The organism is Leucobacter celer subsp. astrifaciens, assembly GCF_001273835.1.
GTDB lineage: Bacteria > Actinomycetota > Actinomycetes > Actinomycetales > Microbacteriaceae > Leucobacter > Leucobacter celer.
In genome coordinates, this window is sequence record NZ_JHEI01000133.1 from 57,063 (window position 1) to 171,553 (window position 114,491).

The window sequence follows — 114,491 nt, forward strand, 5'->3', positions numbered from 1 at the left end:
CAGGCGGCGAAGATCGTGAACGACACCGGGCGCGCATCCGAGACGTCCTGCCCTTCCCAGGAGCCTGCGCGGTGCCGGGTGCCGGTGATCGTGTAGGCGACCGCGCCCGGCGGAAGCGTGCCCGGCCGGGCCTCGTCGGTGACGCGCGCCCAGGTGTCGGGCACGGTGGCGGTGTCGAGGTCGAGCCACTGCCTCGTCGAGTAGCCCTGCAAGGCGCGCCAGGCGGCGTCGTCTGGGTAGTAGCTGCGGAGGTCTGCAGCGAGACCCGGCGCTTCGGCCGGGTCGGCGATGTCGATGAGGGGCTGCATGTACTCGGATGTGCCGTGGCCGAGCCGGGTATCCCACGCGAACAGTCGCACCGCGATCGTGCGCGCGAACCGCTCCCCGTCCGATGCTGCAGTCAGCTGGCTCGGGGCGAGATCACGCTCCGGCTCGGGTGACGGCGTCTCGGAGGCTGAGGAGTCAGTGCTGGGGTTCGTGTCTGTGGCGGGCCCGTGGAGGAGGCCGTAGATGCCGATGCCGACGAGCACTATGAGTACGAGGCCGCCGGTGATGAGGGCGATCTGGAAGCGGCTGGACTGCTGGCCCGGTGCCGTGGGCGTGCGCATGGGTTCCTCCCGAAGCCGAAGTGAGATTGTCACTCGGGAGGTGCGCAAGCTGCACCCGGGGTAGGGTCAGCCCGCCCGCGACCGGACTTCCACAGCAGAGTCGGGAACCACTGGTCTGGCGGTTTCGCGGGCGGTGCGGATCGTGGCAAAGAATGAGACGGTCTCTGCGATCACTGTCTCGGCGCGCTCCCACTCCGTGACGGTGAGGGCCGCGGCAATCTCGGTGGGGTCGTATTTCTTCGTCCAGCCATCCATGTCCGTCCAGAGCGCGACGAAGGCACGCGGCGGCAGAATGACCAGCGTCAGCGCCGGTCTGCCGGGCGCCTTCGCCGACCGCTTCTTGCCCTTGCCCTTGTCCCGACCTTCGGCGGTGACTCGGGCGATCGCGTCGGCAGCGAGGGCGGCGAGTTCCGCGGTGCGAGTCTCGGCGTTCGCGGCGGCCCGCACCTGAGTCGCAGAAGCGGCAGCCTGCGCCCGCACGGACTCAGGCTGTGCGGTGTCGGCGGCGATGCGGTTGAGTTCGTCGAGCGAGAGCGCCGCGTTCATGCGTAGATGCGCACCATGCACTTTCCCGCCAGTCTCGATTCGCGCGATCTCCTCCGCAGCCTGGGAACGGATATGCGCGGGCTGACGATCGTCGTGTGCCAGATCCTTCAGCCGACCGAGTTGTTCGAGCATGTTCTGAGATTTCTTGCCGGTGACCATCAGCGCGGCCTGCTCGCGTGTGCGTCCTTCACCGTTGCCCGGTGGAGTCGAATCGACTCCACCGGAGACTTCCGCAGCATCTTGCGGTGCTCCCGCCTCTGCACCGAAGCGGGTGGCTGCCTGCCGGTGCGTTGCTTCCTCGGCGAGCACGACTTTGAGTTCCCGGTACAGGGACTCGGCCTCGATCAGGGAGAGGGGCTTGTGTAGGGCGTTGTCGTTCTGCTCTGCGAGAAGCTGGCTGAGCCGGTTCGAGAGGTTCGAGCGCACCCACACGTTCGTGGAGCGGTGCCCGAGGAGGCGGAGTGCCTCGAGCCTGCGACGCCCGCAGACCAGCGCCCCATCTGGGGTGACCGTGATCGGCTGCAAGAGGCCCTCGCTGCGGATGGACTCGGCCAGCGCGGCAATGTCGCCGAGGTCAGTGCGATGCCGCTTGCCGACGACGATGGATTCGAGGGATCGTTCCAGCTCGATATGCCCGGGGCTACTCGCAGTCACGTCATCCACCTCCGTCAGGTGAGGAACGCACGATCTCGGCGAGCACCGTGTCGTCGGCGAGGAGTGCGCGGAGCGGTTCGCCGGAGACGAGCCGGTACAGCACGCCGCGGGCTGCCCGGGTGTGGGATTGGTTGGGGTCCTGCGTGCCGAGCACGATGCGCAGCATCGCCAGCCACGAGGAGGCGGGCAGGTCGAGCAGTGCGCGGGCGTGGTAGTCGCGGCGCAGTGACTCAAACGCCTGCGCCCGAGAGGTGGACTCGGCCAGCCTCGTCACGATGTAGTCGATCCCCGCACGCGCCGTCTCCGTCGGCCAGCCGAGCAGATGGAACAACACCACGGTGTCCTCCACGGCTTGCACCACGAGCCTCGAGGTCTCCGGTTCGTCGGGGTCGTTCTCTCCGAAGTCGGGGGCGTGCACGCGGAGGTTCGGGTGGTAGTCGGTGAGCGGGTTCTCCCGGTCCGAGAACCGTTCGGCGTCGTGGTGTGCGGAGAACTTCGGCCTTCGTGCCTGGTGCACTGAGCACAGTAGGCCGTTCGCGCGCTCCTCGGCGATGCAGGTGACCTTGACGGCGCGGGTGATGACCGCCCAGGGGTCGTCGGCCCGGCGGACGGCGCCGGTGCGCATCGCGTCGAATGCGGCCGCGGCGGCCTCCCAGGGGTCGAGGCCGTGCCGGCGCGCGAGGGCGGCGTACTTGTCGGCGGCGTGTCGCATGAGCGCGGCGACCTCGGGATCGTGCCTCCACGCCCACTGGCCTCCCTCGTGCAGGCGGATGAGCAGGGCGCGCAGCCCCTCGGAATGCTCGAACCCCCGCCGCACGCGCTGTGTTTCGGGCTGCGCGGCAGGGGTTCTCGTGCTGCGGGTTCTCTTCATGGTCGTGGCACCTCCTACGGGGCAGGTGCACCCGGCCTGCATGGGACCGGGCAGGTCCTGCGCGAAGACGCGGCTGGTCGCGTTCATGGCGGATCACCTCAGCCCCATCCCCGAACGCTCCTGCGCCGAAGCGCGGCGAGCACGGCGGCCCGAGAACGACAGATCGGGCAGACGCTCGGCCCGTGCGCTGTGGCGTTCAGCGCGGTCCTGCTTCCGCTCGGCACGCGCGTCGCGAATCCGCTGCCCGAGCTCGGCTCGAAGATCGAGACCCCAGCCTGTCGCCCGCGCTCCGCCCTGCATCGCCAGCTCGGTCGGCCGTACCCACCGCACTTGCGTGCGCCGTTTCTCCTCCGGCTCTGGGGTGTCGGTCTCTGGCTCCGGAGCGTTCAGTGTGGGGTCGCGGTGTACGGCGAGCATTGACCGCTCCGCCTCCGCGACCTCTGCCGCCACCGGGTCTGCCGGACGGGCGGCTTCGGTCTGCATGGCCGCCGCGAGCGCGGGGTGCAGGCGCGACCGCGCCGCCTCTGGCCCGCCAGCGGGCTCGTGTTCGGGGTTCATGAGGGTTCCTCCTCGTTCTCAATGGGTGTCGCATCAGCGTGAGGCGACATCGATTCCGGTTCAGGGCTGCCGCCCGTCGTTTCGTCTGGCTGGTCGCTGTCGTGGGCGAACCATCTGCCGACGGTCGAGGGGTGGACTTCGAGATAGCGGGCGATCTTCTTGTTCGACCAGCCGCCCGCCCGCAGCGCCCCGGCGACCTCGCGGCCGGTCCAGCCATCCGGCACAGGTCCTCTCGCTTCGCTCGGATCCTGTGCCGGAAGCACGAGCGGCGCGGGCTCCTGCGGCGTGACGATCGCGGGTGCCCCGAGCATCGGTGCCTCGGTGGCGGCGTCGGCCGATGTGGCTTCGTCGGTGGCGGGCTGGTGCGGGGTGAGGATCACGGTGAGGTGCGTGATCGCGAGCAGCACGAGCGGCGGCACGGCGGCGACCGAGGCGGCGAGCACTGCGGGCACGTCGGCGTCGGCGGCAACGATAGCGTGGATCGAGTTCGCCGCCACCGACAGGCCCGCCCCGAGGATCAGCAGCAGCCACGGATACCATGCGACCCGGGTACCTGCGAGCGCGACCACGGCGATGGTCGCGACGACGATGATGCCGTCCACGATCAGCGGCCACGCCCACGCCTGCCCGGCATCAATCCCGGACCGGCGGGCGAGATCCGCGAGGGAGGTGAAGCTGAGCCAGAACGCTCCCGCCGCGATGAGCACTGTTCCCGCGACCGCGGTCATCACCGCCAGACGGCCACCCCGCCGAGTGTTCGAGCCGTTCATGCGAGCACCCGCCCTCGATCCACCGGCCTCCGCTGAGCGGCCGGCTGCGCTTGCGCAGGCGACGGCGAGGAAGACATGACGGGGCCGCGGTATGCGGAGCGGATCGTTCGTGCGATTTCCGGAGGGGCGAGCCCGATCTGCTCAGCGACCGGGCCGAGCGCCGAGAACGCCTCCGCAAGGGTGGCACCGTTCTCGGCCAGACGGCAGGAAGCCCAGTAGAGGCCCTGGTTCCGTTCGCTCTGCTCCCGCCCGCCAAGCCATGCTGCAATGCGCTGGGTGTGCTCTTCGAGGGTGCCCCGGAATGGCTGCCCCTGCCACGCCGGCCGCACCGGGCGAGGAGCGAGGAACTCCCGCAACGTGGCCGCATCTACCGGCTGCACTTCGCCGGTGGCGAGATCGAGGAGCTGATACGCGGCCACCTGCCCATCGATGAGGGTGCGCGAGGGCGGGGCAACGATGTAGCCGGCGGTGCCCCGGAAATCGAGCTGCGCGTTCCCCGACGCCCACGAGCGCTGCTCGATGTCCGCCGCCGGATAATAGGCGTGCAGCCCACCTGACGGAGTGACCACGTGCGCCGCCCACCCGCCAAGGAAGCCGGCCTGCGTGGCCCGCTGCCAGGAGACGGGCCCGCGCGGTTCGTCGCCCTTCACGTCGACATCGACGACTTCGATCCCGGAGGCGGGGCCGGTCGGGATGCCGATGTTCGCCTCCGGCCAGCGCTGCCACCACGCACTCACCTGAACGGGGTCAGTGGTCGCGTCTTTGAAGCCGTGCGCCACGAGCGGCCGCTTCTCACCGGGCACGCACGGGAACACCGGCACCCCGAGACTCGCATAGTGCTGCGCGGCATCCGCCAGCGACAGTGCGGCGGCTGGGGCGAGGAGCTGTTCGGCATCCATCACAGCCCCCGAACCGAGGCCAAGGGCCGCGCCGGCTGCGCCGGTTTCCGTGCAGCGGGGCGTGCCGGGGGTTTCCGTTCGGCCTGCTTCGTAGTCGTGCGTTCGGGGCCGTCTCGGGTGAGACCGGGCGGGGTGCCGTCGCTGATCTGCACGGTGTCGAGCTGGTCCAGGATCTCGAGCGCGACCTTCCGCACGCGCTCGGCCGTAGCCTGCACGATCTGAATCGGGTTCTTCCCGTCGGCGGCCATCGCCCACCCCGAAACATACGGGATCGTGTAAGCGCTCGTATCCATGCCGTGAGCGGCACCGACCATCAGCGCGACCGACTCGGCCTCCACCTCGCCGATCCCGCGATGCTGCCGCTCCTCCACTTGGTCAGGGCCGTGCATCTTCACATGCGCCAGCTCGTGCACGAGCGTCTTCACCTGGGCGGCATCATCCATGTTCGTGCGCACCGCGACCTGACGATCATCGAACTTCGTAATGCCATTCGCGCCATGGATCATACCCTCGTGCGGCACCGGCATGAACGTGAACCCAGCCTCCTCGACCTGCCGGATCAGGCCCTCGCGCAGGCCGGCCGGCGCCTCTCCTGCGAGGAGCTGCGGTGACGGCGGGAGAGGCACGTCGGGGCCGGTGGTCTGGGAGATGTCGAAGACGTAGGCGACCTTCGCGCCGACCATCTCCGACTTCACCTTCTCGCCCGGCTGCGGTGCCTCGCGGGGAGCGAGCCTGCGCCACGACATCGGATTCGCCGGGGTCTTCGACGCGAACTTCCCGATCACCGGGGCGAGGATCGCGTACCCCTTCTGGCCCTTCTCGACGCGACGATCGAGCTGCTCCCACTGCCGGAACCCCGCCACATACGTCGGCATAGGATCGGGCACCCGGCCGGCCTCCCACGCGACCTGATGCTGCGCGAAGATCAACCACGAGTTGTTCACCGAACGCGACCGGAACTTCGCAGCGAACGACAGCGCCCGCTTCCAGTCCTCGCCCGTGACCAGCTTCTCGACCTGCTCGATGAGCTGCTCGCGCACCTCATCGAGCTTCGCATGCCGCGCCACACTTGCTTTTTCGGGGGATGCCATCATCGTCCTTCCTTCCTTCCGCAGGTGCCCGCCCACGGCAGGTAACTTCTGCGACCAGCAGGTGCGCTAAGGGATACACAAAGAGCGCGATCGAAAAGGACGACTGACAAAAGAGCAAGCGACCGTGAGATGCACAACTGAACCCAACTTGGTCAGTTCACAAGTACCTCAGAAACAGGAAGTATGGTGATCCGAGCTCGATATCATGGTCGATTCACCCGGACACACGCGCGTTCAGTCGGGATACCTCGAGAGTGTAGTGCTGCGGGTGATCCGTCGGAACTCGCGCGGAGAGACCCCGACAGCACGACGAAACTGGCGCGCTGCAAAATCAGCATCTCCCCACCCCACAGACGCCGCTATGGCGGAGATCGGCAAGTCGGTACCTTTTAGTAGGCGAGCCATCTGTTCTGCACGAAGCATCGTTAAATACGCTATGGGTGCCTTCCCATACGCATCTGAGAACACGCGCCGGAGCTGCGACGGTGACAGATGCACGACACTGGCCAATTCCGGTACCGACCATCGGCGATGCAGCTCACTGGCGAGGATTTCGGCAATTTTCCGGGCTTCGCTGCGTAGCGGTTGAAAGTCACGATGGCGGGGCGCAGACGGCACAACCGTATGCCTTTGTGTTGAAGTGACCCGTTGACCAGTAACGACTATGTGCGGGACCACGACGTCGAGGATTGAGGAGAGCAGCGACTGCGCACGGTAGAAGCATGCAGGCTGCAAGCCCTCTTCGCTCAATTTCGCGAGATCGTCCAGCCAAGGTGCTAGCAATCTTGCTCGGTCTATGCCAATCCGGACGACTTGCGCCGGCTCTGCGTAGTTGATATCGAGATACTCAGTGGCATCGCGACGGTCGTTGAACTGCGCAGAGTGCTGCCAAAAAACCAGATCAACCATGTAGTCAGGGTCAAGGTACAGGGTCGTTGTCGTAACCCATTTCTCGGGTCTAGCCCCGCAAAGGGTATTGGGTGCTAGTACGGCCACATCACCGACGCCGATGTGGTGGGTACCACACTCGCCGAAGAGCAACGCATTCCCGGCTCGGACGATGACCAACTTTACGCAGTCAAAAGCGACTGGATCAACGTTCGCGTGACTTGTGAGGGTGCGAGCGAGAATCGGCGTAAACAGCCCGTTTGTGGTTGTTGGGGGCGCGGGCATTCGAATTCACCGCAGTCTGAAAAAGGAAGCTCCAAGACGTATGGTTTGGCGTTCCTTGTGTTTCATGGACTGAACAACCGAGCAAAGGCGTTCAGACGCCGAACTCTGACCATGTGATGAAGATGACCAGGGGCAGAGGCCTCTTCACTGCGGTGCGCTTCGCGTATCAGGCGCTTATAGAAATCGACGGCATATCCTTCGTATTTTTGACAGTTTCCCAGTTGGCGATGGCGACTACGAGGCTCGTAGACGTGCTGCCAACCATCATCAATAGGATGTATCTGTAAAATCAGATCGCCTACTGTCGCTCTTCTTCGACTTCTAAGAAGTGCAGCGCGGCAGTTGGTTGCTTCTCGATCTGGCTCATCAGTGCACGCGTAATAGACCGAGACCTGAAAAAGAGACATGCCACGTCCCGTCCTCGAGCAGAATGCTGTAGATGAGATGCCAGTACCGGGTGGCCGTATTCTGATAAACGGCCACCCGGAGAGGTGCGGAGGAATCTGTCAGACGATCTCGTAGTACTTTGACCGCTTGCCGTGTCTCCTGCTACAAAACGGATAGGTCCGTTTACGTCAACCGTGACCCAGAAACAGGGTAAGTCAGACTCTCGACAGAGTGTGAGCACATCTCATCCATAATCCTACTTCGAGGTCTCTCCCTCGAGCGCATATGGATCGAAGTATCCAACCCCCAGTTTGGCGGCATCGATAACTCGCTGAGGACGGAAATCCTCGAGTAGAGATGACGGTGTGCCTGTCGTGATCTCTTCAGCGGCAAGTCGCGAAACAATTGCTGCGAGTGTCACTCCGCTATGCATCGTAGTCACATAGAGGCCATCGAGACCGTCCCAGTGACCCACAACGGGGAGGCCGTCAAAGAGATACGGGCGTGCCGCGATCTTGATGCGCTCCGCAGTCACCAGTCGTGGATCAAAATCGTCTAGGTGCTCTCCGACGAGCAGCATCAGCTCTTTGATCGCTGATTCGGGTAGCTCACTGCGTGACAGATCGATTTGTTGGTCGGTACGTTTTGAACGGACTAGAAGTCGGCCGTCGCTGTCCGGGCGGGCGCTGAGCTTGGGAAGATGCAGCACTGTCGAGAGCGCAGAAGCACCCGGTGAGGTGGTAAGAGACACACCAGGACTACCCGCGGTTCGAACGTCAACACCATGATGGCTAAGTAGCGATTCAAGCCCAGCACCAGCCGCTGCGATGACGATGTCCGCCTCAATCCGCTCACCGTCTTCCAACACGATGCCGCAGACTTGACTACCCTTTACGGCCAACCCTGTGACTCTGCGACCGAAGTTAGCACGCGCTCCGAGCGAGCGACTTGCCGCAAGGAGATCACTAATGAGCAGATGCGTCGAGATGAAGCCTTCGAAGGGAAAGAAAGCCGCATAGGTATACTCGTCCTTCAGACGGATGCATGGATCGAGCCGGTCCAATCGCGAAGTTGGATACGGTATAGCAGCATACCCATAGGAGTTGAGACGCTCCACACGATCTTTGAGCATCTCCGCACCGGTTGTCGAATCGGAAATATGGAGATTTCCCACGGGCCTCAGCCATGCGGAGGTACCGAGTTCTCGTGCAAGCAGACTCCACTCCATAATCGACATTGTGCTGAGATCGTGGTACGGCCGGAGCTTCTTGTTGTTCGAGTTGGTCCAGGCAAGGCTGGCGGCACTTGCGGCTTCGCCAGGGATGTTGCCATCGATGATCGTGGTGTCGACACCACGTTGAGCGAGCTGAAACGCAACGGTCGAGCCGAGTATCCCGGCCCCAATCACGATAGCCTTCATTGTTCCTTCTTCCTGCTTCAAGATCTGGACATTGTCTTCTGTTGTCGCCAATATGGAGATCCAGAAGCCGCTTACGAATGCTTAGCCAGTAATTCCAAAGGCAGCGTTCCAGCGTCGCACAACGTCCGCCCCGTTGTTCTGGGCGTCCTCCGGGGTGTAGGGGTGGAACACTTCATCACTTGCCAGGGGTAGCTGAATGTCCCCGGTCGGAACGGGTTCGAAGTCAGTCCGGGCGCTCACGAAGCCTTGAGCCTGCGCAAAGCGCTGCCCGCTTGAGGACATCATCCAGTTCATGAAGAGCTGGGCTGCGGGATTGTCTGCGCCAGCGGAAGTCAGGCCCTGCATGTTGTACGCGCCGGAAACTCCATCAGAGGGAATCACGATGGAGATCGGGGCACCTGCTTGAGCTGTTGCAAAGGCAGTGTTCACGACGGCCGGAGCAACTTCGACTTCACCACGCGCCAGTGCTTCCATCGCCACAGAGGTCACATCAAAGAGCCTCGGCTTCTGCGCAGCCAGGTCGGTCCAGTAGTCACTTCCCAGCACCTTCTCCTGGAACGCAGCTTGCCCCTGCGCTGCGCCGCCGGCTCCCGCACTAACGACACCGATCTTGCCAGTCCAGCGATCATCGAGCAGGTCCGCCCAACTGGTGGGGGCTTCGCCTGGCTCTACCGCTGCGTTGTTGTAAGCGATTGCTGAAACTGTGTTGAATGCGGTGTAGTAGGCCCCGTCTGACCACACGACATCCTCGGTGCCGGCAAGTTCGTCGAACGAGGGCATGTCAGTGTAGGGAACGAAGATTCCCTTTTCCGCCAGGCCTTCCGCGTACACCGGATCGCCGATAGTCACGACATCGTTACTCAGACGTCCTACCCCTGCCTCACTGAGCAGTCGCTCGTTGAGCTTCGTCGCTGCGAGTCGGCTCACTTCTACAGGCACACCTGTTTCTGCCGTGAACCGAGCCGCGGTCAGCTCAGCAGTATCGCTCCCCGACGAGGTTACCCAGTTGACCGATCCCTCTCGTGCGGCTTCAAGGAGGGCAGCATCAGCGACAGTTTCTCCGTCGATGACCAAGCCATCGGAGTCTTCGATCTTCGGCATCGCCAACACGCTCGACGTGGGGTCGTCCTGATCCTGAGAGGTTGGAGTATCTCCGCTCGCGCTCCCGCAAGCAGAGAGCGCGAGTACGGAGACGAGCGCGATAGTCGGCGTGAGGGTGAATCTTCTTGAGGTTTTCATGTGTGAGCTCCTTTGCTTTAACGTGGGTCTTTGTAGGTGATGAGGTGTGGATGTCACTCTTTGGCAAGGCGGCGTGGGATGTATGACAGCACGACCATGATCCCGATGTAGATCACGCTCATTGCCGCCGCTTCTCGGAGTGCGCCGCCGGTCTCAAACGCGTCGTAGATCGCGATGGAGAGAATCTCGGTGTTGCCCGTGTAGAGGAACATCGGGACCGTCAGTTCTCGCATGCTGAGCATGAGCAGCAGGAGGAAGGTAGAGAGCAGTCCCATCTTCATAAGGGGCACAGTCACTTTCGTGATTGCTCGGCTTCGGGAGGCTCCCAACATCACGGCTGAATCTTCGAGGTCTCTGTCAGTCGCGAGCATGGACGAAGCGATACCTCTGAACCCTTGGGGTGCTTGGACTGCAACGAACGCAATGATCAGAACCGCCACGGTCCCGTATAGAGGCACGGGCATGATCAGCCAGGTCCAGAGCAGACCCATACCAAGGACCACTGCAGGAATTGCAAGTGGCACCATAGTGATGCTTTCGATCAGGCCGCGGCCGGAGGCCTTTGACCGATAGACGAGATATCCGGACACGAAAGCGAGGATCACACCGATGATCGAAGCTAAGACGCTGACGATGAGGCTGTTCCATGAGGCGTCGAGGAATCGTGAGGACGTGAAGACATCGGCAAACGAACTGAAGTCCAATCCGCCGGGCTGCGCGAGCTGTGCGAGCGAGGTCAGGTAGGGCGAGCTTTGCCCGGCAACCACCACCAGCGCACCGACAGGGAGCACGATCGACAGAAGGAAGAATACGAGCACCCCAATGAACGCGGGGATCCTCGCAGCGCCGAGAGCCACCTTCTTGGGGCGAACGCCTTTGCCGGTGACCGTCGTATAAGAACGTTTCGAGACCATGCGTCGTTGGAACCATGTCACAAGAAGCACGACCCCGACAAGGACGACCGCGATAGCCGCGCTCTCGTTACCCCGTGATGGGCTTGTGTTCATCAATCTGAAGATCAACGTGGGCAGAGTGTTTACTCCGCCCGGAGTCCCAAGTGACTGTGCAACAGGGAAGTTCTCGAACACGAGAATGAACGTGAGCAGAGCTGCGCCAAGGATTGCGGGCAGTGCGAGCGGGAAGGAGATCAGTCGCTGCATGCGGCTCTGCGTCGCCCCATGCACTCGCGCGGCCTCTTCCAAGTCGGGACTCATCATGGACATCGCACCATGAACGAGCAGGAAGGTGTATGGCGAATAGTAGATCGCAAAGACAAAGACCATTCCCGGGATGGTGTACATGTCGAGAGGAATGGAAGTGCCGAGATCCCTCTGCGCGATGTTCAGAAGTCCCGCAGCTGGGCTACCGAGCGTAGACCACGCAAGTGCCCCCACGTACGAAGGTAGGAACATAGGCATCAGCCCTACGAGGTACACGAATCTGCGAAGGGGGATGTCTGAACGTGCAGCAAGAAATGCAAGTGCAGCGCCGATCGCGCACGCCAGCACCGTGGATGCAAAACCGATCAGTAGCGAGTTCCCGAACGCAACGAGGACCTCCGGTGTTGCAAGCACGGAGAAGTTCTCAAGCGTCAGATCCCAGGTGATATTTCCAGGACGAGGAACATCTGTACTGAACGCCGAGAGCAGCACCAGGCCAGCCGGGAGCACGATGAGAACTGCAAGCACCAAAAGAGTGACCGCGCTCAGCAACCAACGCCGTCGGATCTTTCCGAACGAGTTTCTGCGTGGCAACCCCGGTCGATGCTTCAGCTCAGGAGACTTCAGAGCGACGCTTCCTGCAGACGTCATTTCACTTCCCTCTTACCGATTCTTCTCCGCTTGGGCTTCGTTGAGAGCGCACCAATACTTTGAGTATCAAGCCCTTCAGTTTCGGTGCCGGGACCGACGAACTCGGCATCGGAAGGAACTGCGACTTCGTCGGGCAACACAAGTACGCGAGAAGGCTGCACCTCGACGAATACCCGATCATTCGGATGCAATTCGCTTGAGACTGCAGTGCGGGTCTCTACTTCAATGGTCGGGCCCCCATCGAGTTCGATAGACCATCGCGTGTGGGACCCCTGGAACAGCTTCACTGTTACGGTGCCTGGCCACGAATTCGCAACGTTGCGACTCGATTCACGCGAGATGCTGATGTCTTCGGGGCGGATGCAGACACTCATGTTGTGCTGCTGCGACGAGATGGCTTGTTCGAGTGCCACTTCGATCGCATAGTCAGCCAGCTCTGCGCGTCCAGCATTCGAGTGGCCCAGCTTGAAGACATTGGACATTCCCAAGAACAGCGCGATGGACGCTGAAGCTGGAGAACGATAGATCTCTGTCGGCGAGGAGAGCTGACTGATCCTGCCGTGCTGCATAATCGCAATCTGGTCGGCTAGTGCGAGCGCTTCTCCTTGATCGTGTGTCACGTAGACGGAAGTCAGGCCGAGCTCGAGCTGAATTCTGCGCAGCTCAGCACGAAGGTCCTCGCGAAGCCTCGCATCCAAGTTTGAGAGGGGCTCGTCGAGGAGCATGACGCTTGGCCCCATTGCGAGGCTTCGTGCGAGCGCTACCCGCTGCATCTGTCCGCCAGAGAGAAGGCTTGCCCCCTTCTCCGCAAGGTGGTCGAGACCCACCAGTTCGAGTGTTTCCAACGCCTTGCGACGGATGGCCGTCTTGTTCATGCGTTTCATTTGAAGCGGGAACGACACATTTTCAAGCACCGTCATGTGTGGCCAGATCGCATACGACTGGAACACCATGCCGACATTCCGCTTGTTGGGCGGCACATTCGTTCCGGCAAGAGAGTCGAAGACTGGCGAACCACCGATACTGATGGATCCCGTGCTTGGTTCTTCTAGGCCAGCGATGCATCTCATGGTGCTGGTCTTGCCACAACCTGATTGGCCCAACAGAACGAGGGATTCACCTTCGCCGATGTCTAGGCTGAGATTCTTGACCGCCTGAAAATCTCCATAGGAAAGCGATAGATCAGAGATTCTTACATCCATAGTTTCTTCCTCCCAAAAGGTCAGACCCTCTAGACCTGTACGGTATCCAGCTGAGGTTGATCATCATGCAGACTGGGTGCCATCATGTGGACGAGAGCGGACCCATCCGGCATCGGGGAGAAGGTCGCCCCCGGAGGAATCGCAATGGTGGTGTCTTCCTGAAGCACCAAGGCGGGGCCGGCAAGCTCCCTACCAACTGGCAATTGAGCACGCTGCACGACCGGAGTCGGGACGCTCTGTTCACGGTCCCACCACACGTCAACACTCCCCAGCTGCGGCGCGGAGTCGTTGACACCTGCCTTGAACTCGTCCTGCTTCGCGTCGTTCTCGCTCTTCCCCGGCAGGATGACGACTGCTTGCAGACGAAGGTTCACGAGCTCAATCGGCTCGTCTTCCGCGGCGTAGCCGTTCTGTGAGCGATGGGCCTGGATGAAGGCTTTACGCGTAACTTCGATATCGGCGGCGGTGAGGGACAAGCCAGGCATCTGAATGCTGAGCGCATGGTGCTGGCCCTTGTACCGCATATCGCCACGAAGGGAATAGACCGGACGGCCACCCTGTACAGCTTGATCCTTGACCCATGCCGTTCCTTCTTCGAGAAGGTCGGCAGCGATCCGGTTGAGCAGGTCCAGGCTTTCCTCTTGGAGTTCAATGATCTGGGAGGCGACAAACTCGGATTCCTGGTCGGAGACAAGGAGCCCCAGAGCACACATAGTCCCGGGGGTCGCGGGGATAATCACTTCAGAGATCCCCAGCTCACGGGCAACATCGACTGCATGCATCGGTCCAGCGCCACCAAAAGCCACGAGGCTGAAGTCTCGCGGGTCCAAACCACGTTCGAGGATGATCTTGCGCGCGGTCAGGGACATGTTGGTGTTCACCACATCAAGCACTGCTCGGGCCGCGTCAATCGGTTCCAGCCCCAGACGCTGCGCAACAGGGGTCATAGCAGCGAGCGCCGCGTCGTAGTCGATCTTCACGCTTGAGCCCAACTCAAGACTTGCTGGTATCAACCCTGCAAGCACGAGGGCGTCGGTGACAGTGGGCTCAGTGCCACCATGTCCGTACGCAGCGGGCCCGGGTCGTGCACCCGCAGACTTTGGTCCAACACGAAGCCGTCCGCCGGGGTCGACCCAAGCGATGCTTCCTCCACCGGCTCCGATCGTGCTGATGTCCAGGCTGTTGCCCAGTACTGGGATGCGTTCGACTTCGCGAAGCCTCAGCATGGTGGGTTGTCCGTTGTGGATGAGGCTGAGATCGGCGCTCGTGCCTCCCATGTCGAAGGTGAGGAGCTCTGAACGATTCAGCTTCTCGCCGATGTCGATCGTTCCGAGCACTCCGGCAGCAGGCCCGGAGAGCAACGTCATCGTCGGGTGCTCTCCCGCATCTGACAAGGTGGCAAGTCCGCCCGCAGAATGCATGAGCAAGGGGTGAACATGGATGGAAGCATCTTCAACGCGAGTGGAGAAACGCTCCAGATAGCGCGCCATGAGCGGGCCGAGCGCGGCATCCAGCACAGCGGTAGAGAACCGCTCATACTCACGGAATTCAGGTGCGACCGCAGCCGAAGTCCATACCGGTACATCTGGGAAGTCCTCACGAATCCAGGATGCTGCGAGTTTCTCGTGGGCATCGTTGATGTAAGAATGCAAGAAACCGACGCACAGGACTTCCGCACCAGATTCGAGAAGGCGTTGTGCCGTTTTCTGCACTTCTTGGCGCTGCGGTAGGATCAAGGACTCCCCAGAGGCGCTTGTGCGTTCGTTAATCTCAGCACGCATCTCGCTTGGAACAAGCACTCGTCTTGTGCGGAAGAGTAGGTCGTACAGCCCTTCTCTCGTCTGGCGTCCGACAGCGAGAACGTCCGCGAATCCTGCAGTTGTGAGCAGGCCGACGGTGGCAAAGTTTCCTTCGATCGCAGCGTTGGTAGCCACAGTCGTGCCGTGACTGACCGCGACAACGTCTTCGGGCTGAGCGCCAGACCTGCTGAGGATCACGTCGAGCGCTGATGATACGGCTTCATCGGGATTCGGGCGGGTCGAAGGCACTTTCGCGCTGTAGAAGCGTCCGTCGACTTCGGCCACGACATCTGTGAAGGTGCCGCCAATATCGATACCGATCCGAGTCAATTCTTTGCTCCTGCCGTGTTGTTTGAGTCTTGGGAGGCGGTTGCCTCGTCGTTCTGCTCGCCGTATCCGCCGCCGCCGGCGGTTTCGATCCTGATGATGGTGCCCTGTGGAAGCGCGGTGCCGTTGTCCTCGCGCCGGTAGATTCGTTCTTGGCTCGTCCCTGGGTCGATGGTGACTTGCAACGGCAGGCCTTCGCCGCCACCCTGCAATCCCCAAGGGCCGGTCTTCACCCGATCACCTTTAGTGCGGAGTCGAACACCAGGAACGAGCGTTTCAATTTCTCGGATGATCCCTTCGCCTCCTGCAAAGCGACCTGCGCCTCCTGATCCTGAGCGCAATCCGTAGCGTCGGATACGAAGTGGGTATGCGATCTCCATGACTTCGTTCGGCGTGTTGGCCGTGTTGGTCAGATGAGAGTGCACGCCGGACGGGCCGTCACCCGCAGGCGAGGCACCAAAGCCGCCGCCATAGCTCTCGACGTAGCTGAAGAACTCCCCCGAGTCGGGGTAGTGCCCATGGAGATGGATGCTAGGGATAGAACCGTGCGACGCTGCGGGGATCCGGTCCGGCAGTGCCGGAGCGAGCGCTCCGAGTATCGCCTCGGCAACTCGTTGACAGGTGTCCGAGCGCGACCAGACGGGTGCCGGGTCGATCGGGTTCAGAATCGATCCGCGCTCGGCATGAACGTTGATGACACGGTAGAAGCCAGAGTTTGCGGGGAGTTCGGGATCGAGGGCCGCCTTGATCGCGTAGTAGACCGTAGCGTCGAGGGCCGAGGGGACAACGTTGATCTGTCCCGGAACCTGTGCAGAGGAACCAGTGAAATCGACACTGATGGATTCACGAGTTACCTCGACAGCGACCTCAATGCGGATATCTTCCGTGCCTGCACCGTCATAGTCGAGGTGGTCAACGAAGGTGTACGTTCCCGGCTCGACATGTTCAAGAGCGGCACGGACTTGCTGTTCCGCTTTATCGAGCCAGAGCTCAGTGGCTTTCAGCACGTAGGAGGCTTCGTACTTGTCCACCAGTTCCGCGTAGCGTTGAACGCCGAGACTGACCGCCGCGAACTGTGCTCGAAGATCTCCTCGTCGGTCGCGTGGTGCTCTGCAGTTGTTCAGAATGAACCGCATAACCTGGTCATCCATTTTGCCCTGGGCAATGATCTTCACCGGAGGAATTCGGAGCCCCTCGGAGAAAATGTCGGGTGCTCCTCCGAGCGACCCTCCCATTTCGGCGTGATGCGCGACGCTCGCGGCGAACCCGGCTAGCTGGCCGTCCGCGAACAGTGGAGCAACGACTGAGACATCGGGGAGGTGAGTGCTGCCTCCAACATATGGATCGTTTGAGAGGAAGACATCACCGGGATGAATGTCGTCCCCGAACTGTTCGAGCAGGCGCGGAATGAAGCCGAACATAGATCCCATATGGAGTGGGATGTGTTCAGCCTGCGCAATAGTCCGACCCGAACTGTCAAGGAGAGAGGTCGAGCAATCGCGACGTTCCTTAATGTTCGGAGAGTAGGCGGCCCTAATCAAGGCAACTCCCATCTCCTCCGCAGTTGCGAGTAGGTGATTGCCGAGAATATCGACCGATACGGAGTCGATCGGCGAGTTATCAGCTGGAGACATTTACTTCCGCTTTCTTTCGATGGGCTACAAGGACTGAACTGACACTCATACGATTGGCATGAGACTGCAGGTCGTGAAGAAGAGCGCGTCGGACGAATTGAAACGCGAGGGGCGCGTATGCGGGACGGCTCGAGCCTTCATCGTTGATGGCAAATCCTTCCCGGAACAGCTTTGCTCCGTAATGTAACTAGTTACATCATGCCTTCAAAGCGCTCCTAGCGCAAGTACAAGTACAAGTTTGCTTCTGAGCCCGTGGTCGAGACATCTCGTCCTCGCCCATCCTCAAGAGCGGTAGAGCCGAGGTATTGTCATAGCGTGAGCAATTCCCAAAGAGCAACTATCGCCAAGGTGGCACAAGAGGCCGGGGTATCGACGGCGACGGTTTCCCGCGTGCTCAACGGGTCGCCTTCCGTGAGTGAGACGACCCGCCAACGGGTGCAAGATGTAGTCGACGACCTGAGATACCGACCCAGTGATCTCACACGAGCGGTGTTCGCAGGCCGCACGAACACGATAGGCGTTCTCTTCGCAGACATGAGGAGCCCTTACTATGTTGGCCTCATAGAAGGCATTTCGCAGGTCGCCAACAGTCAGGGATCTCTTGCCTACCTCGCTGCTGGCAATCGTGACGTTGATCAAGAACGCCAGATTCTGTCCTTGCTTGACTCGCACCGGGTGCGTGGACTCATCACCGCCGCACACGACAACGACGATGTCATCTTGCGAATGGCAGAATCGGGCACTGAGTGCGTGTACATCACAAGAGTGCCAAGTTTCGATCATCCACGGGTGCACAGTATCAGGCTTGATAATGCTGCCGCGGGAGCACTCGCCTGGTCGCATTTGGCGGACACCGGCCGCACTCGCGTGCTTGTCGTCAACCAGGCACCGTTGCGTCTCACAGCGAAGGAACGCACCGAGGGGTTCAGGGAAGCGATGAGACGATCGGGCGTGACCCATCGGGAGATGGAAACCTTTCAGCTGCAATCGCTTTCAGAACCGAGCCTCAAGCTGTCTGCAAGGATTCTAGAGAGTTACGAGAGGGGCAAGATCAACGCGATCTTTGCGACGACCGGCGTCGCAACGTTCCGTGCCTACGAGGCCCTTGCACGAACCGGGCTCCGCATTCCCGAAGATGTGGCGGTTTTGGGGGTCGATGACTTCCAGTGGGCCGAACATCTATCCACACCTCTCTCCGTGATCACTCAACCGACATTCGATATGGGTATGGCAGCAGCGAACCTTATCCTCGAGGAGCCAGGCACGAGCCAGAACCTACTGTTTCCGCCGGCGCTTATTCCGAGAAGGTCTACTCTCGGTTGAGCGCATGGCCTAGGCCTTCGAAACGCTCTGAAACCGTGAGGCGCTCAGAAAACCCAGTGCATCTGGAAGTAAGCGAACCGTTCTGGGGATGAAGCAATATGAGCTCGGAGTTTCGTTCGATTAGGAAGTAACTCGATGGAACTGTTGCACAATACTGATTCGCTATAGGGATACGTTCTCAACTCAGCGAAAACCGCGTCTAGAGATTTTGCCAAGTCTCTTGCCTTGGGTGACCTGCGAATCCCCTGCCTCCTCGCGGAACATCGCGCACGCGTACTACGTCATTAGCGAGACTATATAGTCAGTATATTGCTGCATTTTCTACTCTGCCCGTGCCCGTGCCCATTCGCTTGTCGCCAAAGGCCGATTGATTCGTCGACAAGCGTTTCCGGTTCCGGAGGTCGTCGGCAGCCGGTCTCAACTTTGGTTGATGACAACTGCGATGGCACAACGTGGATATCTACCTGGTGGCATTCTCGAGCATCCACGAGATCGCGGTGGCGGCCTGCAACGGTTGCACCCCGTTTCCAAGTGCGGCAAGGCGCTGGTTTGGGGTCAGTGGATGATCGAGGAGGGTCACCCAGCCTGGAAGAAGGCCCATGATCCATTCGACGAACTCTGGTGCTGGCCTGGGGCGAGGTGTGTCGTTCAGAATTGTTGGCGCGGGTGCTTCGCGCCCGGTGATGTGCTCCCATCTGGCGATGGCATCAGCATATCGGCCCCATCGCCGAGTATGCCGTCGATCAGCCACCACAAGGTCTCGGGTTCGGGCTTCCATTCCTCCGAGCCAGCTGGCCCATTCAGCGCGATGTCGATGATCTGATGCGAGAGCGCGATCGTGCCGCGACGCGCTCTCACCTGATCCAGGTTCTCTCCACCTCTCGCGGCGTCGGAAGCGAGTGGCGTTCGGAACAGGGGCGTGCGCGACGATGAAAACGCGAAACCTCGGGTGCGGAGCACCGATGGTGGAAGCGGGTAGGCCGATCCATTGCGCGTCATACCCGATGTCGGCCAGGTCTCCGAGAACGGCGCCGGCTGCGCGGAGAGGTCGAGCTGTGTCGTCTGCCACATTCCAGAAGCCGGGTTCCAGATTGCGAAGGGTTGCGGATTCACGGGTTGCACGATTGCCTCCTTCAGGGATTGCGCGGATCGCGGATGCAGAGAGCAAACCGCGCACGTTCTCGATGACGACGAACTCGGGGCGGAGCTGGTCAATGGCCTCGGCCATGTACGACCAGAGACCGGATCTCGTGCCGGGGGCGAGGCCTGCCATCTTCCCGACGGTGGAGACATCCTGGCAGGGGAACCCGCCGCATAGGATGTCCACTGGCTCGACCTCAGCCCACCTGACATCGGTGATGTCGCCGAGGTTCGGGGCGTCGGGCCAGTGGTGAGCGAAGACGTGCTGCACGGGGCTGATCTCTGAAAACCAGATCGTCTGTGCGTGGAAGACGTGCTCGACAGCGAGATCGAGGCCGCCGTAGCCGGAGAACAGCGACCCGATGCGCGGTGGCGCAGGGTCGGACGGCAGAGCTGGGGCTTCTCGCATCGGAACTCCGGGAGATCGGCGATCCCGGCCCGCGCGTTCAGCGCCGCCGGATGGTCACCTCTCAGGTGCACTCCGCTCGCATCCGCCGCTTCGCCCATCGCGCATATCCCGCACCACCGAGCCCCACCCCGCCTGCGCCGCCCAGCACGGTCCTCCGGTCCGCACCGCTCGTCGCTCGCCCTGCTCCCGAGCTCTCACGCGTCTTGCATCTGCGGTTTGAAGCGAGCATTATGCGCCCCAGAAGTCACACGCCGCTCGTGCTGATCTGCTCTTCGTGCTGTAGCTGACTGCGTGCACCTTCCTTCTGACCGAGACCCCACGGAGGAAGGGACGCACGCCATGAGCACGAAAGCACCGAGATACCAGCCAGCCCAGTTCGTAGCCTCGGGTTGGGAGTCGGGCACGCCGGAGCGTAAAGCCCGATTCGTGAACGCCCTGCTGCGGTTCATAGCCGCCGACTGCCCGCGCGAGCGCTTCACCCGACCCCTGTACGAAGGCCTGTCTACTCACGGCTACTTCGGGTTCATCGCGCATTACGACCGCGGCGGCTTCTACGAAGCTCAGCTCTCCAACCCGGAACGGCGTGCCCGCTTCCTCCGCGACCTTCGCCAAGACTACGAACGCGACGCCAACCGTGACCGGCCCGAGCTGTGGAGCGACGTGAAGCGCGTGCTCGCCGAACGTCTGCAACCCCAGGAGTTGCAGACGCAAGCCCGCCGGTTGCCGACGCCCCAACCCCGGCGCGGGACGCCGAAGAAGACTGCGGGTCCGACACTGTTCTGACCTTTGCCGGGGTTGCGCAACTGCGAGGCCGCAACCCCTCACGCAAACCCAGATTGCAAGATGGAGGGGAGCCGCAACCGTGACGGTCTCGATGCGGGTGATGAGCGCTGGTGATGGCTACAAGTACCTCCTGCGTTCCGTCGTCACCGGCGACGGAGACCGCTCTCTGTCGACGCCGCTCACGCGGTACTACGCCGAAGTCGGCAACCCGCCCGGCCGGTGGCTCGGCGCCGGTGTCACGCAGCTCGCAGGCGGGCAGGTCGTGGCCGGGGATGAGGTGTCGGAGGAGCAACTGCAACTGCTCATCGGCATGGGCCGCGACCCCGTGACGGGTGATCCGCTCGGACACGCCTACCCGGTCTACTCGAACCCGGCCGAGCGCATCGAAGCCCGGATCGAAGCCCTCGACCCCGAGCTCGGCCCTGCCTCCCGCGCGGGGGCCGTCGCGCTGATCGAGGACGAGGAACGACGGCGCGGCACACGGAAGGCCGTCGCGGGCTATGACTACACGTTCTCCCTGCCCAAGAGCGCGTCGGTGCTGTGGGCGGTCGCGGATGCGGGCACGCAAGCCCTGATCGCTAACGCGCATCACGCGGCAATCGCCGAAGCGATCGAGTTCATGGAACGCGAGGTCGCCGCCACCCGTGTCGGATCGACCGGCACCGACGGCGGCGCGGTCGCCCAGGTCGATACCTTCGGCATCGCGGCGACCGCCTACGACCACTACGACTCCCGCGCCTCCGACCCGCACCTGCACACGCACGTCGTGGTATCGAACAAGGTGAAGACCGTGCTCGACGGGCGGTGGCGGTCGCTCGACGGCCGACCCATGCACGCCGCGACCGTCGCGCTGTCCGAACTGCACGAGGCGATCATCGCCGACCACCTCACCCGGCTCTTCGGCGTCGAATGGGAAGCCAGGGAACGCGGCAGGGATCGAAACCCGACATGGGCAATCAAGACGGTCCCGGAAGACCTCGTGCTCGAGTTCTCGACCCGCGCGCATCAGATCGACGCTGCGAAGGATCGCCTCATCGCCGACTACGTCACGAAGCACGGCCGCCAGCCGTCCGCCGCGACGGTCATCAGGCTCCGCGCCCAAGCGACCCTCGAAACCAGGCCTGAGAAGAAAGTCCGTTCCCTCGCTGTCCTCACCACCGAATGGCGGAAACGCGCGTCGGTGAAGCTGGGTCGGGATGCCGGCGTTTGGGCGCGCGAGGCGGTCCCCGCCGGTGAAGTGCGGGTGCTGCGGGCGGATGATGTGCCGCTCGATCTGATCGAAGCGATCGCGCACAGCGTGGTCGAGGCGGTCGGTGCGAAGCGTTCGACGTGGCATCGATGGAACCTCACCGCGGAGGCGGCACGGCAGACGATGGAGTACCGATTCGCGACGACCCGCGACCGGGAGGCCGTGACCGGCCTGGTCGTCGATGCCGCCGAGCGTGCGTCGCTGCGCCTCACGCCGCCGGAGTTGGCTTCGACGCCGGCCCGGTTCCAGCGTGCCGACGGCACGAGCGCGTTCCGGCCCCGCCACTCGGCCGTGTTCTCTTCAACCGAGTTGCTGGATGCGGAAGCTCGGCTCTTGGAGCGTTCCCGCACGATGACCGGCCCGACCGTGCCGCTCTCGGTGATCGAGCGGGCAACTGGTACGCCGGATCGGGACGGGCGGATGCTCGGCCCCGACCAAGCCGACGCGCTCACCAAGATCGCGGTCTCGGGCAGGATGCTCGACCTGCTCGTCGGCCCGGCCGGGACCGGGAAGACCACCGCGATGAACGCCCTCCGGCAGGCCTGGGAACAGCAGCACGGGAAAGGCTCGGTGGTGGGGCTCGCGCCGTCGGTGGTTGCGGCGGAAGTCCTCGCTGATGACCTCGGCATTCAGACGGAGAACACCGCGAGATGGTGGACGCTGCACCTCATGGGGAGAGCCGCGTTCCGGGCGGGGCAGCTGGTTGTCATCGATGAAGCGAGCCTCGCCGGTACTCTTTCGCTCGACCGCATCACGCGCCTCGCCGCAGATGCCGGTGCGAAACTCTTGCTGGTCGGCGACTACTCCCAGTTGCAGGCCGTCGAAGCCGCCGGAGCGTTCGGGCTCCTCGCCAGCGACCGCGATGACGCCCCGGAACTCTTCACGATTCACCGGTTCACGAATGAATGGGAGAAGCGAGCGTCGCTCGGGCTCCGCCTCGGCCACACCGACGTGATCGACACCTACCAAGATGCCGGCCGCATTATCGGTGGCTATACCGGGGATATGACCGCGCGTGCGTATGAGGCGTGGCGAGCTGACCGGGAGGCGGGGATCGCGTCGATCCTCGTCACCGACGCCGCCGAGTCCATGACCGCGCTGAACCTCCGGGCCCGAGCCGAACTCATCCTCGCCGGTATCGTGAAACCGATCCGCGGTGAAGTTACCCTCGACGGCGGGACGACCGCTGCGGTCGGAGATGTCGTCATCACTCGGAAGAATCGGCGGGATCTTCGCTCGGGCTCGACGTGGGTGCAGAACGGCAACCGGTGGACAATCACGAAGGTACGGTCCGACGGCTCCGTGACGATCCGGCCCACACACCGGGATCGCGGCGGGTCGATCGTGCTGCCCGCCGACTACGTTTCCGAACATCTTGATCTGGGCTACGCCGTCACCGCCTACCGCGCCCAGGGCGTCACGGTCGATACGTCGCATGTGCTGATCGATCCCTCGATGACGCGAGAGAACTTGTACGTCGCGTTCACACGCGGAAGAGACGGGAACCATGCCTATGTCGCCGTCGATGCACCCGACGATGCGCACCAGCACCCGCACGAAGTCGAAGACCCAGAAGAAGCCGCACGGCGCGTGCTCTTCGGGGTGCTGAACCATTCGGGTGCGGAGTTGTCGGTGCACGAGACGATCGAGCGAGAACAGGAAAAGTGGGGGTCGATCTGTCAGCTCGCCGCCGAGTACGAGACCATCGCTACCGAAGCCCAGCACGACCGCTGGGTCACCCTCATCCGAGCATCCAGCCTCACCCCGGCGCAGGCAGATGCCGTGCTCGACTCAGATGCCTTTGGCGCCCTCGCCGCGGAGCTCCGCCGTGCCGAAGCGAACCATCACGATGTTGACCGGCTCTTCCCGCGCCTCGTCAAAGCCCGCGGCTTCGATGACGCCGACGACATCGCCTCCGTCTTGCACTGGCGCCTCGCGACCGCCACCGAGCACCCCGCCGCCGGCGGGTACGCCGCTCAGGTGCCCCGGTTGATCGCGGGCCTGATCCCGGTCGCCGGCGGAATCACCGAGCCGGACATGCGGCAGGCGCTCGCGGAACGGCACCACCTCATCGAACAACGCGCCACCACCATCGCCGAACAAGCCACCGCCGAAGGGGTGCCGTGGGTGCGGGCGCTCGGGGCGCGGCCTCATGATCCGCGGAAGCAGGAAGCCTGGACGCGATATGCGCGCACGATCGCCGCGTACCGCGACCGCTACGGCATCACCAGTGACGATGCCCTCGGCCCGGAAGCGGACGGGATCGCGCAGAAGATCGACCACGCCCGTGCCGCGCAAGCGATCCAACGAGCCCGGGCCCTCGCGACTCAGCGGGCACGACCAAAGGCTGCGGCGAACGCACTGACCCGCCGGGGCGGACGGTCGTTGTAGACGACCCGAGGGTTCCGCTTCTCAGCGGCTCGGCATACAGTAGAAGGGCAGCGGCAGAAATCTGCACTACATATTTCGCCTCCGGGCCGGGCCTTCGGGCCACCTCCAATAGCGCCGCTACCTACAGCAGTGTGCTATTGAGAGGAATCATCATGTTGGGCTTCATCGTCTCGGGAGTCGCGAGCGTGGTCGCCACGCTGAACCGCTACCTTCCCAGCCTCCGGCTCATTCAGCGGATCGTCCACCGCCGCGACAGCCACAAGTGGGGCGTCCCCGCGATGCTGATCGCGGTGCCCTACTTCCTCGTAGCGAACCTCTTCAAAGGCATTCTCGAAGACGGAGGCCACGCCCTGTTCAGCGTCCCGCTCCTGTGGTGCCTCGTTATGGGGACCGTGTTCCTCACGCTCGGCCCCATCAGCTTGGTTTTGCTGTTCGCCGCCCGCGTTCGCGAGGCGATGACTCGACGTAGACGAGCGCATTGCAGCATGAACGCTTGAGAACCGGCCACAGGACTCGGGGCGCCCTTTTTGCGTAGGAGAATGGGGGCGTGGAGCCAGACTTTGAATTGACTCGGCGCGATGGTGCGCCGGAGGAACTATGGGAGATTGCTCGCCTGTATTGGGAGCATTCAGGTGTCGATGCCTACGACAAGGTCGTCTGGGTGAGGCCTACGAAATCGATCTCGGTCACTGGGTGGCGCGGATCGGTCCACCATGTGGCCGGTGCTGGTGCAATCGCAGTGCTCCCCGCCGTAAATTGCGTCGAGTGCGGAGAACCATTGACGCTCACCTCTCGCACCGCGTTCGAGTCCGGACGAAACGGGCGGGACACCGTTTGCTGTGACTGCACCCCAGCATATGCGGACAGTGTGCTCCGTGTCGGCGGCTCCGGTCTTGAAGATCTGCGTCTGCGGCAGCAGCAGCGAGCAGCCAGGCGACTCGCCGCGGCGCAGGCGGAGGCGGAATCGAAAGCTGAGCAGCAAAGACAGCTGGACGCGCTCGAAGCCGAGCGGCGTAGCGCGGTTGCCGCACAGTATCCGCTGCAGTATCGCCAGAATCTCCCAGATCCGCGTTCCATTGGTCTCCGCGCTCGGCTGACGACGCTCGCGCTGATGGACTACGCAGCACGAGACGGGCTCGTTGAGCCGGTTGAGCATCAAGACCTCGTGCTTGCGCCGTCTCCCCAGCAGGGGGCAGACCTCATTCATGAGGCAAACGGAGCTCTACTGGTCACTCATCCTTCAACGCCTACTCGGGCGTTTGCCTGGGCGCCAGTGGAGGATAGCGAACAGCCAAATTGGACGGGCTATTTCCCACTCCTCACGCGATTTCATCTTGGGCTCGGCCAGCATGAACCGGCACGGTGGAAAAACGCGCGTGAACACGTTGTTGCATCCGTACAGCTCGATGCACTCACTGCAGTTGAGCAACAAGATCTAGTGACCTTCGCGGCGGAGCTCATTGGAAGTGAAGCACTCCGCTACCTCAAGTTCAAGCTCAACGACGAGTACCGGCTCCCAGACATCTCCAATGAGCTTCGCCCGCGCGCACTCGATCTCCTGACGTTCGCAGCCCGCCAGCTCTCACTTGGGCATCTCATGCGGGCAATCTGGACCGTCACCAGCGGCGCGACGAACCTGAAAGCCTCCAAACCCTACATACCCAAGCAGCGCATCGCGGACTACACCGTCAGCCAGCTCGAAGTAAAACTCCACGACTACCTAGCTCCCGGGCACCAGCTTCTAGATCCGTACCGGGCCGACACCAGGCTCCCGCTGTCCGCACTCACCCGCGCCCTGTACTACGAGGTCGTCCACGCAGACCCCCTAACCTATTCCCTGCCGGAACTTGAGCGGTCACTTCCGGCACCCAGCGACACCTATGCCCGAGAGCTCTGCCGCCTCAGCGTCCCCGACGGAGAACAAGCCCGAGACGCCCTGTTCGCGGCCTCTCGCAACTGGCATGGTGCCCAGTTCCGCCGAGCTCTCTCCGAGATCGAGAACCGGACCTTTGAACCGTGCACGCCGGGATGCATCCACGACTGTCAGCCAGATCTCGCGAGACAATTTGGGGCGAGTTTCGACAAGCTCATCTCTCGAATTGGAGCCGACGCAGCCGCCATCGCCCTGATCGAATCCATGCGCTATTCGAACGATCATCCCGAGATGCCAGCGGAACGTCCAGGTGATCTGCTGCTGACACTCGTCGCCCAGGAACTCGGCGTGCTCTGAACTCCTCACGCATCTTCGGCGTCAACTCGCCGCCCGAGTAAAGCCAGGCTGGAAAGATGCACAATTCCCAGCAGCACCCCCGACCAGCCCATTCCAATCGCTCATATCCCGCTCACCTGAATGGGGGCCACCGTGGCTAGGCCCCGCACGCCCATCGGTACCTTCGGAAAGATCAGCCACCGCCGTCTTGGCAAAGGACGCTGCGAAGCTCGCGCAAGATACCGAGACTGGGACGGCAAGCTACGCGCCGTCCAATGCACCGGCCCCACCCGCACCGCGGCGGAACTCGCGCTCAAACGCAAGCTCGCTGAACGCTCGCTCTTCCAACCCGGCTTCATCGGCATCAGCGCCGACAGCCGCTTCTCCGCCCTCGTGGACTACTGGCTCGAAGACATGGAGATCGAAGACCGCCTCTCGAAAACCACCCGGCAGCTCTACGAACGCAACATGCGCACCCTCGTTGCGCCGGTATTCGCCGAGCTCACCCTGCGTGAGATCGGGGTCGCGCGCTGCGACTACTTCCTGAAGCAGCTCGCGAAACAGAGCTACAACCGGGCCAGGCAGGCCCGCGTCGTCCTCAGACTCGCCCTCGGCCTCGCCGTACGGCACGAAGTGATTCCGCGCAACCCGATGGATCACGTCTCCCGGCTACGCCGCCCCGTCAGCACCCCGGATGCGTTCGAGGATTCCGACATCGAGCTAATCCGGGAGGCCGTACAGGCCTGGGAAGAACGGAAGATCACTGCCGGGCCGAAACCAGACGGGCAGCTCGGCCAGATCATCGAAGTGCTCCTCGGCACTTCCGTCCGGATTGGGGAGGTGCTCGCGATCCGGCTGCGCGATCTCGATCTGCGCAGCCTGATCCCGACGGTGAAGATCGCTGGCACGATCGTGAGCCGGAAAGGCGAGCCGACCCACCGGCAGGATCACCCGAAGACTTCGCGGTCGGTGCGGAGGATCGCGCTCCCGGCGTTCGCGGTGAAAGCGATTAAGGCCCGGCTGAAGAAGCGGCTTTCGATCGACCCGGACGCTCTGCTGTTCTGCAACCGCAAGGGCGGCCCGATGACCACGAACAACGTCCGCCGGCAGCTTCGCTTGATCATGGACAAGACCGGGCTCGAAGGCGTCACGCCGCACCGGTTCCGCAGGACCGGGGCCACCACGATCTATCAGGCAGGCGGGCTCGATCTCGCGGCCGGGCTCCTCGGGCACACCGATCCGAGGATCACCCAGCAGCACTACATCGCCCGAAACGACCTCGTAGACCCGGCTACCGCATCAATGCTCGAACAGCGATTCGGCGGATAGCCGCCCCAGCACGCACGGGAACCGCGCCCGATCACGATGATCCGGGCGCGGTTCCCAGAACCCAGGTCTTCACGTAGGGTCGGAACATGGAGGACAACGGCATCGAGATCCCGGATGATCTAGAGATCCGCGTATGGGATCCGGACAGCGGATACCGCACCTGCACGGTATGCGGCGGCGATTGCGTTCCCGAGCCGAGCGGCGCAGACGGGTACGGCATGCGCATCATGTTTGTCTGCCCCGAGCACGGAGTACACAGCATCGTCGACCCGTTCGCGGACAAGCCCTAGGGACCTGAACTCCTCGGGCAGCTGATGAACGATCCAGAGGCACGCAGCACGATCATGCTGAACGCTGCTCAGATCGCGGTGCTCGAATGGATCAAAGCAGGAAGCCCCGACGGGGTCTACCCGGACGGCGACTTCAGACACCGCATTTCCGCCCGCGCGCTGCAAAACCGCGGGCTCGTGCAGATCTCGGGCCACGGCGCTCAGTGGCGCGCTCAGCTCACTGACCGAGGCAAGGCCTGGCCCGCTGCAGTCCCCGCAGACATCGAGGCGAGAAAACTTCGAACCCAGGCAAAGTCACGGGGGCCGGCCGCAAGCGCTGAACTGCAGGTCACGCTGTATGCAGGGCCGGAAGAACGAGCCGAGGCAACCGTGAAAGCCATGCGGAGAATCAGCAAACCCAAGCCAGCGAAACCACGCAAGATTCCGACGCGGCAAGTGAGCAAGCAGGAGACCTACATGAAGTACAAAGTCGTCGTGACCCGGGTGCAAGTCGCCGAACGATGGGTGCGCGCAACCGATGAAGAACACGCAGCGCAGAAAGTGCAAGAAGAATTCGAACGCCCCTACGGCTACTTCGGCGCCTGGAAAACCACCGCCTCCGAAGTCGAGATCGTCGAAGCGGAGCAGACCACGGTGATCCGCCCGAATCTCCTCTCAGAGACCGGGCCGATGCTGCTCTCCCTGAAAGACGCCGGCGCAGCCCTTGGCATCCCGTACTCTGCCGTGTACGAGCTCACGAACCGAGGCGAGCTGGAACATACCCGCATCGGCTCACGAAAGTACGTCTCCCGAGAATCGCTCATGAACTTCATCAAGGAGAACACCCACCGCGGCTACTACGCAGGCTGATGCCATTTCAGTTCCGAAATGGGAACCAATGTGACAAGGGCATTGGCTCAGATCGCCTACCGATGAGCGCAGATTAGACCTACTCTTAGGGCATGGCAGAGTCCTGGGCGTCCAGCAAACAGGCTCGACGCGCGATGCAGGCAAACCGCTCCCGAGACACGGAGCTTGAACTTGCCGTCCGCCGAATTCTGCACGCGCAAGGGCTTCGCTATCGAGTCGACTTCCGACCGATCAGCGCACTCAGGAGAAAAGCGGACATCGTCTTCACCCGGTTTCGCGTCGCCGTCTTCCTCGACGGCTGCTTTTGGCATGGCTGTGAACTCCACTTCGTAATGCCGAAGGCCAACGCAGCCTATTGGGAGGGCAAGATCACTCGCAACCGAGACCGCGACGCCGAGACGAACCGCCTGCTCGAAGCGGAGGGTTGGACCGTGCTGCGGTACTGGGAGCACCAGAGCCCGGAGGAGATCGCGGCTGCGATCACAACCGCCGTCACGGTCAAGCGTCGAGCTCACGCACTCAGGCAGCCGCTCTAGATCCGCCTCCGCCGAAGAAGCGGGGCCCGCTGTCCATGACGAGGGGGAAGGCCCGCATCGCTCGCAGAGGAGGATCGCTGATCGCGGCCGCTGGAAGCCGGAGACGATGTGTCTCGACGTGAATGACAGTGGCGGCCAGTACGATAGCCGCATGGGAAATGTCACGCCGATCAGCGCAGCCCGACCTCGGGTGCTTGAGTTCTTCGCAGGCATCGGCCTAGCTCGTATGGGACTCGAAGAAGCCGGCTTCCACATTGCATGGGCGAACGACTACGAGCCCGACAAAAAGGCCATGTACGACGCACAGTTCGCCGAGTCGCCCGATCACTCATTCGCCCTCGGAGACATCGGCAAGGTCAAGGTGAAAGACCTCCCGCGAGATGCCGAACTGGCTTGGGCCTCCTCTCCTTGCACTGACCTCTCGCTCGCCGGCACTCGAGCGGGACTCGCGGGCGTGCAGTCAGGGACGTTCTGGCACTTTACGAAGCTGCTCAGAGAGCTTGACGACGGCCGGCCTGAGGTAGTGGTTCTGGAAAACGTCGTCGGTCTCGCGACATCGCACGGCGGAGACGATCTCACCGCTGCAATTCGAGAGTTCAACGACCTGGGCTACTCGGTGGACGTGCTTGCTATTGACGCACGACGCTTCCTGCCGCAGTCACGGCCGAGACTGTTCCTCGTCGGCGCACAGAACCCGCCGGAAGACGTTGCGGAGCCAAACTCCGAGCTGCGACCAGACTGGCTCCAATGGGTCTACGGCGATAAGACCCTCCGTACCCATCGCGCGAAGCTCCCAACTCCTCCAGCACCCAAGACAGAAGGCCTGGGCGAGGTAGTGGAAGACATGTCATTGAATGATGAGCGTTGGTGGGATGCGGACCGCACTGAGGCGTTCACTTCATCGCTTTCCCCCACGCAGCGCGATCGCGTGATGGCGTTGAAGCGAAGCCCTGGCGTGAAGTATCGAACGGCATACCGACGCACACGCAATGGCGTCGCTGTCTGGGAAGTTCGCCCGGACGACATCTCAGGGTGCCTGCGCACCGCGCGCGGCGGCTCATCGAAGCAGGCCGTTGTCCGTCTCGGGAATAAGCGACTGCAGGTTCGCTGGATGACTCCTCGCGAGTATGCGCGGCTCATGGGTGCGGGCGACTACGATCTGAGCGCCGCGAGGAACAACCAGGCACTGTTCGGATTCGGGGACGCTGTGGCAGTGCCCGCGGTGTCCTGGCTCGCGAAGAACTACTTGATGCCGCTGATCCGCGGGAAGCTCGCTTCTGTGAGTGAAGTCCAGGAGGCTGTCGCGAATGGCTAGCCGGGGCACAGCGTCACCACAAGGCGGAGGCCTTTCCAAGCCTCGGAAAAAGGATCTTCCGGCACCGCTTGTTCAAGAGTTCCGGCAGCTTTTTGATGAGGCGAAGAAGGCCAAGGACGATCAAGGCAGGAAGATTTCATCAGCGAAGTGGGGCGTTTATGCCTTCTTCGACTACGACGGAGAGCCGATCTACGTCGGCCAGACGCATGAGCAGCTTGCCACCCGCCTGAACCGTCACTTGACGAACCAGCGCACTGACGCCGTTGCGATGCGAATCCTTGATATTTTCGAGGTCGCGGAAGTGAGAATGTGGCCCGTATGGGAGCTCCAAGGAGTCTCCGCCAAGGACAAGGACGCGCTCAGGCTGCTCGACGCCTATGAGTATTCGGCGTATCTTGCTGCGATCGAAGACAGCAAGTTCGGGGCGATCCTCAACGAGAAGATTCCGCCGATCTCCACACCGGTGGAACTGCCTCAGTCCTACACTTTCCCGCTGATCTCGGAGCAGACGCGGAGGGAGCGAGGACACGCTGATGTGCGCATCGCGAGACGAGCTGAGACAATCGCGCGCCTCGCTGCCGTTGCCCATGAACGCGGAGAGGTCTCTGACGGCCTGCGCCGCGTGCTTGTGATCCAGGCAGTGAGGCTCGCCTACCTCTCCGCCGTGCGGCTGGCTGAGGTCGAGGGCCGCCCTGAACCGGATCCTGCGGCGATCTCTGTCGAAGGGCTGGTTGGCAGTGTGCTCTATGAGCACTCAGACCCGCATGGCGAAAAGAGGGATGATGACCTCCAGGATGGAGAGCCATAGACTTCTCTAGCCTCGGCTATGCGCTCCTCGCCCTGTTGTGACTGCCCTCCGCCAGACCTGCTGCGGCTCAAAATGAGCATTGGGTATCTGGCTTTATCTCCTAGATAGCGATACCGTCTGCAGCGTATTTTGCAAGGCCATAGAGGTCGGGATAGATCGAGGCTGCGTTGAAGCCATAGTGGTTCTCCAACGCCGCTCGTATGTCGGGCTTCCCGGACGCTGCTATGCGGAGGGTGTAGGTGGGCTTCGCGTCCTTGCGAGGCGCGCGGTCCAGACTATTCATCGAAAGAGTCACCGAGGTTGCTCGGCGGACTTCCTCGATGTTCCAGAGGCCGGCTGAACTCCCGTCTCCCGGAGCTTTGCGATACTTCGCGTTCTGTCCGGCATATACCTGCGGCACACCTCCAAGGAGGAAAGCGGAGTTCTGCGCGGGGATGCGGTCGTTGTAGCTTGGGGGCCGCCATACGAGCGGAAGACCGCGCCGCCAGTTGTCTGTTGGGGCCGTTTCCCAAGGAAGTTCGTAACCTCCCCATTTTGCGTCGAGGTTGATCTGCCGGTCGGTTGCATCAAAAATGAAGAGGCGACCATCGGTATCCGGGCGTGGGTCGCCCTTTGTGTCGAACTTCTTTTCTACCGCGAACCACAGCGCCACCAGCGGGTTGAACGAGACATCGAGGAGGCGGGTGGGGCCACCGTAGTGCTGCACATGAGCAAGAATTTCTAAAGCGGAAAGGTTGTCGAAACGCCAACGTCGCCTCGCTTCTGTTAGCAAGGCCCGCTCAAATTCGACTACATCATTCTCGTCTGGCGGCGCTCCCATACGTGCAATGAACCGCCTATAGACCGAACTATGCAATGCGTGAGACGAGTTCGCAACTCCTCGCCAGGCAAGTTCTCGGCTCGGTGTTGTCAGGCTCTGTAAATTGCCAATCTCAGTCAGAGTTTCATCCCACCCAGTGACGGTGTGCTCCCAAGGGCTAAAGAATTCCTCTGCATCCATTTCAGTCCATTCGTTACATTGCGATTAGGCTCTCGCAGCAATATGTTGAATCCAGTACCGGGCTTCAGTCACATCACGACTTCGGTAGCAGCTCAGTAGCGAGACCTTGTTCGTGAGCACCGAAGGATCAACCAAGCTAACGCACCGGCACCACGCCTCGTCTAGCTCTTAGGAGACCAATATCCTTTGATTTTCCAGACGTTGGAGCTACGAGGCGACTGATGACTGCTTGTTGGGTTTCAGGAGTCCAGAACACCTTTAAGCGTTCTCGTGCGCGAGTCACTGCGGTATAGAAGATGCTGTGGCTGATGTCATCCTCGTTCGCATCGGTCACAACAACTTTCACAGAGTCATATTCGAGGCCTTGCGCCTTATGAATCGAAACGGCATACGCTACTTGAAACGGCACTGTCGTGTTGTCGGAGTCGTCGTCTTCGTCGGAGTTGCCTGGGAGATAAACATCGAAGCGAACAGTTGAATCATCGACGAAGCGGAGATCCTGGCCGTCTACGTCAATTGCGGTTACGCTCCGATCGAGCCAGACGTCAAACCGAATGTGATCCGGAAAGGTTGCGATATCGACAATCCGGCCTTTGAGGTTGTTGAAGATCACGGGCTTGAATCGGTCGATCTCGTTGAAGAGGACTGGGTCACCCACCTTGTATGTATTTACGCCCCAGGACACCGCTTCCCCAGGGTTGCTGCTCTGCAAGAACCTGTTGACATTGTTGATTCCGTAGAGGCCGTCATAGTTTAGGCACAGAACAATCTCGTCTTCGCGTTGAGGTTCAAAGAGGGATTGATCGAGCACTGTCGAAAACTGATTTTGCGCGATCGACTCTTCTACGCCATCGTCCATTGCGCGTACTTTCGACCAGAAGTCGAGGAGCTCGGGGCTCTTGGTGCGATATGGAGTCTCAAGCTCGAAGACAGATTCTTTCGGAATGAACGAACGGATGATGCTGAACCAGTTTCCGAACTGAATCGATTCGATCTGGTACACGTCCCCAACCAGTACGAGTAGCTTGAAAGAAGTTCTTTCCAGGATTTTGAGGAGATCCGAGTTGCTTACAGTGCTGCACTCATCGATGACAAGAACGTCGTACTCTGGTTGAATCCCTGTCCGATATATTTGGCTGCTGATGGTTCTGAACTCGGCATTCTGTGCGGAAACCCGTCGTTGCAGATTGTCTTTTGCGGGGTTGGTGTGGGCAAGGAAGAGCTTCCTATTCCCAGCAAAATAGTTCGCGATGTAATTGATCATGGTTGACTTGCCAGTTCCTGCGGCACCGTAGATGAGCGCCACGCCTGAGTGCGCGAAGAGACGTTTCATCGCCTCAACTTTGGCATCATCATCGAACTCCAGTTGGGTCTCATTCAACCATCGGGTGACAGCTGACTCGTATCCATCAACTCCAGCTCTCGCGAACTCCTGAATCTTCTCAATGATGCTGACGGTGCCGTCCTCATACTCACGCTGGAAAACGTGTCCCTTGTCCTGGACAAGCTTGCGGCCCGTGTGCTTGTAATAAACCTGCGTGTTATAGGCAGCCATGAGATCATCTACGTTGCCTAGGAGTTCAAGCTCTTCCAGGGGAGTGTAGAGCCTCCCATGTCTCTCGACATTCGTCTTGACTTTGCGGGCCAGGAGTTCGTGGGTTCTGCCCAAAGAGTCGATGCTTTCGAGCAAGTCATTGATCCGCGGGTTATGGCCGGGTAGTGAGGTACAAAACGGCATATCGTCAAACGGTTTGCACCCGTAGGGTAGATTCAGGTTGGAGAGCAGCCCGCATCCACCATATTCATACTGCGGCTTGACCAGCTGGTTGTTCATTCGGAGCATCAAGTAACGCAAGACATTGGCACCTGGATTCTTGGCTGAAATGATTGCGCGCGCTGCATCTAGGGCTGGAAAGATCTGCGGTTTCTTCGCACGCTGCGTGACGAGAGAACGTATGTGCAGGTAGCTAGTTTCGGGCATGTCCATCAGATCAAGCAAGCTTGATGACGTATCCGTCAGAAATTGCATCAGTAGGCGATACTCACTATTGCCAGAGTTGACTTTTATGTCGTGACCGACAAGGCGAGCGAAGTTGTCGAGTTCGCACGGGCGGATTGAGACTTCCCAATTTTGGACGACCAGAATGGGCATGGTCTGATCAAGTACTTGGATCGCATCGCTAATCAGCGTCAGATTCGCCGCATACTTATCTGTCATGTCGATGTCGGTGAACGCGATAATTCGATCAAACTTGCTTGACTTATTTACCGCGTTCGAGAACGTCACCTCATAGAGGATGCGTTCTCTTACGAAGAAAGGGCGAACCTTGTGAATGTAGTAACGACTCCGGGCGCCATCGGATCCGTGAAGGTCGCGAATCGCGTCAATTCGCTCGGCGATCTTCTGGTGATATTCCTTGAGGGACTCATCGAGGTCCACCGGAAACTTCTCGAGATTTCCCAGAACTTCAATGCTGCAACGTGAATGCAGAATCGTGCGAGTCCGCAAGAGATACTCATAGTACTTGAGCATCAGGCGTTCAGAGGCGTCACCTTCAAAGGTGTAGTGAGATGTACTCATTTGAAGCAGCTTGTGGAGTCGGTAGAGAAAGTTGATTTCTTTTCCCTGGGAGCCAAGCCAATCAACGGCGCTACCGGTCGCGTGGTAATGGAACTCCGTATCTCCGCTGTTACTTTGAAGGCGAACAGCTACCGCCTCGACTAGATTACGAAGCTGGGCCAGCAGGTTCTGCGCGAGGAGCGCTCTGTCGTGACCCAGCGCATCGATATTCCGGGAGATGTTCTCCGCGACACTGCGGATTTGGGCATCAACGGAGGCCATTCAAACTTCCTTAGTCTTTTGCCCGGCAGCGTAACTGGTGCCGGGAAGTCTGGCAATCAATCCGGTGGTCATCGAGAAGCGCCTTGGATCGGGCTCAAGCCAGTCTCTTATTGGAGACTTCTTCATGGAGCGACCTGCTCGTGCTGTGTGCCTCCTTCGCGTGCATGCGCAACTAACTAGTGCTTGAGCTATGACCACCGTACCGGGGGTCGCCGACACTGTGTCGTCATGTCGACTCAGATGGAAGCGCGAGTCGCTTCGAAAAGGGCTAGAGGTCTGTCACTAAACTCACTATGATCTGGTCTTCTGGAAGAGTGCAGAGATGTCAGAGGTGCGGAGGAATATGGTGGCATGGAGCGGCTGGCGGCGCGGTCAGGCGTCACGGTGTCTCGTCCGCAGTGGAACTGCCTTCGACATCAATGCCTGATTGCTTCTGTGAGGAGTTCTCTGAAGAAGTCGCTGCGGCTCCATTGCTGGCAGCCTGATTGGCAACTCCTGCTTGATAGGCCTCGAACGCTGCACGCTTCTCGCTGTCTCGCGCATGGCCGTCGCGCGTATAGACCGATAGCGCGCCTTGTGGGCTCTCGGTCCATTTTTTTATAGTTGACTTGATCTCCCGGAGCGCCTTTGCGGCGTCATACATGCTGTAGACCTCCATCCACCGCCGCGACTTGTAGATGGACCAATCGAGGTCTATGCCGGAGCTCCGGTCAGACCCGTTTACTCCCTTGTAGCTAACTGTTCCAGTGTGGCGATCTGGAAGGGTGCTCGTCAGTCGATCCTTGGAAATGTCCCACATCGTGCGCCATTCCTGTCCCGGCGCTAGAACCGGGATTACCGATGGCAGCTCCACGCGCTCGCTGCCCGCCCCCTGGTTCGTTCGTTCCGGCCAAGGATGAATATCGAAGGTCACTTCAGTGGCAGCCGTGAGGCCGTAGTTCTTCACCACGAAGTCAATGACGAACGGTGTTGCCTTCGAGGGTTCGCAGAAGACCACGACGTTGGGCTGCGATCGCTCTAGCTCCAAGTCTCGAGCCTGCAACCTCGATTTCTTCGCCTCGCTGACTTGCCAGCCGGCATAGCCCAACGCGACAACGGCAATCCCACAGGTGGCGATTGCGGCCCATGCGGTCATCCAATCGGCAACGGTGGGTTCAGCCATTGCTTGGAGCAGGCGCTGAAAGTAGGTCTCGAACTCATCTGTCGTCATGTCGATCATGCTCGCATAGATGCGAGGTCGATGCCCTTACCTGGTTGCTGGCGAGAAACCGGCTAGAAGGCAAGGTCGTCCCATTCTGCGTCCGCCTGCCTCCAAAACCAGGAATGCCAAGGGGGAGGGTTCTGGCAATGTTGCGTTTCACTTAAACTTGAGCGAGTGTCAACTTTGATTAGCGTGTGTTCGTTCACACTGATGTGAGGCGGTGCGGCCATGAGCCAGTTCGATGCATCGGCAACCGCACTTGGATTCATCTACCAGTTCCGCTGGGGACTGCTCGACCTCCTCCGCGCGATGAGGAGCGACGCGACCAGGTGCCTTTCGATCGAAGACTACGACGACATCGCGCAACTCAACTCCGATGGTCAAGTGCTTTCGGCATCGCAACTAAAACATCACGATGGAGTATCTCCGATCACAGACGCAAGCCCAGACCTCTGGAAGACGCTGCGCGTATGGTTGGAAACTCCGGCGTTGAGAATAGATAACGGGCCGCTCCTCTACTTGATCACCACATCGACTGTCCCGGAAGGCTCTGCCGCAGCGCTTCTGCGGAACGATCAGCGCGATGAAAAGCAAGCTTGTGAGCTTCTTACGCAGGCTGCTACGAGCTACACAGCGGGGTCGACAAAAGCGGGACGAAACGCATGGACAAATGCGGAAGAATCAGTTCGGCTCGCGCTTGTTGCTCGAATTCATATCGTCGACAACAACCCGAAGGTTGGAGAAGTCGACAGGCTTATCCGGCAGGAACTTTCACAAACGGTTCGTGACGAACATATGGATCACTTCGTTGAAAGGCTATGGGGCTGGTGGAACGAGCAGTGCCTAAAGGTTCTCAACACCCCTGGTGTGGCCACGATCTCAGCTGAGAAGCTGCGATCAAAACTGCACTCTCTTCGTGATCACTATCTCGAAGGCTCTCTTCCTGTCGACGACACTTTGGCGGAAATCACTGCGGAGGAAGTCGCTGAGGAACATTTCGGTAAGCCGTTTGTGAAGCAGCTCGAGTGGATCGGAATTCATGGACGCAACATGCAGCGTGCGCTTATCGACTATCACCGTGCCTACGCGCAAACTACAAAGTGGCTTCATGATGGAGACCTAGTAGCCGACGACCTTAGCTTTTATGAGAAGCAACTCATTGATGAGTGGGAGATTCAGTTCGAAAACGCGTGTGATCGACTTGATCGCTCCGGAGAGGGTGGCGATGAAGCGAAGATTGAAGTGGGCCGAACGCTCTTTGAAAAACTCTATGAGATGAACAACGTGGTTATCCGATCGGGCTTCACCGAACGCTTCCTGACTGGCGGAACCAGACACGTAATCGCGAATCGAGGAGTTATCGGGTGGCACCCAGATTTCCAAGAACGTGTCCGAGAGCTTCTGGGAGTTCCGGTATGACGTCGTCGGGTGTCGACCACCAACCTGCGCTGTCCGCCACGATTCTCAATCCCGCGATCATCGCCGCATCGATACAGTGGGCGGCGTATCGATACCGGGCAAGGAATAAACGGTCTATGCCCTGGGAGTATTCATTCCTCGTGGTACCTCTCGTGTTCCACCAACGCACGCGTCAGATGCTCCCTCAGAAGTCAACGACCCATCTCCCTACATGGATCAACAGAAACCAGGAAGCCCTCGCCGGGTTTCCTCAGCGAGCAAGGAAGTTTGCGCCCCATGTACGCGAGGGCATCCGGTACGGGCTTCGGAGTGGACAGCTTGTGCTTGACGCTGACGGCGCTTTCAATGCGACGATGAGATCCGGGATAAAACTTCCTGAAGGAACGGAACTGCGTAGCATTCTTTCGTCAGCGGCTACGGTCGGAGGGATCCTCTCCAAATCGGGCAGCTCAATTAACATCTTCACACAGTTTGGAGTATCTCCCTAATGCAGATCGTCAGCATCACTATTTACCACCATGACGGTCGTCAGAGGAATGTCAATTTCCGCCTAGATTCCCTGAATATCATCACCGGCGACTCGAAAACCGGTAAGAGTTCACTGCTGAGTATCGTGGACTACGCCCTAGGGAGAAGCAAATCTTCGATTCCTCACACCAAGTGGTTTAAGACAATTGCGTGGTTCGCGGTAGTTTTTCGTCTACCAGGCGGCAGTCGTGCCCTTGTAGCCCGTCAGCCCCATGCAGCGGGCGTGTCGAGCCATCGTGCAATGCTGGAATTTGGAAGTTCCGAAATGGTTGCCCCGCCCATGTCGAACCTTCGACTCAATACAGACACCGATGGGTTGCGGGCGCAGCTGGGTGCGCGCATCGGACTCGAAGGTGTGCAACTAGAGTCCAGTGATCATTCGACTCGAGGCCCAATAACTGTTGGCCTCGGAAGCGCAGTTCCGTTCACCCTGCAGGAACAGCACGAGATCGACAACAAAGTGGCCTTGTTCCATCGGCAAAATGAAGTTGGCATCGCGCAGAGCCTCAAAGATTCGCTCCCATACTTCCTGGGGGCAGTGGATGGAGAGCAAGCCGCAAAACGTGCTCGGTTGCGGGAGGCACGCCAAGCACTCAGGCGGTTGGAGAACTCACTCGCTTCCGCTGAAGAAGAACTCGCGGGAGAACACCAAGAACTACGCGAACTCCACCGTGAAGCGCGAGCTGTCGGTCTGATCACCACGCGAGTCGATGACCCTAACGCTGAGCTGGTTGACGTGCTCAACACGGTGCGGTTCATGCGAACTTCCGAACCGTTGGCACCAACCGTGGACCTAGCCGCCCAGGATGAGCGACGAAAGAACGAGGCGAAGCGCTCAGAGCTGGCGCAAGAACTGAACTTGCTCATGAACAATCGTGAGCTTTTGCTCGACGTTCGCGACGGTGAAGGCGACTATGACGGGTCATTGTCGCTTCAGATCGACCGTCTGAGCGTGCTTGACTTCATACCGGAGAAGGCTCAAAGCGGTGATGTGTGCCCAGTTTGTGAGCAGGACATGCCTCATCCTGACGCAACTGTTGATGTTCTCAACACTAGGCTCCACGAGCTACGCGAGGAACTGGCCGTTGTGACAGCTAGGCGACCCAAACGACAGCAGGCACTGAAGCAGGTGAATGGAGAGATAGAGCGAGTTAGGCAGGAACTCAGCGCAATTGATACTGCAATGTCTGGGAATGCAGTATCTGACCTCGACACCGATCCGAGTGCCCTTCGTGAAGCACAACAGTTTGTGCGGGGCCGCATCGATGCGATCCTCAGCAAGTTGCAGGGCAGAGATGAATCCGCAATTGCGAACTTGCGGAGCTCTCGCGACCGTGCCAAGGCGCTTGTGGAGGCCCTCGAATCGGAACTTGACGGCGGCGAGGCCCGCGAGCAGCTAACTTCCCGACTTAACGCGCTGAGCCAGATACTCGGGAAGTACAGCAAGAAACTTCATCTGGAACAGGCTGATCAACCCATCAGGCTCGACGTGAATCAGTTGACGATCGTTGTCGACACAGAGGAAGGCCCGCTGCCGCTCCCCAACATCGGAAGTGGCGAGAACTGGGTGGGGTACCACGTGGCAGCTCACCTCGCCCTCCACGAGTATTTCTTGAGACAGCGGCGTCCGGTGCCTAGGTTCCTGATGCTGGATCAACCAAGCAAAGCCCATTTCCAGTCGGACCGGCCGCGCGACGCTGACGATAGCTTTCTGGATCCAGATCGTGAGTCCGTTCGCAATATGTTCAAGCTGTTCGTCGAATACACGAACTCCCTGAGTGGCAACGTCCAGATCATCGTTATCGATCACGCGGACTATGACGACGACTGGTTCAAGGACTCCGTCGTGCACAACTGGAGGAACGGGGAGAAGCTCATCCCGTCTGACTGGCTCGAGCCGGGAAGTCAGGCGTCCGATGAGGAGGCGGGCGAGGAGTAGCGACCGCATGCAAGGAGAGAGCTCGTGGCGAGCGTAGCTACTGTACCGCCAGAATCTAGTTGCTGGAGTCAGGCACCACGATCTCACCATAAACTCGGCTCGGAGCGATGCGGAGGTCTCCAAATCTAGTGGGTCAATCTAGTGGTCAACGCCCCGCAAAACATGCAAAACGTGACGCGCTCTGCAACGTATGGAACGTCAAAACCCTAGTCAAGTAGGGGAAAGCGGCCGATCCGTCTGCCTGGGGGTTAAGGGGTTTACCCCTCCCGGACGGCCCAAAACAACTGAAAATCGATGCCACGGGCTGTGGCGCAGCTTGGTAGCGCACCTGACTGGGGGTCAAGGGGTCGCAGGTTCAAATTCCGCCAGTCAACTGATGAGCCTTGATGAGAAGACGGTCTCACCAAAGCCTCGTCGTTCTCGAAGGTTGACGTAAGGCTCCAGAGGGGTTTCTGTCTCCGCCTCGACTCTTTCTGTGAAGCCACCAGCAATGACGCTGCCGGGACCGCGATCGTTTCAGGCGGGATTCATTGGTCAGGCTCAGACCAGGGCGCTGCCGGAGGCCGCGGATGCGCTCCTCCCTGCTTCCCGAGCAATGCGGGGACTGGGTGAATCGGCGGTCCCGTCAGCCCTCACATCGCGGCTCTGAATCCCTGAGCTGTTCTGTGGAGTCTGCATGATGTTCGTTTTGTCATGCGGCCGTATCCGGCGGCTTCGTGCCACGATCGATCGTCCACGTCATGGCGAAGAGAGCCAAACCTGCTGCCGTGAGAGCGAAACCGGCCCAGGCGCTGGCAAGGAACCCATAGCCGGCGGCGATCACGACGCTCCCAGCCCAGGCTCCCAGCGCGTTGGCGAGGTTCAGCGCGCCCATGTTGAGGGCTCCCATGAGGGTGGGCGCCTCGGGTGCGGCGCTGATCATGCGCACCTGGATCGTCGGTATGGACCCCATCATCGCCACTCCAATGCCGAACAAGCACAGGAGCAGCATCCAGGCGGCGCTGCCGGTCAGGGCGAGAACCACGAGGATCGCCAGCGTTGCGGCGTACCCGCCCACGAGGCCCTGCCACCGGGAGCGATCGGCGATCCTGCCGCCGATGATGTTGCCCACGGTCATGCCCAGACCGAACGCGGCCAATGCGAACGGGATGACGGACGGGTCCAGCCGAACGACGTCGGTGATCATGGGGCCGATGTAGGTGTAGACCGCGAAGATGCTGGAGATGCCCAGGGCCGCAACGCACGCGGTGGCCCAGACGGCGGGTCGACGAAGCGCGCTGAGTTCGCGGGCGATCGATCCTCCTGCGAGGGCCTCGGTTCGGGGCAGTCGCACGTGCAGCGCTACGAGCGAGATCAAGCCCAGGGCGGCGATCGCGAGATATGTGCCGCGCCATCCGCCGAGCTGACCGATCGCCGTGCCCAGCGGGGCGCCGACGATCATTGCGACAGTGAGGCCCATCGCTACCCGGGAGAACGCCTGCCCGGATCGTTCCTTCCCCATGACGTAGGTGGCGACTACCGCGCCCGCTCCGAAGTACGCGCCCTGCGGCATCCCCGCGAGGAAGCGCGCAACCATCAGGACCCCGAGATCATTCGCGACAGACGAGAGCAGATTGCCGACCACGAACAGAGCGGTGATGGAGAGCAGCAGGCGGCGGCGGTTCCAGCGTGCCGTGAGGATCGTGATCGCGGGGGCGCCGATGACCACCCCGAGGGCGTAGGCGGTGATCGCCCAGCTCGCGGTCGGAATACTGAGCCCCATGTCGGAGGCGAACAGCTGGATGATGCCCATGCTGGCGAACTCGCCGGACCCGATCGCGAAGGTCCCGAACGCCAGCGCGAGGAGCACTGCGTGATTCGCTCTGGGCGATGCCCCGACTCTGGCGGGCTCTACTGAGGGAACCGGTATGGTGCCTGTGGGCATTGAGTCCTCTCCTTTCGTTCTTGATCATCCGCGGGGTGACCGCGCTGCGGAGGGCGTCACCGCGCCTGGTGGCGGCCGCTCTCCTGCGTCATTCGGCGCCGGTACCGTGTGCGGCTTCGGAGACCGGCCGCCAGGCCTCCCAGCCGGCAATGCGCTGGCGGTACTCGCCTGTGGCCTGCTCGATCATGTTGCGGCCGAAGAATATCCGCAGTGGGGGCTGTTCGGCATCGACTACGGCGAGGATCGCCTCACGGGTCGCGGACGGCACGCCGACAGCGCCGGGACGGACCCGGGCGGCGCGAGCATCGCGAGCAGGCTGGTAGAAGTCCAACGGGGTGGAGTGCACGGCCGAGGCTCCGGACCAGTCTGTGGAGTAGTTCGCAGGCTCGATGAGGGTCACATGCACGCCGAACGGCGCGAGCTCGAGGGCGGCCGCCTGGCTGAAGCCCTCCAGGCCCCACTTGGAGGCGTGGTAGAGGCCGAGATTGGCGTAGGCGTTGATGCCGCCGATGGAAGACACCTGGACGATGTGGCCGGAGCCGCGCTCGCGCATGTGCGGGATGACGGCCTTGGTGACCCAGAGCGCGCCGAACAGGTTGGCCTCGATCTGGTCGCGGGCCTCCTCCTCGGAGACCTCCTCGATCGCGCCGAACAGGCCGTAGCCGGCGTTGTTGACGACGACGTCGAGGTGCCCGAAGCGCTCGATCGCACGAGCGACCGCCGCGTCAACGGCGGCCTTGTCGGTGACGTCGAGCTGCAGTGGCAGCACGGCGCCGTCGTACTGCGCGACGAGCGCATCGAGGGCGGCGGTGTTGCGCGCCGTGGCCGCAACGCGGTCGCCGCGCTCGAGAGCGGCTTCGGTCCATTCGCGGCCGAAGCCGCGGGAGGCGCCGGTGATGAACCAGGTCTTCATGGTCGTTTTCCTTCTCTTATTCCTTGTGGGATTCGGTCTTACTCGGTCTCGGGCAGCAGGCCGGCGAGGGCGGTCTTCGCGAGGCTCGCAGCGTGCTCGTCGGTCAGCGCGTAGTGGCCGGTGAGGCGGCGGAAGATCAGCGGCCCGAAGAGGACGTCGATGACGTCGTCGATCGGGATCGCTGGGTCGGCGTCGCCGCGGTCGATGCCGCGCTGCCACAACTCTGTGATCGCTGCGCGGCGGCCGTCGAGGAAGTACCTGCGAAAGTACGCCGCGCCGGCGTCATCGTCGACGCACGCCGCGATGAGCTGGGCGAACACGGTACCGAGGCCACTGGCGTAGAACGCGCTGACCCGTCGCACCTGCTCAGTGAGGTCGCCACGGGTGCTCCCGGTGTCGGGCAGTGGTAACGACTCGGCCATCATCCGCCCGAACGCCTTCGCGGCGACTGCTGTGCGCGAAGGCCAGTGCTTGTAGATCGTGGCCTTGCTCACGCCTGACCGCTGCGCGATCGCATCCACCGTCGCGGCTGGGAGTCCGCCCTCGCGCAGCAGTTCCTGGGTCGCAGCGATCACCTCCGCGTGGATGCGGTCGCTGCGCGCGCCACGGGGACGGTTGACGATCCCATCACCGTCTATGCTCTCCGTCATCGGTTCGCCTCCCTGCGTTCGTCGGTCTCGTTGTCGGTCGCACCCGTGTTCACGCGTTGGGTTGTTGCGAGCGTCGCGGGTGGCGCTTCGGCGTCATCGGTCATCAGACGGCCTTCGTCAGATCCGTGAACTCCGCGTCGGTCAGCTCGATCGTGGCGGCGGCGAGGTTGTCCTCGAGGTGGGCGACCTTCGAGGTGCCGGGGATCGGCAGCATTGCGGGCGAACGGCGCAGCAGCCATGCCAGAGCCAGTTGCGAGGGCGAGACGCCCTTGTCGCGGGCGATCGCGGCGAGCGGGCCGTCACCCTGTGCGAGCGCTCCGGTCGCGAGCGGGAACCAGGGGATGAATCCGATGCCGTTGCGGGTCGAGTAGTCCAGCAGCGTCTCCGACGAGCGGTTCGCGAGGTTGTACTCGTTCTGCACCGACACGATCGGGACGATCCGAGATGCCGCCTCGACATCAGCGATGGAGACCTCGGACAGGCCGATGTGGCGGATCTTGCCCTCGTCCTGCAGCGCCTTGAGCACGCCGAGCTGGTCCTCTAGCGGCACCGACGGGTCGATGCGATGCAGCTGGAACAGGTCGATCCGGTCGACGCCGAGCCGTCGCAGGCTGCCCTCGGCCTGCCGGCGCAGGTAGGCGGGGTCGCCGTTGATGGTCCACTGGTTCGGGCCCTGGCGGGTGAAGCCCGCCTTGGTCGCGATGACCAGGTCGCCTGAGTAGGGTCGCAGCGCGCGCTTGACGAGTTCCTCGGCGACGTCGGGGCCGTAGGAGTCGGCGGTGTCGATGAAGTCGACGCCGAGTTCAACGGCGCGGCGTAGCACGCGCACCGCCTCGTCGACGTCCTTCGGCGGCCCCCACACGCCTGGGCCGGTCAGCTGCATGGTGCCGAACCCGAGACGGGTGACGGTGAGGTCGCCGCCAAGGGTGAAGGTGCTGCTCTGGCCGGCGGGGGTGTCCGTCGTGTTCTTGCTCATGGTCACGTCTCCTTGTTGTCGCGATGTCGTCGGGGTGGACGGGTGGTTGCCGGGCGGGCGGGTCGTCATCGCCCGCCCGGCGAGTCGGGTGTCAGGCGGCGGTGGGCTCGTCGAAGCCGGTGGAGACGGACACGTCCCGCCAGGTGTCCAGTTCCTGACGGACGAAGGCGAGCTTCTCCTCGACCGCGGCGACGCAGTCGGCGCCGAGCTGCAGTCGCAGCGGCGCCATGCCGGAGTCGATGGTCTCGACGATCACCTGCGCGGCCTTGACCGGGTCCCCGGGCTGGTCGTGGTTGACCTGAGTCGCGATCTCACGCATCTGCCCCGCGGGGCCGTCGGCGTAGTCGTCGATTGTGGACTCGACCGTGTGCAGGCTGGAGTCGTCGAGGAAGTCGGTGCGGAAGTAGCCCGGCTCGATCAGCGTCACCTGCACGCCCAGGGGCTTCAGCTCGGTGGCGAGCGCTTCGGAGAAGCCCTCGACCGCGAACTTGGTGGAGGCGTAGATGCCCCAGCCCTGTGCGCCGACGAAGCCTCCGACAGAGGACAGGTTGACGATGTGCCCGGCACGCTGCGCCCGCAGTACGGGAGCGACGGCTCGGGTGACGTTGAGCAGTCCGAACACGTTGGTCTCGTAGACGGCGCGCACGTCCGCGTCGCTGATCTCCTCGACCGCGCCGAGCACGCCGCGGCCGGCGTTGTTGACCAGCACGTCGATGCGCCCGAACCGCTCGATGGCCGCAGCCGTCGCAGCCTGCGCCTGCACCTCGTCGGTCACGTCGAGAGCGACGGCGAGCAACTTGTCGCCCGCCTCGGGGAACCGCTCGGTGATCTGCTCGGGCTTGCGAGCTGTCGCGACGACCTGGTGGCCGGCCGCGAGCGCCTTCTCGACGATCTCCGCGCCGAAACCGCGGTTCGCGCCGGTGATGAACCACACGCTCATATCGGGGCTTCCTCTCCTTAGGGGCTGCGCCTCGGCAGCTAAGTGAACTGAACGACTAGTTCAGTGTAGATCGAAGACTCGATGTAGACAAGCTGTTCATTTCATGATTATATGTACGCATCGTTCATTTCGGAACATGGACGATCCAGATCAACCAAGGAGACCAGTCATGAGTACCACCAGCACCACTCAGCCCCGTGTCGCGCTCGTCACCGGCGGAAGCGGAGGCATCGGGGAGGCCGTCGTCGAGCGTCTGATCGCCGACGGTTACGCCGTCGCCGTCCACTACGCAGGCAACCGCGCGAAGGCCGAGACCCTTGTGGAGAAGATCGCCGCGACCGGCGGCTCCGCAATCGCGGTCGGCGGCGACGTCGCTGACGAGCAGGCCATGCAGGCAGTGTTCGACCAGGTCGAGGCCGCGTTCGGCGGCATCGATGTCGTCGTGAACACGGCCGGCATCATGCTGCTCTCGCCGATCGCGACGCTGAACCTCGACGATCTCGACCGGATGCACCGCACCAACATCCGTGGCAGCTTCGTGATCTCGCAGCAGGCTGCGAACCGCGTCCGCTCGGGTGGCGCGATCATCAACTTCTCCACGTCCGTCACCCGGACGAAGTTCCCGTCCTACGCCGCCTACGCGGCGTCGAAGGCGGCGGTGGAGACCCTGACACTGATCCTCGCCCGCGAGCTGCGGGGCAAGGACATCACTGTCAACGCCGTCGCGCCCGGCCCCACCGCCACGCCCCTGTTCCTCGACGGCAAGGACGAGCAGACCATCCAGAACCTGTCCAAGGCCGTCCCGCTCGAGCGTCTCGGCCAGCCCCAGGACATCGCCGAGACCGTCGCCTTCCTCGCTGGCCCCGCCCGCTGGGTCAACGGCCAGGTCATCTTCACCAATGGCGGGCTCGCCTGAGCTCTCAACCAATGGCCGGCCAAGACAAATCACGGAAGGAGAACACCACCATGAGTAAGAACATCGTCGTCATCACCGGAGCCTCCAGCGGCTTCGGCGCCCTCACCGCGCGCTCCCTCGCCGATGCGGGCAACACCGTCTACGCCGGCATGCGCGAGACCGAGGGGCGCAACGCGCCCCAGGTGCAGGCCGTGGCCGGCTACGCCGCCGAGCATGCGGTGGATCTGCGCGCCATCGAGCTCGACGTCAACTCCCAGGGATCCGTCGACGCCGCCATCGCGCAGATCATCGCCGAGCACGGACGCATCGACGTGCTGGTCCACAACGCCGGGCACATGGTCACAGGCCCCGCTGAGGCGTTCACGCCTGAGCAGCTCGCCGAGCTGTACAACGTGAACGTGCTCTCCACCCAGCGGGTCAACCGTGCAGCCCTTCCGCACCTGCGCAAGGCCGGCAAGGGCCTCGTGCTATGGGTGTCCAGCTCCTCGGTCAAGGGCGGCACCCCGCCCTACCTCGCCCCGTACTTCGCCGCGAAGGCCGGTATGGATTCCCTCGCGGTCTCGTACGCCGCCGAGCTGGCCCGCTGGGGCGTGGAGACCTCGATCGTCGTCCCCGGATCGTTCACCAGCGGCACCAACCACTTCGCGCACTCCGGACACCCCGCCGACACCGCGATCGAGACCGAGTACGAGACGAAGTACCCCGGCCTGATCGAGCAGGTCGCCGGCAAGCTCGCCGCCCTCGCCCCCGAAGGCGCGGACGCCTCGCTGGTCTCCGACGAGATCGCCCGCATCGTCGCCCTTCCCGCCGGTGAGCGCCCCTACAGGGTGCACATCGACCCGGCGAACGACGGCTCCGAAGAAGTCTCGGAGGTCGCCGACCGCATCCGCCGCGAGTTCTACGCCCGGGTCGACCTGACCGACCTCCTCACAGTCACCCAGTAACAACCCTGCGTGCCGGGGGCGGACACGCCCCGGCACGCAGCTCCCCGCGACGCCACGCGCGTCACATCCGCGCACCGCACGTATCACCATCGACAATCAGAACAGGAGACATCATGACCGAGACCCATCTTCCCGCGCCGATCCGTGCCTTCATCGACGCCACCAACGCCGGAGACTCCGACGCCTTCGTCGACGCCTTCACTGACGACGCTTACCTCAACGACTGGGGAAGAGAATTCCGCGGACACGAGGGCGTCCGGTCTTGGGACCGCACCGACAACATCGGCGTCCAAACCCGCTTCGAACTCGTCGACGCGCAAGCCGCCGACGCGACCGAGACCTTCATCGTGACGCTCACCGTGTCGGGCAATGGGTACAACGGCACCGGCCCTATGCGCTTTGAGCTGCGCGGCGGGCGTATCGCCCGGCTGGTTATCATTGCACAGGAGCACGTATGACAGAGACCACCACCACTGACACCGTGACGGCCCGACGCGGCCGTGGCCGACGACCTGCCGACGAGGTGCGTGCTGATGTACTGTACGCCGTCGGCGACTTGCTCCTGCGCGATGGCCTCCCCGGCCTGACCTTCGAACGCATCGCCCGCGAGTCGGGCGTGAGCAAGACCACGCTGTACAAGTGGTGGCCCTCGGTCGGCGCGCTCGCCCTCGACGGCTACTTCCACGCCGTCGAGGACACGCTGGCGTTCCCCGATACCGGGAGCATCCGAGCCGACATCACCACGCAGCTGCACCACTTCATCGAACTCATGACCACCACCCCGGCCGGGCGCCTTCTGGTCGAGCTCATCGGCCAATCTCAGACCGACCACGACCTCGCCGCCGAGTACCGGCGCCTGTATTCGTCTCAGCGACGGGAGCTGGCCGCAGCCCGGTTCCAGCGCGCACAGGAGGCCGGACAGATCCGCCCGGACGTGAATGCCGAAGTTCTCGTCGACCAGCTCTGGGGCGCTGTCTACCACCGCCTCCTCATTCCCGACCAACCCGTCGATGAAACCTTCGCCGACGCCCTCATCAGCAACCTCTTCGACGGCATCGTCGAACGGTAGTGCCCCGTCGAAACCTTCGCGACCGTCACCGGAAGTGAGGGGATCAGAACAGATCGCGTGGCTTGATCGCGCCATCCGCTCCAGCCGCACCCGCCTCGCGGGAAGGTAGGAACACGGCGCTCAGACCTCGTATGTTTCGTCGAAGCAGCCACCCTCTTCCAATTCCTAGCCTGTCTCACATGGAATATGGCGTGTTTCTCCCGTACGGTGCGTTTCCCGATGAGATCGAGAACGGAGGTATGTCCGTCTATGAGCGGATGCTCGAACTCGCTCAGGTAGCCGATGCGAATGGATACGGCTATGTGTGGGTGCCCGAGCACCATCTGATCTATTTCAACCAGTCTCCGTCGGCTCTGTTGCCGCTGGTGCAGATCGCACAGCACACGCAGCACGTGCGAGTGGGGGCCGCAGTCATCGTGCTGCCCTACCATCATCAGCCGATCCGCACCGCGGGGGAGATCGCGCAGGCCGACAACCTGGTCGGCGGCCGCCTGGAGGTCGGCCTGGCGCGCGGCGCGTATGCGTACGAGTTCAAGAAGCTCCACATCCCGTTCGAGGAGAGTCTGGACCGCTTCATCGAGAACCTGGAATCGATCAAACTTCTGCTCGAGAACGAGGAGACCGAGTCGAGCTTCGCGGGCAAGTTCGTGAACTTCGAGGACGTCTACGTGTGGCCGCGCCCGCTGCAGCGCCCCCGCCCGCGTTTCTGGATGGCCTCGCAGACGCCGCGGGCGATCGAGGACGGTGCGCGGCGCGGATACGACGTCATGCACTCCACCTTCCTGTGGAGCGACGAACACGTTGCGGAGATGGCGGCGGCGTTCTATCGCGGCGCGGCCGAGAGTGACCGCGCCGACCAGAAGTTCGCGATCACGAAGTTCATGTACTGCGCCGAGGACGAAGCGGACGCCGAGGCCAGGATCGACGAACTGCTCGAGCACTGGCGGATCCATCAGCAGCTCCACGACTTCTCCCACGACGAGAACCCTCGAGGGATCATCCGCGCGCGGGTGCAGGAGAACGAGCCGACGCGCGAGGAGATCCGGGAGAACCTGCTGATCGGTACCGAAGCCTGGATCAGGGAGAAGCTCGCCCGCTACGAGGCGATGGGGATCTCGATGATCAACGTATCCCCGTTCGCGCGCGACCACGAGAAAGCCAAGGCTTCGCTCGAGAGGTTCGCCGCCATTGCCGCGCCGGCGGCAGCCGACGCCGATCGCCGATAACCGAAGCAGCAGCAGCAGGGGCGCCCTCCAGGCGGAGTGCTCCCCGGACCCCGGAAGGATACGTACCATGCGCGAGTACATCATCGAGTTCGGGAGGGCGATCCCGTACGAGGGAGACCCGACCATCTCAGCGATGCACGTCAGGGACGGGAAGATTCTGCGAACGGGACATCGCGATCTCGCGGAGTCGGCTGAGCGGAACGGCATCCCGTACATCGATCGACGGGAGAGCGTCGCGCTCCCTGGATTCGTCGACTCCCATCTCCACTTCGACATGTACGCTGCGAGACGCTCGCAGAACAGCGTGGATTGCGGCTACCCCCGCTGCAAGTCGATCGACGAGATCCTGCAGACGCTGAGCGAGGCCGAACCGCATCGCGGCTGGATCATCGGTCATGCGAATCTGTTCCTCGACCAGAAGATCGCCGATCACCGCCTGCCCGACAGACGGGATCTCGATCGGGTGAGCCAGACGACTCCCATCATCTTGCACTGCGGTGGTCACATCTCGGTGCTGAACAGCGCGGCGATCGCGCTCATCCCGGAGCAGGTCTTCGACGCGGGTCTTGCAGGACTCTGGGGCGCGCCGAGGGTCGAGCGCGACGAGAATGGAGAGTTGAACGGGCGGTTCGCAGAGATCACCGGGCATCTGCCGATCCCCGAGCCCACTCGCGAGGAGCACGCGGCGGCGCTCGTCGAAGAAGGACGAAAATATCTGGCTCGAGGGGTCACGACCATCGGGGAGATGACCGAGAGCCGGCTCTCCCTCGAACTCCTCGAGGAGCTCACCGCGGATGACCGATTGAAGCTCCGAGTGCGGTCGATGCTCGTGGCTCGGGCGATCGCGCCCGAGGAGCAGGTCATCGCGATGGCGGCCGAGGACGCCGAACGATCGAGAAGCGCCGCGCAGTTCGCGATCAGCGGGGTGAAGATGTTCTCGGACGGCGGCTACTCCTCTCGCAATGCGGCGACGCTGACGGAGTACCTGGCGACAGAGGCCGTTCGACCGCACGATCGCGGCAGGATCAATCTCTCGTACGGCGAGCTGCGTCGTCTCATCGGGCTCGCACGTGAGCAGGATGTTCAACTCGCGATTCACGCGAACGGTGCGCGTGCGCAGAAGGAGGTGCTGAACGCCATCATCGACTCGGGTGATCCGTTCCTGCATCGGCGCATTCGCATCGAGCATCTGGGAAATTTCGTGCCGGAACTCTCGATGCTCGACGACATCAAGCGCTCCAACGCGATACCGGTGATGAATCCCGGATTCCTCTACGTTTTCATCGGGGACTTCGTGCCGGTCGTGCTGGGGGATGTCGCGCGGACAGGCCGTATGCCCACGCGCACCATTCTGGACGACGGCATCGTGCCGGTCTTCGCGTCGGACGGGTCGCACGTGAACCCGTTGTTCAACTGTGGTGTCGCCGTGCGTCGCCAGGGGTTCTGGGGAGATGCGATCGAGCCCTGGGAATCGATCAGTCTCGCCGAAGCGCTCCCGCTCCACGGCATCGAGGCGGCGAAGGCGCTGTCGCTCGACCAGACACTGGGGAGCTTGACCGCGGGCAAAGAGGCCGACTTCATCCTCTACGAAGAGGACCCGCTTACCTGCGCGGGAGACCTTGCCGAGCTGGTGCCGAATGAGGTCTACATGCACGGCGACGTGGTCCATCAGAGATGAACCGATCAGTGAAGACGGCGGAGGTGCAACGACGGTGATGCAGCAGAGAAGAACAGAGTCGGGATTCAGGACGGAGAATCCCATGACGGGGGAGGTCGAGAAGCGTTTCGACTCTCTGAGCGACTCGGAGGTCGAGGCGGCCCTGGCGCAGGCCGCAGCGGCGTATGCCGAGTGGTCGGAGCGTCCCCTCAGCGATCGGAGCGAAGTCGTCGCACGCGCCGCCGACCTCTTCGAGGAGCGGACCGACGAACTCGCGGCGCTCGCATCGAGGGAGATGGGTAAACCGCTGAACGAAGCGTCCGGCGAGGTAGCGTTCTGCGCCAGCATCCTGCGGCATTACGCCGCCGAAGGTGAGCGCCTGCTCGCCGACCAGACGCTCAAGGACGAGGCAGGGATGAGAGCGGTACTCGAGACGCGATCGCTCGGTCCGGTGCTCGGCATCATGCCGTGGAACTTCCCGTTCTATCAGGTGGTGCGCTTCGCCGCGCCCAACCTCGTGCTCGGCAACGCGGTACTCGTCAAGCACGCGGCGACCTGTCCGCAGTCGGCACTCGCGATCGAACAAGTGATGCGCGAAGCGGGTCTGCCCGACGGTGTGTACCAGAACCTCTTCGTCGATCATCGTCAGGTGGAGGAGATCATCGCGGACGACCGGATCGTGGGTGTCTCGCTGACCGGTTCGGAGCGCGCCGGTTCTCGGGTCGCAGAGGTGGCGGGCAGACACCTCAAGAAGGTCGTCCTCGAACTCGGCGGGTCCGATGCCCACATGTATCTGAGCACGGATGATGTCGCTCAGGCGGCTCGCGGCGCCCTGCGGAAGCGGCTGGTCAACAGCGGTCAGGTGTGCACATCGAACAAGAGGATCCTCGTGGCCGAGCGGCTGTACGACCGTTTCGTCGCCGAGCTCGTCGCCGCGGTCGCGGAGCTGACTCCCGGCGATCCGTCCTCGCCGACACCCGGATCGTACTATCCGCTATCGTCCGAACAGGCGGCTGACGAGGTGGCTCGCCAGATCGAACGCGCGGTCGAGCAGGGGGCGGTGCTGCGCATCGGCGGCGAACGACTCGACCGACCCGGCGCCTGGGTGACGCCGGCTGTCCTCACCGGGGTCACTTCGGAGATGGACGCATACACGGAAGAGATATTCGGGCCGGTGCTCGTCGTCTACCCGATCTCGGACTCAGAACAGGGCATCGAACTCGCGAACAGTTCTCCGTACGGGCTGTCCGGCGCGGTGTTCTCCACCGACCAGGATGAGGCGCTGCAGGTGGCCGCACGTATTCAGGTCGGTATGGTGCACATCAACGCTGCAGACAGCGGTGGCCCGGATCTCCCGTTCGGCGGTGTGAAACGATCTGGGTTCGGGCGGGAGCTCGGGGATCTGGGCATCTACGAGTTCGCGAACCGAAGACTGGTGTCGCTCCGGCGTCCCGAGCCGGAATCGGTTCGTAAGCCGGAAGGGAGTGCGACGTGAGCGAGAGTCGGACCTTCATGCTCCGCAGATACACGCTGGTGCCGGAATACGCGACGGAGTTCCTCACGGAGATCTTCCCGCAGGTCGTCGCTTCCCGAACCGCGAGTGGTTTCACCATCGAGCAGACCTGGGTCGATGAGCATCAGGGGGAGTTCACGTGGATTCTCTCCTATCGGGGCACGGTCCAGGAGATCCGCGCGGCGGAGGAGAGCTGGATCGAGTCCGAAGCGCGGCACAGCATTTTCGAGGGGAAACCGAAGTACGTGTCCGAGGCGTCCATCTCCATCGTCGATCCTCTGACGGAGAAAGGAACGGGGACCGTATGTGGATCAGAATGAGCAGATGGTCAGTGCGTCCGGGACTGGAGGACATCGATCACAAGCGGCGTTGGTACGAGGGGGTCCGAGAGACGTGGTATTCGCAGCCCGGGCTGCTGCACGCCCATGTGCTGGGTATTCCCGGAACCCGGGATCGGATGACCTTCTCCGTATGGGAGACGGAGGAGCACTACCGGGACTTCGTCGCAAGCGGAGTGCTGCAGGACGTGATCGCCGAATCGGACGACATCTACGCACTCGACGGTCGTCCGGTGGCGGAGGAGTGGGCGGTGCTCTCCGAGGATTGGCCGGTCCGCGGGGGGAACTCACCCGACGATGTCGATAACCGTAACGCTTGACCCATAGACTGCCGCACACCTCATCACTCTGAGACGCGCACGAGACGCGGGGCTCCAAAGAGGGAGTTCCGCTCGAACCAGATCGGGGTAGACCCGGAAAGTGATACATGTAGCCATGAACGACCAGCAGCCCGGCTCTCCGATGCTCTCCCTGAAGAACATCACGAAGACCTTCGGCGACAAACAAGTGCTCAAGGGCGTGAGCCTCGACGTGCAGCGCGGTGAACGCATCTGCATCATCGGCCCGAGCGGCTCCGGCAAGTCAACCTTCTTGAGGTGCTGCGATCTGCTCGAAGAGCCGACCTCCGGCAGCATCGAGTTCAACGGCGAGAAGATATTCTCCCGCGGTCTCGACGAACCCGCGGTGCAACTCTCGGCTGCTCAGAAGAACCGCGCCAGGGCGAAGATGACGATGGTGTTCCAGCAGTTCGATCTGTTTCCGCACCTCACAGCTCTCGACAACGTCGCGATCGGCCCGCAGCGCGTGCTCGGGACGCCGAGGAGGGAAGCGCGCGAAAAAGCGGCGGAACTCATCGCGAGCGTGGGACTCGGCGACTTTCTCGAGGCCCACCCCCGTACGCTCTCCGGCGGACAGCAGCAGCGCATCGCCATCGCCAGAGCGCTGGCGATGGAGCCCGAACTCGTGCTGTTCGACGAGCCGACCTCTGCCCTGGATCCCGAGATGGTGGGCGAAGTGCTGGGACTCATGACGGAGCTTGCGGCCGGCGGACTTACGATGGTGACGGTGACGCACGAGATGGGTTTCGCACGGCAGGTCGCAGACCGGCTCGTCGTGATGGATGAAGGCGCCGAGGTGGAGTCCGGTGATCCCGCGGCAGTGCTGAGCAACCCGCAGAATCCGCGCACGCGGAAGTTCCTGGAAGCCGTCGTGCATCTCTAGGGGCCGCGGGAGGGAGCGGTACGGCTACGAGGAGGTAGTGGTTCTTGCAGTCAGGTGAATTCAGGTTCGAGCAGGTCTCGGATTACTTCGAGAGCATCCGGCGAATGGCGCTCAACGTCAGCGGGTCCATGGAGCTGACCGAGGTGCTCCAATCGATCGCGGATTCCATATGCGACCATGCATCCTGGCAGATCTGCTGGATCTACGCGATGGACCTCGGAGGGGGCTTCGGCGAGATCATCGCGCGCCAGGATCGACTGCACTATACGGAGAAGAGCCGTGTTCCCCGGTGGGATCTCGACGGCTCCGTCTCCTCCGAGGCGCTTCGCCGCGAAGAGATCATCATCATTCCCGACCTTCGCGAAGCAGCGGATTTCCCCACGAGCCAGGAGTGGGCGCGGAGCGAGGACATCGTCGCCGCGGTGACCGTCCCGCTCCGCGGCACCGACCCCTTGGGTCGCAGAATGGTGCTCTCGCTGCGGTCCAGGAACGATCTCCTGCGTGATCCGTTCCAGCTCTCCTACATCAAGGCCGCCGCTTCATTGATCTCCCTTGCAGCCTCGAACGCCGCGTTGCTCGACGAGACGCGCCGCTCGGCGGTGTCGACGGCTCGTGCAGCGTCGCTGCTCGCCGCCACGACCGATGCGGTCGCGAGCGGCTGTCAGTCGGATGAGCAGCTGCGCGTCATCGAGCAGGAGAGCGAGCACTCGGTCATCCTGTTCGACCGGGCCGGAAATCTGCAGTTCGCAGGGACTGCGCCTCCGTCGCTGGGCCTTGCGCAGGAGGCCTGGGAAGAGGAGATCCATGCGAGGAGGTCCGAGCTCTACCGCCGGGCCAGAGCTCTGCGGGATTCGCCGGCCGCGTCAATGCCGGTCTCGTTCGGCGGGAATGTGCCGGCGGGCGAGGTGGTCGGTTTCGGCGGCACCCGGGAGTGGGCGGCCACTGGCATCGTGCTCCCGTGGTCGACGTCCGCGGATGCGCACGGATTCGCGTCCGTCAACGCTGCGACGGCGATGGTCCTGCTCCGAGATCGAATCGCGGCGGAGTCGGAGTCCCTCTTGCAGAAGGACGTGTTCCGTCAGATTCTCGAGGGTACGCTTGCGAACACCTACGAGTTCACGACTCGCGCGGGGCTCGTCGGGCTCGCGACGGATCACGAATACTTCCTGGTCGTGGCGCGCGACTCATCGGCGGACGCGATCGACAGAGATCTCGACGCCGATCTGCGGGAGCTGCTGCGGCGCTGGCCCGGAGCCTGCCTGCAGTTCCTCGAGGGACTGCACGTCTTCTTCGTGCCCGCCAGGCTGGCTCAAGGCCGGGGAGAGGAACTCCTGCATCGCGAGATGAGCAGGGTGCACGCGAAGCACCCCAGCGCCGTGATCACCTCCTCGCCGAAGGCGCTTCTGCTTGACGAGATGCCCGAGTCGTGGAAGAGCTGTTTGCAGATTCTCGACCTCGCGCAGAAGATCGGTCGAACCGGTCTCGTCGGCGCTCATGAGTTCGGATCCAGCCGATTTCTGCTCTCGGCCATGCGAGGCTCCGAGATCGCCGAGTTCATCAGCGAGACCATCGGTCCACTGATGGTGCACCAGGGTGAGCGGCACGGGGACCTCTTTCTGACGGCAGAGGCCTTCATGAACGCGCACGGTCGCTATCAGGAGACGGCCCGGCAGCTGAACGTGCATGTGAGCACGCTGCGATACCGACTCAGCAAGATCTCCGAGCTCCTCGGCAAGGATCTCGAAGACCCGGACACCCGATTCGATCTCACCCTTGCCATGCGATTCGCCCGTTTGCAGCGCGGAAGCGCGTCGGACGAACGAAAGATGTGAACCGGCGCCCGCTTTATCCTGCGAACAGTGCGATGCATGCGCAGTCAGCGCTTTCTACGCTGTACCAGACGGGCTCGTACCCGGCCCGTTGCGGCTCGGTGCAACAGCCCGTTCTGAACGCCCGATCCGGCGGAACCTGCACGAGAACACCCAGCACTGAACTGATCAAGCCAATGGAGGAAATCATGAAGAAGCGCTCAACGGTCCTGAAACTCCTTGTCCCAGCCGCGGCGGCGGCGCTGCTTCTGTCGGCGTGCAGCGGCGGGGCGGGTGCCCCCGCGAACGGTGAGGAACCGGCCTTCCGCACGGTGAAGGAGGGAGTGCTGACCGTCGCCCCCTACAGCGAGTCGGCGCCGGTCGTGACCCGCGACAGCGGATCGCTCGGAGGGCTCACCGGCGACTTCATCAACGGTTTCGCCGAGGAGAACGGCTTGACGGTTGAAATACTCAAGGCGGACTTCTCGGGATCGCTCGCCGCCACGCAGCAGGGGCGCGCGGACATCACTCCGTACATCTACTACACCCCCGAGCGCTCGAAGACGGTCTTCTTCACCGCACCGAACTTCGTGCTCCCGAGCGGCGTATACACGATGGAGGGCTTCGACTACTCCGCTGTGGAAAGCCTCACCGGCACGAAGGTCGGAGCCGTGGTCGGGCAGGTATGGGAACCGTACATCAGAGATGCGTTCGGCGACGACGGCGTGCTCTTCCAGACGGCGGTCGACGCGGAGACCGCCCTCGTCAACGGGCAGATCGACGCGTATGTGAACAGCAACTTCCAGATGCTCGTCGCACCCTTCAGCGATCGCGATGACGTGGTGTTCCACGAACTCGAGGAGGGCGACCTGGACATGCCGACCGAGGTGATCAACACCTATTCCTACAACGTCGTCTCGTGCAGCAACCCGGACCTTGCAGACGCCATGGACGAGTACCAGAGGGGTCTGGTCGAATCGGGGGACTGGATCGGTCTCTACGATGCGAACGACTTCCCCGAGGAGTCGCGCCTCCTCGATGCGGCCGACATCGTGCAGCCCACTCAGGGTTGCGGTAGCTGACCGGGCCGGCCCCTGGCCGAGGGTCCACGCAGGTTCGGAAAGGAACGCGCATCATGCCGAGTTGGGACGTATGGAGCCAGTGGCTCGAACTCATGTGGGGAGGGCTCCGGTTCACGTTCGCGCTCAGCGCCATCAGTTCGGTGACGACACTGATGTTCGGCGCGGTGCTGGCGCTTCTCGCCGTGGCGCCGTCGAGATTGGTGCGGTTCGCCGCCCGAACCTGGATCGAGGTGTTCCGCAGCATCCCTCTGCTCGCGATGATGATCCTGTTCTACTTCGGCATGGGGCCGCTCGTGGCGAAGATCGGCATGAACGCGTTCACGATCGCCGTCATCTCGCTGACCCTGAGCATGTCCTCCTACGTGGCCGAGGTGTTCCGCGGCGCGGTGAGCGGGGTGAGCAGGAAGCAGTGGGACGCAGCGAGCAGCATCGGGATGAGCCACTCCCAGACGCTGCGCTGGATCATCATCCCGCAGGTGCTCGCCCCGCTCGTGCCGCCGGCCGTCAACATCGTGATCGGCGTCATCAAGTTCAGCTCGCTCGCTTCGCTGATCACCGTCAACGAGCTCACGCTCTCCGCCACCCAAGCGGTGTCGATCAGCTTCTATCCGCTCTACGTCTACGTGCTGGTGGGGCTGTTCTACGCGGCCCTGATTCTGCCGCTGATCTACTTCAGCCGTTGGCTCGAACGGTGGGTGCAGCGTCGGTTCGGTCTGGTGTCGGCTCCGGTCAATCGAGGCCTTGCCTCGCTGTCGTACGAGGACGTGAGCAAGAGCGCAGCGCTCGCCGGAGCGAGGGGGGACAAGTGATGGACCTCGGAGTTTTCATCCCGGCACTCTGGGTGACGCTGCAGATCGCGATCGGCGCTTGGCTGGTCTCGATTGCGATCGGCCTCGTCATCGCGCTGCTGCGCGAAGCCGGCTCCCCGGCGCTGGAACGCGTGCTCGGCGGCGCCATAACCCTGCTTCGCGCGATCCCCGAACTCGTGATGCTCTACATCGTGTTCTTCGGTCTGGCGTATGTGGGGATCCGGCTCGACAACGTCACGGCGGCGATCGTCGCGCTGGGCGTGATCGAGGGGGCGTTCATGTCCGAGTACTTCCGCGGCGCCATCCTCACCGTTTCTCCGCGACAGCGCGCCGCGGCAACGTCTCTCGGGATGTCGAAGTCGCAGGTCTTCTTGCACATCGTGCTTCCACAGGCCGTCCCGTTCTCCATCCCTCCCGCGGTGAACGGGTTCGTCGCGCTGCTGAAGACCGCGACGCTCGCGGTGGCGATCGGAGCGACCGAACTGCTGCACGCCGCGCGCGAGCAGATGGTGGTGACGGGCGACATCCTGGGCGTCTCCCTGGTGGTCGTGTGCATCTACCTGGTGCTGACGATTCCTCTGACCTGGAGCGCAACAGCAATCGAGGCGAAAGTGAGGATGCGTCTTGTCGCATGAAGTCTCTGTAGAACGTCCGCTCGACCATCTTCGCGATTCGGCCGCCACGATCTTCGAAGGGCGTGTGCAGTCGACGGCGCTCGAGGCGTCGGCCGTCGGGCTCGGGGTGCCGGGATACCTGGTGAGCTTCCTGCCGGGTGCGTACACCCGGCTGCACACCCACTCGGCCGATCAGGTGCTGATCATCGTGGGAGGCCAAGGATACGTGGGCGACCCCGAGCATCCGGAACTGGTGCAGAAGGGTGACATCGTGAGAATTCCCGCCGGTATGCCGCACGTGCACGGTGCAGGCGATGGCATCGGTTTCAAACACATCGCACTGCTCGCCGGGGACACGACCGTGCTGGAAGCAGAGTTTCACTGGCCACCGATTATCGCCGTTTCGAGGTACGAGAATGAATGAGCTCACCCGCCAGCAGGTGCGTGCCGCCTACACGAGCTTCGCCACCGGTGTCACAGTCGTCACGGCCTTCGACGGTGCCGGAAGACCCTGTGGAATGACGGCGAGTTCGCTCAACCCGATCTCGTTGGATCCCCCACTCGTATCGGTGGCGCTCACTCACGGATCGCCGAACTACGACAGCTTCGTGCGGAGCTCGATGATCTCCATTTCTATCCTCAACGAGAGGCAGAGCGACCTCGCGCGCCACTTCGCGATGCCCCATGACGACAAGTTCGCGGGTGTGCCGCTGGAGGAGGTCGAGACCGGTGTGCCGCCCATCATCCGCGACGGTGTCGCCTCGATGGTCTGCGAGACCCAGCAGACCTTCGAGGTCGGCGATCACACCCTGCTGATCGCTCGAGTGGTGAAGACGGCGGTGCGGGAGAACCCTCCACTGATCTATCATCGCGGCACCTTCTTCGAAACCGCGCAGCAGGCCGACAACGAAGTCGAATCTCGACGACAACGGGCGACGATGGTCGGGTTCATCGTCGAGGATGACGACCGTGTGGCGCTCATGGCCGATACGTATGCATCGGGGGATCTCGTCATCCCGATGGCGCGGCTCGTGGGCGGGAGCAGCACGAGCGAGGCCGTGTCGCGAGCGGCGCAGAGGATCTTCCAGGAGGAGATCGAGATCGATTTCCTCTACTCCATCGTCGACGTCAGCGACCGTCACACCTGCCTGGTGTACCGCGGTCGCCGGCTCGGAGGCGGCACCGATGCCCAGGACGTGATGTGGTATCGGGAGGCGGAACTGCCCTGGTCCCTCGTGCGGACGCGGTCGAGCGAGGTGGTGCTGCGGCGGTACTTCAGGGAGCGGGTGAAGGACCAGTTCGGCGTCTACGTCAGCATCGGGAACGGGCGCATCGCCACGATGAGCGCTCCGTCGGAGTGGGAGGACGCTCAGACGATCGGTTCACGAGGGTGAGCGATCGGATGGCGGGCGAGGACGCGCGCCGAGCGTCGACCACCGTGAAAGGAGCCGATGGCATGCCAGTGGAGCGGGTAGCGGAGGTTCGCACGCGATCGGGCGGGGAACTGCTCGTCGAATCCCTCTCGGCGCACGGGATCCGCACCGTGTTCGGGATCCCGGGCACTCACAATCTCGAGATCTTCGCGGCCATGCCCGAGCACGGCATCCGCAACGTCTCGATGCGTCATGAGCAGGGGTCCGGCTACGCCGCGGACGGGTGGGCCCGGTCGACCGGAGACGTGGCGGTGGTCATCGCGACCACCGGCCCCGGGGCGCTGAACGCCGCGACTGCGCTCGCCCAGTCGTTCTCCGACTCGGTCCCGGTGCTGCTCGTCGCGCCCGGAATGCCCACCGCGCTGCAGGGGCTCGGCACCGGGATGCTCCACGAGCTCCGCGATCAGCGGCTGGTGTTCGCGGGCATCGTCGATCACAGTCATCGGGTGGCGAACGCGTCGGAGATACCCACCGCCGTGTCGAGGGCATTCGGCCGGCTCTCCTCCGGCCGCCGCCGTGCGGAGTACCTCGAGGTGCCGATGGATCTGCTCGCCGCTCATGCGGAAGCGACGCAGCCGAGACCGGCGCCTCGTCCGCAGCACGCGGATCCGCCTGAATCGCTTCTCCAAGATGCAGCCGAACGGATCAGCGAGGCGCAGCGCGTCGTCATCATTGCCGGCGGCGGGGCCGCCGAGGCCTCGTCCGAGGTGACGGAGCTCGCGGAGATGCTCCAGGCGCCGGTCGTGACGACGGCGAACGGGAAGGGCACCGTCCCCGAGGACCACCCGCTCGCGGCCGGAGCCGGGCTGCAGCTCCCGGTGTTCGACGACCTCATCGCTTCGGCTGACGCGGTGATCGCAGTCGGCACGGAGCTCGCGTCATCCGATTGGTGGGGACGGACGGTGAGGATGCCGTGCACGCTCCTCCGAGTAGACGTGGACCCCGTGGGCGTCTACGCCAACTATCGGCCGAGCCACCCGCTGGTCGGTACTGCCGCCCAGGTGCTGCGGGCGCTGATACCCCGGATCGACGCCTCGCGCATGCATCGATCAGCGTGGGCGCACGAGCACCTGAGGAAGATCGGGGCCGCTCAGCGGCGGTCGGCCGGGCCGTGGCTGGAGTCCTTGCGGGCGCTCGACGGCGTGCTTCCGCCGAATGCCATCGTCGCGGCCGACAACGCGATGGTCTCCTACTACGGTGCACTCACGACGCTCAGCATGCGGCGTCCGCGGTCCTTCCTGTTCCCGACCGGGTTCGGCACTCTCGGGTATGCCCTGCCTGCAGGAATCGGCGCCAAGCTCGCGAACCCCGATTCGCCGGTCGTGGTGATCCAGGGCGACGGCGGTCTGATGTTCACGATCGCCGAGCTCGCATCGGCCGCCGAGGCGAGGATCGCGCTCCCGGTGATCGTCTTCGACAATGGCGGCTACGGCGAGATCCTCAACGAGATGGTCGACCGGGCGGACGCTGTGCACTCGGTTGCTCTGGGCTCTCCCGACTTCGTCTCCATCGCACGGGCGATGGGCTGCGAGGCGGAGCAGCTCGACGCGGACTCGGAACTCGGCGAGGTGGTCGCCCGTGCATTGACCGCGGATCGCCCGACGCTCATACACGTGCTGGAGCAGAGCGCCGCCGCGACCCGAATGCCGGTGGGGGGATAGACGGACCCGCCCGTATCAGAGCGGCGTCGGGCGGCCGCGGACCCGTCGGGGTGCGGGTACCGGAACGTCAGGACGGCGACGAGGCGTCCACCGCTTCGCGGACATGCGCGACGAATGCGCGCAGGTTGACCGACCCGGCATCGCGACGCCAGGTCAGCCATGTCTCGGCGCTGCCGAACGCTCCGAGTTCGTGGGTTCTGACCCCCGAGGCCCCCGGCAGCGACTCGAGCAGCGACCGGGGAATCATGGCGATCCCGGCCCCGGACGCGACACAGGCGACCATCGAGTAGTACGAGGAGATCTCCACCGACCGCGATGGGACAACTCCGGCAGAGGCCATCCAGTCCTCGAACCGTTGCCGGTAGGAGCACTGGAAACCGAAGACGAAGGCTGTCGGATTGCTCGCCCAGTAGTCGTCGTCGAGACCGTGGGTGCTCGGCGGAGAGATGACGACCAGATGTTCCTCGAAGGCCAGCATGCCGGTGAGGGCGGGACTGGCAGGCGGCCCGTCGGTGAAGACCGCGCTGAGATTGCCGGACATCACCTGGTCGAACATGCGACCCGAAGCGCCTGCTTCGAGCTCGACCTCCACCTCGGGATAGGCGAGGTGGAAATCGGCGAGGATCGACGGGATGCGCACAGCCGCGGTGCTCTCGAGCGCACCGACGCGGAAGCGGCCGCGAGGAGAGTATCCGCGACCGATGTTGCGTGATTCGTCGACGAGTGCGAGGATGCGCCGTGCGTAATCGAGGAACTCGATGCCGTCGGCCGAGATCGAAGACTGCCGCTTGTCGCGCACGAGCAGCTGCACGCCGAGCTCGCTCTCGAGCTGCCGGATCCTCGTGGAGACGTTCGAGGGGGCGCGGAGCATCGCCTCCGAAGCCTTGAGCACGCCTCCGTGGTCGGCGACCGCGACGAACATCTTGAGTTGCGAGATCTCCATTGTTCTCCCCTCGTGAATTGTTTGTTTCAAAGCTGCTACTTCATCGAACAATGCTCTCACTCTACGGTAGGATCCATGGCCCCGACGACGACCACCTCTCGCGCTGAGCGCGCCCTGATCAATCCCGCGACCGGCAGCGCCCTGCCCGAGCGCGCGCAACTCGACGACAGCATGCTCGATGCCCGGCTCGACTGCGCCGTCGCAGGCCAGCGGGCCTGGGCGTCGACCCCGGTCGAGGAGCGGGCACGAGTGTTCGGCCGTATGGCGGCGCTCATGCGGCGGGACACCGAGGTGCTGGCGGGGACGATCACCACGGAGGTCGGCAAGCCGATCACGCAGTCCCGCGCCGAGGTGGCCAAGGCGGCTGCGGCGCTGGAATGGTATGCGGAACGCGCGCAGCGGCTGCTCGCGCCGGAAGCCACCGAGGTGGCCGAGGCCGTGATCGAGCACCGTCCGATCGGGGTGGTGCTGGCGGTCGAACCCTGGAACTTCCCCGTCTGGCAGGTGCTGCGCGGTGGCGCGGGCATTCTGCTGGCCGGGAACGCACAGGCCCTCAAGCCCGCTCACTCGACGGTCGGTACTGCGGAGCATCTCGCGCGACTCTGGGAGGAGGCGGGTCTTCCCGACGGCGCCTTCGTCGTGCTGCACATCGCCTCGCCGCAGACGCATCGCATCATCGCGGATCCGCGGATCGCGGGCGTCACCCTCACCGGCGGCGGGGCGGCGGGAGCCGCCGTCGCCGAGTCCGCCGGCCGCAATCTCAAGCGGGTCACTCTCGAACTCGGGGGCAACGATGCCCTCATCGTGCTTCCGGACGCCGATATCCAGGCGGCAGCCCGCGCCGCCGTGCAGAGCCGGTACAGCAACACGGGCCAGGTCTGCATCGCGACGAAGCGCATCATTCTGCACCGCAGCATCTCGGCCGCCTTCCTCGCCGAGTTCCTGCCCCTCGTGGAAGCGCTCGTCGTCGGCGACCCGCGCGATCCCGATACCGAGATCGGACCGCTCGCGCGACGCGACCTCCGAGACGAGGTGGTCGACCAGATCGAGCGCTCGCTCGCCGGCGGTGCGCGGCTGCTCACGGGGTCAACCCGGAGCCCGCACGGTGAGAACTACGTCGAACCGACCGTGCTCGGCGACGTGCGACCGGGGAACGTCGCCTTCGACGAGGAGATCTTCGGGCCCGTCGTCGCAGTCGTCGAGGCCGCGAACCAGGGGGAGGCGATCGCCCTCGCGAACCGGTCTCCGTGGGGGCTGAGCGCGTCGCTGTGGACGGCAGATGCTGCGGCTGCGCGAGAGATCGCGGCGCAGCTCGAGGTCGGGAGCGTGTTCGTCAACAAGGGCACCGTGTCCGACGTGCGCGTGCCCATCGGCGGCGTGAAGGCGAGCGGGTTCGGCCGAGAGCTCGCAGCGCACGGAGTGAAGGAGTTCACGAACCCGCAGACGGTGTGGGTCGTCGAGGTCGAGGAAGGACGATGAACATGAGCGACGAACTGTTCGAGCAGGGGCTGAAGATCCGAAAAGCCGTACTGGGTGAGGCGTACGTCGAACGCAGCCTCGCCGCAGCCGACGAATTCTCGATGCCGATGCAGGAGATGGTCACACGGAACTGCTGGGGCGATGTCTGGAACCGACCGGGCCTGGAGCGCGCGCAGCGCAGCCTCATCAACCTCGCGATGATCTCCGCGCTGAACCGCCCGCACGAGCTGAAAGTGCATGTGCGCGGCGCCATCAACAACGGCGTCACCCGGGAGGAGATCCAGGAGGTGTTCCTGCAGGTCGCGATCTACTGCGGGGCGCCCGCGGCACTGGAGTCGTTCCGTCTCGCCCGCGAGGTCTTCGCCGACATGGAACGCGAGGCGGCAGACGCATGAGCCGGATCCTCTTCATCGGACTGGGGAACATGGGGACCCCCATGGCCCGCAGGCTCGCGGCCGCCGGTCACGACGTCGCGCTGCAGGATCTCGACCCCGCCCGGGTCGCAGCGCTGGCGGACGAGAGCGAACGCGCTCATCCTGCGACGCAGGACGACCGAGCGCGCGCCGAGGTCGTGATCACCATGCTGCCGACTTCGGCGGTCGTCGAAGCAGCGCTCGAAGCCGGCGGGCTCGTCGAAGCACTGCCCCCGGGGACGCTCGTCATCGATATGTCCTCGGCCGAGCCGGCCCGATCCCGCGCGCTCGCCGCACGCCTGCGCGCTCGGGGACTGCGCTATCTCGACGCCCCGGTCTCCGGCGGCGTTCGCGGAGCCGAGGCGGGGACCCTCGCGATCATGGCTGGCGGAGACGCCGCCGATATCGAGGAAGCGATGCCGCTGCTGCAGGCGATGGGAGGGAGCGTGGTGCACGTCGGCGAGTACGGTGCGGGCCACGCGGCCAAAGCGCTCAACAACCTGGTCTCAGCGGCCTCCGTGGTGGCGACGGTCGAGGCGTTGCGCGCGGCGGAATCCTTCGGGATCGAGCCCGCGCGGTTCGTCGAGGTGCTCAATCGCTCCTCGGGGCGCAGCGTCACGAGCGAGCAGAAAGCGGAGCGGTTCATGCTCTCCGGCCGATTCGACTCGGGCTTCCCGATCGGTCTGATGAGCAAGGACGTGTCGATCGCGGTCGAGACGGCCGCCCAGCTGGGGACCGAGATCGAGTTGGGTGCGCACGTGGCGCGGATCTGGGAGTCAGCGGCCGCCGGTTCCGGTGCCGAGGATCACACCCGCATGTACGAGCTGCTCGGACGCGCAGACGCCCAGAGGGCGGAGGGAGAACGATGACCGGGATCGGACGTGTCGCGGTGATGACCGCGCCGGGAGAACTCGCCTATCAGGAGTACCCCGTGCCGAGCGCGGGACTCGACGAGCTGGTGCTCGAGATCGCTCGCGCGAACGTCTGCGGCAGCGAGCTGCACATCTGGAACGGCAGGCACCCCGTGAAGAAGCGCGGCGGTCTCGGCCACGAGATGCTCGGCAGAGTCGCAGAGATCGGGAAGCGGCGCCGAGTCGACAGCCGAGGGCAGCGGCTCTCCGTGGGCGACCGCGTCGTGGTCACCTACTTCCAGACCTGCGAGGAGTGCTTCCAGTGCCTGCAGGGCGACCGCAATCTCTGCGACCGTGCCTACGAGTTCTTCGCGAAGCAGCCCGAGGAGCCTCCGCATTTCCACTCGGCGTTCTCGACGCACTATGTCGTGCATCCGAAGCAGCACGTCTTCAAGGTGCCCGACGCGATCCCCGACGGCGTCGCAGCCGGAATCAACTGCGCGCTGTCCCAGGTGATGTTCGGGATATCGAAGACCCCGCTGGGATACGGATCGACCTTCCTCATCCAGGGGGCCGGAGGTCTCGGGCTGAACGCGATCCCGGTCGCGAAGGAACTCGGGGCGCGGGTCATCGTGATCGACGGCGTCAGCGCTCGACTGGAGCAGGCCTCGGCGTTCGGAGCGGATCACGTGATCGACATGTCGGAAGTGGCCGACCTCGATGAGAGGGTCGCGTTGGTACAGTCCCTGACCGAGGGGCGCGGCCCCGACGTGGCGCTCGAGGTGACGGGTGTTCCCGCAGCATTCGGCGAAGGGCTGCAGCACGTGCGTCGCGGCGGCACCTATCTGGTGATGGGCAACCTCTCGCCCGGCGCGACGGTCCCGTTCGACCCGGGTTTCGTCACCCGAAAGGCACTCACGATCCGGCACGTCGATCGCTACGAGGCCCGATTCCTCGCTCGGGCGCTCGACTTCGTCGTCGCCAATCTCGACACCTATCCCTTCGACCACCTGGTCGATGCCGAGTTCGGCTTCGACCAGATCCAAGAGGCGCTCGACCAGTCCCTGGCGCGCACCGTAACCCGCGCAGCCGTCGTGCTGCACTGACCCCATCCCCTCTGCAAAGGAACAATGATGTCCCAGACCCTGTCGTCTCCGACGAAGGCGCAGTTCAGCGAGCACGAGCTGAACGCCGCCCGTCGCAAGAGCCTCTTCTCCGGCACGATCGGCGCCGTGATCGAGTGGTACGAGTACACCGTCTACGCCACGGCCGCCGCGCTCGTATTCGGCACCCTGTTCTTCCCCAGCGAGCAGCCCGGCGTCTCCCAGGTCGCGGCGCTCGCGAGCTTCGGCGTCGGCTTCATCGCCCGCCCCATCGGGGCCTTCGTCGCGGGGCACCTGGGCGATCGTGTCGGCCGCAAGGCGACGCTGATCCTCACCTTCCTCATCATGACCGGCGCGACGGCCGCGATCGGCTTGCTGCCAACCTACGCCGCGATCGGGATCTGGGCCCCCGTCCTGCTCTGCGTGCTCCGTCTCGCCCAGGGCTTCGCGATCGGCGGTGAGTGGGGCGGCGCGGCGATCATCGCGGTGGAGAGCGCGGACAAGGGACGTCGCGGCTACTTCGGCTCCTGGCCGCAGATCGGCGTCTCATGCGGATTCCTGCTGGGCACGGCGGCGGTCGCGCTCTCGCAGTGGGTCTCGGGGGACGCCTTCTCGGAGTGGGGCTGGCGGATGCCGTTCCTCATCAGCATCGTGCTCGCCGCCGTCGGACTCTACATCCGCCTGAACGCGATGGAGAGCCCAGCGTTCAGCGCGGCGAAGGAGGAGGCCGAGCGCCGTCAGGAGAAGATGAAGGCTCCGATCCCGGAGCTGTTCAAGTATCATCGCAGGCCGCTCCTGATCGCCCTGTTCTCCCGGTTCGCAGAGGCCGGCAACTACTACCTCTTCACGGTCTTCCTGCTCTCCTACGTCGCGACGACGCTCGAACTGCCGGGGCACTACGGTCCGATCGCGGTGATGATCGGTTCTGCGTTGAACATCGTTGCGATCCCGTTCTTCGGGAACCTCTCTGACAGGATCGGCCGAAAGAAGACGTTCCTGTTCGGAGCGGCGGTCATCATTCTGAGCGCCTGGCCGATCTTCGAACTCGTCAAGGTCGGGGAGCTGTGGGCGATCGTCATCGGTGTCGCGATCTTCCTCACGGTCGGCCACGCCGCGGTGTACTCCGTGCTTCCCGCGTTCTACAGCGAGCTCTTCCCGACCGCGGTGCGATACACCGGTATGTCCGTCGGGTACCAGACGGCCGCGATCCTGCTCGCCGGCTTCACCCCGGCGATCGCTGCCTGGCTCGTGCAGATCACCGGCGGCACCTGGCCGCTGGTCCTTGTGATCGTGGTGACGACGCTCATCGCTGCGGCTGCTGTGCTGACTGCTCGTGAAACGAAAGACTTCGATCTGGATCGGATCGGCGAAGCGCCGAACATCCCCTGAGTGAGAAAGCCTTGCTGGGGCCCGATCGTGCGCGCACGATCGGGCCCCAGTCGCGTCCATCCTGAGCAAGAGGCCCCGCAACTCCACGTCCTCCTGCGCAGGATCATGACGGCGCCCAACTCCACACCTCAGCCTCACCCGCCCGCACCTCGCGCAGGTGCTCGAGAAATCCGAGCAGCGCGGGGTGCTCGTTGTCGGCGCGCCAGATGATGGAGTGGGGGTAGACCGGCCTGGGATCGACGACGGGAATGCGGCGCAGGTCGTACGACTCCGGCCAAAGGTAGCGCGACCCCTCGCCCACGAAGGTGGCGAGTTCGGCAGACTCGGCGAGTTCGTCGAGCAGTACCTCCGAGCCGAAGCCGGGATCCTCCGCGTCGATCCTGATCCCGAACGCCTCGCTCAGCGCGGCGTAGTAGGCCCCCCACTCCGTGTCCTCTCGCATGCCCGGCATCCAGACCGGGTATGCGCAGAGCTCGGCGAGAGCGACGCTTGCCGCGTCGGCCAGCGGGTGCCTCGGCCCGACGAGCAACTGGTGGCGATCATCGATGACTCGCTCGGCCCGGAGAGCGTCGGGGAGGCGCGCGCCAGACGCGATGAGCCCGCGGAAGGCGGGGTCGATGCTGCCGTCGAGCGCCGCCGCGAGCGCGACCCCGAGACCGCGCTCGAGCACAGCGATGCGTTTCGACACCGCCTGCTGTGTGATCCCCAGCTCATCGGCGGCGGCTTGGAATCGTCCCGCGTCGACGACGGTGAGAAGGTGCGAACGTCCCTGAGCTCCACGCCGCGAGTCTCGCCGCACAACTGGCGATTGTGGCGCGCCGGGGTACCGGTAGTTTGTGCGGCGGGATCCCGCGCTGATTCACTGGCATCACGTCGCGCAGCAGTGCAGTGAGCGATGCAGAGAGCAGTGAGTAAGGAGCAACACCGTGAGTTTCGTCGAGAGGGTGCAGCGGGCGATCCGGCTGACCGAGGACCTGAACACGCTCCGGTATGCCGAGCAGGAGGCGATCCGCGACGCGTGGAGCGAACTCACGGGGCAGCCGGCGCCGTGGTGACCCGCGACGTGCCGGCGCGCACGGTGGTCGCGGGAGTGCCCGCCGCCGTGATCAAGACGATCGCGTGACGCGGGATCCCGAACCCGCCGCGTGCCTGTCGGTGGCTCCGACTACCATCGACCCATGACCTTCTTCGAGACGCTGGCGTCACCCGTGGGTGTCCTCGGGGTGGTCAGCACCGGCACCGCGATCACGACCGTCGGGTGGGGGCTGAGGCCGCCGACGAGCACAGCCGGGGGAGCGGACGCCGACCCACTGCTCGGCGAGGCGCTCGGCCAGCTGGACGCCTACTTCGCGGGGCGGCTGACCGCCTTCGACCTCCCGTTCGACCTCGGCCCGCAGTCCGCCGCGACCGGCGCGGTGCTCACCGCGCTGCACGAGACGGTGGGCTTCGGCGAGACCGTCACCTACGGCGAGCTCGCCGCGCGCAGCGGCAGCGGTGTGCCCGCCCGCGGGATCGGCTCCATCATGGGCGCCAACCCGATCCCGATCCTCGTGCCCTGCCACCGGGTCGTGGCGAGCGACGGCCTCGGCGGGTACTCCGGCGGAAACGCGGGCGAGGGGCTGGTCACCAAGCGCTGGCTGCTCGAGCACGAGGGTGCCCTCCCCGCCGCCCTGTTCTGAGCCGGCACGCGGACCCCGCTGCCGTCGCATTGCTCGGCAATCGAGCAGTCCCGTCGCGCCGCGTCCCCGGTCTATCCGAGCTGCCCCGTCTGCCCGCCCTGCCCCGTCTACCCGCGTCGCCCGATCACCCGTTGAAGGTCGCCGGGTGGGGGCCGGTGCGGCCGTCCCGCTCGAGGCCGTCGAGCGCGGCGAGCTCGTCGGTGGTCAGCTCGAAGTCGAAGACGTCGAGGTTCTCGGCGATGCGCGCGGGCGTGACCGACTTCGGGATCACGACGCGACCCTGCTGCAGGTGCCAGTGGAGCACCACCTGCGCGGGTGTCTTGCCGTGGCGCTCGGCGATCGCGACGACGGCATCCTCGCCGAGCACGGCGCCCTGCGCGAGCGGGCTCCAGGCCTCGGTCACGATCCCACGTGCGGCGTTGGCGGCGGCGACGGCGCGGTTCTGCAGCGCCGGGTGCAGCTCGACCTGGTTCACGGCGGGCACGAGGTCGCTCACCTCGGCGAGACGCTCGAGGTGCTCGGGGAGGAAGTTCGAGACGCCGACCGCGCCGACGCGCCCTTCGGCAGCGATCTCGGTCAGCGCGCGCCAGGCGTCGAGGTAGGTGTCGGTGGCGGGTGCCGGCCAGTGGATCAGGTACAGATCGAGCTTGTCGAGGCCGAGCCTATCGAGTGAGGCCTCGTAGCCGCGCAGCGCGGAATCGTAGTCGAGCGAATCGATCCACAGCTTCGACGTGATGAAGAGCTCGTCGCGGGCGATCCCGGACTCGGCGATGGCACGACCGACACCCGACTCGTTGCCGTAGACGGCTGCGGTGTCGATGCTGCGGTAGCCGGCCTCGAGCGCGGCCGATACGGCCGCCGTGGTCTGGGCGTCCGGCACCTGGAAGACACCGAATCCGAGTTGCGGCATCTCGAGGCCGTTGCTCAGGGTGATCGTGGGAATGGTGGTGGCCATGGCGGCTCCTTCTGCTGCTGCGGATGGTGGGTTGGTGGGTCGATGGGTGAAACGGATTGCGGGATCCGGGTTCGCCGGGGGCGAATGCGGGATCGAGGCTGGAGGCTGTGCGGGGGTGGGATCAGACCGCGACCGGCGTGCGCACCTCCGCACCGGCCTCGTCTGCTGCGCGATGCTTGGACGCGAGCGCCGCGGCGATCCCCATGATCACGAGGGCGACGGCGGTGAGCGCAGCCCCGATCCAGACGGGTGAGGTGTAGCCGAGGCCGGCGCTGATCCCGACTCCTCCCGCCCAGGCACCGAGGGCGTTGCCGATGTTGAACGCGCCGATGTTCGCTCCCGAGGCGAGGGTCGGTGCGCCGCCCGCGTACTGCATGACTCGGCTCTGCAGGCCCGGCACCGTGCCGAAGCCGAAACCGCCCATCAGGACGAGGATTGCGATGACTGCCGGCTTCGACTCGGCGAGCAGTCCGAACGCGACGAGCACGACGACGAGCGCGGCGATGAAGGCGACGAGGGTGCCGTCGATCGAGCGGTCCGCGAGGCGCCCGCCCGCCCAGTTGCCCACGACGAGTCCGGCGCCGAAGAGCACCAGCAGCCACGGCACGGTGGTGCTCGCGAAGCCGGTGACGGCCGTGAGCGTGTAGGCGATGTAGGTGAAGGCGCCGAACATGCCGCCGAAGGCGAGTGCGGTGACGATGAGGGAGAGCCAGACCTGGCCCGATCGGAAGGCGCCGAGCTCGCTGCGCAGGCTCACCTGCTCGCCGGCTCGCCGCGGGGCTCGCACCAGCACGGCGATGCCGGCGAACGCGAGGACTCCGATGCCCGAGATCACCCAGAAGGTCGAGCGCCAGCCGAGCTGTTGGCCGAGGAAGGTGCCGAACGGCACGCCGAAGACGTTCGCCGCGGTGAGGCCGGTGAACATGATCGCGATGGCAGCGGCCTGCTTCCGCGGAGCGACGAGGCTCGAGGCGACGACCGACCCGATGCCGAAGTAGGCGCCGTGGCTGAGCGCGGCTACGACGCGACCGATCATCGCGAGCTCGTACCCGGAGGCCGTCGCGGTGAGCAGGTTGCCGACGATGAAGAGCGCGATCAGCCCGAGCAGCACGGGCTTGCGGGGCAGGCGTGTCGTCGCTGCCGTGAGGCCGAGCGCTCCGACGACGACACCGAGTGCGTAGCCGGAGATGAGCCACCCTGCCGCGGCCTCGGTGACGCCGAAGTCCGTTGCGACCTCGGGCAGCAGTCCCATGATGACGAACTCGGTGAGTCCGATGCCGAATGCCCCGAGGGCGAGTGCGATGAGTCCTGCAGGCATATGGTGTTTCCGATTTCCCTGGTAAAGTAGTTGCAGGCGCGGGATATTGCGCCGGTGCGCATAATCATTGCACACGCAATTAGTCTGCGCAAGCAACTATTTTGGAGCGCTCGATCGAACGGGTGCCGGAAGGCCGGGAATCATGGGAATCGCAGACGACGCCGTTGAGATCCGCGCACGCGGATGGCGTACCCTCGCCGCCCTGCACGCGCTCATCGAAGCGGAACTGGAGCGGGCGCTCGCCGCCTCGGCGCAGCTCTCGGTGGTGGAGTACACGGTGCTCGATGCACTCAGCCGCCAGGACGGATGGCACATGCGCATGCAGCAGCTCTCGCGTGCGACTGCGCTGAGCGCGAGTGCGACGACGCGTCTCGTGACCCGGCTCGAGGATCGCGGGTTGCTCACCCGGGTCCTCTGCGCCGACGACCGGCGCGGCATCTACACCGAGCTCACCCCGGCCGGGCGAGAGCTCTACGAGCAGGCCCACCCGATCCACGACGAGACACTCGAGCGCACGCTCGCCGAGGCGGAGGAGCGTCCCGAGCTGGCCCCCGTCGTGCACGCGCTGCAGGAGGCCGGCATTCGAGTATGAGGGTGCCGTTTCTGCGGGAGCGAGTCAGAAGGTTCCGTCGATCGTGATGCCGCCGTCGACTCTGAGTACCTCGCCGTGCACGAACGACGCATCGTCGGAGAGTAGGAAGGCGATGGCGGTCGCGACCTCGCGCGGCTCGGCCAGACGGCCGAGGGGAGTGCGAGCGAACAGCTTGTCGGTACTCAGCGTGCCGTTGCGGATGCCCGACTGGACCATCTCGGTCGCCACGTAGCCCGGAGCGACGGCGTTGACGCGCACGCCTTTGCCACCCCACTCGACTGCGAGCGTGCGGGTGAGGCCGAGGATGCCGCTCTTGGCCGTCGAATAGGCGACCCTGCCGGGCAGGCCGAACGTCGATCCCACCGACGCGATGTTGACGATGCTGCCGCCGGCCCCGGTCGCGAGCATCGGGAACGCGCCGCGGCTCAGCATGAAGGCGCCGGTGAGGTGGATCTCGAGCTGCAGGCGCCAGGCCTCGGTGCGATATGTTTCGGCGTCGTCGCGGATCAGGTTGCCGGCGCCGTTCACCAACCCGTGGAGCGAGGGCGTCTGCTCTGCGAGGGCGGCGAAGAGCGCCTCGACACTCGCTTCGTCGGCGACGTCGACGCCGAGACCGAGATGCGGTTCCGCGAGCGGATACCGCTCGTTCAGTTCGGCGGCCGCCGCTACGGCGGACGGCTCCTGCAGGTCGGCGATCGCGATGCGGTGGCCGCGTTCGGCGAGCAGCGCCGCCGTGGCGCTGCCGATGCCCTGGGCTGCACCGGTGATGAGTACGGTCTTCGTTTCCATGCGTGTGAGATCCTCTCTCGAGATCGTGCGGGTGGGTGCCTTACTGCACGCGCGCGAGCACCTGCTCGCAGACCCGCTCGGGGGAGAGGCCGTGCTTGTCCAGCAGGAAGTCGTTGGGGGCCGATTCCGACCATTCGTCGGCGAGGCCGATCCGGGAGAGCGGGATCGCCGCACCGTGCTCGGCGAAGAGCTCGGAGACGAGCGACCCGAGGCCGCCCAGCACGGTGTGCTCTTCGACGGTGATGGCGGACGGAGTGCCGACGACCGCGGCGAGCAGCCCGGCGGCATCGAGCGGTTTGATGCTCGGTGCGTGCACGACGCGGGCCGATACGCCGCGCGCGGCGAGCAACTCGGCGGCCTGAAGCGTGCGGGAGGTCTGCACCCCGGTCGAGATCAGCGTGACATCGGTGCCCTCGCGCACGGTGTGCACCGCGCCGAGTACGAACTCGCAGCCTGCATCGAAGACCGGGGCGACCGCGTCGCGGGCGAGCCGCAGATAGACCGGCCCGTCGAAGGTGTCGGCCCACCGGATCGCTGCCGCCGCCTCGAACTCGTCGGCGGGTGCGACGACGGTCATGCCGGGCATCGCCCGCATGATCGCGAGATCCTCGATGTCCTGGTGCGTCTTGCCGCTCGAGCCGTTGAGCAGGCCGGCATACGCGGCCGCGATGCGCACCTGCGCTCCGGTCTGCGCCACGAGCATGCGGATCTGGTCGAGCGCGCGGTGCGTGAGGAAGACGCCGAAGCTCGAGAGCCAGGGGCGGTACCCGAGCGTGCTCATGCCGAACGCCATGCCGACCATGCTCTGCTCGGCGATGCCGGCCTGGATGAATGCCTCGGGGTTGTGCTCGGCGACCATGCTCGCCATGGTGGAGGTCGCGAGATCGCCGTCGATGACGACGACGAACTCGTCCTCGCGGGAGAGGTCGACGAGCGTCTCGCCCCAGACCTGCCGTTGGGATCTCATCGTGTCGACTCCTTCGGTGAGCTCGTGCGCGGGGCGGGATGGCCGAGCTCGGCGTGAGCGATGGCGAGCTGCTCGTCAGTAGCGACGCCGTTGTGCCAGCGATAGGTGCCCGCGGTGAAGGAGACGCCGTGGCCCTTGGTCGTGTCGGCGAGGATCGCGGTCGGGCGCCCGTCTGATCCGCGACTGCCGGCGACCGTGTCGAAGGCGCGGAGGATGGCGCCGAAATCGTGGCCGTCGATGCGGATCGTGCGCCAGCCGAAACCGGTGAACACGGCTTCGAGGTCGACGTGGCCCATCGGCTCGCTGCGGTCGAAGCGATCGTGCTCGTCTCGGGGCCAGCCGAACTGCTGGAGGCCGTTGAGATCGATGATCGCGGTGAGGTTGTCGAGCCCGTATCTGGGAGCGGAGATGACGCTCTCCCACACCATGCCCTCTTCGATCTCGCCGTCCCCGAGCATGACCCAGGTGTGAAAGTTCTTGCCGAGGCGCCGGGCGGCGAGCGCCATTCCTGCTCCGGCCGAGAGGCCCTGGCCGAGCGATCCGCTCGAAGCGTCGATCCCCGGGGTCAGCTTCATGTCGGGGTGACCCTGGAGCCGGGAGTCGCCGTGATCGAAGGTCGCGAGCTCCTCGATCGGGAAGTAGCCGCGCATGGCGAGCACGCTGTAGAGGCCGATCGCATTGTGGCCCTTGGACAGGATGAAGCGATCGCGGTCGGGGTCGCGCGGTCGGGTCGGGTCGATGCGCAGTTCGCTGAAGTAGAGGGCGACGAGCATGTCCATCGCGGACAGCGGCCCGCCGATATGGCCGGCGCGGCTCGCTGCGACGGTGCTGATGACCAGCCAGCGGCCCTCCTGCGCCAGCGCCTCGAGTTCGCCCTCTGAGGGTCGTGCCGGTTTCTCGGGTGTCATGGGCAGTCTGTACTCTCCTCGCCGACCGCGTCGTCCGAAGCGCGGGTTCTCTGAGTTTGCGTAAGGTAAAAATATCTTTAAATGGACATAATGTCTAGCTTGTGGGATGTTACATTGAGTTCTTCTCGACTCGAAGGCCGCGATCCCTCCTACGGGCGGTGCTTGTGGGAAGATCGAGCAATGGCGAACAGTGCTGCTGCCCCCTCGATGGAGATCCTGCTGAAGGCGGATGCGATCCTCAGCGTGCTCGAGCGGGAGCGGGAGTGCTCCGTGCAGCGGCTCGCCGATGCCGTGGATGAACCGGTCAGTTCGACCTATCGCCTGCTCTCGAGCCTGACCGCCGTGGGGCTCGCCTCGCGTGGAGCGAAGCGGGGGCTCTACCGCCTGGGATTCCTTCCCCTGCGAGTGGGGGGCATGCTCGAATCGCAGCTCGACGTGCGCGAACTCGCCGGTCCGATGCTCTACGAGCTCTCTCGCAATACCGGAGCGACCGTGCTGCTCTGGGTGCGCCGCGGCGACTCCGCGGTGTGCATCGAACGGATCTCGCGCTCGGACGTGCAGACCGCCGTATCGCGTCTCGGTGACTCCATGCCGCTGTGGGGCGGAGCCGCGGGTCGGGTGCTCCTGGCGCATCTGCCGGTCTCCGAGGCCAGGGTCGTCATCTCGCGCTTCGAGCTCGGCGACCGAGGCGGGAAGAACCTGGCCGAGGAACTCGCTGAGATCCGCGAGGCGGGCTACTGCCTCGCCGAGAGCAGCTCCACGCCCGGGGTGGTCTCGATCAGCGCACCCGTGTTCAACCATCGGGGAGAGCTCGAGGTGGCCGTGTCGATCAGCGGCCTGCGCAAGTGGATCGTCGAAGACGGTGGTGCGGCGGTGCGGCAGGTGCGCGCCACCGCGCAGGAGATCAGCGCATCGCTCGGATACGGCGAGGCCGACTGGGCCGAGGGAGAAGCAGAATGAGTGCAGCCAAGCCGAACAAGGTACTCGCGAACGCCACCATCGTCATCGACCTGCTCTCGCGCGAGGGCGCGATGTCGCCCGCTGAGATCGCGGCGGAGACCGGGATCGCCCGGTCGAGTGTCTACCGGCTGGTCGATGCGCTGATCTCGATCCAGCTGGTGGAGCCTGCCGCGGCTGCGGCGGGCTCGCGCGTGCGGCTGCACCGCCGATGGTTGCGTCTGGCCGACGCGGCTGCGCTCGGGTTGACCGAGTGGTCGGGAGCGCAAGCGGTGCTCGAGGAGGTGGCGAGCGATACCGGGCTCACGGCTTATCTCACCGTGCCCGACGGGGGGATGGCCACCTGCGTCGCGTGGGCGCGGGGCAGTGGCATCGATCTGCTCGAGCTGCGGCCCGGTCGATCGCTGCCGCTCAACGCGGGTGCGGCCGGCCGCTGCTTCCTGGCCTTCAACGAGTCCCTCGCGGAGCGGTCGTTCGAGCGCGGCGACTGGCCGGTCTTCACCGACCGGACTCTCGCCGATGCGGCGTCGCTGCGGAAGGACGCCGAGGCGAATCGTGCGCAGGGCTACGTGCTGTCGGACGAGGATGTCACCGTGGGTGTCGGGGCGCTCGGCGTGCCGTTGATCCGGGGCGGGCAACTCGTCGGCTGCCTGTCGCTCGGAGGTCTGGCCGAGGTCATCCGCGGTGAGCGCGAGGCGCTCGCACGGCGCACGGCGCTCGCCGCAGAGCGCCTCGTCGGCTGACTCGTTCGATCCGCCTCAACGCTCGTTGCCGCCGGTTCCCGCGCCGGAGGGCGACTCCTCGAGCGATGTCGCGTTTTTGCGAATAGTCGGACAAAGTGCCTATTGTGTGAGAAAATGATCGAGTCGGTGTTCGCGCGATCCGCCGGGCACGACCTTTCCAGCACAACAAAGGAGTCGAGGAAATGACGGGAATCGAGACTGGCGCGATGCGGGAAACCTTCGAGGTTCTCGACAAATGGACCGGCGAGGTCATCGAGCGCGTGCCGGCGGACGATGCGGAGAGCACACGGGCGGCGCTCGAGGCCGCGCAGCAGGGATTCTCCGAGTGGTCGGGACTGCCGGCCCACCGCCGGGCCGAGGTGCTCGAGCGCTTCGCGGATTCGCTCGATGAGAAGAACGAAGAGCTCGCGACCCTGCTGACCCGCGAAACCGGCAAGATCCTCTCCGACTCCCGCGGCGAGATCGCGGCTGCCGCCCGCATCTTCCGAGGGTTCGCGCGCGAATCGCTGCGCCACTTCGGCGATGCCATCCCGCTCGATCGTCAGCCCGGTCTCGAAGGCGACCTGATGATCACGAAGCACGAGCCGCTCGGCGTCGTGGCAGCGATCGTCGCCTTCAACTTCCCGGCCGAGCTCTATGCGCACAAGGTCGCTGCGGGCCTGGCCGGCGGCAACGCCGTCGTCGTGAAGCCCGCCGACAAGAACCCCCTCGTCGGAAATCGGATGACCCGGTTGCTGCACGAGGCAGGCGTGCCCGAGAATGCGCTCATCGTGCTCAACGGCAGCGGCTCGGTCATCGGCTCGGCGCTCTCGGGCAGCCCGCTGATCCGGGCGATCAGCTTCACCGGAAGCAGCCGAGTGGGCGTCATGATCGCGGAGGCCGCCGCGCGCAACATGACCCGCACCTTCATGGAGCTCAGCGCCAACGATGCTCTCCTGGTGCTCGATGACGCCGACGTGGATCACGCCGTCGAGGAATCGCTGAACGGCCGCCTGCTGGCGAACGGCCAGGTGTGCTGTGCCACGAAGCGGATCGTGCTGCACCGCGACATCGCCGATGAGTTCATCGCGCGGCTGCAGGTGCGTCTGGCCGAGGTCGGGATCACGGGAGAGAGCCCCGCGCCCGAGGTCAAGGTCGGCCCGCTGATCAGCGAGGAGGCCGCTGCCGGCGTCGAGGCTCAGGTCGCCGCGGCACTCGAGCAGGGCGCGGAGATCCTCTCCGGCGGTGAGCGCCGCGGGGCGCACTACGCCCCGACGATCCTGCGCGTCCCCGAGACCTGCGGCATCGCGAGCGACGAGGAGGTCTTCGGCCCGGTCTTCTCGGTGATCGTCGTGGAGGACGATGAGGCCGCGGTGCGCGTGTCGAACGGCTCCTCCTACGGGCTGACCGGCGCGGTGTTCTCGCGCGACATCTACCGCGCCTACCGGATCGCCGATCGCCTCGAGGCCGCGATCGTCTCGATCAACGGCTCGAACAACTACCGCCCCGACGGCAGCTCGTTCGGAGGGTACAAGCAGAGCGGGCTCGGCCGCGAGGGCTACCTGTCCTCGCTCGAGGAGTACACGCAGGTGAAGAGCATCGTGCTGCGCGGCATCCGAGGCTGACCCGCCGGCACGGGCACGAAGCAGGGCTCGGACGGAAAGCGATCGGCTTTCCGTCCGAGCCCTTGGTCTGCGGCCCGGGCGACTGCGGCAGTCGCGACCGCAGCCGGCGCGACCGCGGTCGGCTACTGCGGCTGCAGCACGAACTTGCCGACGGCGTCGTCGGCGAAGTCGGCGAACGCGCGGGGGCCCTCGCTCAGCGGTGCGATGCGCGTGATGATCTTCGACAGCTCCACATCGTGCGCGACGGCCTTCTGCGATGCCTCCATGAGCTCGGGCACGCTGAAGACGAAGAGGCCCCGGATCGTGAGTTGGCGCAGGATGATGTCGGGCACCGGGTCGAGTTCGAGGGTGCCGCCGAGGCCGACGAGCACGACCGTGCCGAAGTCGCGAGCGTAGGCGATCGCGGCGTCGCGCCCGAAGCGATTGCCGGACGTGTCGATGGTGACGTCGGCGCCACCGGGCAGCACCTCTTCGATGTCGAACGCCGAACCGAGGAAGACCTCGTCGTATCCGAGCGACTTGGCGAACGCGATGCGCTCGAGGCTCATGTCGGTCGCCACTCCGCGCAGGCCGAGCGCCTTCGCCCAGGCCAGGATCGCCAGACCCACCGGGCCTGCGCCGACGACGAGCACGGTGTCGCCGGGCTTGGCATTCGCGTGCTTCAGCGCGCAGTAGGCGGTGGATGCGCCGCAGGCCAAGAAGGAGCCGGTCGCGAAATCGATCTCGTCGGGCAGGGCCACGCAGTCCGCGGCATCGGCGATCACACGCTCCTGCATGCCGCCGTTGCGGGTGCGCGAGTAGACGCCCATGTCGACCTTGCAGTGCTGGTGGAGGCCGACGCGGCAGAAATCGCAGGATCCGCACCCCGAGTAGTGCATGACGAAGACGCGATCTCCGACGCTGGGGAAGTCCACTCCCGGGCCCACCTCGGTGACGACGCCGGCGATCTCGTGCCCGGGGCTGATGCTCGGGTCGCGGGGCTGCGCGCCCTGCTGCATCTCCTCCTGGGTCATGTGGTAGTAGTGCATGTCGCTGCCGCAGAGACCCGCTGCCTTGACCTCGATCAGCACCTCGCCCGTGGCGGGCGCGTCGACGTCGACCTCGACGATGTCGACGCGATGCCTGTCGGTGAACCGCAGCGCCTGTGCGCGCGTGGAACCGCTCACTGTCTTCCTCCTTGAATTGCGTGACGTGCATGAGCAGCCGGATTCACCGCGTGAAAATCGACCGCTCCACCCATTCTACTTCTTATAAGGTGGACAATCAGTCTATTTTATGATGAATATTTCCGATCCATGGTGCTCCCGGAGACTCCGCGAGCGCCGAGAGTCGAGCCGTCGGCTCGGGGAGGACGTTCCTACCGAGACTCCGCAGGGTCGCCCTCGGGCCGCGCCCCCGTGCGGGTCGGCCGGATCACCGAGCGATAGCCCTCCTCGAGAAAGACGGCGGTCTCGTCGTAGAACCGGGTGGCATACGAGGCGTACAGCGCATCGACGACGAGGAGCTGACCCCACTTGGAGGTGACGCTCTCGCCGTAGACGGCGCTGCTCGCGGACGAGGAAGCCGTGGGGAGCACGAGATCGCACACTCGCGCCAGGCTCGACGAGACGTTCGACGTGATGGCCACGGTAGCGGATCCATGGTGCCGGGCGATATCCGCCGATGAGACGATCGGATCCGACTCTCCCGAATCCGAGATCGCGATCAGCACGTCCCCGGCCTTCAGCGAGGCGGCCCCCATCGACTGGACGGCTTGGTCGCGGAAGAACTGGCATCGCTTTCCGGCGCGCACGAAGCGCATCACGGCGCTTTCCGCGGCGGTCGCCGAGGCCCCCATTGCGGAGAACTGGACCACGGATGCGCCGTGGATCAGGTCGATGATCTGCGCGATCGCGTCGGGGGAGACCAGCTCCGCCGTGCGGCGCAGCGACTCCATGCTGCTGTAGGCGACCTTCCCCAGAACCTGCTCGACGGGATCCGAGCGCAGCACTCCCTCGTAGACGTGCTGCGGGCCGAGGTCGTCGAGCTCGGGGCCGCGCGAGTAGATGGCCTGGGCGATGCCCAGGCGGAGCTGGTTGAACCCGTCCATGCCGAGCTCGCGGAGGAATCGGGACACCGTGGAGTCCGCGACGCCGGCCCGGGCGGCGAGTTCGCTCAGCGAACTCGCCTGCGTCTGCTCGGGCGAAGCGAGGATGACCTCGGCCACGCGCTGGAGCGCGGGGCTCAGAGAACCCGACGCGTGTGAAACGCGATGCAGGAGATTCGTCTCATTCGCCATGTCTTCCACTCTTCGAGTCTATGCGCGAGTCGCGGGCGAGCTCACGCGCCCGGCATCGTGATCATGGGTTTCATGCCCGTCCCGGATCTGGCGTGCGCCACGGCGTCGGCGATGCCGTCGAGCTCGAAGCGTTTTGAGACCAGCTCCTCGAGCAGGACGGCATCGCCGGCGAGTGTTTCGAGCGCGTCCGCGAAGTCCTGGTTGCGCGCACCCGTGGTGCCGGTCATGAGGATCTCCCGGTAGTGCAGCGCGTTGACGTCGATCTGCGGGCGAGCCGCTCCGCCGAGACCCGAGAACACGTTGAGCCGCCCGGCTCGCGCGAGCATGTCGGTGGCGCCGGCGATCACCTCGGGAGAGGAGACACAGGTGAGCACGACATCGACGCCGCGGCGGTCGGTCAGCCGCATGACTTCCTCGAGGAGATCCGCGTCGGTCACGTTGACGAGCACATCGGCCCCGAGCGCGCCCGCGATGTCGAGGCGCGACTGGCGGCGATTCGCGATGATGACCCGAGCGGCTCCGGCGCGCTTCGCGAGCAGCGCGTGCAAGCAGCCGATCGGTCCGGCGCCGATGATCAGCACGTCGTCTCCGGGGCCGATGCCGACCGCACGCTGACCGTGCAGGCAGCAGGCCGCGGGCTCCATGAGCGGTGCGATGTCGATCGGCATGGCGTCGGGCACGCGGAAGACGTTGCCGCGTTCCATCGCTCGCGCGGGGACCAGCATGTACTCCTCGAAGCCTCCGTCGAGCGTGACTCCGAACGCCTCGTAGTCGGGGCAGAGCTGATTGCGGCCCTGCGCGCACAGCTCGCACGCGCCGCAGCCGATATTCGGCGCGACGGCGAGACGGTCGCCGACTGCGAACTCCGTCACCCGCCCGCCGATCGCGGCGACTTCTCCGGAGATCTCGTGGCCGAGGACTCGGGGAGTGCGCTCCGGCAGCTTGAAATGCCCGTGCTGCAGGATGCGGAGGTCGGTGCCGCAGATGCTTGCGGCGCGTACGCGCAGCAGCAGATCCCCGTCCCCCATTTCCGGGACCGGTCGATCCTCGATCGCCAGGTGACCTGGACTGGAGAAAACCGCGGCCCGCATCATGCGTCTCCCCGCCACGATGCCGAGGATCGGAACTCCGGGGTCTCCTCCTGCGCCTCGGGCGCGATGGCGAAGATCGTCTTGTTCGACCAGCTCTGGCGCTCGGCGAGGTCGGCGAAGACGGCCGGCGCGTCGTCGAGGATCGAGACGCTGCTGACGAGGTCGCGGACGTTGACGCCGCGCCCGATCGATGCGATGACCATGTCCCAGTCGCTCTGACCGCGAGGTGCGATCTTCGCGTTCCATGTGCCGAGCAGCGTGAGCTCTCGCCGCAGGATCCGCGATACCAGTTCCTTCGGCATGGCGAAGTCGTCGGCCAGGTCTCCGAGCAGCACGACCTGGCCGCGATGCGCGGTCGCGGTGATGGCCTGGCGCAGTGTGACGGCCCGGCCGCTGGCCTCCACCGAGATGTCGGCCCCGCGACCGTCGGTGAGTTCGAGCATCAGCTCGTCGGAGCCGCGCTCTCCCGGGGCGAGGGTCTCGAACCCCATGCGCTCGGCGATCTCGCGCTTGCGTGCATCAAGGTCGGCGACGACGACGCGGACTGCGCCGAGCACCCGCAGCCACTGGGCGGCGAGCAGACCGATCGGGCCCGCGCCGATGACCAGTGCGGTCGCGTTCGCCGGAACCGTCGCACGGCGGACGGCGTGCAGGGCCACGCCCGCCGGCTCGACCATCGCGCCCTCGATGAGGGACACGTGATCGGGGAGGCGGAACAGATTCCGCGGCGGCACGCTCAGTTCCTCCTGCAGGCCTCCGTCGCGGCGCGAACCGAAGTAGTCGTACTCCTCGCCGAGCGCATACTCGCCGATCTCCGACATCGGGTCGTCGTCGCGGGGCAGGCAGGGGAAGACGGCCACGCGGTCGCCCGCGCGGTACCCGTGCTCCGGTGCGTCCTCGGCGACGATTCCCGACATCTCGTGTCCCAGCACGAGGGGGAACCCGTAACCCTTGCCCACGGCGAAGCGCAGTACATCCGAGCCGCAGACGCCGACCGCGCCGATCCGGACTCGAATCGAATCGGGAGAGGTGCTCTCCGGCTGCGGTACGTCGGCGACCTCGATCTCGCCGACGCCGCGCAGAACTGCTGCACGCACGTCAGACTCCCATCCCGTAGCGGTGGGCCTTGTGCGTCGGGTAGAGCGCGAATGTCGGGATGGTGACATCGGGCGTGCGCGTCGCGATGTAGAGCGCGGCCTCGGCGACGTTCGAGACGTCGATGCAACTCGCGGCGATGCCCTCCTCGATCTCCTTCTCGTCGAGCCAGCCGTCGGTGTAAGCCGGGAGGTCTCCGTCGTAGAGACCCTGGTCGATGATCTCGGTCATCGGGGTGCGCACGTGCGACGGGTTCAGCACGGTGACCCCGATGTTCTTCTCCACGCCCTCGAGCAGGATGTTCTTGCTGAAACCGAGCATTCCGTGCTTCGAGGCGCGGTAGGGGCTGTGTCCCGGACCGGAGGCGATTCTGGTCGATGAGGAGCCCATGTTGATGATCCGTCCGCCCGACTCCTGCTTCTCCATGAAGAGGAAGGCCTCGCGGCAGCAGAGGAAGACGCCGGTCAGGTTCGGCCCGATGGTCTTGTGCCATTCCTCGAGGGTGACCTGCGTGACGGGGGGCGAGAGCGAGTCGCGGCCGGCGCTGTTGACGAGCAGGTCGAGGCGGCCCCAGCGGTCGAAGGTCGCTGCGAAGAACGCCCGGACGGCGTCCTCGTCGACGACGTCGGCGACGGTGCCGATCACGTCTCCGCCGCGCTCCTGGATATCGGCCACAACCTCGGAGAGGCGGGCGGCGTCGGTGTCGATCATGGCGACGTGCGCGCCGTTGGCGGCGTACTCGCGAGCGACGGCTTCACCGATTCCGGATGCTGCGCCCGTGATGATAGCGACTTTGCCAGTCAGCGCGGTGCCGCCCTTGGGGAGGTAGTCGGGTTCCAAAATCTTTCTCCTTTCAAGTCGAAGGCTTCAGAGGAAGCTTTCGAAGAATTTTCTACAGCAAAGCACAAATCGATGAACTTTCGCAAGGGGCGATTCTTCCGCATGAAACCAACAGAACTGACACCGATGCCCGGGACTCGGCCGGAGTTTCGGGTGGAGAACGTTCCCCTGGAAGCAATCACATCGGCGAACTTTCTTCGATTGTGTATTGCAAATCGAAATAATATCCGTCATTGTTGATCGCGAGCCCGATGGGCATATGTGACACACGAGGGAGTGGATGCACCATGACTGGTCCTTACGTCATCGCCTTCGACGCGGGCACGAGCAGTGTTCGCGCCGTGATCGTCGATGAGCGCGGCGAGATCGCCGGGATCGCGCAGCAGGAGATCACCCAGTACTACCCGCGATCGGGGTGGGTGGAGCAGGATGCCGTCGAGATCTGGGAGCGCCAGAGGGAAGTCGCTCACCAGGTGCTCGCGGACTCCGGTATTCCCGCCTCGGCGATCGCCGCGATCGGCGTGGCCAACCAGCGCGAGACGATCGTGGTGTGGGATCGCGCGACAGGCGAGCCGATCCACCGTGCGCTCGTGTGGCAGGACGGTCGCACGGCTGCTGAATGCGCCGCGCTGCTGCAAGCCGGGCTTGGAGAACGCGTGCGGCAGCTGACCGGACTGCCGATCGACAAGTACTTCAGCGCCTCCAAGCTCCGTTGGATCCTCGACAACGTCGAGGGTGCCCGTGCGCGCGCCGAGGCGGGTGAACTCGCGGCCGGGACGATCGACACCTGGCTCGCCTGGAAGCTGACGGACGGCCGGGCGCACGTCACTGATGCCTCGAACGCTTCGCGGACGCTGCTCTTCGATATCAACGAGTGCGCATGGAGCGAGGAGCTGCTCGAGCTGTTCGCCATCCCGCGAACCGTGCTGCCAGAAGTGCGCAGCACCAGCGAGGTGTACGGCGCTACCGGTGATGAGGCCGGCTTCGACACCGAGATCCCGCTCGCGGCGCTCGTGGGCGACCAGCAAGGGGCGCTCTTCGGCCAGGCATGCTTCGACACCGGGTCCGTCAAGGCGACGTACGGCACCGGTGGCTCCGTGGTGATGAATACCGGCGACGTCCCGACGCCCTCGGAGAGCGGGCTGCTGACGACGATCGGGTGGAAGATCGGCGATCGGGTGACCTATGCGCTGGAGGGACTGTTGTTCGCCGCAGGCGCTCCTATCCGCTGGTTGCGCGACGAGCTCGGAGTGATCGGCGATGCGGCTGAGAGCGAGCGGGTGGCGGCCGCGGTGCCCGACAGCGGGGGCGTCTACTTCGTGCCGGCGTTCTCGGGGCTGTCGTCGCCGCAATGGGATCCGTATGCCCGCGCGCTGATCATCGGCATGTCGCAAGGTACCGGGCGCGCTCAGATCGTGCGCGCTGCCATTGAATCGATGAGCTATTCCTACCGCGATGTGATCGAGGTCATGGCGAAGGAGTCGGGCGGATCCCTCCCGGATCTGCGCGTCGACGGGGGCGCGGCGGTCAACTCGCTGCACCTGCAGTTCCAGGCCGATCAGCTCGGTGTGCCGGTGCGCTGTTCATCGGTGATGGAGGCGACGGCGCGCGGTGCTGCGTTCCTGGCGGGCCTCGCCGTCGGCGTCTGGCAGACGGTCGACGAGCTTCGCGGGTTCGTCGACACCGAGCGCGAGTACGAGCCGATGATGCCAGCGGAAGAGCGCGATGCTCGGTACCGCGGGTGGCTGCGCGCCGTCGAGCGATCACGCGACTGGCTCGAGCACTAGCGCTCGGTCACGAATTCGGGCGGCGGCTTGCCGCGCCGCGCTGGTTCAGGCTATATTCGCATAAAGTGGACATGTTGTCTGTTTAGTGCGAAAATCAGGAAGACATATTTTGCAAAGGAGCAAGTTGATGACTGCAACATCCGCTGAGGAAGCCATGCGGGCTGTCGTGTTCACCGGGGGAGGCGCATGGGGTCTCGAGACCATGCCCCGTCCTGTTCCCCAGCGCGGAGAGGCCCTCCTTCGCGTCCTGCGCGTCGGTGTCTGCGGCACTGATGAGCACCTGCTCCACGGCGGGTTCATCGCGAAGTTCCCTCTCGTCCCCGGTCACGAGATCGTCGCGGAGGTCATCGGATACGGCCCCGATACGGACGGGCCCGACACCGGTACTCGAGTCGTCGTCGACCCGACGATCTTCTGCGGCACCTGCTCGGCCTGCAAGCGCGGACGCCCCGGGTACTGCACGGGCTTCGGATCGCTCGGATGCGATCGCGCCGGCGGCTTTGCGGAGTACCTCGCTGCCGGGATCGAGAAGCTCTTCCCGATCGGAGACCTCGCCCCCGAGATCGCCGTGCTGACCGAACCGACCGCGTGCGCCATGCACGGCGTCGACGTGCTCGACCTCGAGCCCGCATCCGACGTGCTGGTGTTCGGCGCGGGTCCCACCGGCCTGATCCTCGCGCAGCTGCTGCGCGTCGCGGGTGCGGCACGCGTCACGGTGGCCGCGCCGACGGCCGCGAAGCTCGAGGTCGCACGCGCTCACGGCGCCGCGCACACCGTGCTCATGGACCGCTCGGATCCGGCTGCGGCGGAAGCGCAGCTGCGAGAGATCGCTCCCGAAGGGTTCGACGCGGTCGTGGAAGCCACTGGCAGCATCTCGGTGCTCGAACTCGCCGTCAGGACGACGCGCACCGGCGGCACGGTGCTCGTCTACGGTCTGGCGCAGGAAGCGGCGATCGCGGCGATCCGGCCGTACGAGATCTTCAGCCGCGAACTGACGATCCGGGGCTCGTTCGCGCAGGCGAATTGCATCGGGCGCGCGCTGTTCGCGCTGCAGTCGGGCAGCGTGCGCACCGATGGCATCGTGACGGCCGAGGTCGGCCTCGACGACTTCGGCGCCGCGCTCGGAAACCTGCACGACTCCGAGCAGATCAAATCGGTGTTCACTCCCGCATAGACCACTCACGACACACCGGGGCGAGCACTGCCGCTCGTCCTTCCACCTCAACACATTTAGGACACACCATGCGAAACAAGACTCTTGCCTCAGCGGCGCTCACGGGCGTCGTCCTCCTCGGCGCGTTCAGCCTCACCGCGTGTGCGGACGGCGGCGGGTCCGGCGACGACGGCCAGCTCACCGTCGGCGTGACCGTGGCCAACAGCACCAACCCCTTCTTCGTGGCCGAGTCGGAGACCGCCAAGGAATACGGCGCCGAGCAGGGCCTCAAGGTGCTCTCTCAGGTCGCGAATGAGGATGTGCAGACGCAGTCGAACCAGATCGACCAGTTCGTGACCTCGGGCGTCGACTTCATCGTGATCGACGCCGCCGACACCGACGGCGTCGGCCCGGCCGTGAAGCGCGCCATCGAGGCCGGTATCCCCGTGATCGGCGTGGACAACCAGTCGAAGAACGCATCGGTCAACATCACGACCGACAACACCCAGGCCGGGGAGATCTCCTGCCAGTCGCTCGCCGAGCAGCTCGACGGCACGGGCAAGATCGCGATCCTCAACGGCACCCCGGTCTCTGCAGTCGACGACCGGGTCGCCGGATGCAAGGAAGCGCTCAAGGCCTTCCCCGGCATCGAGATCGTCGCCGACCAACGAGGAGAGAACAGCCGCGACGCGGCACTGCCGCTCGCGACCGACATCCTCACGGCCAACCCGGACCTCGACGGATTCTTCGCGATCAACGACCCCTCCGCCGTGGGCGTGATGCTCGCCGCGAAGCAGAAGGGCTCGGACATCATCATCACCTCGGTCGACGGTGCTGCCTCCGCCACCGACGTGATCGCCGACAACGGCATGATCACCGCGACGTCGGCCCAGGATCCCGCAGAGCTCATGCGCCGGGCGATCGATACCGGCATGGAACTCGCGAAGGGCGGGAAGCCCGCAGAGACCCTGATCCTCGTTCCCACCACCCTCGTCGACGCGTCGAACGTCGCAGAGTACACGCCTTGGGGCTGAACCGACCATGACATCGAATGAGTCGCACCCCGTTGTCGCCTCGCTGAGGTCGGTGACCAAATCCTTCGAGGGGACGACGGTCGTGCGCGACGTCGACCTGGACTTTCGAGCCGGCGAGGTGCACATCCTCGCCGGCGAGAACGGCGCCGGGAAGTCGACGCTCACGAAACTGCTCGCGGGGATCCACCAGCCCGACAGCGGTTGGGTGGAGATCGGCGGCCGGCGAGGCCCGTACGATGTCAAATCCGCGAACGCAGCCGGGGTGACGATCGTGCATCAGGAGCTCCTGATCGCTCCGAACCTCACCGTCGCCGACAACCTGGCCATGGGGCGCGAGCATCGCACCGCACTCGGGCTGCTCGACCGGGCGGTCACCGCCGAGCGGGCGCGCGAGCAGCTCGACCTGGTCGGAGCCGAGTTCTCGGTGCACGCCCGGGCCGACGAACTCACGGTCGCGGAGCATCAGCTGATCGAGATCGCCCGTGCGCTCGCGCAGAAGCCGAAGATCCTGATCCTCGACGAGCCCACGTCGGCCCTCTCGGCCACCGAGACGGAGCGCCTGCTGCGGATCGTGAAGGAGCTGAGGGACGCCGGCACCGCGATCATCTACATCACGCATCGCATGGACGAGATCGAGCAGATCGCCGACGTGGTGACGGTGATGCGCGACGGCGAGCACATCGCCACGTTGGACCGGGCCGAGGCCACCCCCGAGACGATCGTCCTGCGCATGGTCGGTCGCAAGATCGAATCCCTGTTCGCGACCGATCGGCCCGAACCGGGGGAGACGGTGCTGAGAGTAGAAGGCCTGGAGGGCGGCAACGGCATCGGCCCGATCGATCTCGAGGTGCGTGCCGGCGAGGTCGTCGGGATCGGTGGCCTCATCGGGTCGGGGCGCAGCGAGTTCCTGCGCCTGATCTTCGGCGCGGATCGCGCGACCGGTGGAACGGTCACGGTCGACGGGGTGCCGCTGAAGAAGCACTCGCCGGGCGCGTCCATCCGCATGGGGATCGCCATGCTCCCCGAGAGTCGCAAGACCCAGGGCCTCGTACTGGAGCAGTCGATCACGTCGAACGTGGTTCTCGCGGACCTTCCCGACATGGCCACCGGCGGTATCATCCTGCCGGCGACCATGCGCAAGGTCGCGGCGAAGGCCCGGGACCGGCTCAAGATCAAGAACGCATCGCTGAACCAGAACGTCGTCGCGCTGTCGGGTGGCAACCAGCAGAAGGTGCTGTTCGCGAAGTGGCTCGAGACGAAACCGCGCGTGCTCATCCTCGACGAGCCGACGCGAGGCGTCGACGTCGGCGCGAAGGCCGATATCTACCAGATCATCAACCAGTGCGCGCAGGAGGGCGTCGCCGTGCTGGTCGTATCCTCCGAGCTCCCGGAGCTGATCGGTCTGAGCGACCGCGTGCACGTCATGCGCGACGGCAAGCTCGTCGCCGAACTGCCCGTCGAGAACCTCGGCGAAGAAACCATCATGGCGCACGCCTTCGGCCTCGCGCCCGAGACGACCCCATAACCACGGAGTTACACCATGAGTATCATCGAACACGCACCTCGGGCCGCTCAGCGGCCGGCGGAGAAGACTCCGTCGAGATTCGGCTCGCTCACCCGCAGCGGCGTACTGGGCATCCTGGTCGCACTGGTGGTGCTGATCGTGGTGATGGCGATCATCGCCCCCTATTTCGGCACCACGCGCAACCTGCTCGAGGTCGTCCGCCAGGTCTCGGCCATCGCGATCCTGGCGGCGGGCGGCACCTTCGTCATCCTGACGGCGGGCATCGACCTGTCCGTGGGCTCGGCGCTCGGCGTGACGGCGATGGCCGCGATCGTGATGGCGAACAGCGGTGCTCCGTGGATCGTCTCGATCCTCGCCGCACTGCTCGTCGGAGCCGTCATCGGTGCGATCAACGGCGTGTTCATCGCCAGGTTCGCGCTCCCGGCCTTCATCGTCACGCTCGCCGCGCTGACCTATCTCAGAGGGATCGTGTACGTCGGTACCGGTGGCACGACGCTCGTGCCGCCGTCGGTCGATTTCGCCTGGATCGGACAGGGACAGCTGTTCGGGATTCCCGTCGCGGCGATCGTGATGGTGGTCGTCTACATCATCGGCTGGTTCCTGCTCGAGCGCACGGTCTTCGGGCGCCACGTCTACACGATCGGCGGGAATGAGGAGGCAGCGCGACTGAGCGGCATACCGGTGCGTCGCGTGATCTTCACGGTGTACGTGATCGCCGGTCTCTGCGCGGGCATCGCCGGGCTGATCGTGTCCGCACGCCTCGAGAGCGCGGTTCCTGATCTCGGCACCGGCTACGAGCTCGACGCGATCGCTGCGATCGTACTCGGCGGCACCTCTCTGATGGGTGGCCGGGGTTCGCTCGTGGGCACGCTCATCGGCGCGCTGTTCATCGCGGTGCTGTCGAATGGCATGACCCTCCTGAACGTGGAGTCCTTCTACCAGCAGATCATCAAGGGCGCTGTCATCCTGCTCGCCGTGCTCATCGACACGCTGCGCCGCAAGGGCGCGAAGTCCTGACCGAAAGGAAGTATCCGACATGTCGAAACCGCTGATCGTCGTCGTGCGATTGAAACCGCGCGCGGGCGCTGAGGAAGCGCTGCTCGAGGTCTTCCGGCACTTCTCTCCAGGAGTCTTCCGCGAGCGCGGGTGCGAGAAGTTCGCCCTCCATCGCGGCGATGAGGCCTGGATGGTCGTCGAGCGCTGGGGGAGTCGCGAGATCTGGGAGGAGCATCTGGCACAGCCGGAGAACGCTGAGCTCAACGCCGCGCTCACGCCGCTGCTCGCCGAGCCCGCGGACGTCTGGGACGTGAGTCCGATCGAGATCGAGGATCCGGTGAAGTCGCTGCTCTGATCCTCGTCGGCTGGATTGCCGGTGCCCGCGAACACCGTTTCGCTCGGGCACCGGCAATTTCGTGTTTCCAAGGGCCCTCGCCGATGAGGGATGGCGATCTTCGCGAGATCGAATCGTAATTATTGTTAAATGGACATTTCGTCCGTGTTGTGATTAATTGTTCTTGTAACAGTTCGTTTGAGCCGCGAAGGGGCGGGATGCAATGGCGCAGAGTAACCATCCGGGAACGGTCGATGGCGCACCGGGATCGGACGGTCGGATCGTGTTCGAGGCTCGCGAGGTCAGCCGGAGCTACCCCGGAGTGCAGGCGCTCGACGGCGTCACGCTGAGCGGCCGAGGAGGCAGGGTGCTCGCGATCTGCGGGGCCAACGGCGCCGGCAAATCGACGCTCGCCAAGATCCTCGCGGGCATCGAGTCCCCGAGCTCCGGCAGCGTCCGTGTCGTGGACTCCGAGGTCGAGATCGACTCCCCGGCGTCGGCATTCGATGCGGGTGTGCTGCTCATGCATCAGGAGCCCGTGCTCATCTACACGTTCACCGTCGAGGAGAACGTGATGCTCAGAGGCCTATCGGGTGCCGACGGCAATCGGCCGTGGCGCACCGTGCCGAAGCCGGACCGCGCGAAGGTGCGTGAGGCGCTCGCTGCGGTGGGTATGGGCGACGTGTCGCTGACGCGACGGGCGGGCACTCTGGGTCCGGGCCAACGGCAGATGCTCGCTCTGAGTCGGGCCCTGCTCCAACCGCACCGGGTACTGCTGCTCGATGAGACCACCGCCTCGAGTACCGAGGAGCACTTCAAGGACGTGCAGGCCCTCGTCGAACGGGAGAAGGCCGCGGGGGTCGCAGTCGTGTTCGTGTCGCATCGCATGCCCGAGGTGTTCGCGCTCGCCGACGACATCGCAGTGCTCCGAGGCGGGCGGCTCATCGAAGTCGTCGACGCGAAGTCGACCGACAAGGACGAGGTGCTCTCGCTGATGATCGGCGAGGCCGTCGCGGCCCTCGAGCCGCCGAGCTACGACGCTCCGTCGGGTGCGGTTCCCCGGGTGCAGGTGTCGGGATGGAGCGCTGGATCGGCTCGTAACATCTCCTTCGATATCGGAGCGGGCGAGGTGCTCGGAGTCTACGGACTGGTCGGCAGCGGCCGAAGCTCGGTCGCGCGTTCCCTCACCGGGCACCAGGCTTCGTCCGGAGGGACGCTGCAGCTCGACGGCGAGGTGCTGGCGCCCGACACCGTAAAGCGCGCGCTTCGCGCGGGCATCGTGTACGTACCGGAGGACCGGAAGAAGGAGGGGTTCATCCCCGACTTCTCGAACGGTCAGAACCTCACACTCGCAACGCTGGGCAAGAACAGCCGAGGGGGCGTGCTGAGCCTCGCCAAGGAGCGCGCCCGCGTTCGCGATCTGATCTCGAAGTACCAGGTCAAGGGTGGAGCCGCGACATACACGCGCTCCCTCTCCGGCGGTAACCAGCAGAAGGTCTGCATCGCCAAATGGATGGAGGCGGAGCCCGACCTGGTGGTGCTCGACGAACCCACGAAGGGCATCGACGTGGGCGCCCGTATGAACATCTACGAGATCATCCGCGATCTCGCAGCGCAGGGAAAGTCAGTGCTGGTGATCACCAGCGAGGCCGAGGAGGCGCTGATGCTCTGCAACCGGGTCGCTGTGCTGCGAGACGGAGAACTGGTCGCCGAATACTCGACGGCCGATGCCACGACCGATGATTTGATCCGAGCCTCGCTCGGGGGAGAGACCGCATGAGTGCCACTGTTTCAGACATGACCCGTTCCCAGCCCACGGAGTACCGGGAACGACCCGGAGTCGCGTTTCTGGGCTGGCTCAAAGGACAGTACGCCCTGGGGATCCTCGTCGTCCTGCTCATCATCGCAGGGTTCTCGACGAGCGCCTTCTTCACTCCGCGCAACCTGACGAATGTGATCCTGCAGGTATCGGTCGTGGGCATCGTGGCGCTCGCGCAGTTCATCATCGTCCTCACGGGTGGCATCGACATCAGCGTGGGTTCCGTGGTGGGCCTCTCGGGGGTGCTCGCGGCCGGCTGGTTCGGGGGCGAGAGCGTCTTCGTCGCCATCATGGTGGCCCTGGCCGTCGGCCTGGTGATCGGTCTGATCAACGGGTATCTGGTGGCCTTCCGCGGACTCGAGGCCTTCATCGTGACGCTCGGCATGATGGCTCTGGCCAGAGGGCTCGTCTACGCGCAGACCGAGGGGGTGCCCGTGAGCCCCGGAGCCGAGAACTTCCGCGCGATCGCGACGACGGCGATCGGTCCGGTGCCGCTCCTCGGCATCATCTGGATCGCGATCGCCGTTGCGATCTGGTTCCTCGTGAGCCGTACCGTCTTCGGCCGTCGCGTCTATGCGCTCGGCAGCAGCCGCCAGGCCGCAGAGGCCTCGGGCATCCCCGTGCGCAGCACCATCCTGTGGGTCTACATGATCGCCGGCCTGCTCGTCGGATTCGCGGGCTTCCTGCTGGCCTCCCGGGTGGGGTCGGCGACTCCCACCGGCGGTCTGAACTACGAGCTCGACACGATCGCGGCCGTCGTAATCGGCGGTGCGAGCCTTGTCGGCGGTCGCGGCCGCGTCTTCGGCACCGTGGTCGGCGTGCTCATCTTCGGCGTGATCTCCAACCTGCTCGTGCTGCTGAACGTCTCGACGTTCCTCCAGGACGCCTTCCGCGGCGGCCTGATCCTCGTGGCCGTGCTGCTCACGACGGTCCACCTCCGCGCGAAGAAGCGCGCGGCGGCGTAGTCCTCCGTCTCCGAAACATCCTCCGCCGGCGCGAGCCGGCACCTCACCAAGTCGAATATCAGATTGGAAACATCATGAAGCTCTTCCGTCGAACCGCGAAGATCGCGGCCATCGCAGGATCGCTCGCTCTGGTTCTCTCCGGCTGCACCACCATCGGCGGTGCGGCTGACGCTGCCGAGAAGGACCCGGTCGAGAAGGACCTGAAGGAGGTCGTCATCGGCTTCGCCCAGCGCCAGGTCGATGCGCCGTACTTCGCCGCCATGGTGCAGATCGCCGAGGATCGGGCCGCGGCGGAGGGCTGGGAGGTGCGGGTGCAGAACGCCGACGGTGACGCCGTGACGCAGATCGACCAGGCCCAGACCCTCGTGAGCCAGGGCATCGACGTGCTCGTCGTCGACGCCATGAGCCCCGCGAGCCAGAAGGTGCAGTTCGCCGATATCGCCAATGAGGTGCCGCTCGTCTTCGTGGACACCGGCATCGACGAGGTGGGCGTGACGACGGTGCAGTCCGACAACTACGCGATCGGCAAGCTCTCGGGCGGCCTCACCGCAGAGCGCGTCGGCAGCGGCAAGAAGATCACGGTGGCCGTGCTGAACGGCGGACCTGATGACGAGGTCGTCGGGCCGCAGCGTCAGCAGGGCTTCTTGGACGGGCTCGAAGAGGGTGGCGTCTCATATGAGATCGTCGCCGAGCAGCCCGCCGTGTACTCTCAGGACCGGGCCGTGCCCGCGACCGAGAACATCCTCTCCGCGCACCCCGACGTCGATCTGATCCTCGGGCTGAACGATTCGATGGCGCTGGGAGCGCTCACGGTGCTCAAGGACCAGGGCAACACGACGACGCTCGTCGCCGCGTCGGCCGACGGTCAGAAGGAGGCCATCAAGATCATGCAGGACGAGGGCTGCGATGCACAGTACGTTTCGACCGGTCTGAACTCGCCGGAGCTCGCGGCCGACGAGGCGTTCAGCATCGCGCTGGCGATCGCGACCGGTGAGGCGCAGGCCGAGGACTTCGAGCCGGTCATCCACACCAAGGCCGTCGGTATCAACTGCGACAACGCCGCCGAGTACTACAGCCCGGACAGCCTGTTCTGAGCAGCGTGCGAGACGGAGTGGGTGAGGTCATGCGTGCGGTCGTGGTGCACGGCGCCGGGAAACTGCGAGTCGATCGAGTGGACCGGCCTGAGGTCGGAACCGACGGGGTACTGGTGAGGGTCGCCTTCGGGGGGATCTGCGGAAGCGACCTGCACTACTACCAGCACGGCCGGAACGGCATCTACGAGCTGCAAGCGCCCCTCGTGCTGGGGCACGAGATCGTGGGGCGGGTCGAGGCCGTGGGGGCCGACGTCGGCGGGGATCTGCGGGTGGGAACGCCCGTGGCGATCCACCCGGCGACGCCCACCCCTCCTCCTGGAGGTGCGGCCGGGCAGGGCCTGCACCTCGCCTACGGAGGAAGCTATCTCGGCAGTGCATCGACTCGACCGCACACGCAGGGCGGGTTCGCCGACTTCGTGCGTGTGATGCCCGATCAGCTGCGACCGCTGCCCGACGGGTTGCCGCTTCGACGCGCGGCCCTGGCCGAGCCTCTCGCGGTCGCGCTGCACGGTGTCGACCGTTATGACGGCGACTACGCTGAGAAGCGCGTCCTGGTGAGCGGGGCCGGCCCGATCGGCTGTCTCGCGATCGCGGCTCTCCGGCGCCGCGGCGCGGCCGAGATCGTGGCGACCGACATGTGGGAGCACCCCTTGCGCATTGCGCGGGAGGTCGGCGCCGACGACACTCGGCGGCTGGGGTACGATCAGCCGCTCGAGGAGGATTCGTTCGACGTGGTGATCGAGGCCTCGGGCGCTCCTGCCGCAACGGTCTCGGCGCTTCGCCTCGTGCGACGGGGCGGGACCATCGTGCAGCTCGGCATGCTTCCCGACGGGGATCTGCCGGTGCCTCTCGCATCGCTCGTGAGCCGCGAAGTGACCCTGCGCGGGTCGCAGCGATTCGACATCGAGCTCGATGAATCGGTCCGGGTGCTCGCCGAGGCGCCCGAGATCGATGCCGTCGTCTCGCACGTGTTTCCGGCGAAGGACGCCCTCGCCGCGTTCGAGACCGCAGCCGATTCCCGACAGTCCACGAAGGTGCTGCTCGAGTTCTGAGCGCGCGAGCACGTCGCGAGATGCCCGTGCCGCCGTGGCGGTGCGGGCATTTTCGCGCCCCACGGGGCCTTGTTATTATCGTTAATCGGACAGCGTTGCCGATTTTCGAGAAATTGAGTTAGTATTGTCCCGCCACACCGACGAAGTTGGGAGATCAACGTAATGACTGACATGCTGCAGCGCGGCGCCGGATCCGATCCGGCCGAGATAGCCGACCGGCTTCGCGATCGTGCTGCGTTCATCCGCACCGAGACCGTGCGCCTGATCGAGATCGCGAAGGTCGGGCACTACAGCTCGGTGTTCTCGGCGGCCGAATTGCTCTCGACGCTCTACTACGACGTCATGCACCTCACCCCGCAGGATCCCGACAACCCGGATCGGGACCGATTCACCATCGGCAAGGGTCATGCGGCGGTGGGGATATACCCGATCCTCGCCGATCTCGGCTACTACCCGATGAGCGATCTCGACGACTACGCGCATCTCGGCAGCGCCTTCGGAGACCACCCCGACATGACCAAGATCAGGGGCATCGACTTCAGCTCGGGCTCGATCGGGCACGCGCTCTCGAACGGCATCGGCATGGCGCTCGCCGGCCGTATGGACGGTCGAGACTTCTCCGTGTTCGTGATGCTCGGCGACGGCGAGATGCAGGAAGGCCAGGTCTGGGAGGCCGCGATGTCGGCGGCGCACCACAAGCTCGACCGGGTGATCGCGATCGTCGACCGCAACGGCTTCCAGCTCGACGGCGAGGTCGATGACATCATCGGCATCGAGCCGATCGCCGACAAGTGGCGCGCGTTCGGCTGGCGGGTGGTCGAGGTCGATGGGCACGACGTCGAGGCGCTGCGCGAGGTGCTGCACGAGGCGAAGAACCGCGAGCCCGACGGGATCCCGACCTGCATCATTGCGAAGACCAGCAAGGGCAAAGGCGTGGCCTACATGGAAGAGGAACCCGGGTGGCACCTGGGATACCTCACGCCCGGCGACGCCGAGCGCGCCGTCGCAGAGATCATGAACACCAACACGGAAGGAGCGGACGAGTAATGTCGTCGACGCTTGACGCAGGATCCTGGCAGTACCGAGCGCTGAACGAGCTCAATCCCGGACTCGACTACCTGTCGCTGGGGCTCGAAGACCTCGTCGAGGCGGGAGCGCCCGTCGTCGCGGGCACCGCCGACCTGACCTATTCGAACGGGCTCAACCGCTTCCAGGCTGCGCATCCAGACCGCTTCGTCCAGTTCGGCATCTCGGAGCAGCACATGGTGTCGGCGGCCGCGGGCATGGCGACGGCGGGCAAGATGCCGTTCGTCGCGACGTTCGCCTCCTTCCTCGGACTGCTGTGCTGCGAGCAGATCCGGATGGACGTGGCCTACACGAAGCTCCCCGTGCGCCTCATCGGGCACCACACGGGCATCTCTCTCGGGTTCTACGGCACGAGCCATCACGCGACCGAGGACATCTCGACGATGCGCGCGATCGCGGGACTCACGGTCGTCTCGCCCGCCGACGGTCCCCAGCTGCGAGCAGCGATCCGGGCGTCGGCCGACTGGCCCGAACCGATCTACTTCCGTATCAGCCGCGGCCGCGATCCGCAGGTGTACGCCGACGATGTCGAGTTCGAGTTCGGCAAGGGCATCGAGCACCTGCGCGGCACCGATGTCACGATCATCGCGTGCGGCATCCTCGTGCACGCGGCGCTCGAGGCGGCCGGGGAGCTGGCCGCGGCCGGCGTCTCGGTCGGGGTCATCGACATGCCGACGGTCAAACCGCTCGACGAGGAGCTCGTGCTCGACGTGGCGGGCCGTACCGGGGTCATCATCACGGCCGAGGAGCACAACATCATCGGCGGCCTTGGCGCCGCCGTGGCCGAAGTGCTCGCGGAGAATCCGGGCGGGGCGAGGCTCGTTCGCCACGGCATCAGGGATGAGTACAGCCTTATCGCCGCTCCGACCCGCCTCTACGCGCACTACCGGCTCGATGGCCCGGGGCTCGTCGAGGTCGTGCAGGAGGAACTCGGGGGAGCCCGCGCGGCAGCGGCCTAGCGGCGGTGGTCGCGAGCCGGTTCGTGGCCCGTGCCCGCACCCGGCGAGGTCGTCCGACTACTCGATCTCGCTCGACGGGTCGAGGGTCGAACGGAACGCGGCGAGCTTCTGCTTCATACCCCGCAGTCGCGCGAGATCGACGTCGCCGCCCTTCATCGCGGTGGACGTGGCGAGGATATCGATCACGACGAGCGCGGCGATACGGCTGATCGTCGGAGTGTAGACGTCCGTGTCCTCGAGCGTCGCGGTGACGATCACGACGTCCGAGGCCTCCGCGATCGGGCCGGTGCTCGATCCGGTGATCGCGATCACGCGCGCCCCGTTCGCGTGCGCCTCGTCCGCGAGCGTGGAGAGCGGCACCGTGCGGCCGGTGTGCGAGATGAGTACGAAGAGATCCCCCTCGTCAGCGGTGGCCGCGGCCATGAACTGCTGGTGCGGATCGGCGAGCGCCGAGCACGGTTTCCCGAAGAGGGCGGCTTTCTGCTGCGCGTCCTCGGCGATGATCGACGAGGCCCCGAACCCGAAGAAATGCAGACGCTTCGCAGCGCCGATGAGGTCGATGGCGCGCGCGATCGATTCCGGATCGAACGAGCGTCTGGTGTGGTCGAGACTCGAGATGGTGTGATCGAAGATCTTGGTGATGATCGTCGGCAGGGCGTCGCTCTCCTCGATGGCCGAGTGCGTCGCCGGCACGCCGAGCGCGAGGAACCGGGCCATCTCGAGGCGGAAGCTCTGGAAACCGGAGAATCCCATGCTCGCGCAGAACCGGATGATGGTGGGCTCGCTGACTCCTGCGGCGTCGGCGAGGGCTGCGAGCGTCATCTGGGTGACCTCATCGCGGTGACCGAGCACGTACTCCGCGACCCGGCGCTCCGATCTACTCAGAGCGGGCGCGCGATCCGAGATCAGCTGCAGCAAGGAGGTGGACACAGGGAACACTGTAGCGTCAGGCTCGTGCGGGAGGGCGAGCCGACGGCGCCCTCCCGCGTCGATCACGGCGCTGCGGGGCCGAGAACGCGCAGCAGATTGTCGACGGCAAGGCTGCTCGCACGGTGCACGCTCTCGTCGGTGAAGCCGCCGATGTGGGGCGTGGGCCGGCACCTCGGGTGGCGGAGGAGCGGGGTGAGCTCCGGCGGTTCGGCGTCATAGGCATCGACTGCATAGGCCGCGAGCCTGCCGGTCTCGAGCGCTTCCAGCACCGCCGTGTCATCGACGAGTGCGGAGCGCGCCGTGTTGATGAGGATCGCACCGGCCCGCATGGCGGCGAGCACCTCGGCGTCGACGAGGGGGCGGTCTCCGGGCGGACTGTGCAGCGTGATCACGTCGGCCGAGGAGAAGAGCTCGGCCGGTTCGACCATGCGAGCGAGGTCGCTCCGCTCGACGAACGGATCGCTCGCCAGCACCTCGGCTCCGAACGCGGTCGCGACGGCGGCGACGGTGCGGCCGATCGCGCCAAGCCCGACGATGCCGACGGTGCGGTGCCCCAGTTCTCCGCCGCGCGTGCGATTCCACCCGCCGGCGCGCACGGTGGCGACCGATCCGTCGAAATCGCGGAGCGCAGCGAGCATGTGCAGCACCGCTATCTCCGCGACGCCCTGCGCGTTCGCCGCGCGCGCGATCTCGATGGCGATCCCGGCTTCTCCGGCCGCGGCGACATCGACCGCGTCGGTGCCGACGCCGTTGCGCGAGATCACCCGCAGGCGAGGAGCGGCGCGCAGCACCTCGGCCGAGATCGTCTCCACGCCGGCGAGGTAACCGACGACATTCCCGGCGAGCAGCCCGCGCAGTTCCTCCTCGGTCGGGGCGCGACCGACGGGGCCGGGGACGAGATCGTACCCGGCCGCGACCAGCGGAGCCAGCTCGGGCACGTTCTCGAGCCCGGCGGAGGTCAGGGAACGCGGAGTGACCAGGATGCGTTCTCGTGCGCCGACCATCGTGCTCAGGCCTTCCTCGCGCCGCGGGCGATCTCGCCGAGCCGATCGAAGCCCGGCCCGGAGGTCGGGATATCGACCTCGAAGACCTCGGCGATGACGCGGGTCCAGCCGTGGATGAAATAGACCCAGCCGTCGTGCACGTCGAGGTTCTGCGCCGTCTCCTGCGCGCGCGCCTGTTCGAGGAAAACGAGGTCGCCACGGTAGTTCAGCTCCCAGACGTGCGCCCGCTCGGGGAAGACGCACTCGTCGGTGAGCGGGGAACCCGGCGCGTCCTTGCCGAGGCCCGTGGCGTTGACGACGAAGCTCTCGGCGGGCATCGACGCGAGCACCGCATCATTGTCAGAGGGCATGGGGCTGAGCTCGCAGCGCAGCGGTACCGTGGTCTCGAACTGCGTATACACCTCGGCCAGCGAGTCGAGACGTCTTCGGCTGCGATTGCTCACGACGATCTCGGCGGGAACATCGGAACCGCGGTCGGGGCGCGTGAGGTGCCAGGCCATCGCGATAGCGGATCCGCCGGCACCCATGATGAAGGCCGAGCGATCCGACCAGGAGCCCGCGGGCAGGATCGCGTCGACCGCGAAGCCTGCAGTGATCGGGTCCTTCGCGTGCGCGCGCAGCTCGCCGTCGCGCTTCGAGATGCAGCTGATCTCGTCCATGAGCACCGTCAGCGGGTCGGCGTAGTCGAACAGGTCGGACGCCGCCTGGTACAGGTCGAGCTTGTGGGTCGTCACGAGAGCCCCGATGCTGAGCTCGTCGTCCCGGAAGAACTGCACGACCCTCCGGTAATCCTCCGCGGGCGCGTGCAGGGGCAGATCGATGCCGACGAAGTCCACCTCGCCGAGCCCGAGTTCCTCCGCCCACAGCGGGAAGACCTGGCGGATCGAGGACTTCGCGGTGCTCACGCCGATGAAGTAGAAGGTGCGGCGCTTCGCCGGCTGCAGGGTCGCGGCGGTGAACGTCGGGTACTGGTCGGTCATGGTGTTACGCTCCTGCGGTCGAGAGGGCCGCGGTCGCTTCCACGGCGATTGCGGTGATACGCGCCCAGTCGCCCTCGGCGATGAGTGCGCGAGGGGCGACCCAGCTTCCTCCGACCGCGGTGACGGTGGGAAGAGCGAGGTAGTCGGCGGCGTTCCCGGCGCCGATGCCGCCGGTGGGCATGAAGGCGAGACCGGTGTGCGCAAAGGGCGCCGACAGCTGCCGCAGCGCAGCGACTCCGCCGTTCGCCTCCGCGGGAAAGAACTTCACGGTCGAGTGTCCCTCGGCGAGGCGCTGCTGGATATCGCTCGCGCCGGCGACGCCCGGGATCACGAGCAGACCGCGTTCCACCGCGCGGGCCGCGGTGGACGGATCCCACCCCGGGCTGACGCCGAATGCGGCACCCGCGTCGGCTGCCGCATCGACGTCAGCAGGAGTGAGGAGCGTTCCCGCCCCCACTGCGCTGTCAGTGCCCGCGGCTGCGGCGCGTACGGCCTCGACTCCCGCCGGGGTGCGGAACGTGATCTCGACGACGGTGATCCCACCCTCGGCGAGGGCACGAGTCAGGGGCACCGCCTGAGTCGGGTCGTCGATCTCGATGACGGGGACGATGCGATTGCCCCCGAGGAGCGTTCCTGCGGCCGAAGACAGCTCGGCCTGCGCTGCGATTTGCGCCGTCATGCGTCAGGCCGCCCGATATCCGGTGTGGTCCGGATTCTCGCGGAGCGTCCAGCCGCCTGCGCCGTCGTCGACGACGAGCTGCTTCATTCCGCCCGCGTCGGCGATGAGCTGGTAGTCCTGCCCCGCATCGGTCGCGTAGGTGAACAGGGTCACGAAGGGCTCGTCGCCGACGTTGACGCTGCGGTGCACCCATTCTCCAGGGACGTTCACCGCCTTCCCCGGGGTGAGCTCGACCGCCTCGCTCCTGCCGTCGAGGGTTTCGAGCAGCATGATCCCGTGTCCCGAGAGGCAGTAGTAGAGCTCCGCGCGGTCGGAGACCTCGTGGAGGTGTCCACGGGTCACCGCGAACTCGTCTCCGTAGCGGCCGGGCAGCAGCCGAGAGGTGCCGACGGTCAGCGCACCCGAGTGCGGGCCGTAGTCCTGCGACTCCACGCGGTAGACGAGGGTCTCCTCGCCCTGAGCTGCGACCGCCGCCTCGTAGGCCGAGTCGTCCCGGTATACGCCGCGCATGTCGGCGAGATGCTTGGTGTAGATACCGGTATTGCCCGCGAGGACGCCCTCGGGAGAGATGTCGAGCTTGGCGGGGAAGTCGAGTTCGGGCACGGGAGTTCCTTTCGTTCGCGAATACATTTCGTAGTAATACTACGAATTATCGTAACCCTAGTCGGGAAAATTGGGAAGAAGGGGATCTTTCGGCGGGTCGAGTTGCGGTATACAGTAGTTTAACTACGAAATTGGGTCCGCGAGGATCCTGGACATTCGAAGAGGATTGGAGTGCGATGGGACTCGCGGCATCGGCACGGACCAGGCGCGTCGCAGTGACCGGCGGCAACGGCGGCATCGGCGACGAGATCTGCCGAGTGCTCTCGGAGCGCGGCTGGAAGACCTACGCGCTCGATCGAGCCTCTGTCGACGGCGCAGCGGGAGAGTTCATCGAGTGCGACCTGCTCGACGCCGCGAGCATCGACCGCGCGGTGGCGGCGCTCTACGCGGAGGACGACAGCCCGGTCTCGCTCGTGACCAGCGCCGGCATCGTGGAGGACGATGTCGCCGCCGAGGATCTCGACATCGACCTGGTCGACCGGGTCATGGGCGTCAACTTCCGCGGCGTCTTCCTCACCAACCAGGCGTTCGGCAGGGAACTGCTCGTACGCGGCGGAGGCGCGATCGTCAACATCGCCTCGATGTCGGGCAACCACGTCGTCAACTTCCCGCAGCGCCAGTGCATCTACAACTCCTCCAAGGCCGCCGTCACCGCGCTCACGAAATCGCTCGCGGTCGAGTGGGGATCCCGCGGCGTGCGAGTCAATACGCTTTCGCCCGGGTACATCGACACCCCGCTCAACGGGCTCAAGAAGCACATGCACGCGAGTTGGAACGAGGGCACGGTGATCGGGCGCATGGGCACGCCGCTCGAGGTCGCGAATGCCGTCGAGTTCCTTTTGAGCGACCGTTCGGGGTACTTCCTCGGCGCCGAGCTGCTCATGGACGGCGGGTTCTCACTGCGATGAGCGCCTCGACCCATCGGACCGGCGAGCCGCTGGTGCTCGCGCACGACCTCGGCACGACCGGCGACAAGGCGACCCTCGTCGCGCCGGACGGCACGGTCGTCGCCTCGGTCACTGCGGCCTATCCGGTCGACTTCGGACCGGACGGGAAGGCCGAGCAGCACCCCGACGACTGGTGGGCCGCGTTCTGCGAGGCGAACCATCGCCTGCTGGGCGAGCACAGCATCGATCCGTCGAGGATCGCGGCCGTCTCGTTCTCGGGGCAGATGATGGGCGCTGTGCTGCTGGACGCCGACGACCGTCCGGCCAGGCCCGGGATCATCTGGGCCGACACGCGGGCGAAAGCGCAGTGCGCGCGTCTGGTCGAGCGGGTCGGCATGGAGCAGACCTACCGGATCACCGGACATCGCGCGAACCCTACCTACTCGCTCTCGAAGCTCATGTGGGTGCGCGACACCGAGCCGGAGGTGTTCGCCCGATCCCGCCGGTTCCTCACCGCGAAGGACGTCATCCTCCTGAGGCTCACCGGCGAGCACGTGACCGAACCGTCCGACGCGTCCGGCACGAACGCGTACGACCAGGCCCGCGGAGCGTGGAGCGCCGAGATGCTCTCGGCGTCCGAACTCGATCCCGAGCTGTTTCCCGAGATCGTGGCCTCGACGACCGATCTGGGGGCCGTGCGTCCGGAAGTCGCAGCCGAAGCCGGACTCTCGACGAGCACTCGCGTGATCGCTGGCGGCGGAGACGGCCCGATGGGTGCTCTCGGTGCGGGGATCGTCGACCGCGCGAGCGGCGTCTACACCTACCTCGGCTCGTCGTCCTGGGTGTCGTTCGCCGATGACTCTCCGCTTCACGACCCGCTCATGCGGTCGATGACCTTCAATCACGTCATCCCGGGGCATTTCGTACCGACCGCGACGATGCAGGCCGGCGGGGCATCACTCGACTGGATCGTCTCGGTGCTGCGCCCGGGGGCGGAAGGCCGGTTTGAGGAGGCGCTCGCCGATGCGGCGCGGTCGGAGGCGAGCGCGGACGGCCTCTTCTTCCTGCCGCACCTGTTGGGCGAGCGATCGCCGTACTGGAATCCGAACGCCCGCGCGGTGTTCGCCGGGCTCAAAATGCCGCACGATCGCGGCAACATGGTACGAGCCGTGATCGAAGGGGTCGCGTACAACCTGCGCACGGGGCTCGTGGCCTTCGCGGAGGCGGGGCACGAATTCGACCGGATCGACGCGATCGGGGGAGCGGCGAAGTCGCCGCTCGTGGCCCGGATCCTCGCCGACATCTGGCAGCTTCAGGTGCGCCCGAGCTCGATCGGCGATCACGCGACGAGTCTCGGCGCCGCCGCCGTCGCGGCGATGGGTGCGGGCCTGCTCGAACGGGCCGACGTCCCCGCGTTCGTCGGCAAGCCGGCGGGCACGGGGATGGATCCGACCCTCGACGCGGGAGAGAATGCGAAGCGGTACGACACCTTCATGGACGCGTACCGGCGCCTCGAAGGGTGGTTCGACCGAGTATGAATCCGCAGGAGAATCGCTTCGTCCGCACGGTGCTCGGCGATGTCGATCCCGAGCGCCTGGGTCGGGTGAACTACCATGAGCATCTCTTCCAGACGACGCCGCTGCTGCCCGGAGATGAACTCGACGACGAGCGGCTGAGCGCCGAGGAGGCCGCGTCGATGCGCGGAGCCGGCATCGACGCCATGGTCGACGCCACGCCGTGGGGGCTCGGCCGAGACCCGGAGGGGATCGCGCGCATCTCGCAGAGGACCGGCCTCGGCGTCGTCGCCACCGCGGGGTTCCACCGCGAGGCGCACTATGCGGGACGGCCCGATGTGCTCGGGCTGGCGGTCGAGACGATGACGCGTCAGTGCGTGTCCGAGCTGCTCGAAGGGCAACCAGCAGCTGACGAGAGAGCCGGCGGACCCCAGCGGATCGCCGTCGGCCCCGACGGACTCCCGGTGCGGGCGGGAATGCTGAAGGCGGGCATCGGGTACTGGTCGATCGCCGCGTTCGAACGACGCGTCCTCGAGGCCGTCGCCGCGGCCCATCGTGCGACCGGCGCCCCGATCATGGTGCACCTCGAGCACGGCACGTGCGCGCACGAGGCGCTCGACATGCTCGCGGAGCAGGGCGTCGCGGAGGAACGAGTGGTGCTCGCGCATATCGACCGCAGCCCAGACTCGATCCTCTATTCGGAGCTCGCCTCCCGCGGCGCCTTCCTCGGCTGCGACGGTGCGGCGCGGCTCAAGGACTGGCCGGAGTCGACGCTCATCGAAGCGATCGCCGGGGCCTGCTCGGCGGGGCACGCGGGCCGCGTGCTGCTCGGCGGAGACGTCGCTCGCCGCTCGCGCTATCTCGCTTACGGCGGTATGCCCGGCCTGTCGTACCTCGCGTCGCGGTTCATACCGCGATTGGCCGGACGGGTCGGAGGGGACGCGGTCCGCACCTTCCTGGAGGACAATCCGCGTCGGCTGCTGACCTGGTCGATCCGTCGACCGCTGAATGACTCCCGAGGAGGAGCAGAGGAATGACCGAGACCCCGATCATCAGGAGGGCGATGGTGACGGCCGTCGACGCGATCGAGCTTGTCGAGGTCCCGGCCCCGCAGCCGGGAGCCGGAGAGGTCTCGGTCCGCACGAGCGTCGCGGGGATCTGCGGCAGCGACCTGCATGCCGTCGCGGGGCATCACCCCTGGATGCGGATCCCCTTTCCGCCGGGGCACGAGGTCGTCGGCGTTGTCGATGCGCTCGGCGCGGGTGTGACCTCCGTGGCGGTCGGCGCGCGCGTGACCGTCGAGCCGACGCTGCCCTGCTGGGACTGCAAGCAGTGTCTGGCGAGCAATGAGAACATCTGCGAGAACCTGCGGTTCCTCGGCTGCGGGTATGCCCAGGGAGCGATCGCCGACTCGTTCACGGTGCCGGCGAACCGCCTGCATGTGCTCGACGAGTCGATGAGCGACCTCGACGCCGTGCTGATCGAGCCGCTCGCCACACCCTGTCACGCGGTGCGCCTGGCCGTTGGCGACGGATCGCTCGCCGGTCGTCCGGTTGCGGTGGTCGGCGGCGGAACCATCGGGCAGCTCACTCTTGCAGCGGTGCTCGATCGTGGGGCCGATCGCGTGGTCGTCATCGATCCGATGGCCTCCAAGCGCGAGCTCGCCCGACGACGGGGTGCGGCCGCGGCGTTCGACCCCGCCGCGGGAGACCTGGTGGAGACCGTGCTCGAGCACTTCGGCGAGACCGTGGATGTCGTGTTCGACTGCGTCGCGATCGAGGCCACAGTCGAACAGGGAGTGCGCCTTGTCGGCCGGGCCGGCACCGTCGTGATCGTGGGCGTGCCGGCACGTGATGTCGTGGTGCCGCTGCAGCTCGTGCAGGATCGGCAGATCCGCATCCAGGGTGCCGCGACCTACGTGCCCGAGGACTATACGACGGCCACGCGGATCATCGCGAGCGGAGCGGTCGCGGCCGAGGACTTCATCTCGGCCGAGTTCCCGCTCGACCAGGTCTCCGAGGCGCTCGAGGCGGCCAAGGATCCCGAAACCGTCAAGGTCGTCGTGCGCCCGTAGCGCACCGACCTGCTCCCATCCCGCGGGGACGAGTCCCCGGGCCGCCGCCGACCTCCGGTGAGGCCGGGCGGGCGCCGTCACGAGTTCCTCCCTGCTCGTGACGAGATCCCGAAGCAGGGCAGTTACTTCTCCGGCAGCAGACCCGCCACGAGCGCATCGATCACGTCGTCGGTCGGGGTGTCGGGGTCGATCGGGGTGGTCAGCCGGTCGAAGAGCAAGCCGTCGATCGCGTAGTGGAACAGGGCGATCTCCCGGCGCCCGCCCGGCAGCCCGGCCGACTCGTTGAACGCGACATCGGCGTCGAATCCTGCGCGCAGCCAAGGGCCGAGTGCGGCTGCGAGCTCGGGCCGCCTGCCGGAGTCGAGTCGCAACTCGAACAGGGCTCGGGCGACATTCGCTTCAGCGGAGAGGCGACGCACGATGTCGCGGATGTAGTCGGCGAACAGGGCGCGGCTGGGCTGCTGATCGGCTCGCCGGGCGAGATCCTCCGGTGTCGGTGCGAGCCGCTCCCCGATTCGCTCGAACAGCCCCGTGATGAGCGCGTCCCGGCTCCGGAAGTAGTTCGACGTGGTGCCTCTCGGCGCCCCGGCCTCGTCATCGATCGCGCGGTGAGTCAGGCCCCGTGACCCCTCGCGGGCGAGCACCGCGATGCCCGCATCGGCCAGCGCGCTGCGGCGTGCGTCATTCCTTGCCATGCATCAAGACTAGCGCAACCACTGCATCTGTTGTAGTCTGCAACTGCTTCACCTGTAGTGATTGGAGAAACGATGCGAGAGCTCACCTACTACGTCGCCGTCAGTCTCGACGGATACATCGCGGGCCCGAACGGCGAATTCGATGCCTTTCTCGCCGAGGGCGACCACATGGAGCCGATCTGGGAGCGCTATCGCGGCACCGCTCCGACGCGACTCGCGGAGGCGGTCGGCTTCTCGGTCGCAGACGGTCCGTTCGACACCGTGCTCATGGGGTGGAACACCTACGCGGTCGGCCTCCCCGATCATCATCTGCCGAACCCCTACGAGCATCTGCGGCAGATCGTCTTCTCCCGCTCGCACGAGGCTCCGGCCGGGAGCGGGGGCGTGCGCTTCACGGACTCCGATCCGGTGGAAACCGTGCGGGCATTGAAGCAGGAGGAGGGGAAGGGGATCTGGCTGTGCGGCGGGGGTGCGCTGGCGGCAGTGCTCGCCGACGAGATCGATCGGCTCGCGCTGAAGATCAATCCGGTCATGCTCGGCGACGGGGTTCCGCTGTTCGGGCCGAGAGCGTACGCGCCGCAGCCGTGGCAGCGCACCGGCACGCAGGCCTTCGGCTCGGGCGTGATCCTCGCGGAGTACGCTCGGTCCTGACGAGGCTCCTCGGGGCGGGAGCGCAGGGGCGGGGGCAGACCGAGCCCTGCCGGACCGTGCTGCGCGCCCGTCGAGATCTCCCCGATTCCACCGGGCGAAGCGGCGGTCCGCGTACTAGTCTGAAGGGGTGAGTGGAACCGCCCCGATCGTCGTCGCGCCGGATTCGTTGAAGGGGAGCTGCTCCTCTCCGGAGGCCGCGAGTGCCCTCGCCCGAGGCGTGTCCTCGGTGTTCGGCGAGGCCGTCGAGATCCGCGAACTGCCGATGGCGGACGGGGGAGAGGGCACCCTCGACGCGCTCGTCGCAGCCTGGGGCGGTCGCGTCGAAACCGTCGCCACCACCGACGCCCTGGGCAGGCCGTGCACGGGCAGGATCGGGTTCGGCGCCAGCTCGGCAGCCACCGTCAGCGCCATCATCGAGACCGCCGACGCGAACGGCCTGCCGGCGGTGTCGGATCGGCCCCTGCAGCCGCTCGACGCGGATTCGTACGGCGTCGGCACGCTGATCGTCGCGGCGCTCGACGCCGGAGCCGAGGAGCTCCTGCTCTGCCTCGGCGGCTCGGCGACGAACGACGGCGGGGCGGGGATGCTCCGTGCGCTCGGGGCGCGGCTTCTCGACGCCGAGGGGCGAGCGATCGAGCCCGGGGCAAGAGGGCTCGCCCGGCTCCACGAGGTCGAGCTGAGCGGACTCGATCCTCGAGCGGAGCGCCTCACCTGGCGCATCGCGTGCGACGTGGACAACCCGCTGCTCGGGGCTCGCGGTGCGGCCGCGGTGTTCGGCCCCCAGAAGGGCGCGACACCCGACGACGTCGAGCGCATCGACCGGGGGCTCGAACGTCTGCTGCTCGCGCTGGCCGGGGCGACGGGCGCACCGGCCGACGCGCTCCGGGCGCAGGAGGGCCTCGGCGCGGCGGGCGGTCTCTCGCTCGGGCCGCTCAGCATCTTCGGCGCGCAGCTGATGCCGGGCGCCCGGCTCGTGAGCGAGGCGATCGGGCTGCGCGACGCGCTCCGGGGCGCAGCCTTCGCGATCACGGGGGAGGGGCGGCTCGACTCGCAGTCGGTCGACGGCAAGGTGGTGTCCCAGGTGCTCGCGGACGCCGAGCCCGGCACCCCGGTCTTCGTGATCGCGGGATCGGTCGGCCTCACCGCGGCCGAGTGCCGCGAGGCCGGAGTCGCCGCGGCGTTCTCGCTCGCGCAGGGACCCGCCGAGTTGTCCGAGCTGCAGGCCGGAGCCGTAGGGCTGCTCGAAGAGGCCGCGGCTCAGCTGGCCGGTGTGCTCGCGGGACCCCGCCACGCCGCCGTGGCGGCGAGCGAGCTCGCGCCGATGACGACCAGGATCAGCACCGCGCTTCCCGGCCAGCCGAACGAGCTGTAGACCGGAGCCCCGGCGACCCCGGCGACCGTGCCGCCCAGGTAGTAGGACGTGAGGTAGATGCCGACCGCGGCCGATGTGAATCGGCGCGCGTGGCGTCCCGTGAATCCCGTGGCGCAGGACTGCCCGGCGAACACCGCGATGCACGAGCAGGCCAGCCCGGCGACGACCGCCGCGGTCGAGGGGATGAGCGTCAGAGCGATGCCGGCCGCGCCGAGGATCGCGGCGAGCCAGAAGGCGGTCAGCGTTCCGAACCGCTGCACCGCGGCGCCGACGAAGGGCGTCAGCACGGCGGGGGCCAGGAAGACGACGAACACCAGGCCCACCTGCATCGCCGAGAGGCCGAAGGGATCCTCCATCAGATGGAGGGATCCGAAGGTGAAGGAGACGACCTGCTGGAACAGCAGTGCGGCGCCGACGAAGCACGTGGCGAGCATCCGCCAATCGCGCAGGTGGGCCCCGGCCCCGCGCAATCCCGACAGCAGCGAGTCCGACGGCGTGAAGCGGGACTCGCGGGGGAGCCACAGCCAGGTCGCGATCAGCACGGCGGCGAGCAGCGCCGAGGCGAAGACGAAGGTGAGGCGCCAGCTCCCGAAGGCGTCGAGCACCGCACCCGAGAGGAGACGTCCCGCGAAGCCGCCGAAGGCGGTGCCGGCGACGTAGACCCCGTTCAGAGCTGAGGTCTTCGCGGGCTCTGTCTCCTCCGCGACGTAGGCGATGGCGACGGCGAACACGAACGGCGTCGCGAGGCCCTGCACCACGCGGAAGGCGAGCAGCCACGCGAATCCGGGTGCGATCGCGCAGCACAGCGTGGCGACGGCCATGGCGGCGATGGCCGCGAGCATCACCCGCTTCCGCCCGAGCCGATCCGATATCGAACCCGCCACGGGGGCGAGGATCGCGACGCCCAGCGTCGTGGCGCTGATCGTCCACGCGGCCGAAGCGCCGTCCACCCGAGCCCATCCGGACAGCTCGGTCAGGATGGGCTGGGTGGAGTAGAGGTTGAGCAGGGCGGCGGTTCCGAGTAGGAACACCGCGATCCAGGGTCCCGGCCGACGCAGGGTCTCACCGGTCAGCGCACCGACGGCCATTCCGCGATCAGGCCTGCGCGATGCGCGCCGCGATCGCCGCTCCGAGCTCTGCGGTCGTGGCCTGGCCGCCGAGATCGGGGGTTAGCGTCCCGCGCTCGGCCCCGGTCTCGAGCACGTGCTCGATGGCGGCGAGGATCGCGGCTCCCGCCTCGGCCTCGCCGAAATGCTCGAGCATCATCGCGCCCGACCAGATCTGGCCGATCGGGTTCGCGATACCCTGCCCCGCGATGTCGGGCGCCGATCCGTGCACCGGTTCGAAGAGGCTCGGGAAATCGCCCTCGGGGTTGATGTTCGCGCTCGGGGCCACGCCGATCGTGCCGGTGCAGGCCGGTCCGAGGTCGGACAGGATGTCGCCGAACAGGTTGCTCGCGACGACCACGTCGAACCAGTCGGGGTGCAGCACGAAGTTGGCCGTGAGGATGTCGATGTGGAACTGGTCCTGCCGCACCTCGGGGAAGCGCTCGGCCGCTACTCTCACCCGCTCGTCCCAGTACGGCATCGAGATCGAGATGCCGTTGCTCTTCGTCGCCGAGGTGAGGTGCTTCCCGGGTCGTCTGGCCGCGAGCTCGAACGCGTAGTTCAGCACACGATCGACGCCCACCCGGGTCATCACGGTCTCCTGGAGCACCAGCTCCCGGTCGGTCCCCTCGAACATGCGGCCGCCGATCGACGAGTACTCGCCCTCGGTGTTCTCGCGCACGACGTAGAAGTCGACGTCGCCGGGCTCGCGGCCCGCGAGGGGGCTCTTGACGCCGGGAAGCAGGCGGCAGGGGCGCAGATTGATGTACTGGTCGAACGAGCGCCGGAACTGCAGCAGACTGCCCCAGAGCGACACGTGATCCGGCACCACCTCCGGCCAGCCGACCGCGCCGAAGAAGATCGCGTCGAACGGGCGGAGCTGCTCGAACCAGTCCTCCGGGAGCATCGTGCCGTGCTCGAGGTAGTAGTCCGCGCTGGCGAAGTCGAAGTGCGTGAACTCGAGCGCGAGGTCGAAGCGCGCTGCCGCGGCCTCCAGGGCGCGCAGGCCCTCGGGCATGACCTCCTTGCCGATGCCGTCTCCGGCGATCACGGCGATGCGTGTGAACGTGGTCATTCGTGTCTTCCTTCTCTGATGCGTCCGTGCGTCTCCGATGCGCCTCCGGCGGCGGCGCACGAGGGGTGAGTGCTGGATCGGAGGCGGGGCGATCCCGCCGTGAGCGCGGCAGTCAGGGCTGCAGCATGTCCCGCACCTCCGGGTAGTGGCAGGCGACTGCGCCGTCGCCGTCGGTGTCGCCGAGCAGCGCCGGCGTCTCCGTCGCGCACAGCTCCGTCGCCTTCCAGCAGCGGGTCCTGAAGCGGCAGCCGCTGGGCGGGTGGACCGGGCTCGGCACGTCCCCCTGCAGCATGATCCGCTCGCGGCTGCGCTCGAGTCGAGGATCGGGGATCGGCACCGCGGAGAGCAGCGCCTGCGTGTACGGGTGCCTCGGGCGTGAGAACAGCTCGTTCACCGGGGCCGATTCGACGATGCGGCCGAGGTACATCACGGCGACGTGGTCGCTGAGGTGGCGCACGACCGAGAGATCGTGCGCGATGAACACGTAGCTCAAGCCGAGCCTCCGCTGCAGCTCTCGGAGCATGTTGAGCACCCCCGCCTGCACACTCACGTCGAGGGCGCTGACGGGCTCGTCGAGCACGAGCACCTCCGGCTCCACCGCGAGTGCGCGCGCGATCCCGATGCGCTGGCGCTGACCGCCCGAGAACTCGTGCGGGTACCGGCTCGCGTACTCCGGACGGAGCCCGACGATCTCGAGCAGCTCGCGGACGCGCTCCTCCCGCCTCTCGCGGTGGAGCCCGTGGATCTCCAGCGGTTCGCTGAGGATCGACCGGATCGTCATTCGAGGATCGAGCGAGGCGTAGGGATCCTGGAAGACCATCTGGATCTTGCGACGGGTCTCGCGCAGCTTCGATCCGGTCGCCTCCTCGATGGGCTCGCCGTCGAGGAGGATGGTGCCGCTGTCGATGTCGTGCAGCCGCACGAGCGACCGTCCCAGCGTGCTCTTCCCGCAGCCGGACTCGCCGACGATCCCGAGCGTCGTGCCCCGCTCCAGCTTCAGGCTCACCTCGGAGATCGCGTGCACGGTTCCCGTGCGCCGGCGGAACACGCCGGTGCGCACCGGATACTCCTTCACCAGATCTGAGACTTCGAGTGCGTAGCTCATGATGCACCTCCGTGACGTGCCTCGCGTACCGCCTCGAGCCGGAGGCAGGCGGCGGAGTGGAGTGGCGAGATCTCGGAGACGGGAATGTCATCCACGTCGCAGAGGCCGGCGACGGCCCAGGCGCAGCGGGGTGAGAAGCGGCAGCCGGCGGGGAGATCCGTGGGTTTGGGCGGCATCCCCGGGATCGAGAACAGCTCCGAGCCGGTCTGCTGGTCGACGCGCGGCATGGAGTCGAGCAGCCCGATCGTGTAGGGATGGGCCGTCTCGTAGAAGATCGGTTCGACCGGCGCCTGCTCCACCATCTTGCCCGCGTACATCACGAGCACCCGGTCGGCGAGTCCGGCCACGACTCCGAGGTCGTGCGTGATCAAGAGCATGGCCGATCCCGTGCGCTCCTGGATGCGCCGCAGCACATCGAGCACCTGGGCCTGCACCGTGACGTCGAGAGCCGTCGTGGGTTCGTCGGCGATCAGCACGTCGGGGTCGTTCGCGATGCTCATCGCGATCATGATGCGCTGGCGCATGCCGCCCGAGAACTCGTGCGGGAACTGGTCGACGCGCTGCTCGGGGGAGGGGATGCCGACGGTGTCGAGCAACTCGACGGCGCGTGCCCGGAGCCGGGATCTGCTCGCGCGTCCGTCGTGCACGCGCACCGCCTCCATCAGCTGCTCGCCGACGGTGTGCACCGGGTTGAGCGCGGCGAGCGCGTCCTGGAAAATCATGGCGATGCGTCGGCCGCGAAGCGTCTGCAGATCGTGCTCGCTCTTGCCGAGCAGCTCCTCGCCCCGCAGGCGGATGGAGCCGGAGACCTGGGCGGCTTTGGGCAGCAGGCCCATGACCGCCATCGAGGTGACGCTCTTGCCGGATCCGGATTCCCCGACGACGCCGAGGGTCTCGCCGGGCAGCAGCTGGAAGCTCAGGCCGTCGACGGAGGTGACGAGGCCCGAGTCGCTGCGGAACCGCACACGGAGGTCTTCGACCTCGAGCACGGGAGCCGGGGTATCTGACATGCGAATCGTCCTTCCTCAGTGCTTCGCGTGGGGGTCGAAGGCGTCGCGAAGACCGTCGCCGATGAAGTTCACGGCGAGCACGGTCACCAGGATGAACACGCCGGGGAAGATCAGCAGGTGCATCGCCGGAGTGCCCAGGAGGCCCGAGGCCTGGCTCAGCATGTTGCCCCAGCTCGACTCGGGCGGCTGCACCCCGAACCCGAGGAAGCTCAGCGTGGATTCGGTGATGATCGCCGCGGCCACCGCGAGCGAGACGTTGACGGCGATCACGCCCGCGAGATTCGGCACCATGTGCTTGATCAGGATGCGCGGGGTCGACGCGCCGAGCACGATGGCGGCATCGACGAACTCCTTCTCCCGGAGCGAGAGCACCTGCGAACGCGCGACGCGGGCGATCACCGTCCATCCGAGCGCGCTCAACACGAAGACGATCGTGATGGGCGAGGATCCGAGGCCGCGCAGCGCGAGCGCGAGCACGGCGATCGCGGGCACGATCAGGAAGAGATCGACCAGTCGCATGATGACCTCGTCCGCCCAACCGCCGAGGTAGCCGGCGAGCGAACCGAGCACCACGCCGACGAGGGTCGACAGGACGCCGACGCCGAGCCCGACCGAAAGCGACACCCGCCCGGCGAACAGCAGGCGGCTCAGGAAGTCCCGCCCGAGATCGTCGGTGCCGAGCCAGTGCTCTGCGCTCGGCCCGGTGGCGCCGAGCAGCAGGTCCTGCTGGTTGTCGCTGTACGGGGCGATCCAGGGAGCGCCGTA

106 protein-coding genes (2 of these 106 cut by a window edge) are annotated in these 114,491 nt (G+C 65.2%); 60 read left to right on the forward strand and 46 right to left on the reverse strand.

What is annotated here, in order from left to right; translation table 11 throughout:
• The 14 genes from AMS65_RS02740 to AMS65_RS18600 form a co-directional block, all read right to left on the reverse strand.
• Window positions 1-608, reverse strand: the 5' portion of a protein-coding gene (locus tag AMS65_RS02740; protein ID WP_053382641.1) for a hypothetical protein. It extends 61 nt beyond the left edge of the window; 608 of the gene's 669 nt are visible here — the first part of the coding sequence; it begins with the start codon at window positions 606-608; its stop codon lies off the left edge, out of view.
• Window positions 609-674: 66 nt separating this feature from the next.
• A complete protein-coding gene (locus tag AMS65_RS02745) occupies window positions 675-1,808 on the reverse strand; it encodes a ParB N-terminal domain-containing protein (RefSeq protein ID WP_053382642.1) in 1,134 nt (377 codons plus the stop codon).
• Between the two features lies 1 nt (window position 1,809).
• Window positions 1,810-2,679, reverse strand: coding sequence for a hypothetical protein (locus tag AMS65_RS02750; protein WP_083451466.1), 870 nt, complete (start codon window positions 2,677-2,679; stop codon window positions 1,810-1,812).
• Between the two features lie 93 nt (window positions 2,680-2,772).
• Complete coding sequence (locus AMS65_RS02755; RefSeq protein WP_053382643.1) at window positions 2,773-3,237, reverse strand: hypothetical protein; 465 nt, start codon at window positions 3,235-3,237, stop codon at window positions 2,773-2,775.
• A complete protein-coding gene (locus AMS65_RS02760; protein WP_053382644.1) occupies window positions 3,234-4,007 on the reverse strand; it encodes a DUF2637 domain-containing protein in 774 nt (257 codons plus the stop codon). Before AMS65_RS02760 ends, AMS65_RS02755 begins: the two co-directional genes overlap by 4 nt.
• Window positions 4,004-4,906: a bifunctional DNA primase/polymerase gene (locus AMS65_RS02765; RefSeq protein ID WP_053382645.1), complete on the reverse strand. Its 903-nt coding sequence runs from the start codon at window positions 4,904-4,906 to the stop codon at window positions 4,004-4,006. The genes AMS65_RS02760 and AMS65_RS02765 overlap by 4 nt, the downstream gene beginning before the upstream one ends.
• Window positions 4,906-6,000, reverse strand: a complete 1,095-nt coding sequence (locus AMS65_RS02770; protein WP_053382646.1) for an ArdC family protein — start codon at window positions 5,998-6,000, stop codon at window positions 4,906-4,908. Before AMS65_RS02770 ends, AMS65_RS02765 begins: the two co-directional genes overlap by 1 nt.
• Window positions 6,001-6,231: 231 nt before the next feature.
• The gene (locus AMS65_RS18585; RefSeq protein ID WP_306455218.1) at window positions 6,232-6,906 is read right to left on the reverse strand and encodes a helix-turn-helix transcriptional regulator; all 675 of its coding nucleotides are present in this window, start codon (window positions 6,904-6,906) and stop codon (window positions 6,232-6,234) included.
• 907 nt (window positions 6,907-7,813) lie between these two features.
• Window positions 7,814-8,998, reverse strand: coding sequence for an NAD(P)/FAD-dependent oxidoreductase (locus tag AMS65_RS18590; RefSeq protein WP_157502029.1), 1,185 nt, complete (start codon window positions 8,996-8,998; stop codon window positions 7,814-7,816).
• Window positions 8,999-9,058: 60 nt separating this feature from the next.
• Window positions 9,059-10,216 carry an ABC transporter substrate-binding protein gene (locus tag AMS65_RS02775; RefSeq protein ID WP_075200803.1) on the reverse strand — a complete coding sequence of 386 codons (1,158 nt, stop codon included), beginning with the start codon at window positions 10,214-10,216 and terminating at the stop codon, window positions 9,059-9,061.
• 53 nt (window positions 10,217-10,269) lie between these two features.
• On the reverse strand, window positions 10,270-12,027 hold the full coding sequence (locus tag AMS65_RS02780) for an ABC transporter permease (protein WP_083451435.1): 1,758 nt from the start codon (window positions 12,025-12,027) through the stop codon (window positions 10,270-10,272).
• Window positions 12,024-13,229, reverse strand: coding sequence for an ABC transporter ATP-binding protein (locus tag AMS65_RS02785; protein ID WP_075200804.1), 1,206 nt, complete (start codon window positions 13,227-13,229; stop codon window positions 12,024-12,026). The genes AMS65_RS02780 and AMS65_RS02785 overlap by 4 nt, the downstream gene beginning before the upstream one ends.
• A 29-nt stretch (window positions 13,230-13,258) precedes the next feature.
• Entirely contained in the window at window positions 13,259-15,358 is a 2,100-nt protein-coding gene (locus AMS65_RS18595; protein ID WP_075200805.1) for a hydantoinase/oxoprolinase family protein, read from the reverse strand.
• Window positions 15,355-16,989: a hydantoinase B/oxoprolinase family protein gene (locus AMS65_RS18600; RefSeq protein ID WP_083451437.1), complete on the reverse strand. Its 1,635-nt coding sequence runs from the start codon at window positions 16,987-16,989 to the stop codon at window positions 15,355-15,357. Before AMS65_RS18600 ends, AMS65_RS18595 begins: the two co-directional genes overlap by 4 nt.
• Before the next feature lie 315 nt (window positions 16,990-17,304).
• Here AMS65_RS18600 and AMS65_RS18605 point away from each other — a divergent pair, with 315 nt between their 5' ends.
• On the forward strand, window positions 17,305-18,312 hold the full coding sequence (locus tag AMS65_RS18605; RefSeq protein WP_075200806.1) for a LacI family DNA-binding transcriptional regulator: 1,008 nt from the start codon (window positions 17,305-17,307) through the stop codon (window positions 18,310-18,312).
• A gap of 460 nt (window positions 18,313-18,772) precedes the next feature.
• Here the strand turns inward: AMS65_RS18605 and AMS65_RS18610 are convergent, their stop codons facing one another.
• A complete protein-coding gene (locus tag AMS65_RS18610; RefSeq protein WP_075200807.1) occupies window positions 18,773-19,861 on the reverse strand; it encodes a DNA cytosine methyltransferase in 1,089 nt (362 codons plus the stop codon).
• Between the two features lie 339 nt (window positions 19,862-20,200).
• On the opposite strand from AMS65_RS18610, the gene AMS65_RS02815 reads away from it, so the two are divergent.
• From AMS65_RS02815 to AMS65_RS02865, 10 genes are all read left to right on the forward strand, one after another.
• Entirely contained in the window at window positions 20,201-20,644 is a 444-nt protein-coding gene (locus tag AMS65_RS02815) for a hypothetical protein (protein ID WP_053382654.1), read from the forward strand.
• 91 nt (window positions 20,645-20,735) lie between these two features.
• Window positions 20,736-24,284 carry a MobF family relaxase gene (mobF, locus tag AMS65_RS02820; protein ID WP_449405305.1) on the forward strand — a complete coding sequence of 1,183 codons (3,549 nt, stop codon included), beginning with the start codon at window positions 20,736-20,738 and terminating at the stop codon, window positions 24,282-24,284.
• A gap of 152 nt (window positions 24,285-24,436) precedes the next feature.
• Complete coding sequence (locus AMS65_RS02825; RefSeq protein WP_053382655.1) at window positions 24,437-24,781, forward strand: hypothetical protein; 345 nt, start codon at window positions 24,437-24,439, stop codon at window positions 24,779-24,781.
• A gap of 50 nt (window positions 24,782-24,831) precedes the next feature.
• Window positions 24,832-26,514: a hypothetical protein gene (locus tag AMS65_RS19295; RefSeq protein ID WP_157502031.1), complete on the forward strand. Its 1,683-nt coding sequence runs from the start codon at window positions 24,832-24,834 to the stop codon at window positions 26,512-26,514.
• Between the two features lie 132 nt (window positions 26,515-26,646).
• Window positions 26,647-27,822: a tyrosine-type recombinase/integrase gene (locus tag AMS65_RS02840; protein WP_053382658.1), complete on the forward strand. Its 1,176-nt coding sequence runs from the start codon at window positions 26,647-26,649 to the stop codon at window positions 27,820-27,822.
• An 86-nt stretch (window positions 27,823-27,908) separates the two neighbouring features.
• Complete coding sequence (locus tag AMS65_RS02845; RefSeq protein WP_053382659.1) at window positions 27,909-28,112, forward strand: hypothetical protein; 204 nt, start codon at window positions 27,909-27,911, stop codon at window positions 28,110-28,112.
• Between the two features lie 24 nt (window positions 28,113-28,136).
• A complete protein-coding gene (locus AMS65_RS18995; RefSeq protein WP_083451440.1) occupies window positions 28,137-28,961 on the forward strand; it encodes a helix-turn-helix domain-containing protein in 825 nt (274 codons plus the stop codon).
• A gap of 92 nt (window positions 28,962-29,053) precedes the next feature.
• Window positions 29,054-29,497: a very short patch repair endonuclease gene (locus AMS65_RS02855; RefSeq protein ID WP_075200808.1), complete on the forward strand. Its 444-nt coding sequence runs from the start codon at window positions 29,054-29,056 to the stop codon at window positions 29,495-29,497.
• A 151-nt stretch (window positions 29,498-29,648) separates the two neighbouring features.
• On the forward strand, window positions 29,649-30,812 hold the full coding sequence (locus AMS65_RS02860; RefSeq protein ID WP_053382885.1) for a DNA cytosine methyltransferase: 1,164 nt from the start codon (window positions 29,649-29,651) through the stop codon (window positions 30,810-30,812).
• Window positions 30,805-31,620 carry a GIY-YIG nuclease family protein gene (locus tag AMS65_RS02865; RefSeq protein WP_053382661.1) on the forward strand — a complete coding sequence of 272 codons (816 nt, stop codon included), beginning with the start codon at window positions 30,805-30,807 and terminating at the stop codon, window positions 31,618-31,620. The genes AMS65_RS02860 and AMS65_RS02865 overlap by 8 nt, the downstream gene beginning before the upstream one ends.
• A gap of 100 nt (window positions 31,621-31,720) precedes the next feature.
• On the opposite strand, the gene AMS65_RS18615 is transcribed toward AMS65_RS02865, so the two are convergent.
• From AMS65_RS18615 to AMS65_RS02875, 3 genes are all read right to left on the reverse strand, one after another.
• Window positions 31,721-32,620 carry an FRG domain-containing protein gene (locus tag AMS65_RS18615; protein ID WP_075200809.1) on the reverse strand — a complete coding sequence of 300 codons (900 nt, stop codon included), beginning with the start codon at window positions 32,618-32,620 and terminating at the stop codon, window positions 31,721-31,723.
• A 136-nt stretch (window positions 32,621-32,756) separates the two neighbouring features.
• On the reverse strand, window positions 32,757-35,462 hold the full coding sequence (locus AMS65_RS02870) for an ATP-dependent DNA helicase (protein ID WP_053382662.1): 2,706 nt from the start codon (window positions 35,460-35,462) through the stop codon (window positions 32,757-32,759).
• Window positions 35,463-35,841: 379 nt separating this feature from the next.
• Window positions 35,842-36,672: a hypothetical protein gene (locus AMS65_RS02875; protein ID WP_162231744.1), complete on the reverse strand. Its 831-nt coding sequence runs from the start codon at window positions 36,670-36,672 to the stop codon at window positions 35,842-35,844.
• Between the two features lie 219 nt (window positions 36,673-36,891).
• Here AMS65_RS02875 and AMS65_RS19300 point away from each other — a divergent pair, with 219 nt between their 5' ends.
• The 3 genes from AMS65_RS19300 to AMS65_RS18625 are packed head-to-tail and all read left to right on the forward strand — an operon-like array spanning window position 36,892 to window position 40,549.
• Complete coding sequence (locus AMS65_RS19300) at window positions 36,892-38,082, forward strand: ABC-three component system protein (RefSeq protein ID WP_157502033.1); 1,191 nt, start codon at window positions 36,892-36,894, stop codon at window positions 38,080-38,082.
• A complete protein-coding gene (locus tag AMS65_RS20620) occupies window positions 38,079-38,570 on the forward strand; it encodes a three component ABC system middle component (RefSeq protein WP_368664695.1) in 492 nt (163 codons plus the stop codon). The genes AMS65_RS19300 and AMS65_RS20620 overlap by 4 nt, the downstream gene beginning before the upstream one ends.
• Window positions 38,570-40,549, forward strand: coding sequence for a DUF3732 domain-containing protein (locus AMS65_RS18625; RefSeq protein ID WP_075200810.1), 1,980 nt, complete (start codon window positions 38,570-38,572; stop codon window positions 40,547-40,549). Before AMS65_RS20620 ends, AMS65_RS18625 begins: the two co-directional genes overlap by 1 nt.
• 691 nt (window positions 40,550-41,240) lie before the next feature.
• Here AMS65_RS18625 and AMS65_RS02890 read toward each other — a convergent pair.
• The 5 genes from AMS65_RS02890 to AMS65_RS02910 all read right to left on the reverse strand — a co-directional run bounded on the left by AMS65_RS02890 (window position 41,241) and on the right by AMS65_RS02910 (window position 45,952).
• Complete coding sequence (locus tag AMS65_RS02890; protein WP_206541960.1) at window positions 41,241-42,398, reverse strand: MFS transporter; 1,158 nt, start codon at window positions 42,396-42,398, stop codon at window positions 41,241-41,243.
• 163 nt (window positions 42,399-42,561) lie between these two features.
• Window positions 42,562-43,386: an SDR family NAD(P)-dependent oxidoreductase gene (locus AMS65_RS02895; RefSeq protein ID WP_053382667.1), complete on the reverse strand. Its 825-nt coding sequence runs from the start codon at window positions 43,384-43,386 to the stop codon at window positions 42,562-42,564.
• A 38-nt stretch (window positions 43,387-43,424) separates the two neighbouring features.
• Window positions 43,425-44,036 (reverse strand): TetR/AcrR family transcriptional regulator, encoded by a 612-nt coding sequence (locus tag AMS65_RS02900; protein WP_053382668.1) that lies wholly within the window; start codon window positions 44,034-44,036, stop codon window positions 43,425-43,427.
• Window positions 44,037-44,139: 103 nt separating this feature from the next.
• Window positions 44,140-45,012 (reverse strand): aldo/keto reductase, encoded by an 873-nt coding sequence (locus AMS65_RS02905; protein WP_053382669.1) that lies wholly within the window; start codon window positions 45,010-45,012, stop codon window positions 44,140-44,142.
• Window positions 45,013-45,103: 91 nt separating this feature from the next.
• Window positions 45,104-45,952, reverse strand: coding sequence for an oxidoreductase (locus AMS65_RS02910; RefSeq protein WP_053382670.1), 849 nt, complete (start codon window positions 45,950-45,952; stop codon window positions 45,104-45,106).
• A gap of 169 nt (window positions 45,953-46,121) precedes the next feature.
• On the opposite strand from AMS65_RS02910, the gene AMS65_RS02915 reads away from it, so the two are divergent.
• The 17 genes from AMS65_RS02915 (at window position 46,122) to AMS65_RS02995 (ending at window position 62,243) form a co-directional block, all read left to right on the forward strand.
• On the forward strand, window positions 46,122-46,868 hold the full coding sequence (locus tag AMS65_RS02915) for an SDR family oxidoreductase (protein WP_053382671.1): 747 nt from the start codon (window positions 46,122-46,124) through the stop codon (window positions 46,866-46,868).
• 50 nt (window positions 46,869-46,918) lie between these two features.
• Complete coding sequence (locus AMS65_RS02920; protein ID WP_053382672.1) at window positions 46,919-47,812, forward strand: SDR family oxidoreductase; 894 nt, start codon at window positions 46,919-46,921, stop codon at window positions 47,810-47,812.
• Between the two features lie 113 nt (window positions 47,813-47,925).
• Window positions 47,926-48,270: a nuclear transport factor 2 family protein gene (locus AMS65_RS02925; RefSeq protein ID WP_053382673.1), complete on the forward strand. Its 345-nt coding sequence runs from the start codon at window positions 47,926-47,928 to the stop codon at window positions 48,268-48,270.
• Complete coding sequence (locus AMS65_RS02930) at window positions 48,267-48,881, forward strand: TetR/AcrR family transcriptional regulator (RefSeq protein WP_053382674.1); 615 nt, start codon at window positions 48,267-48,269, stop codon at window positions 48,879-48,881. The genes AMS65_RS02925 and AMS65_RS02930 overlap by 4 nt, the downstream gene beginning before the upstream one ends.
• Window positions 48,882-49,060: 179 nt before the next feature.
• The gene (locus tag AMS65_RS02935) at window positions 49,061-50,107 is read left to right on the forward strand and encodes an LLM class flavin-dependent oxidoreductase (protein ID WP_075200811.1); all 1,047 of its coding nucleotides are present in this window, start codon (window positions 49,061-49,063) and stop codon (window positions 50,105-50,107) included.
• Between the two features lie 67 nt (window positions 50,108-50,174).
• A complete protein-coding gene (locus AMS65_RS02940; RefSeq protein WP_053382676.1) occupies window positions 50,175-51,785 on the forward strand; it encodes an amidohydrolase in 1,611 nt (536 codons plus the stop codon).
• 37 nt (window positions 51,786-51,822) lie between these two features.
• Window positions 51,823-53,259: an NAD-dependent succinate-semialdehyde dehydrogenase gene (locus AMS65_RS02945; protein ID WP_053382677.1), complete on the forward strand. Its 1,437-nt coding sequence runs from the start codon at window positions 51,823-51,825 to the stop codon at window positions 53,257-53,259.
• Window positions 53,256-53,597 carry a hypothetical protein gene (locus AMS65_RS02950; protein WP_053382678.1) on the forward strand — a complete coding sequence of 114 codons (342 nt, stop codon included), beginning with the start codon at window positions 53,256-53,258 and terminating at the stop codon, window positions 53,595-53,597. Before AMS65_RS02945 ends, AMS65_RS02950 begins: the two co-directional genes overlap by 4 nt.
• Window positions 53,594-53,935 (forward strand): hypothetical protein, encoded by a 342-nt coding sequence (locus AMS65_RS02955; RefSeq protein WP_157502035.1) that lies wholly within the window; start codon window positions 53,594-53,596, stop codon window positions 53,933-53,935. Before AMS65_RS02950 ends, AMS65_RS02955 begins: the two co-directional genes overlap by 4 nt.
• A gap of 115 nt (window positions 53,936-54,050) precedes the next feature.
• Complete coding sequence (locus tag AMS65_RS02960; protein ID WP_053382680.1) at window positions 54,051-54,836, forward strand: amino acid ABC transporter ATP-binding protein; 786 nt, start codon at window positions 54,051-54,053, stop codon at window positions 54,834-54,836.
• A 104-nt stretch (window positions 54,837-54,940) separates the two neighbouring features.
• Window positions 54,941-56,668: a helix-turn-helix domain-containing protein gene (locus AMS65_RS02965; protein ID WP_157502037.1), complete on the forward strand. Its 1,728-nt coding sequence runs from the start codon at window positions 54,941-54,943 to the stop codon at window positions 56,666-56,668.
• Between the two features lie 185 nt (window positions 56,669-56,853).
• Window positions 56,854-57,726 carry a substrate-binding periplasmic protein gene (locus AMS65_RS02970; protein WP_162231745.1) on the forward strand — a complete coding sequence of 291 codons (873 nt, stop codon included), beginning with the start codon at window positions 56,854-56,856 and terminating at the stop codon, window positions 57,724-57,726.
• 53 nt (window positions 57,727-57,779) lie between these two features.
• Window positions 57,780-58,535 carry an amino acid ABC transporter permease gene (locus AMS65_RS02975; protein ID WP_053382683.1) on the forward strand — a complete coding sequence of 252 codons (756 nt, stop codon included), beginning with the start codon at window positions 57,780-57,782 and terminating at the stop codon, window positions 58,533-58,535.
• Entirely contained in the window at window positions 58,535-59,170 is a 636-nt protein-coding gene (locus AMS65_RS02980; protein WP_053382684.1) for an amino acid ABC transporter permease, read from the forward strand. The genes AMS65_RS02975 and AMS65_RS02980 overlap by 1 nt, the downstream gene beginning before the upstream one ends.
• The gene (locus tag AMS65_RS02985) at window positions 59,160-59,573 is read left to right on the forward strand and encodes a cupin domain-containing protein (RefSeq protein WP_083451443.1); all 414 of its coding nucleotides are present in this window, start codon (window positions 59,160-59,162) and stop codon (window positions 59,571-59,573) included. The genes AMS65_RS02980 and AMS65_RS02985 overlap by 11 nt, the downstream gene beginning before the upstream one ends.
• Window positions 59,566-60,543, forward strand: a complete 978-nt coding sequence (locus AMS65_RS02990) for a flavin reductase family protein (protein WP_053382686.1) — start codon at window positions 59,566-59,568, stop codon at window positions 60,541-60,543. The genes AMS65_RS02985 and AMS65_RS02990 overlap by 8 nt, the downstream gene beginning before the upstream one ends.
• Window positions 60,544-60,605: 62 nt before the next feature.
• Complete coding sequence (locus AMS65_RS02995; protein ID WP_053382886.1) at window positions 60,606-62,243, forward strand: thiamine pyrophosphate-binding protein; 1,638 nt, start codon at window positions 60,606-60,608, stop codon at window positions 62,241-62,243.
• A gap of 67 nt (window positions 62,244-62,310) precedes the next feature.
• Here the strand turns inward: AMS65_RS02995 and AMS65_RS03000 are convergent, their stop codons facing one another.
• The gene (locus AMS65_RS03000; RefSeq protein ID WP_053382687.1) at window positions 62,311-63,186 is read right to left on the reverse strand and encodes a LysR substrate-binding domain-containing protein; all 876 of its coding nucleotides are present in this window, start codon (window positions 63,184-63,186) and stop codon (window positions 62,311-62,313) included.
• 75 nt (window positions 63,187-63,261) lie between these two features.
• On the opposite strand from AMS65_RS03000, the gene AMS65_RS03005 reads away from it, so the two are divergent.
• The 5 genes from AMS65_RS03005 to AMS65_RS03025 are packed head-to-tail and all read left to right on the forward strand — an operon-like array spanning window position 63,262 to window position 68,421.
• The gene (locus tag AMS65_RS03005; protein WP_053382688.1) at window positions 63,262-64,665 is read left to right on the forward strand and encodes an aldehyde dehydrogenase family protein; all 1,404 of its coding nucleotides are present in this window, start codon (window positions 63,262-63,264) and stop codon (window positions 64,663-64,665) included.
• Between the two features lie 2 nt (window positions 64,666-64,667).
• A complete protein-coding gene (pcaC, locus tag AMS65_RS03010; protein ID WP_053382887.1) occupies window positions 64,668-65,060 on the forward strand; it encodes a 4-carboxymuconolactone decarboxylase in 393 nt (130 codons plus the stop codon).
• On the forward strand, window positions 65,057-65,947 hold the full coding sequence (locus AMS65_RS03015) for an NAD(P)-dependent oxidoreductase (protein WP_053382689.1): 891 nt from the start codon (window positions 65,057-65,059) through the stop codon (window positions 65,945-65,947). The genes pcaC and AMS65_RS03015 overlap by 4 nt, the downstream gene beginning before the upstream one ends.
• Window positions 65,944-67,035 carry a zinc-binding dehydrogenase gene (locus AMS65_RS03020; RefSeq protein WP_053382690.1) on the forward strand — a complete coding sequence of 364 codons (1,092 nt, stop codon included), beginning with the start codon at window positions 65,944-65,946 and terminating at the stop codon, window positions 67,033-67,035. Before AMS65_RS03015 ends, AMS65_RS03020 begins: the two co-directional genes overlap by 4 nt.
• 27 nt (window positions 67,036-67,062) lie before the next feature.
• A complete protein-coding gene (locus AMS65_RS03025; protein WP_053382691.1) occupies window positions 67,063-68,421 on the forward strand; it encodes an MFS transporter in 1,359 nt (452 codons plus the stop codon).
• Window positions 68,422-68,524: 103 nt separating this feature from the next.
• On the opposite strand, the gene AMS65_RS03030 is transcribed toward AMS65_RS03025, so the two are convergent.
• Window positions 68,525-69,220: a LysR family transcriptional regulator gene (locus tag AMS65_RS03030; RefSeq protein WP_083451445.1), complete on the reverse strand. Its 696-nt coding sequence runs from the start codon at window positions 69,218-69,220 to the stop codon at window positions 68,525-68,527.
• A gap of 127 nt (window positions 69,221-69,347) precedes the next feature.
• On the opposite strand from AMS65_RS03030, the gene AMS65_RS20450 reads away from it, so the two are divergent.
• Together AMS65_RS20450 and AMS65_RS03035 are read left to right on the forward strand one after the other, a co-directional pair.
• The gene (locus AMS65_RS20450) at window positions 69,348-69,476 is read left to right on the forward strand and encodes a hypothetical protein (RefSeq protein ID WP_277620054.1); all 129 of its coding nucleotides are present in this window, start codon (window positions 69,348-69,350) and stop codon (window positions 69,474-69,476) included.
• A gap of 123 nt (window positions 69,477-69,599) precedes the next feature.
• Window positions 69,600-70,100 carry a methylated-DNA--[protein]-cysteine S-methyltransferase gene (locus AMS65_RS03035; protein ID WP_053382693.1) on the forward strand — a complete coding sequence of 167 codons (501 nt, stop codon included), beginning with the start codon at window positions 69,600-69,602 and terminating at the stop codon, window positions 70,098-70,100.
• Between the two features lie 124 nt (window positions 70,101-70,224).
• Here AMS65_RS03035 and AMS65_RS03040 read toward each other — a convergent pair whose 3' ends face one another.
• Together AMS65_RS03040 and AMS65_RS03045 are read right to left on the reverse strand one after the other, a co-directional pair.
• On the reverse strand, window positions 70,225-71,055 hold the full coding sequence (locus AMS65_RS03040; RefSeq protein ID WP_053382694.1) for an aldo/keto reductase: 831 nt from the start codon (window positions 71,053-71,055) through the stop codon (window positions 70,225-70,227).
• A gap of 121 nt (window positions 71,056-71,176) precedes the next feature.
• Window positions 71,177-72,373: an MFS transporter gene (locus AMS65_RS03045; protein ID WP_053382695.1), complete on the reverse strand. Its 1,197-nt coding sequence runs from the start codon at window positions 72,371-72,373 to the stop codon at window positions 71,177-71,179.
• 142 nt (window positions 72,374-72,515) lie between these two features.
• On the opposite strand from AMS65_RS03045, the gene AMS65_RS03050 reads away from it, so the two are divergent.
• Window positions 72,516-72,965: a MarR family winged helix-turn-helix transcriptional regulator gene (locus AMS65_RS03050; RefSeq protein ID WP_053382696.1), complete on the forward strand. Its 450-nt coding sequence runs from the start codon at window positions 72,516-72,518 to the stop codon at window positions 72,963-72,965.
• A 24-nt stretch (window positions 72,966-72,989) separates the two neighbouring features.
• Here AMS65_RS03050 and AMS65_RS03055 read toward each other — a convergent pair whose 3' ends face one another.
• Genes AMS65_RS03055 through AMS65_RS03065 form a run of 3 tightly spaced genes read right to left on the reverse strand, consistent with a single transcriptional unit; the run spans window position 72,990 to window position 75,629 of the window.
• Window positions 72,990-73,754: an SDR family NAD(P)-dependent oxidoreductase gene (locus tag AMS65_RS03055; RefSeq protein WP_053382697.1), complete on the reverse strand. Its 765-nt coding sequence runs from the start codon at window positions 73,752-73,754 to the stop codon at window positions 72,990-72,992.
• A gap of 40 nt (window positions 73,755-73,794) precedes the next feature.
• The gene (locus tag AMS65_RS03060; protein WP_053382698.1) at window positions 73,795-74,721 is read right to left on the reverse strand and encodes a transketolase family protein; all 927 of its coding nucleotides are present in this window, start codon (window positions 74,719-74,721) and stop codon (window positions 73,795-73,797) included.
• Window positions 74,718-75,629 carry a transketolase gene (locus tag AMS65_RS03065; RefSeq protein WP_053382699.1) on the reverse strand — a complete coding sequence of 304 codons (912 nt, stop codon included), beginning with the start codon at window positions 75,627-75,629 and terminating at the stop codon, window positions 74,718-74,720. The genes AMS65_RS03060 and AMS65_RS03065 overlap by 4 nt, the downstream gene beginning before the upstream one ends.
• A 180-nt stretch (window positions 75,630-75,809) precedes the next feature.
• Here AMS65_RS03065 and AMS65_RS03070 point away from each other — a divergent pair, with 180 nt between their 5' ends.
• The 3 genes from AMS65_RS03070 to AMS65_RS03080 all read left to right on the forward strand — a co-directional run bounded on the left by AMS65_RS03070 (window position 75,810) and on the right by AMS65_RS03080 (window position 78,933).
• Window positions 75,810-76,589 carry an IclR family transcriptional regulator gene (locus tag AMS65_RS03070; RefSeq protein ID WP_075200812.1) on the forward strand — a complete coding sequence of 260 codons (780 nt, stop codon included), beginning with the start codon at window positions 75,810-75,812 and terminating at the stop codon, window positions 76,587-76,589.
• Window positions 76,586-77,329 carry an IclR family transcriptional regulator gene (locus AMS65_RS03075; protein ID WP_053382701.1) on the forward strand — a complete coding sequence of 248 codons (744 nt, stop codon included), beginning with the start codon at window positions 76,586-76,588 and terminating at the stop codon, window positions 77,327-77,329. The genes AMS65_RS03070 and AMS65_RS03075 overlap by 4 nt, the downstream gene beginning before the upstream one ends.
• 182 nt (window positions 77,330-77,511) lie before the next feature.
• Window positions 77,512-78,933, forward strand: coding sequence for an aldehyde dehydrogenase family protein (locus AMS65_RS03080; RefSeq protein WP_053382702.1), 1,422 nt, complete (start codon window positions 77,512-77,514; stop codon window positions 78,931-78,933).
• A 122-nt stretch (window positions 78,934-79,055) separates the two neighbouring features.
• Here the strand turns inward: AMS65_RS03080 and AMS65_RS03085 are convergent, their stop codons facing one another.
• The 5 genes from AMS65_RS03085 to AMS65_RS03105 form a co-directional block, all read right to left on the reverse strand.
• On the reverse strand, window positions 79,056-80,099 hold the full coding sequence (locus AMS65_RS03085) for an alcohol dehydrogenase catalytic domain-containing protein (protein WP_053382703.1): 1,044 nt from the start codon (window positions 80,097-80,099) through the stop codon (window positions 79,056-79,058).
• 191 nt (window positions 80,100-80,290) lie between these two features.
• Window positions 80,291-81,211, reverse strand: a complete 921-nt coding sequence (locus AMS65_RS03090) for a MurR/RpiR family transcriptional regulator (protein WP_053382704.1) — start codon at window positions 81,209-81,211, stop codon at window positions 80,291-80,293.
• Window positions 81,212-81,252: 41 nt separating this feature from the next.
• On the reverse strand, window positions 81,253-82,239 hold the full coding sequence (locus tag AMS65_RS03095) for an alcohol dehydrogenase catalytic domain-containing protein (protein ID WP_241489317.1): 987 nt from the start codon (window positions 82,237-82,239) through the stop codon (window positions 81,253-81,255).
• A 62-nt stretch (window positions 82,240-82,301) separates the two neighbouring features.
• The gene (locus tag AMS65_RS03100) at window positions 82,302-83,399 is read right to left on the reverse strand and encodes a galactitol-1-phosphate 5-dehydrogenase (RefSeq protein WP_053382705.1); all 1,098 of its coding nucleotides are present in this window, start codon (window positions 83,397-83,399) and stop codon (window positions 82,302-82,304) included.
• 1 nt (window position 83,400) lies between these two features.
• Window positions 83,401-84,237, reverse strand: a complete 837-nt coding sequence (locus AMS65_RS03105; protein ID WP_053382706.1) for an SDR family NAD(P)-dependent oxidoreductase — start codon at window positions 84,235-84,237, stop codon at window positions 83,401-83,403.
• A gap of 287 nt (window positions 84,238-84,524) precedes the next feature.
• On the opposite strand from AMS65_RS03105, the gene glpK reads away from it, so the two are divergent.
• From glpK to AMS65_RS03165, 12 genes are all read left to right on the forward strand, one after another.
• A complete protein-coding gene (gene glpK, locus AMS65_RS03110; protein ID WP_053382707.1) occupies window positions 84,525-86,024 on the forward strand; it encodes a glycerol kinase GlpK in 1,500 nt (499 codons plus the stop codon).
• A gap of 127 nt (window positions 86,025-86,151) precedes the next feature.
• On the forward strand, window positions 86,152-87,198 hold the full coding sequence (locus AMS65_RS03115) for a zinc-dependent alcohol dehydrogenase family protein (RefSeq protein ID WP_083451447.1): 1,047 nt from the start codon (window positions 86,152-86,154) through the stop codon (window positions 87,196-87,198).
• A gap of 68 nt (window positions 87,199-87,266) precedes the next feature.
• The gene (locus AMS65_RS03120) at window positions 87,267-88,211 is read left to right on the forward strand and encodes a substrate-binding domain-containing protein (RefSeq protein WP_053382709.1); all 945 of its coding nucleotides are present in this window, start codon (window positions 87,267-87,269) and stop codon (window positions 88,209-88,211) included.
• Window positions 88,212-88,263: 52 nt separating this feature from the next.
• A complete protein-coding gene (locus tag AMS65_RS03125; protein ID WP_053382710.1) occupies window positions 88,264-89,736 on the forward strand; it encodes a sugar ABC transporter ATP-binding protein in 1,473 nt (490 codons plus the stop codon).
• A 15-nt stretch (window positions 89,737-89,751) separates the two neighbouring features.
• Complete coding sequence (locus tag AMS65_RS03130) at window positions 89,752-90,753, forward strand: ABC transporter permease subunit (RefSeq protein ID WP_083451448.1); 1,002 nt, start codon at window positions 89,752-89,754, stop codon at window positions 90,751-90,753.
• A gap of 19 nt (window positions 90,754-90,772) precedes the next feature.
• On the forward strand, window positions 90,773-91,087 hold the full coding sequence (locus AMS65_RS03135; protein WP_053382711.1) for a putative quinol monooxygenase: 315 nt from the start codon (window positions 90,773-90,775) through the stop codon (window positions 91,085-91,087).
• A gap of 202 nt (window positions 91,088-91,289) precedes the next feature.
• Window positions 91,290-92,846 (forward strand): sugar ABC transporter ATP-binding protein, encoded by a 1,557-nt coding sequence (locus AMS65_RS03140; RefSeq protein ID WP_053382712.1) that lies wholly within the window; start codon window positions 91,290-91,292, stop codon window positions 92,844-92,846.
• Window positions 92,847-92,863: 17 nt separating this feature from the next.
• Window positions 92,864-93,850: an ABC transporter permease gene (locus AMS65_RS03145; RefSeq protein WP_053382713.1), complete on the forward strand. Its 987-nt coding sequence runs from the start codon at window positions 92,864-92,866 to the stop codon at window positions 93,848-93,850.
• A 74-nt stretch (window positions 93,851-93,924) separates the two neighbouring features.
• Window positions 93,925-94,944 carry a substrate-binding domain-containing protein gene (locus tag AMS65_RS03150; RefSeq protein WP_053382714.1) on the forward strand — a complete coding sequence of 340 codons (1,020 nt, stop codon included), beginning with the start codon at window positions 93,925-93,927 and terminating at the stop codon, window positions 94,942-94,944.
• A gap of 5 nt (window positions 94,945-94,949) precedes the next feature.
• Entirely contained in the window at window positions 94,950-95,996 is a 1,047-nt protein-coding gene (locus AMS65_RS03155) for an L-idonate 5-dehydrogenase (protein ID WP_241489318.1), read from the forward strand.
• 162 nt (window positions 95,997-96,158) lie between these two features.
• On the forward strand, window positions 96,159-97,043 hold the full coding sequence (locus tag AMS65_RS03160; protein WP_053382716.1) for a transketolase: 885 nt from the start codon (window positions 96,159-96,161) through the stop codon (window positions 97,041-97,043).
• Window positions 97,043-98,041 carry a transketolase family protein gene (locus AMS65_RS03165; protein ID WP_053382717.1) on the forward strand — a complete coding sequence of 333 codons (999 nt, stop codon included), beginning with the start codon at window positions 97,043-97,045 and terminating at the stop codon, window positions 98,039-98,041. Before AMS65_RS03160 ends, AMS65_RS03165 begins: the two co-directional genes overlap by 1 nt.
• A 57-nt stretch (window positions 98,042-98,098) precedes the next feature.
• On the opposite strand, the gene AMS65_RS03170 is transcribed toward AMS65_RS03165, so the two are convergent.
• The 5 genes from AMS65_RS03170 to AMS65_RS03190 form a co-directional block, all read right to left on the reverse strand.
• The gene (locus tag AMS65_RS03170) at window positions 98,099-98,971 is read right to left on the reverse strand and encodes a MurR/RpiR family transcriptional regulator (protein ID WP_053382718.1); all 873 of its coding nucleotides are present in this window, start codon (window positions 98,969-98,971) and stop codon (window positions 98,099-98,101) included.
• A 62-nt stretch (window positions 98,972-99,033) separates the two neighbouring features.
• Complete coding sequence (locus AMS65_RS03175) at window positions 99,034-99,975, reverse strand: NAD(P)-dependent oxidoreductase (protein ID WP_053382719.1); 942 nt, start codon at window positions 99,973-99,975, stop codon at window positions 99,034-99,036.
• A 5-nt stretch (window positions 99,976-99,980) separates the two neighbouring features.
• Window positions 99,981-100,955: a shikimate dehydrogenase family protein gene (locus AMS65_RS03180; protein WP_053382720.1), complete on the reverse strand. Its 975-nt coding sequence runs from the start codon at window positions 100,953-100,955 to the stop codon at window positions 99,981-99,983.
• Between the two features lie 4 nt (window positions 100,956-100,959).
• The gene (gene eda, locus AMS65_RS03185) at window positions 100,960-101,634 is read right to left on the reverse strand and encodes a bifunctional 4-hydroxy-2-oxoglutarate aldolase/2-dehydro-3-deoxy-phosphogluconate aldolase (protein WP_053382721.1); all 675 of its coding nucleotides are present in this window, start codon (window positions 101,632-101,634) and stop codon (window positions 100,960-100,962) included.
• A 3-nt stretch (window positions 101,635-101,637) separates the two neighbouring features.
• Window positions 101,638-102,237, reverse strand: a complete 600-nt coding sequence (locus AMS65_RS03190; protein WP_053382722.1) for a glucose-6-phosphate isomerase family protein — start codon at window positions 102,235-102,237, stop codon at window positions 101,638-101,640.
• 176 nt (window positions 102,238-102,413) lie between these two features.
• On the opposite strand from AMS65_RS03190, the gene AMS65_RS03195 reads away from it, so the two are divergent.
• Genes AMS65_RS03195 through AMS65_RS03210 form a run of 4 tightly spaced genes read left to right on the forward strand, consistent with a single transcriptional unit; the run spans window position 102,414 to window position 106,712 of the window.
• Entirely contained in the window at window positions 102,414-103,145 is a 732-nt protein-coding gene (locus AMS65_RS03195) for an SDR family NAD(P)-dependent oxidoreductase (protein ID WP_053382723.1), read from the forward strand.
• Entirely contained in the window at window positions 103,142-104,662 is a 1,521-nt protein-coding gene (gene xylB, locus AMS65_RS03200) for a xylulokinase (protein WP_241489319.1), read from the forward strand. The genes AMS65_RS03195 and xylB overlap by 4 nt, the downstream gene beginning before the upstream one ends.
• A complete protein-coding gene (locus tag AMS65_RS03205) occupies window positions 104,659-105,675 on the forward strand; it encodes a phosphotriesterase family protein (protein WP_053382724.1) in 1,017 nt (338 codons plus the stop codon). Before xylB ends, AMS65_RS03205 begins: the two co-directional genes overlap by 4 nt.
• Window positions 105,672-106,712: a zinc-dependent alcohol dehydrogenase gene (locus AMS65_RS03210; RefSeq protein WP_053382725.1), complete on the forward strand. Its 1,041-nt coding sequence runs from the start codon at window positions 105,672-105,674 to the stop codon at window positions 106,710-106,712. The genes AMS65_RS03205 and AMS65_RS03210 overlap by 4 nt, the downstream gene beginning before the upstream one ends.
• A 122-nt stretch (window positions 106,713-106,834) precedes the next feature.
• Here AMS65_RS03210 and AMS65_RS03215 read toward each other — a convergent pair whose 3' ends face one another.
• Window positions 106,835-107,407: a TetR/AcrR family transcriptional regulator gene (locus tag AMS65_RS03215; RefSeq protein ID WP_053382726.1), complete on the reverse strand. Its 573-nt coding sequence runs from the start codon at window positions 107,405-107,407 to the stop codon at window positions 106,835-106,837.
• A gap of 72 nt (window positions 107,408-107,479) precedes the next feature.
• Here AMS65_RS03215 and AMS65_RS03220 point away from each other — a divergent pair, with 72 nt between their 5' ends.
• Both AMS65_RS03220 and AMS65_RS03225 read left to right on the forward strand, forming a co-directional pair.
• Window positions 107,480-108,058 (forward strand): dihydrofolate reductase family protein, encoded by a 579-nt coding sequence (locus AMS65_RS03220; RefSeq protein ID WP_053382727.1) that lies wholly within the window; start codon window positions 107,480-107,482, stop codon window positions 108,056-108,058.
• Window positions 108,059-108,185: 127 nt separating this feature from the next.
• Complete coding sequence (locus tag AMS65_RS03225) at window positions 108,186-109,430, forward strand: glycerate kinase (protein ID WP_075200816.1); 1,245 nt, start codon at window positions 108,186-108,188, stop codon at window positions 109,428-109,430.
• On the opposite strand, the gene AMS65_RS18635 is transcribed toward AMS65_RS03225, so the two are convergent.
• From AMS65_RS18635 to AMS65_RS03255, 5 genes are all read right to left on the reverse strand, one after another.
• Window positions 109,316-110,518 carry an MFS transporter gene (locus AMS65_RS18635; RefSeq protein ID WP_075200817.1) on the reverse strand — a complete coding sequence of 401 codons (1,203 nt, stop codon included), beginning with the start codon at window positions 110,516-110,518 and terminating at the stop codon, window positions 109,316-109,318. The two genes, AMS65_RS03225 and AMS65_RS18635, sit on opposite strands and share 115 nt — an antisense overlap.
• A gap of 7 nt (window positions 110,519-110,525) precedes the next feature.
• Entirely contained in the window at window positions 110,526-111,611 is a 1,086-nt protein-coding gene (locus AMS65_RS03240) for a tartrate dehydrogenase (protein WP_053382730.1), read from the reverse strand.
• A 112-nt stretch (window positions 111,612-111,723) separates the two neighbouring features.
• Window positions 111,724-112,716: an ABC transporter ATP-binding protein gene (locus AMS65_RS19945; RefSeq protein WP_053382731.1), complete on the reverse strand. Its 993-nt coding sequence runs from the start codon at window positions 112,714-112,716 to the stop codon at window positions 111,724-111,726.
• Window positions 112,713-113,726, reverse strand: a complete 1,014-nt coding sequence (locus AMS65_RS19950) for an ABC transporter ATP-binding protein (RefSeq protein WP_053382732.1) — start codon at window positions 113,724-113,726, stop codon at window positions 112,713-112,715. The genes AMS65_RS19945 and AMS65_RS19950 overlap by 4 nt, the downstream gene beginning before the upstream one ends.
• Before the next feature lie 15 nt (window positions 113,727-113,741).
• Window positions 113,742-114,491, reverse strand: the 3' portion of a protein-coding gene (locus AMS65_RS03255; protein WP_053382733.1) for an ABC transporter permease. 141 nt of this gene lie beyond the right edge of the window; 750 of the gene's 891 nt are visible here — the last part of the coding sequence; its start codon lies off the right edge, out of view — the gene reads right to left on this strand; its stop codon occupies window positions 113,742-113,744.

Coding starts and splice junctions, on each gene's coding strand:
- AMS65_RS02750 (WP_083451466.1), bottom strand. CDS start 2,679: ATGAAGAGAACCCGCAGCACGAGAACCCCTGCCGCGCAGCCCGAAACA.
- AMS65_RS02755 (WP_053382643.1), bottom strand. CDS start 3,237: ATGAACCCCGAACACGAGCCCGCTGGCGGGCCAGAGGCGGCGCGGTCG.
- AMS65_RS02760 (WP_053382644.1), bottom strand. CDS start 4,007: ATGAACGGCTCGAACACTCGGCGGGGTGGCCGTCTGGCGGTGATGACC.
- AMS65_RS02765 (WP_053382645.1), bottom strand. CDS start 4,906: ATGGATGCCGAACAGCTCCTCGCCCCAGCCGCCGCACTGTCGCTGGCG.
- AMS65_RS02770 (WP_053382646.1), bottom strand. CDS start 6,000: ATGATGGCATCCCCCGAAAAAGCAAGTGTGGCGCGGCATGCGAAGCTC.
- AMS65_RS18585 (WP_306455218.1), bottom strand. CDS start 6,906: ATGGTTGATCTGGTTTTTTGGCAGCACTCTGCGCAGTTCAACGACCGT.
- AMS65_RS02775 (WP_075200803.1), bottom strand. CDS start 10,216: ATGAAAACCTCAAGAAGATTCACCCTCACGCCGACTATCGCGCTCGTC.
- AMS65_RS02780 (WP_083451435.1), bottom strand. CDS start 12,027: ATGACGTCTGCAGGAAGCGTCGCTCTGAAGTCTCCTGAGCTGAAGCAT.
- AMS65_RS02785 (WP_075200804.1), bottom strand. CDS start 13,229: ATGGATGTAAGAATCTCTGATCTATCGCTTTCCTATGGAGATTTTCAG.
- AMS65_RS18600 (WP_083451437.1), bottom strand. CDS start 16,989: ATGTCTCCAGCTGATAACTCGCCGATCGACTCCGTATCGGTCGATATT.
- AMS65_RS18610 (WP_075200807.1), bottom strand. CDS start 19,861: ATGCGAGAAGCCCCAGCTCTGCCGTCCGACCCTGCGCCACCGCGCATC.
- AMS65_RS02815 (WP_053382654.1), top strand. CDS start 20,201: ATGAGCACGAAAGCACCGAGATACCAGCCAGCCCAGTTCGTAGCCTCG.
- mobF (WP_449405305.1), top strand. CDS start 20,736: ATGCGGGTGATGAGCGCTGGTGATGGCTACAAGTACCTCCTGCGTTCC.
- AMS65_RS02825 (WP_053382655.1), top strand. CDS start 24,437: ATGTTGGGCTTCATCGTCTCGGGAGTCGCGAGCGTGGTCGCCACGCTG.
- AMS65_RS02845 (WP_053382659.1), top strand. CDS start 27,909: ATGGAGGACAACGGCATCGAGATCCCGGATGATCTAGAGATCCGCGTA.
- AMS65_RS18995 (WP_083451440.1), top strand. CDS start 28,137: ATGAACGATCCAGAGGCACGCAGCACGATCATGCTGAACGCTGCTCAG.
- AMS65_RS02855 (WP_075200808.1), top strand. CDS start 29,054: ATGGCAGAGTCCTGGGCGTCCAGCAAACAGGCTCGACGCGCGATGCAG.
- AMS65_RS02860 (WP_053382885.1), top strand. CDS start 29,649: ATGGGAAATGTCACGCCGATCAGCGCAGCCCGACCTCGGGTGCTTGAG.
- AMS65_RS02865 (WP_053382661.1), top strand. CDS start 30,805: ATGGCTAGCCGGGGCACAGCGTCACCACAAGGCGGAGGCCTTTCCAAG.
- AMS65_RS18615 (WP_075200809.1), bottom strand. CDS start 32,620: ATGGATGCAGAGGAATTCTTTAGCCCTTGGGAGCACACCGTCACTGGG.
- AMS65_RS02870 (WP_053382662.1), bottom strand. CDS start 35,462: ATGGCCTCCGTTGATGCCCAAATCCGCAGTGTCGCGGAGAACATCTCC.
- AMS65_RS02875 (WP_162231744.1), bottom strand. CDS start 36,672: ATGACGACAGATGAGTTCGAGACCTACTTTCAGCGCCTGCTCCAAGCA.
- AMS65_RS19300 (WP_157502033.1), top strand. CDS start 36,892: ATGAGCCAGTTCGATGCATCGGCAACCGCACTTGGATTCATCTACCAG.
- AMS65_RS20620 (WP_368664695.1), top strand. CDS start 38,079: ATGACGTCGTCGGGTGTCGACCACCAACCTGCGCTGTCCGCCACGATT.
- AMS65_RS18625 (WP_075200810.1), top strand. CDS start 38,570: ATGCAGATCGTCAGCATCACTATTTACCACCATGACGGTCGTCAGAGG.
- AMS65_RS02895 (WP_053382667.1), bottom strand. CDS start 43,386: ATGAAGACCTGGTTCATCACCGGCGCCTCCCGCGGCTTCGGCCGCGAA.
- AMS65_RS02900 (WP_053382668.1), bottom strand. CDS start 44,036: ATGACGGAGAGCATAGACGGTGATGGGATCGTCAACCGTCCCCGTGGC.
- AMS65_RS02905 (WP_053382669.1), bottom strand. CDS start 45,012: ATGAGCAAGAACACGACGGACACCCCCGCCGGCCAGAGCAGCACCTTC.
- AMS65_RS02910 (WP_053382670.1), bottom strand. CDS start 45,952: ATGAGCGTGTGGTTCATCACCGGCGCGAACCGCGGTTTCGGCGCGGAG.
- AMS65_RS02915 (WP_053382671.1), top strand. CDS start 46,122: ATGAGTACCACCAGCACCACTCAGCCCCGTGTCGCGCTCGTCACCGGC.
- AMS65_RS02920 (WP_053382672.1), top strand. CDS start 46,919: ATGAGTAAGAACATCGTCGTCATCACCGGAGCCTCCAGCGGCTTCGGC.
- AMS65_RS02925 (WP_053382673.1), top strand. CDS start 47,926: ATGACCGAGACCCATCTTCCCGCGCCGATCCGTGCCTTCATCGACGCC.
- AMS65_RS02930 (WP_053382674.1), top strand. CDS start 48,267: ATGACAGAGACCACCACCACTGACACCGTGACGGCCCGACGCGGCCGT.
- AMS65_RS02935 (WP_075200811.1), top strand. CDS start 49,061: ATGGAATATGGCGTGTTTCTCCCGTACGGTGCGTTTCCCGATGAGATC.
- AMS65_RS02940 (WP_053382676.1), top strand. CDS start 50,175: ATGCGCGAGTACATCATCGAGTTCGGGAGGGCGATCCCGTACGAGGGA.
- AMS65_RS02945 (WP_053382677.1), top strand. CDS start 51,823: ATGCAGCAGAGAAGAACAGAGTCGGGATTCAGGACGGAGAATCCCATG.
- AMS65_RS02955 (WP_157502035.1), top strand. CDS start 53,594: ATGAGCAGATGGTCAGTGCGTCCGGGACTGGAGGACATCGATCACAAG.
- AMS65_RS02960 (WP_053382680.1), top strand. CDS start 54,051: ATGAACGACCAGCAGCCCGGCTCTCCGATGCTCTCCCTGAAGAACATC.
- AMS65_RS02965 (WP_157502037.1), top strand. CDS start 54,941: ATGGCGCTCAACGTCAGCGGGTCCATGGAGCTGACCGAGGTGCTCCAA.
- AMS65_RS02970 (WP_162231745.1), top strand. CDS start 56,854: ATGAAGAAGCGCTCAACGGTCCTGAAACTCCTTGTCCCAGCCGCGGCG.
- AMS65_RS02975 (WP_053382683.1), top strand. CDS start 57,780: ATGCCGAGTTGGGACGTATGGAGCCAGTGGCTCGAACTCATGTGGGGA.
- AMS65_RS02980 (WP_053382684.1), top strand. CDS start 58,535: ATGGACCTCGGAGTTTTCATCCCGGCACTCTGGGTGACGCTGCAGATC.
- AMS65_RS02990 (WP_053382686.1), top strand. CDS start 59,566: ATGAATGAGCTCACCCGCCAGCAGGTGCGTGCCGCCTACACGAGCTTC.
- AMS65_RS02995 (WP_053382886.1), top strand. CDS start 60,606: ATGCCAGTGGAGCGGGTAGCGGAGGTTCGCACGCGATCGGGCGGGGAA.
- AMS65_RS03000 (WP_053382687.1), bottom strand. CDS start 63,186: ATGGAGATCTCGCAACTCAAGATGTTCGTCGCGGTCGCCGACCACGGA.
- AMS65_RS03005 (WP_053382688.1), top strand. CDS start 63,262: ATGGCCCCGACGACGACCACCTCTCGCGCTGAGCGCGCCCTGATCAAT.
- pcaC (WP_053382887.1), top strand. CDS start 64,668: ATGAGCGACGAACTGTTCGAGCAGGGGCTGAAGATCCGAAAAGCCGTA.
- AMS65_RS03015 (WP_053382689.1), top strand. CDS start 65,057: ATGAGCCGGATCCTCTTCATCGGACTGGGGAACATGGGGACCCCCATG.
- AMS65_RS03020 (WP_053382690.1), top strand. CDS start 65,944: ATGACCGGGATCGGACGTGTCGCGGTGATGACCGCGCCGGGAGAACTC.
- AMS65_RS03025 (WP_053382691.1), top strand. CDS start 67,063: ATGTCCCAGACCCTGTCGTCTCCGACGAAGGCGCAGTTCAGCGAGCAC.
- AMS65_RS03035 (WP_053382693.1), top strand. CDS start 69,600: ATGACCTTCTTCGAGACGCTGGCGTCACCCGTGGGTGTCCTCGGGGTG.
- AMS65_RS03040 (WP_053382694.1), bottom strand. CDS start 71,055: ATGGCCACCACCATTCCCACGATCACCCTGAGCAACGGCCTCGAGATG.
- AMS65_RS03045 (WP_053382695.1), bottom strand. CDS start 72,373: ATGCCTGCAGGACTCATCGCACTCGCCCTCGGGGCATTCGGCATCGGA.
- AMS65_RS03050 (WP_053382696.1), top strand. CDS start 72,516: ATGGGAATCGCAGACGACGCCGTTGAGATCCGCGCACGCGGATGGCGT.
- AMS65_RS03055 (WP_053382697.1), bottom strand. CDS start 73,754: ATGGAAACGAAGACCGTACTCATCACCGGTGCAGCCCAGGGCATCGGC.
- AMS65_RS03060 (WP_053382698.1), bottom strand. CDS start 74,721: ATGAGATCCCAACGGCAGGTCTGGGGCGAGACGCTCGTCGACCTCTCC.
- AMS65_RS03065 (WP_053382699.1), bottom strand. CDS start 75,629: ATGACACCCGAGAAACCGGCACGACCCTCAGAGGGCGAACTCGAGGCG.
- AMS65_RS03070 (WP_075200812.1), top strand. CDS start 75,810: ATGGCGAACAGTGCTGCTGCCCCCTCGATGGAGATCCTGCTGAAGGCG.
- AMS65_RS03075 (WP_053382701.1), top strand. CDS start 76,586: ATGAGTGCAGCCAAGCCGAACAAGGTACTCGCGAACGCCACCATCGTC.
- AMS65_RS03080 (WP_053382702.1), top strand. CDS start 77,512: ATGACGGGAATCGAGACTGGCGCGATGCGGGAAACCTTCGAGGTTCTC.
- AMS65_RS03090 (WP_053382704.1), bottom strand. CDS start 81,211: ATGGCGAATGAGACGAATCTCCTGCATCGCGTTTCACACGCGTCGGGT.
- AMS65_RS03095 (WP_241489317.1), bottom strand. CDS start 82,239: ATGGGGGACGGGGATCTGCTGCTGCGCGTACGCGCCGCAAGCATCTGC.
- glpK (WP_053382707.1), top strand. CDS start 84,525: ATGACTGGTCCTTACGTCATCGCCTTCGACGCGGGCACGAGCAGTGTT.
- AMS65_RS03115 (WP_083451447.1), top strand. CDS start 86,152: ATGACTGCAACATCCGCTGAGGAAGCCATGCGGGCTGTCGTGTTCACC.
- AMS65_RS03120 (WP_053382709.1), top strand. CDS start 87,267: ATGCGAAACAAGACTCTTGCCTCAGCGGCGCTCACGGGCGTCGTCCTC.
- AMS65_RS03130 (WP_083451448.1), top strand. CDS start 89,752: ATGAGTATCATCGAACACGCACCTCGGGCCGCTCAGCGGCCGGCGGAG.
- AMS65_RS03135 (WP_053382711.1), top strand. CDS start 90,773: ATGTCGAAACCGCTGATCGTCGTCGTGCGATTGAAACCGCGCGCGGGC.
- AMS65_RS03140 (WP_053382712.1), top strand. CDS start 91,290: ATGGCGCAGAGTAACCATCCGGGAACGGTCGATGGCGCACCGGGATCG.
- AMS65_RS03145 (WP_053382713.1), top strand. CDS start 92,864: ATGACCCGTTCCCAGCCCACGGAGTACCGGGAACGACCCGGAGTCGCG.
- AMS65_RS03150 (WP_053382714.1), top strand. CDS start 93,925: ATGAAGCTCTTCCGTCGAACCGCGAAGATCGCGGCCATCGCAGGATCG.
- AMS65_RS03160 (WP_053382716.1), top strand. CDS start 96,159: ATGACTGACATGCTGCAGCGCGGCGCCGGATCCGATCCGGCCGAGATA.
- AMS65_RS03165 (WP_053382717.1), top strand. CDS start 97,043: ATGTCGTCGACGCTTGACGCAGGATCCTGGCAGTACCGAGCGCTGAAC.
- AMS65_RS03175 (WP_053382719.1), bottom strand. CDS start 99,975: ATGGTCGGCGCACGAGAACGCATCCTGGTCACTCCGCGTTCCCTGACC.
- AMS65_RS03180 (WP_053382720.1), bottom strand. CDS start 100,955: ATGACCGACCAGTACCCGACGTTCACCGCCGCGACCCTGCAGCCGGCG.
- eda (WP_053382721.1), bottom strand. CDS start 101,634: ATGACGGCGCAAATCGCAGCGCAGGCCGAGCTGTCTTCGGCCGCAGGA.
- AMS65_RS03195 (WP_053382723.1), top strand. CDS start 102,414: ATGGGACTCGCGGCATCGGCACGGACCAGGCGCGTCGCAGTGACCGGC.
- xylB (WP_241489319.1), top strand. CDS start 103,142: ATGAGCGCCTCGACCCATCGGACCGGCGAGCCGCTGGTGCTCGCGCAC.
- AMS65_RS03205 (WP_053382724.1), top strand. CDS start 104,659: ATGAATCCGCAGGAGAATCGCTTCGTCCGCACGGTGCTCGGCGATGTC.
- AMS65_RS03210 (WP_053382725.1), top strand. CDS start 105,672: ATGACCGAGACCCCGATCATCAGGAGGGCGATGGTGACGGCCGTCGAC.
- AMS65_RS03215 (WP_053382726.1), bottom strand. CDS start 107,407: ATGGCAAGGAATGACGCACGCCGCAGCGCGCTGGCCGATGCGGGCATC.
- AMS65_RS03220 (WP_053382727.1), top strand. CDS start 107,480: ATGCGAGAGCTCACCTACTACGTCGCCGTCAGTCTCGACGGATACATC.
- AMS65_RS18635 (WP_075200817.1), bottom strand. CDS start 110,518: ATGGCCGTCGGTGCGCTGACCGGTGAGACCCTGCGTCGGCCGGGACCC.
- AMS65_RS03240 (WP_053382730.1), bottom strand. CDS start 111,611: ATGACCACGTTCACACGCATCGCCGTGATCGCCGGAGACGGCATCGGC.
- AMS65_RS19945 (WP_053382731.1), bottom strand. CDS start 112,716: ATGAGCTACGCACTCGAAGTCTCAGATCTGGTGAAGGAGTATCCGGTG.
- AMS65_RS19950 (WP_053382732.1), bottom strand. CDS start 113,726: ATGTCAGATACCCCGGCTCCCGTGCTCGAGGTCGAAGACCTCCGTGTG.